The organism is Celeribacter naphthalenivorans, assembly GCF_020524585.1.
Taxonomy (GTDB): domain Bacteria; phylum Pseudomonadota; class Alphaproteobacteria; order Rhodobacterales; family Rhodobacteraceae; genus Celeribacter; species Celeribacter naphthalenivorans.
The window spans coordinates 619969-735311 of record NZ_JAIVLK010000001.1; the positions used below are offsets into that span (position 1 = coordinate 619969).

Consider the following 115343-nt stretch of genomic DNA (forward strand, 5'->3'; position numbering starts at 1 on the left):
AAGGTGATGGAGGGCGACGAAGAGGGCCCGCGCACGCGCTTGTTGGATCTCCCGAAACCCGGTTCGGATTGTTTTGCTGTCGATTTGGCGGAATTCACGCGCGGCAATATGACGACCTACAATGGCGCGCGTGGCGAGATGGGGTTTCTCAAGCCTTTGATTTTGCGTGGATTCCTTGAGGAGCATGGCCTGCGCTACCACGAGGACATGCGGCTGGGCGAGGATTTCGCGCTTTATGCCGAGGCGCTCGCGGCAGGGGCTGCGTTTCAGATCGTGCCGCCCGCCGGATATTTCGCCGTGGTGCGCCCGGACTCGTTGAGCGGCTCGCATGGCGCCAAGGATCTGGGCGCTCTGGCACGTCGGATCAAGGCCCTGCGCGATGCGGCGACCGGACCGGCGCGCGACGCGCTTCAGGCGCTCTGGATTGATACGATGAAACGCTACAACTGGGTGCGGTTGATCGATGCGGTCAAGGCACGTGATCTGGCCGAGATCGCAGCCTGTTTCAAAGCGCCCCCAAGCGTTTCAGTTCATTTGATAAACTGTCTTGGTGAACAATTTGTTTTGCGCACCGGTAGATTACTTGGTCGGAGTACCTAAATAAATTTGTGGGTTGGTGGTGAAGTGATGGAGGTTCTGCGTGGTGAGCGCTGAAATTCGATGGGGTATCGTGGGCGCGGGCATGATCGCGCGGCGTTTCGTGACGGATATTGCCTTGTGCCGCGACAGCCGTCTGGCGGGCATCGCCTCGCGCGCTTTGGATCGCGCCGAAGCGCTAAGGGATTTCGCCGGTGTCGCGCCTGAGGCGTGCCTCTGTTTTCAGGGCTACGACGACATGCTGGCCTCGCCCGAGATCGACGCGATCTACATTGCGCTGCCCACCGCCCTGCATGCCGAGGCCACATTGGCGGCAATTGCCCATGGCAAACCGGTGCTCTGTGAAAAGCCGCTGGCGATGAACGCAAGCCAGGTCGACGCCATCGCCAAAGCCGCGAAAGAGGCGGGCGTGCCGGTGATGGAGGCGGTCTGGACGCGTACCCTGCCGAATGTGCTCGAACTGCGTCGTCGTCTCGATGCGGGCGAGATCGGCATGCCTTTGCACCTGAATGCCACGCTGGGATTTCCGGTCGACGACAGCCCCCACAAAAGCGTCGCCGAGCCGTCTCTGGGCGGCGGCGTGATCCGCGATTTGGGGGTCTATCCTATTTCTCTGGCTCAGTTTTTCTTGGGCGATTTGAGCTATTGCGCCTCCGAGGTCCGCTATTCCGCGCGCGGCACGGATCGCGATATGTCGGCGGTGCTGCGCGGCGGCGCGCAGGGGAGCTGTCTTGTGACCCTCTCGGCCTCGCACAGCGGGCAATTGCCCAACCGGTTGGAGATCACCGGCACCAAGGGGCGGTTGTCTTTGGATGCGCCGTTCCTTTGTGGGCTGGGCGGTCGGATCACGCATTTTCCGGAGGTGAAGGAAAGCGCGGAGGCGCCGGTCACGGCAGAGCCCGCGACCAGCACGCCGAGCCCCGCGCCGCCCCGCACACGCGGCCTCAAGGACAAGCTGAAGCAATCCTCTGTGGGACGTGTGCTGCGCCGGTTTTTCCTTGACCGCCTGCGTCTCGATGGCACACAGATCGGCTCGGTCTATGAAGGCTCGGGCCTGCAATTCCAGATCGACGAATTCTCCCGCATGCTGCACCGGGGTGAGAGGGAATGTCAGCTGATGCGCCTGTCGGACAGCCTCGCGGCGGCGCAGCTTTTGGACCGGATTTCGGAGGGGAAAACGCTGGGCTCCCTCCACGGGCTCAATGGCGCACAGGCCCCGACGCTTACGGCCATGCCCTCCGAATAAGTCCTCCGAATAAGCCCTCGCATGTCCCACAGAGACTTGGCCGTGTGTGGTTTAACTGTGGTATTTTTGCGTTTTGTGACGTGCGTTTGGTCGCGGATTGGTCGGGCGAGGCCGGTTTGCGCCCAATTTATGTGCTTTGAGAGGCCTGCAGAGAGCCGGTTTCGATCTCCGTTAGGGTGGGGCTCAAAACTGTCGTATCTTTGAGATTGAAGCGCGTTAGACTTCTCGAAAGCGAAGTCGAGACGGATTTCGTCATGTGTTTCAGTGTTGCGTTCGGGCATGCCGGGCCTGTCGCAACCGCGTTGTGGTGTTTCCGGCAAGGGGGCTAAGCGTTTCGAAAGCGGCCAAAGCCGCTCCGGAATGCAGTGTGGGTGATGAATAAAGAGACTTTCAAATATGCACGCGGAAGCACGGCGGCGGACAGTTGTCTGATCTCCATTGGCATTTGCACCTTTCGGCGTCCCGAACTGTTCGAAACCCTGACCTCGATCGGCAATCAGATCGTGCCGGATGGCTACACCATCGAGGTGATCGTCGCCGACAATGACGATGTCGCAGAGCTGGGCCCGAAAATCGCGGTCGCGGCGCAGGACACCGGCCTCAACATTCGCTATCGTCCGGCACCGGCGCGCAATATTGCGATTGCCCGCAACGCCTGTCTGGACGCCGCCGAGGGCGAGGCGTTGATTTTCATCGACGATGACGAAACCGCGGATCCCGGCTGGCTGGAGAACATGCTCCGCTCTTGGCGACGCTCGGGCGCCAGTGTCATTTTCGGGCCGTCCTATGCGATCTACCCGGAGGAAACGCCGGAATGGATGGTCGAGAACGACGTGCATTCCAACATTCCGCTGGACCGCGACGGGGTGGTGGAGACGGGCTACAGCTGCAATGTTTTGCTGGACCTGCGCAACGCCCGCGTGCGCGAGGCGCGGTTCGACGAGGCCTATGGGCGCACCGGTGGCGAGGATACGGATTTCTTTTTCCGCCTGCATCGGCGCGGCGTCGATATGAACATCACATTGGACGCCAAGGTGCGTGAACCCGTGGCCGAGAAACGCATGTCGAAGGACTGGGTGATGCAGCGCCGGTTCAGTACCGGGCAGGCCTATGGTCATTGTCTGACCTCTGCGGGGCGCAACGCGCCCTTGGCGGAGCGGCTGGGACTGGTGCTGCGTGCCGGCGCCAAGAGCGCCTATTGCAGGCTCAGGGCCGGGCTGACGATGTACCGCGAAAGCACCTATCGGTTCTGGATGATGCGCAGCATGTTCCACGCCGGAGTGGCGCGCGGGGCCTGTGTGCCGCCGCAAACCCATCATTATGGGGGAGACGAGGCATGAGCCGCAAAACCGCCCCGAAAACCATTGCGCTGTTTTATGATGGCTATGAGACGCAGGCCAACGATGCCCCCTTTGGCCGCACCCGCTCGCATATTCGAAGCACCCTGCGACAGGCCTATCGCCGTGCCAAGAACCTGCAACCCTACACCGGGTTCTACACCGCTTTTCTCAATCTGAAACGCAGTCTCGAGGCCAGTGGCGTCACCATCCGGCTCAATGATTTTGCCTATGCCCGCGCCAATCCGACCATGCCCGTCGGGCTGACCGGATTTCGCTCGGTCTATGACAAGGTGCGCCTGCCAAATCCGGCGATGTTCGGTCCCGGCGAGGTGCCGGACCCCGACGATGCGCTCCGCGTGGTCAAGAATTGCAACCTCAAGATCGTGACCCAACCCTCTGAATGGTATTGTCAAATCTGGCGGCCGGTTCTGGGCAGTCGGGTCAAACCGATGTTCGTCGGGCTTGACACCGAAAACTGGCCCGATCTCTCGGGGCAGGACAAGGACATCGATGTGCTGATCTACGACAAGATCCGTTGGCACTACGATGAGCGCAAGGACGACCTGTTGGACCCGCTGATCGCGCATCTCGAGGCGCGTGGCTTGAGCTATCACATCCTGCGCTACGGGTTTCACCATCTGGGACAGTTCCGCGGCGCGCTGGCGCGGGCGCGCTCGATGGCGTTCTTGTGCGAACATGAAACTCAGGGGCTGGCCTATCAGGAGGCGATGTGCTCCGGCGTGCCGATTTTTGCTTGGGACGAGGGGCATCTCGTCGGTCCGCACGATCTGTCGATTGCGCCGCCGGGGCTTCAGGTCTCCTCTGTGCCCTATTTCGACGAGCGCTGCGGTGTGCGGTTCAAACAGCCGGAGCTGGTCGAGGCCTTTGATCGGTTCTGGGAAAACCACGCGGGCTATGCGCCGCGGGATTATGTCTGTGAGAACCTGTCACTGGCGGCGGGGGCCAAACGCTATCTGGAGCTGTTCCAGACGCTGGGCTGATGCCCCTCACTCTGTCCCTTACTGCGCGGCCATGCTCTTGTCTTTGTCGTCCGTTGCCGGTGCCGTCGCGGGCGACCAGGACGACCAGACCTTCGACAAATCCCGCCCCAAAAGCGCGTCCAGCCCGGCATTGCGATCCGACAAAAGGCGCGACAGATAGCGCGCGGTCTCGGGTTTCATTTCGGGCGGGCGGTCGGCGGTGAGCAAAAGCGGATTCACCTTGTGGAAGTAGAATTGATAGATGCGGTTGGCGAGCTTCTCACGCAGGCCGGTATCGCGCCGCATATGCCCCATATAGCGCAACCGCGACACCCGCCGCCCGACCAGGGCGTTGACCCACTGCATGAGCTTCGGCTTGCCGGGGTAACTCGTCTTGTTGAACCACAACTCATAGCCCTCAAGCGAAAAGGGCGCGACGCCGATGAATTTCGCGATGCCGTCCATCACCGCCTGGCGGTCGTTCTTGAAGTCCTCCAAAAGCACGATATGCACCCTGTCGCGGCCCAACACGTCGATCCATTGCTGCAAATGCGGCGCATAGGTCGAACCCGCCACGATCTGGGGCAGGGCGGTCAAGGCGCCCTCGAATGACGTGGTGACCCGCATCATCTTCATCGCGTGCCAATATTCGGAATAGGCGCGTTTCACCGGATCGCGGAGCATGAAAATCACCTTCGCCTCCGGCAGCCGCTGTTTCACGCGATGCGCCACCATCGGCGAAAACAGGTAGCGCGTGCTGTCCTCGCCCAAGAGAGCCATATCGCCCAAAGCCGCATATTTCGCCCGATACCAGTCGCGCGTCTCGGCGTTGTCGGGCGAGGGATCGCGGTAATCGAGCCGCCCGCCGCGTTCGAAAAACAGATCGGGCCAGTTGAACGGATCGTCGGCGTCAAAGTAGTTCACCTCATCCGTGGGAAAGGCGATCTCCGGGTGTTGATCGAGGATGAAGTGCAAAGAGGTGGTGCCGCATTTCGGTGCGCCCCCGATGATGAAATCGGGCTGGGGCGGGCGTTTCATCTCGGGGCTGGTCATCTTTACACGTCACTCTCTAAAAAAGGCCGGAGACTTTAGGGGCCAACGGCGGGGGTTACGGGAGGCAGCACCTGCGGCGTATGGCGAAACACCGCGAGGGCGGATTTGGATTTCTGGCGGTCGATCACGGCGGTCAAGGCGATGCCCAGCACGCCAAAGGCCGCAGCGATCATGAAATAGGCCACATTCGGCAGGTCGGTCAGGTGTTCGATCCAAAGATAGGTGACCGCCACGACGAGTGCCACGAGGCTCGATGGGATCAACTGGGCGAGACAGCCTTTGAGCGTGATCGGCACAAGGCGGGCGCCAAGTTGCCAGTTGCGCGGCACCATGATGAGGGACCAGAGTGTAAAGCTCAGCGCCACCGCTTCGAGGCTGAATTGCAGCGCGACGAGCACCATGACGATGCGCAGGATCACGCCTTCGATCGAGGTGCGCAGCAAAAGATCGGTGCGCGACACGGCGCGAAACAGCGCCTGCATGAAAAAGATCGCGATGGCCTCGAGCACCAGCCCGCCGATGGTCAGCGCAAAGAGCATCGCCACCGGCGCCCATTCCGGCGACAAGAGCACGGAGAACACCGGACGGCCCGCCACCGCGACCATGGTCATCGAGGGGATCAGGAGCACCGACAAAAGCCGCATCCCGGCATAATAGATGTCGCGCAGCTTTTCGGGCGACTTTTGCGCCTTTGACATGCGGACATAGATGACCGAGGACATCGGCCCCGCGAGACCGAATTGCGGCAGGCGGTTGAAGCGCTGCGCCATGGCGAAATAGCCGAGGGGGATCTGACCCAAGACGCGGGAGATCATCATGATCGGCAATTGCTGGCGGATCACGGTGAGAAAGGCGGAGGCCAGCGTGTCGCGCGCGTAGATCAAATGCGGACGCAACCCTTGGGTCGAAAAGGCAAAGCTCGGGCGGAAATGAGAGAGCATGAAAATGCCCACCATGCGCACTGCGGCCAGCATGACCTGTTGACCGACCAAGGCCCAGACCCCGATGCCGGCAAAGGCGCCCGCCACAGCAAAGACGATGCCCGCCACGGTGGCGATCACCTGCACCTTGGCGATGCCGCTGTAATTCTCGCGCCGCTCGATCTCGGCATTGGGGGCGGCGGTGAGCGCGTAAAACATCGGGATGACCGACATGACGAGCAGAAGCGGCACAAGCCGGTCGCTGTCGAAATAATGCGCGGCCAAGGGCGAGAGCCCGGCGACAAAGACCATACAGGCCACGCCCGCGCCGATCATCAGCCAGTTGACGGAGGACCATTCCACCTCATCGGCATCTTCGCGCCGGATCAGGGATCGCCCCATGCCGCCATCGCTGAGCGTATTGGCAAAGATCACCAGCGTCATGGCGAGGCCCATGAGGCCGAAATCCTCGACCGTCAGCTGGCGTGCGAGAATGGGAAGGACGAGAATTTGCGAGATCGCGACAAAGCTGCGCGCCGAGATCAGGGACCCAACGCTGATGATGAAGCTCTTGAGCCCCGGTGTTTCCACTGAACCGTTCACTTGCCGTCTCTTCCACATAACACCGCGCGACTACGAGGGCCGGAGCGCGCGGGACACCTTCAGAGTGTTCTATATTTGCACGAGACCAACAATAAAAAATGGCCTCAACAGTCCATATGACTGCGAAGCATGACATTCTTACGGCGTCTGGAAAAACAGCTTATTCGATTTGCGACTGAGGAAGAATTGAGCGCAACGCGGATCAGTTGCGGTTGGCGAGGTAGCTCCCCAACAAGAAGACCACGATCAACACCGCACCGATCGCGCCATAGATCGGAATGGCCCACAGAAGAGAGATGTCGAAGGACAGGAACAGGAGACCCGTGAAGATCAGCGCAAAGGGCAGGGCGAGAAGCGCGGCACCCTTGGCGGATGTCGTCGTTTTTGCGCCTTCCGGATTCTGTTGAGCTGCGCGTTCGGTCTTGTCGGTTGAAAATTCAACTTTGGCCGTTTTGGACTTCACGAAATATTCCTTGTTATCGTACTCGCACTAAAGTGGGTCAGTATTCATTGCTGTGGGGCTGACATCACATTGATCACTTTGTCCCGTCTCTTGTCACATGTTAGCGCAACAGATCAGGAAAAACACTCGGTACTAAACACATTGGTATTCATGCCATAGATCGGCTGCGAGGCCCAGACTATTCGCGATAAAGTTGTGCGATGCGCCGATTTTCGCCTTGGCTCTCTCATTTTGCATGTATTGGCTTAGTTTGGGCCGAATTTGCGCGGTTTTGCACGATGTGAGGGACGGTTTTGCCCGAGGTGTGAGGGGCCGTTTTTTGCCGATGAGGTCTCATTTGACCCAACGTCATTCTGTCGAGGGGGGTATCTGGGCGCAGTCATGGCCGAGGATTGATTCGCCGCAGTGCACACAGGCCTGCGAAAAAGGTCAGGGTTCACTTACCCATAGGTTGAGTGGGTTTCCGCGTCAGATTTATAAACGGTCTATTTTTTTGTCAGAAGAGGCTCTTTTTTGCGAGTTTTCGCCGATGCCAAGGAACGGCAAAAGGTTTTTTTCTGCAGGTGCGAAGGCGTCGGCGTTCGTTAAAATATTGTTAAATAAAGGTTAAAGATTGGTTAATGAGCGGGTGTCCCCGATTTCAAGCCAAAAATTGTTTTCTAGGCGATCAAATCCAATGAATTTAGCATGAAAGACATAAAAGTGGTGCATGTTGCGTCGGGCAGGCGCGTTTAGCGCAAATAGCACGAAAAGCCCCATGAGGTTTTCGAGACACAGGTGAAGGGGGGGCCCTTCTTGAAAGAGTTAACGCATTTGTGCGGGTGAGCGCACGTGCCCTTATGAGCTTATGAAGTGGATTGTTAAAATGTCGCAGATGGAACAGCAGGATTCCACCACACTCCCGCGTAACCAGTACTACTACAACATCGTGCCGATCTATGCAGGGGCCATGAAACGGGTCTTTGACATCGTTTTGTCGCTCTTGCTGCTTCCGATGATCGCGCCGCTCGTCCTTTTACTTTGCCTCATGGTGTGCCGTGACGGCGGCTCCGGCTTCTTCGGACATGCCCGGGTGGGCAAGGGGGGGAAAACCTTTAAATGTTGGAAAATCCGCACCATGGTGATGGACTCCCAAGAACGCCTTGAGGCGCTGTTGAAATCCGATCCCGTGGCGCGCGCCGAATGGGAACAGGATCGCAAGCTGCGCAACGACCCGCGGGTCACGCCGCTGGGCAATTTCCTGCGCAAATCCAGCCTCGATGAGCTGCCGCAGCTCTGGAATGTGCTCAAGGGCGAGATGAGCCTGATCGGCCCGCGCCCGGTGACGGAGCCTGAGCTGGTGATGTATGGCAAGGACGCCGCCATCTACGAAGCACTCCGCCCTGGTGTGACGGGCCTCTGGCAGGTGTCGGGCCGCAACGACGTGTCCTACAAAGAGCGTGTCGAGTTGGACGTGCGCTACCACAACAAGATGTCATTCATGCTGGACATGGAAATCCTGTTCCGCACGGCGAAATCGGTGGTGTCCCGCACCGGGTGCTGACGCAGGCCGAGGGGGACCTTATTTCAGCCTTAAAACATCCGGTCATGGGGCACCCCTTGGCCGGATGTGCGTATTGAGAGACCGCCACATCCGCTGGCTTGGCGACATATCGTCTCGCCGACTGGACCCGCGCGTCAGAATGGTGTTGGCTTCGCCCTGAGAGGCCGTCAGAGGGGAACTCGGGCGGGAGTGACAAAGGGCGCGAAACTGACATGAGATTTCCATGGGCTTGCATTGCCGTCACGCTCTCTGGCCTCTCTCTGGCGTCGCCACTTGCGGCCCAAGACACCCTGCGCATCGGCGTGCTGAGCTACCGCGCCGCCGAACATTCTTTCGACCATTGGAAGGCCACCGAACGCGCGCTGAATGCCGCTTTGCCGGACCATCGCTTCCAACTTGAGCCGCTCGACCTCACGGCCCTCGATCGGGCTTTGGCGGAGGAGGCGGTGGATTTCGTGATCACCAATCCGGGCCATTACGCGACGCTTGAATATGACCACCACATCAGTCGGATCGCCACGGCAGAAGGCGATTGGCCGGTGGCCTCGACGCTGGTCTCGACCGGCGGTGTGGACACGCTGACACAGCTTGCGGGCCATCGCCTTGCGGTGGTCTCGCCCGAGGCTTTCGGCGGCTCTCAACTGGTCCGCGCCTTGATGCAGGACAACGATGCCCGCCTTCCGGGGCAGGTCGAGCTTTTGGTCACGGGCTATCCGATGCAACAGGTGGCTGAAGCGGTGCTGGACGGGCGCGCCGAGGCGGCGGTGCTGCGCGCCTGTCTGCTCGAAGACCTCAAAGCAGAAGACCCCGCACGGTTTGCCACGCTCCAGCCCTTTGCTCTCAACGCGGAGGCCACCGAAGCCACCGGCTGCGCCACCTCCAGCGCGGTCTATCCCGGCTGGCCCTTTGCCAAGGCGCAACACACCTCACCCGAGCTGGCCAAAGCGGTCGCCATCGCTCTGATGCAGATGACTGAGGGCAATCTCTGGACCGTGCCTTTGGATTACCAGCCGGTGCACGACCTGCTGCGCAAGCTCCAGATCGGGCCCTACGCGCGCACGGGGCCTGTGTCCCTGCGCGAATTCATCGCCGACTACCGCGAATGGCTGATCGTGCTGGCCGCTGCGCTCGCCTTCTGGGCGCTCTATTCGGTGCGGATTGAAACGCTGGTGCGCCGCCGGACCCGGGCGCTCGACACGGCGAATGCCCAGCTCAAACAGGAAATGATCGACCGCCAGCGCGCCGAGGCCGCCGATCGGCAGCACCGACGCGAGTTGGAACATGTGGCGCGGCTGTCAATCTTGGGCGAAATGGCCAGCTCCATCGCGCATGAGCTGAACCAGCCGCTGAGCGCGATCTCGAACTATGCCCAGGGCTGCCTGCTGCGCATAGAGGCCGGGCGGTTTTCCGAAGAGGACATGGTGACGGCCTCACAGGAAATGGCGGGGCAGGCGGATCGCGCTGCCACCGTGGTGAAACGCATCCGCGCCTTTGTGCGCAAACGCGAAAGCCAGATGGCGCCCACTGACATTCAGGCGCTGATCGAAGAAAGCGCAGCACTCTATGCCGCCCCTGCCAATCGCGCGGGCGTCACCGTCGGGGTGCATGTGGCGTTTGCCCTGCCCACGGTCATGGCCGATCGGGTGCAATTACAACAGGTGCTGTTGAACCTCGTGCAAAACGCCATCGACGCCATGGGCGACACGGACCCGGAGGCGCGCAGTCTGGACATCCGCGCCGCGCGCTATGACGATCTGAGCCGGGGGCCGGGGCTGTGTCTTTCGGTGCGTGATCATGGCATGGGCATGACGGCGGAGGCGATGGACCATTTCGCGGAGGCCTTTTATACCACGAAACCGGAAGGCATCGGGTTGGGGCTCGCGCTGTCGCGCTCCATCGTTGAGGCCCATGGCGGCTGGATGCGCGCCGAAGCCCCGGAACAGGGTCCCGGTCTGAGGGTGCTGATCTGGTTGCCAATTAAGGAAGAAACATGAGCGAAACCGGCCTGATCCATATCGTCGATGACGACCGCGCGGTGCGCGACGGGCTTGGGTTTCTCTTGGGCTCTCTGGGCCTTGAGATCGCCACCCACGCGTCGGCTTTGGCCTTTCTCGATGCGCTCGATGTGGCGGCTCCTGTGGCTCCTGTGGGCTGTATCCTCGCCGATGTGCGGATGCCGGGGATGTCGGGGCTTGAGCTGTTGGACGAGCTGCAAAAGCGCGACTGCCCTTTGCCCGTCATCATGATCACCGGCCACGGCGATGTCCCGATGGCCGTGAAGGCGATGCGGGCGGGGGCCTTGGATTTCTTTGAAAAGCCGGTGCAGGGCATGGCGCTGATCGACCGCATCAAGGAAGCGCTGGAACTCAGTCGCACCCGTGCCGAGGCGGCCGGAGACCGCGCGGAAATCACCACCAAGATCGACAGCCTGACTGCGCGCGAGGCCGAAGTGGCCCGCGCCGTCGTGCGCGGATTGCAGAACAAACAGATCGCGGCGGAGCTGGGCATCAGCCCGAAAACCGTGGAAATTCACCGCCATAACGCCATGGCTAAACTCGCCGCCACCAGCACGGCGGACATGGTGCGGCGGCTTGTCGCGGCGGGATGGGGCGAAACCTAGGGGAAAACCCCTAAGCCCCACGGGTTTCCGCCGATACCGCGCAAAATGCCCCGGACGTAGGGTCTGGCTGAGCCACAAGAAAGGATCAGCCAAATGGACACGACACGTCGCGGGTTTTTAGGAGCGATCGGACAGGTGACCATCGGTGCCGCGGCCTCTGTCGCGGGCGCCGGCCAATCCGCCAGCGCCGAAGGCACAGATGTCCCGCATTGGGGCATGGTGGTCGATCTCAGGAAATGCATCGGCTGCCAGGCCTGCACCGTCGCCTGCATCATGGAAAACGCGGTGCCCGAGGATGCGTTTCGCACCCATGTTTCGGTCTATGAATTGGTCAAGGAGGGCCAAGACCCCGCGATGGTGATGCTGCCCCGGCTGTGCAACCATTGCGACGATCCGCCCTGCCTGCCGGTCTGTCCGGTCGAGGCGACGTTCAAGGCCGAGAATGGCGAGGTCTTGGTAGACGCGTCGAAATGCGTTGGCTGCGCCTATTGCGTGCAGGCCTGTCCCTATGACGCGCGGTTCATCAACCACGAAACCCAAGTGGCGGACAAATGCACCTTTTGTTTTCACCGCACGCAAGCGGGGCTCTTGCCCGCCTGTGTCGAAACCTGTGTCGGCGGCGCGCGCAACTTTGGCGATCTGAATGACCCGGAGAGCGAAGTGTCGAAAATGCTGCGCGACAATGAGGTCTCGGTGTTGCGCCCCGAGATGCACACCAATCCGAACGTCTATTACATCGGCCTCGATGACGTGCTCGACGGGCGTGTGGCGGGCGAAGCCGCCTATCACCCGGAAATGGCCGATGCCGTGCAACACCATGGGGAGGGCCTGTGATGGAAACCCAAGTTCACGAACTCGTCGGCGCCGTACATGACGCCGCATGGCAGCCTTGGGCGGTGCAGTATTTCTTTCTCGTCGCCATCTCGGTGACATCCCTTCTGATGGCGCTTCCCGCCTTTGTCTTTGGCAAATCCGCCGACCTGCGCGCCGCGCGTCTGGCGCTTATGGTCGCTGTCACCACCGGCATCACCGCGCCTATCGCGCTTTTGGCCGACCTGCACCAACCCTTCCGGTTCTGGGAGTTTTTCGTCTACACACATAAAAGTTCGTGGATGGCCTGGGGCGCGTGGATCGTGCCGTCTTATGTGGCGCTGATGCTGCTGTTCGCCTGGGCGATCCACCGGCCCGAATTTGACCGCATGGGGCAGGACGACTGGCGGTTCGCCTGGTTGTTCCGGCTGTTCTCCTTGGGCGGGGCCTCGAATGGTTTCGCGCGTCCGCTCGGGATGCTGGCTGGTCTCGCAGCTCTCGGCATCCTCGTCTACACCGGCTCCGAAGTGATGGTCGTGCGCGCCCGTCCGCTTTGGAACACGCCCTTCTTGCCGCTGCAATTTGCCGCCACGGGTGTCGTCGGCGCGCTGGGGGTGATGTTGATCCTCGAACGGATGCTCTGCCGCGACGGCGCCTTGGAAGCCACGCTCAACCGCCGCCTTGCCTTGGCGCTGGCACTTGTGGCCGCGCTCGGGGGGGCATGGTTCGCCGTGGCGATCTCCGGCGTCTCGCCGGTGCATTCCGAAGCGCTGGCCTCCGTCGCGGGCTTCCCGGTCTGGCAACAGATCGCGCTCTGGGGCGCAGCCTCCGTGGCGATCCCCTTTGTCCTCGCTCTGACCCTGCCACGCAACACCGGGCTGATCACCGGGCTTATTGCGATCCACGCCGCGTGGATGTTCCGCTGGACCGTGTTCATGGGCGGCCAAGCCGTGCCGAAAGTCGGCTCCGGCCTCTATGACGCGCTCATGCCGACAGGAGTCGCAGGCCTCATGGGAGTCATCGGCACCTTTGGTCTCTGGGTCTTTCTGATGATCGTCTACACCACCTTCGTGCCATGGTCGGGGGACGCGGCGGATGCCACACCGTCCGCGCGCACCTCCGACCAAGCCCCCCGTAAATCTGCCAGCCCTCAGGAGATCTGACATGACCAACCGTCGCAATATTCTCAAAGGTGTCGCAGCCGCAGGTGCGCTTGGCACATTCGGGGCAGGCTATGCCGAGACCGTCCAGAAACTCGCCCGAGGCAAATGGTCCGGGGAAAAGCCCCGCGATGAACATGTCGTCGGTAATTCGATCCCGCCGGAGTTCTCCGTCGATCCCGAAACAGGCGATGTGACGCTCAACCCCGATCAGGCGATGAGCTATACCATGTGCATCGGCTGCACGACCATGTGCGGCGTGCGGGTGCGGGTCGATAAGGCCAAAAACAAGGTGCTGCGCGTCGCGGGCAATCCCTATTCGCCGATGAGCACCGATCCCTTTATCCCCTACGAGTCCTCTGTCGCTGAAAGCTTTGCCGCCATGGCGCAGGCCGGACCGGGGCAGGGGCTGACACGTCGCTCGACGGCCTGCGGGCGCGGCAATGCGGTTCTGGAACAGGTCGACAACCCGCGCCGGGTGTTGAAACCCTTGAAACGTGTCGGCCCGCGTGGCTCCGGCCAATGGCAGACGATCAGTTTCGAGCAACTGGTCGAAGAGGTCACCGAAGGCGGCGATCTCTTTGGCGAAGGCCCGGTCGCCGGTCTGCGCGAAATCCGCGATCTCGACGCGCCTGCCCTGGAGGGTGCGCCCGAGTTCGGCTCGCGCGCCAATCACCTCGTCTGGATGAACTGCGTCGATGACGGGCGCGATAACTTTGTGCTGCGCTGGCTGAAACAGAGCTATGGCTCGAACAATTTCACCCGTCACGGCGCCTATTGTGGCGGGGCCTACCGCTCCGGCTCGGGCGCGATGTTCGGCGATTTCAAAGCCATGCCGCACGCCAAACCCGATTTCACCAACGTCGAATTCGTGATCTTTGCGGGCACGGCACCGGGCAATGCCGGGAACCCGTTTAAACGCATCGGCAATTTGGTGGCCAAGGCCCGCGCCGACGGCGATCTGAGCTATGTCGTGGTCGATCCGATCCTCAACAACGCGCAAAACGGCCCCTCGGGCGCGCGCGCGCGCTGGCTTGCGATCAAACCCGGCACCGATGGCGCGATGGCCATGGCGATGATCCGCTGGATGTTTGAAAACGACCGTTATGACGCCAAATATCTGGCGCAGCCCTCGAAAGCGGCGGCGGAGGCGGCGGGCGAGATGAGCTGGTCCAACGCCACCCATCTTGTGATCGTGGAGCCAGATCATCCGCGTTTTGGACACTGCTTGCGCGGGTCCGATATGGGCCTCTCTATCGAAGGCGAGGCCTATTCCGAGACCGATCCCTTTATGATCTCTTCCGATACCGGCCCAGTTACCGGCCCTGTCCCTGCCGGTGCCTCGGCCGCGCCTTTGTTCTTTGATGGCGTGGCCGAGACCCAAAACGGGCCTGTCGCGGTGAAAACCGCGCTGACGCTCTTGCGCGAAGAGGCAATGTCGCAGGACATGGAGGCCTATGCCAAAGACTGCGGCATTCCGGTCGAGAAACTCACCGATCTGGCCCGCGAATTCACCAGCCACGGTCGCAAAGCCGCCGTCAGTTCCCATGGCGGCATGATGAACGGCTCGGGGTTCTACAACGCCTATGCGTTGATGATGCTCAACACGCTCATTGGCAATTTGAACTGGAAAGGCGGCACGATGATTGCGGGCGGTGGCTTCCCGGAAAACAAGGGCCCCGCCTACGATCTCGCAAGTTTCCCCGGCGCTGTGCAGGCCAAAGGTCTGCCCTTCGGGCGCAACGTGCCCTATGAGAAAACCTCTGAATTCAAAGCGAAAAAAGCCGCTGGTGCCGCTTACCCTGCCGATGCGCCCTGGTATCCCAACGCGCCGGGGCTTGCGACCGAATGGATGTCGTCGCTGGTCACCGGCTACCCCTATAAGGCCGAAGCGCTCATCTTCCGCAACACCAACCCGATCTACGGCGTCCCCGGCGTGGCGCATCTGGTGGACGAGATGAAAGACCCCGCCGTGGTGCCTCTGATCATCTCCATCGACCCGTTCATCAATGAGAGCACCGCGATCTCCGACTATATCGTGCCGGACTCGGTGATGTATGAGACCTGGGGCTTCACCAAACCCTGGGGCGGTGTGGCGACCAAAGCGACCTGTGCCCGTTGGCCGGTCATTGAGCCGAAAATGGACCCCAATGCCGAAGGCGAGCGGGTGGGGATGGAGACCTTCCTCATCGCGGTCGCGAAACGCATGGGCCTGCCGGGATTTGGTGACGCGGCGATCCCGGACGCAGAGGGCACTTTGCACCCGCTGAACCGCGCCGAGGATTGGTATCTGCGCGGGGCTGTGAACGTGGCGATGATCGGCGCGCCGGTGTCGGATGCCTCCGACGAAGATATCGCTTTGTCCAACGTCGCGCGCATCGCCGATGATCTGAAAGCCACGCTAAAGCCCGAGGAATGGCGCAAGGCCGCGACGATTTTCGCCAAGGGCGGGCGCTATGAAAACATTGAGCGCAGCTATCAGGGCGACAAGGCGACCTATGCCTTCAACCCGCCGATGCTGGTCTGGAACGAGGGACTGGGGAGTTTCCGCCGCGCCACCACCGGCACGCGGCTTCCGGGCACGCCCGCCTGGCGCGCGCCGGAGTTTGCGGATGGCTCAAAAGTCAGCGATCACTACCCGCGCGAAGACTGGCCCATTCAGGTGATCAGCTTCAAATCGCCCTTGCAGAACTCCTATTCCGTCGGTGCGAAATCCCTGCTCCGCATCGTGGCGTCGAACCCGGTGAACATCGGGCGCGATCTGGCGGCGGCGCATGGTATTCAGACCGGCGACATGATCCGGCTGACCACGCCGGGCGGCACATTGGAAAGCGTTGCCGTGGTGCGGGCGGGCGTCGCGCCTGACACGGTGGCGATTGAACATGGCTTTGGACATCGCGGCTTTGGGGCTGAGGACATCACCATCGACGGGGCGACCATGCCGGGCGATCCGCGACTGGCGGCGGGTGTGCTTTTGAATGATCTGGGCATGTTGGACCCGACGCGTGCGAAGGCTGGCGTCTGGGTCGATCCGGTGTCGGGCACGGCGGTGCGCCACGGTTTGCCCGCCCGGATCGAGCGGATCTGAAGGTCCATCAGAGACGGTCCCCCCCTTGCACGAAAGCGCTTCGCGCAAGGGGGAGTGTTTTAGCCTGCCACCAAGGATTTGGTGCGTTCCAGTGCCTCAATTGCACGGGCCATGGCATTCATATGCTTGGCTTTTTCCAGCTGCGGAATTTCCACGCTTAGCACCGTGTCCGAGGGCAGCGCCTCGACCATGTCCTTGAGATCAATCCCCCCGTCGCCGGGCAAAAGCCGCGCGCCGCGGGCGATCTCGATCAACCCGGCGTCGCTTGGATCATAGGGCTTCGGCCCGTCGCAAATCTGGGCGTAATGGATCATCTCCGGCGGCAGATTGCGGATTTGCTCCACCGTGCCGCCCGCCCGATCCCAATGCAGCCCGTCGATCAACACGCCGCCGTTGCTTCGCCCTGCGGCGGTCACAATCGCCTGCGCTTCGGGCAGGGTCTTGACCCCGGTCCAAGGCATGAACTCCAAATCCCCGGTCAGACCATAGTCCGCCGCCAGATCGCAGAACGCGGCGAAGGTCTCGGTCAGGCGCGCGTGATCCGGGTCATCGCCCGCGACAAGCACGTTCTTGGCGCCAAGTCTTTGCCCAAGCGTCAGAAAATCGCGAAACCCCTCGACCTGCGTGTCGGGTTTCAACCGCGCGATCTCGATGTCGGCAATGCCGATCCCGGTCTCGTCGAGCGCCGCTTTGACGCGCGCCTCAAGCGCCGGGTCGGTCAGGATCGGGTAGGGCGGCTCCGTCGGGGCGGCGGGCAGAAACCGCAGCCCCACAAGATCATAGCCCGTTGCCGCCGCAATCCGCACCGCCTCGTCGGGCGGCACCTCATGCGTGGTCAGGAATGCCAATGAAAACAGATGCATCTGCGTCATGCCCCGATCATTTCAGCGGCGAGAACGGCAGCGGCATCGCCACGGCGCTGGTCATGTCTGGCGTCAGCCAGTCCGGGCCGCCTTTGGCCGGCCATTTGCCGTCGGCGACCGATTGGCTGCGGGCTTTCGTGCGCGCCTCAAGCGAGCTGTAGGGCCAGATTTGCGTGACGCGCGGGCTGCCATCCAGCCCCCACATCGCGAGCGTCAGCGCAGAGTATTCGGAGCGCGCCGGAATGGCCTCGCGCCATTTGTCCTGCGTCACCGAGACGCCGTTGAGCTTGGCCTTATAGGTGCGGAATTCATAGACCGGTCCATAGCTGCCCGGCGTGACGGGCGGCAGGAAATCGAAGGCTTTATAGCTGTCGAACCGCAGATCGACGAGATGCTCCACACACCCCATCGGATTGTCCGACATCACCGCACGTTCGCGCTCGGACATCATCTCATCGAGGCTGTCGAAGCTGCGCAGCACATAGACTTCGTTCAGATTGCCGATGTCAGTGCCAAAGGCGCCCAAGAGCGTGCCTTTGCCAGCGGCGAGCCAATTTTGCAGGCCCTCAGAGGCCTTGCCCGCCCCGAAAATGACCGTCTTGAGGGTCGCGATTTCATAATAGCTCATCATGCTTCCTTTCTTTGGAGTTCAATGTCTTGTGAGGCCTCATCGAGACCTGTCACCGGCAAACCCGCCAGCCGCCGTGCGGTGACGTAGCCGAATGTCATCCCCGGCCCGAGCGTGATCCCGCCCGAGGGGTAATGCCCGCCCATGATCGAGGCGGCGTCATTGCCGATGGCGTAAAGCCCGCCGATGGACGTGCCATCATTCGCGAGAACCTGCCCGTCAGCACCGGTCTTGATCCCCGCGAAGGTGCCAAGCGAGCCAGGGATCAGTTTGACGGCATAAAACGGGCCATGCTCCAGCGGCGCGAGCGAGGGGTTCGGACCTTTGTGTTTGGCCCAGCCAGAGACCCGGTTGTAGGGCGTCTCGCCCCGGTGAAACTCCGGGTCGTGCCCGTCGCGGGCATGGGCGTTGAACCGCGTCACGCTTTGCTCCAGCGTCTCAGGCGGCAAACCACATTCCACCGCCAGGTCCCGCAGGTTCCGCCCACGTTTCAGATAGCCCGAGCGCAGGAAAGGTCGGAGCGGGAAGGGAAAGGGTTTCGCCCAGCCGATGCCGAATTGCCGTTGTGCCTTGTGGTCACAGATCAACCACGCCTCAGGCGTCTCCTCTTCAGGGGTGACGGCCAGGAGTGTCTTGATAAAGTCGTGGTAGCTCACCGCCTCGTTGACAAAGCGTTTGCCATGGCTGTCGACCGCCAGAAATCCGGGTTTGCCGCGATCGACGAGATGGGGGAAATTCTTAAACCCGCCTTTGCCATCCGGCACCAGCGACACCGGCGCCCAGGCGGCGGGTTCGACAAGCGTCATGTAGATCTGCGCGCCGATGGTTTCCGCGATCCGTATCCCGTCGCCGGTGTTGGTGACAGGGGCGGCAGAGGCATGGGCGCGTTTGTCGAGATGGGCGAAATGCCCCTTTTGGCGGGTCGGATCATGCGGGAAGCCGCCCGCCGCCAAGATCACCCCCTTGCGGACGGTGATCAATTGGTCGCGCCCGTGATGGCGCAGAGTGGCGCCCGTCACCTGAGCGTTCTCGACGATCAGATCGGTCACCGGGCAGTCGCTCCAAAGCGTCACGCCGCGATCCGAGGCGGCTTTCAACAGTCGCGCGACCAAGGCATTGCCGCCCACCAACTGCAGGCTGCGGCCCTTGGTGGCGAGGTCAAAGGCATGGCGCGCCAGACGTTTGGTGACATGCCACATCGAGGCGGGCGCGCGCGTGGCGTTGAAGAAATGCGCCATATCCGCGCCGCTGTTGATCGCCATGCCGCCCAGGGTCAGCACGTCACGCGGGGGGCGCAACTTGTCGATCAGCGGGCCAAGCGCGCGCCCGTCAACCGGCTCGGCGGTCACTGAGCGCCCGCCCTCCGCCGCGCCATCGTGATCGTAGAAATCCGGGATCTTATTGCCATCGCGCCAGACCATGGCTCCGATGTCTTCGAGAAACCCGACCATCTCCGGGCCGTTTTCCAAGAACACCTCTAGGCGCGGATCATTGGCTCGGTTGCCCAACAGCGCGCGCAGATAGCGACGCGGGGCCTCGGCCTCTTCAACAATGCCCGCCCGCACCGCCAATGGGTTGCGTGGCACCCAAAGCCAGCCGCCGGACCACGCCGACGTGCCGCCGAAAACTTCGGTTTTCTCCGCGACGAGCACATCCAAACCCGCCTCTTTCGCCGTGATCGCGGCACAAAGCGCCGCTGCGCCTGATCCCATGATCAGAACGTCGCAGGCCTGAACGCCCGCCATTTCACTGTCCATTGTTCTGCCTTGGTCTACATGCGCGGAAGGCGCCGCGCGTTCGGGTCAGAGGGCAGAACCGTGACGGTTCAGCCGGCCTGACGGGTTTCGGTTTTGGTTTCGGGCGCTTGCGTCCGGTTGCGATTGAAGAAAAACGACGCCTCAGAGGCGGCGCCGATTTCTTCGGCTGCTTCTTTCAGAAGCGGGAAAAACGCGTACATTTGCTCAGGCGTCACGCGCACGGCAGGGCCCGCGATGGAGAGACATCCGATCACGGCACCGGTTTCACTTGAGCGGACCGGCATCGCCATGGCGCCCATACCGGCGTGATAGCTGTCGACACTGACGGCATAGCCGCGCGCGCGGGCCTCTTCTACGGATTTGAGCACATCGGTGATGGTCGTCGGCGCGCTTGGCCCGGTGATGAAATCCGCAGTCAGCCCCTGCGCACCGATTTTCGCCAGCACCTCTTCGTCGCTCATGGTCGAGAGCCAGGCCTGGCCACCGGCGGAACAGGCCAGATGCACCTTGATGCCTTGCTCGCGGCCCGGATCGTAGCGCAGCCCGGCAACCGCGCCCTGCGCCACGCCGACCCAGACGAGATCCTCGCCGTCGATCACCGACAGACGCACCAGCTCGCGGGTGTCTGCGGCCAGACGTTCCAAAATGGGCTGCGTGATGTCGGGCACGCCGGTGCGGGCCAGAAAGGCCAAGCCGATGCCCGCCAGTTTGATGGTCAGCGCATAATCGCCCTGATTGCGCAACTGGCGCACATAGCCAAATTGCGACAGCTCCTTGAGCAGCCGATGCGCCGCCGAGGCTGGCATATCCAGCTCGCTCGCAATCAGGCTGACCTGCATCCCTTCGGGGTGTTCGCCCAGAAGTTCAAGGATCGCCAAGGTTCGCTCCATCACGCCAGACATAATCTTACTCCATCATCGCTTTCAGCTCAGATGCAGCGTTTTGCGGCAGCGGGTCAATGCGGGCAGGGCGATTTTCCGCATGCGCGCGTCGAATGGCTTCGATCACGGCGATATTTGCGGCGCCGTCGGCCAGAGTGATGCGCGGTGCCTCGTCACCTTTGATGACGGCCGCGAAATGGCGGATCTGTTCGACATAGCTGTCTTGTGGCGTGGCGTGGAGCGGGTGGTTGCCCTGCGTCACGGTCCAGTCGCGCGCGCCCTCATGGGTCCAGAACGCCAGATCGGGCAGGCTCATCCCCGCCTGCGTGCCGGAGAACATATGCGAGACGGCGGGCATGGCGGGAAACCGCGCCGGGTTCTCGCCCGCTGTCGTGTCCCAGCACCAGGGGCCGACGCCTGCATCCGTCAGCGAGACCGTGACCAAACCGCCACCTGCGAGTTTGAGCAGGACGCTGGCCGTGTCCTCGACCTCAAATCCGCGCTGGCGGTTGCTGGAGAGGGCAAAGACCTCCGTGATCTCGCCAAAGAGATGCCGCACAAGGTCGATCTCGTGAATGAGGTTGATCAGGATCGGCCCGCCCGCACCCTTGTCGCGGCGCCAGGCGACGTCGAAATAGCTGTCGGGTTTGTAGAGCGACGCCATGATGGTGCCGGACACCAATGTGCCGAAGCGCCCCAGATCGATGGCCTCTTTTGCGGCCTGAACGATCGGATTGTGGCGGCGATGGTGGCCGACCAGACCGGGCACGCCGGTGCGCTCCGACAGGGCCACGAGATTTGCACAGGCGGCGGCGTTTTCGCCCAGTGGCTTTTCGACCAGCACAGGAATTCCTGCGCTGATCAACGCGGTGGCTTGCGGCACATGCAGCGCGTTGGGCGTGGCGATGATCGCACCGTCGATGTCTTTTGGCAGGTCTTCGATTTTGCTGAAATGCGGGCACTCCATCTCTGTAGCCAGCGCTTTTCCGGTTTCGAAAGGATCGACGATTCCGGCCAGATCCGTGTTCTCACACGCCCGAATCGCCACAGCATGTGTGCGTCCAATGGCGCCTCCGCCAATCACCGCGATACGCGTGCGTTTCATGCTGTTTCTCCTCCCGAGAGATCATTTGGGGGACCCGTTTTTGGTCCCTCTTGTTGCACTGACTATAGCAAGTCGAATTAAAAATAAAAGAAGTTTTAAAACTTGAAAGAGTTTCCAGAATCTATAATACTCATGAAAAGCGGTCACGGATCGCAGTGCAGGCCCAAGCAAAGGCTTCAGGTGGGTCACCTGAAAAACACATTTTAAAACATGGTCTTGCACATAAGGGAGGAAGATATGAACACAGAATCGCGCGCCAAATCTCAAAGAGCGCCTCAGGTGAAATCCCTGCCAAAGGATGGCAGCTCTTATGATGTCGTCGTGCTGGGCGCGGGGGCGGCGGGCATGTCGGCGGCCACCTTTGCGGCGATGGAGGGCGGGCGCGTTCTCCTGGTCGAGCGCACCGAATATCTGGGCGGCACATCGGCCTTTTCCGCGGCCACAACATGGGTGCCCAACACGCGATTCCGCGACGAGCTTGGCGCCGAGGACAGCGAAGAGACTGTGTTGGGTTTTCTCGACCGTGCCGTCGGCAATCGCGCGCCGCGCGCCTTGCGCGAAGCCTTCGTCACACGCGGACCGGAGGCCATTCACCGGCTCGAAGACGAGACCGACGTCAAATTCCGTGGCCGCCCGTTCCACCCGGATTATTTGTACGAACTCGAAGGCTCGACCTCTTTTGGTCGCGCGCTGGAGCCCGAGCCTTTTGACGGGGCGCTCTTGGGTGATGACATCTGGCTGGTGCGCCCGCCGATCCCGGAATTCACCATTTTGGGCGGGATGCAGATCGACCGCGACGACATTCCGCATCTTCTCAAGATGAAACAGAGCGTCCGTTCCATGGCCTATTCGATGCGCATCGTCGCGCGGTATTACCTGCGCAAATGGGCGCATGGCCGCGACACGCGGATGCTGATGGGCAATGCTCTGATCGGGCGCTTCCTCTATGAAGCGCGCAAACGTGGGGTAGAGATTGCGACGCAAACCAAAACCACCGGCCTGACGCCTCTGGGCGGCGGCGCCTATCAGCTCACTCTGGAGCAGGGCGGCAAGACGGTCACGGTGACGGCCACCAAAGGCGTCGTTCTGGCCTCTGGCGGCTTTGCCCGCCATCCCGTCAAGCGGCAAGACATGCTGCCCAATCCGGCGCCCCGTGTCTCTCCGGCGGCTCCGGGTCACACGGGCGAGCTGCATGACATCGTGCTGGGCCTCGGCGCGCATTATTCCGACAGCTCTGCGCAGCCCTGTTACTGGGCGCCAGTGTCGATCCGCAAACGTAAGGACGGCACGGAAGCGGCGTTTCCGCATTTCGTGCTGGACCGCTCAAAGCCGGGGATCATTTCGGTTGGCAAGGACGGCAAGCGGTTTGTCAATGAAAGCCGCAGCTACCACGAATTCGTCTCCGCCATGTATGCCGCCGACAAGGACGGTTCGCACATCCCGACCTATCTGATCGCGGATGCGGCAGCGGCCAAGAAATACGGTATGGGGATGATCCATCCGGGCACGAAAGATTTCACGCCCTTCCTCGCCGACGGTTATCTGACCCAAGGGGCGACGCTGCGGGAATTGGCGCAAAAACTGGGCATCGATAAAGCCAATCTGGTCGCCACTGTCGAGCGGTTCAACGCGCTGGCGAAAACCGGCGTCGACGAGGATTGCCATCGCGGCGAGACAGTGTATGAGCGCGCCAATGGCGACGCCACACATGGACCGAATCCGACGTTGCGCCCGCTTGGGCCGGGACCGTTTTATGCGGTGAAACTCTACCCGGGCGACATCGGCGCTGCGACCGGTCTGGTCACCGATGAAAACGCGCAGCTTTTGCATCAAGACGGCTCGGTAATCGAAGGGCTCTATGCCGCCGGTGCCGATATGAATTCGATCATGGGCGGGGTCTATCCGGGGCCGGGGATCACCATCGGGCCGGGCATCGTCTTTGGCTCCATCGCGGCGACCCATGCGATGCATCGCCCGATGGCAAGCCACGCACGGAAAGCCTCATGAGCGGCTGGCGCGATCACCCCGTCCTCGTGACTGGCGGCACCGGGTTTCTGGGCGCTTTTGTGGCCCGGGAGCTGGTGGCGCAGGGGATGCGCCCGCGTCTCTTTGATCTCAAACCCGATGCGCAGACGCTGGAGTTCGTTGCGCCGGGCCTGTCGCGTCAGTGCGAGCTGATCGCGGGCGACGTGACAGACCGTGCGGCGGTGGCGGAGGCCATGGCGGGCTGCGGTGCGCTCATTCATCTTGCGGGGCTGATGACGGTGGATTGCAAAGCCGATCCCATCCGCGCCGCGCAGGTCAATCTGATCGGCGGGCAGACGGTGATTGACGAGGCCGTGGCGGCAGGTGTCAGCCGCATGGCCTTTGCGTCCAGCTCGGCGATCTACGGATCGGGAGAGGGCAGGCTGCCCCATCCAGAGACGCTCTACGGGGTGCATAAGCTCGCGATTGAAGGCATGGCGCGCTGTGCGGGGCTCGATCATGGCCTGCTGAGCGTCGGGTTTCGCCCCTATATCGTCTACGGTCCGGGCGAGAGCGCCGGGATCGCCGCGGGCCCCTCGATTGCATTGCGCGCGGCCGCGCTTGGACAATCCGCGAAAATCGAATTTTCAGGTGCTGTGGGATTTGTCCATGTGGCGGATGTGGCGCGGGCCTTTGTGACGGGATTGTCCAATGCGGAAACGGGCGCGCCCTGTTTCGATCTGCATGGTGTCTCGGCATCTGTGGCAGAGTTTGTGACGCTTTTGTCCCGCGCCGTGCCGGGGGCAAGGGTGGATGTCGCAGGTATGCCATTGAAAACGCCTGAAATACTTCAGGGAGGGGCGCAGGCCGCATGGTTTGATGCGCTGCCGGTCACGGGGCTTGAGGAGGGGATCGATACCACGCTTGCGCATTGGAGGAATGCTGCAGTTGCAGCATGAGCGCGACGACAGGGATGTCACGGAGCGGGCGGCAAGGCTCTGACGAATTGTCCAACTTATCCGGGCCGCCGTCCATTCAGTGTTGGATCAAGGATTGCAATTTTAAACGAGAGGTGACGCGACGACAGGTGGCGTCAGGGAGGAAATGGGAATGGATGTCGAGCTGAACGGGGAAACCCGGCTCTATCCGATCGCGGGCGATCCGATCGCTCAGGTCAAATCGCCGGGGCTTTTGACGGGCATTCTGGTCGCACGCGGCCTCAACGCGCTTGTGCCGCCGATGCATGTGCGTCCGGGCGACTATGCCGGTTTTGTCGCGATGATGAAACAGCTGCCCAATGTCGGCGGACTGATCGCCACCGTGCCGCACAAACAGGCGACGTTGCCGCTCTGCGATCATCCGACGGAGCGGGCCGTGTTCGCAGGCTCCGTCAATGTGATGAACAAACGCGAAGACGGCACATGGCAGGGCGATAACACCGATGGTCAGGGCTATATGAACGGCGTGGCCGAATGCGGTTTTGACATCAAAGATAAACGTGCGCTTTTGGTCGGTGTCGGCGGGGCGGGGGCGGCGATTGCCTATGAAATCCTCGCGCGTGGGGCCGCCTATCTGGCGATCCACGACGTCGACGAGAGCCGCCGCGACGCCACGATTGCGCGGCTGTCAGACCGCTTTCCCGGCAAGGTCGGCGTCGGCAGTGCCGATCCGACGGGGTTCGATTTCATCGGCAACGCCACGCCCGTTGGCATGCGCGAGGGCGATCCTCTGCCCATCGAGGCGGAGAAATACGAGGCGCATCAATTCGTCGCCGACAGCATCACGAAACCGGAGATCACGCCGCAGCTTGCCATCGCACAGAGCAAGGGCTGCGCCATCATGCCGGGGCTCGGCATGTTCAACGCGCAGGCGGATCTTTTGGTCGACGTCATGACGGGGAGCGCGTGACGCCAAACGGGGACACATCCCCTCATCAGCATCTATCAGGGAGGAGACCATGCTGAAATCACTACTGACAGGAACCGCACTCGCGGCGGGTCTGGGGTTTGCCGCACAAGCGGAGACGGTTCACATCGCCAATATCGCCGAGCTTTCGGGCGCAGGTGCTGCGGCTGGGTCGGTTTGGGCCGACGGTGTGCATCTTGCCATCGATGAGATCAACGAGAGCGGCGGCATTTTGGGCATGAAAGTCGACATGCGCGAATACGACAGCCAGACCGATCCGCTGCAATCGCGCGCCTTGGTGCAAAAGGCCATCGATGAAGGGGCTTTTGCCTTGCTCGGCACGGTCTATTCGTCCTCGACCGTGGTGAATATGCTGGTCGCTCAGCAAAACGGCATCCCGCAGTTCACCGGCTCCGAGGCGCCGTCGATCACCGAGAAGGGCAATCCCTACATCTTCCGCACCACCTTTGGGGCGCAGAAAGGCATGCCGAAGATCGGCGCCTATCTCAAGGACACGCTGGGCGTGACCAAGATCGCCATCGCTTGGGCCAACACCGAATACGGCAAAGGCGGCCACGATGCGTTTTCTGCCGTGGCCGAAGAGATGGGCCTCGATATCGTCGCCGATGTGGCCTCTGAACAGGGGCAGGCGGATTTCTCCGCCGATGTGCTCAAGATCAAGAACTCCGGCGCAGAGGCGGTCTTTGTCTATCTGACCGAAGAGGAAAGCGCCCGCTTCCTGATCGAAGCGGAAAAACAGGGGCTCGACGTGCCGAAAGTCGGCGACACGGTGTTGACCTCGCAAAAGGTCATCGACCTTGCAGGCGGTGCCGCCGAGGGTGCGCTTGGCCATGTCGGACTGTCCGCAGATGCGCCGGTGCCGCTGTTGCAGGAGATGGATGCGAAATTCACCGAACGCTTTGGCTACCGCCCGGATCACAACGCGATCAAGGGCTATATCGGCGCCTATTCGATCAAATACGGTGCTGAAATCGTTGGCGAAATCGACAGCCAGAAGCTGACCGATGCGATGCATGGTCTGTGCCTCGATGCCGAGGAATACCCGGGCGTTCTGATGGACATTTGCTGGGATGAAAACGGCGAGGTGGCCCGCGAAAGCTTCATGGTGGAGGTCAAGAACGACGCGCAGGAGATCACCACCATTCTGCCGCCGAACTGAGGCGCCAGACGCAGCCGGAAAGATGAAGAATACCCTGTGCCGGGGACGGCGCAGGGGTCGCAGATCAGGACCCACGCACATCAAACGGGCCGAGCTGCGTTACGAGGAGTGTTCTAGGGAGGAACCGATGATGAAACGCAACGTTTTGGCGGGCGTCAGCCTGACCGCGATGCTGATGGCCGGGGGCGCATATGCCGACACGGTCAAGATCGCCAATATTTCCGAACTGTCCGGGGCAGGTGCTGCGGCGGGGACCGTCTGGGCCCATGGGGTCGATCTGGCGGTGGATGAGATCAACGAACATGGCGGCATTCTTGGCATGCAGGTCGAGATGCGCGAATACGACAGCCAAACCGACCCGCTGCAATCGCGCGCCTTGGTGCAAAAGGCCATCGACGAGGGCGCTTTTGCGCTTTTGGGCACTGTGTATTCGTCCTCGACCGTGGTGAACATGCTGGTGGCGCAACAAAACGGCATCCCGCAATTCACCGCCTCCGAGGCGCCGTCGATCACGCAAAAGGGCAATCCCTATATCTTTCGCACCAACTGGGGCGCGCAAAAAGGCATGCCCAAAATCGGCGCCTATATGAGGGACCAGCTGGGCGTCGAGAATGTCGCCGTCGCCTGGGCCAACACCGAATTCGGCAAGGGCGGGCACGACAGCTTTGTCGAGATCGTCGAAGAGATGGGCCTCAAGGTCGTGGCCGATGTGCCGTCCGAGCAGGGCCAGGCGGATTTCTCCGCCGATGTGCTCCGGATCAAGAATTCCGGCGCCGAGGCGGTGTTCATCTATCTCACCCAAGAAGAGGCCGCGCGCTTTTTGATGGAGGCCACCAAGCAAGGTCTCGAGATCCCGAAAATCGGCGACAGTGTGCTGACCTCCGAGAAGGTGATCGAGCTGGCTGGCCCTGCCGCCAATGGCGCGAAAGGCCATGCGGCGCTGACCATCGCCGCCGATGAGCCGCGGGTACAGGAATTTGCCGCCAAGTTCACCGACCGCTTTGGCTACAGCCCCGATTACAACGCGATGAAGGGCTATATCGGCGCCTACACGATCAAGTACGCCACCGAAATGGTCGGCGAAGTGGACAGCCAGAAACTGGCTGACACGGTGCATGGGCTTTGCCTCGATGCCGAGGAATACCCCGGCGTTCTGATCGACATGTGCTGGGACGACACCGGTGAGGTGTCGCGCGAAAGCTACATGGTCGAGGTCGTCAACGGCCAGGAACAGGTATCCGAGGTTCTCCCCGCGAACTGACGTTCGCACCTCCGGCGGCAAGACCGCCACGCCCTGTCCCGCAAGTCCCTGTGGGGCAGGGTTACGTTTCACACAAATGAGAAGGACTGGCCATGGCCGAGCTTCTGCAAATCTTAGTCTCGGGACTGTCGGCGGGCGCGATCTACGCGCTGGCGGCTGTCGGCTTTACCCTGCTGTGGCAGGCGTCCCAAACCATCAATTTCGCGCAGGGCGAATTCGTCATGCTGCCCGCGTTCTTCGTGCTGGCGGGCATGACCATTTTCGGCCTGCCGCTTTGGGCCGCGATCCTGACTGCGCTTGTGCTGTCGCTCGTGGTTCTGGGCGCGATGTTCAAGAAACTGATCGTCGAGCCGATGCTGCCGCATGGCACGCTGCCGCTGGTGATCGCCACCATCGCGCTTGGCATTCTGATGAAGGAAAGTGTCAAGGAGTTCTACTCCGCGCAGGGCCAGCCCTTTCCGCCGCTTTTCCCGCAGCATGTGATCAACTTCTTCGGCGCCTCGATCTCCATTCAGGACATCTGCAACCTCGTTGTGGCCTTCGCCGCGATCATTTCGCTGCAGCTGTTTCTGGGCCGCACCCGCACTGGTCGCGCCATGCAGGCGACCGCCCAGGACCCGCGCGTGGCCGAAATTCTCGGCGTCGATGTGAAAAAGATGGTGATGTACACCTTCCTGATCAACGGCGCGCTGGCGGCCATTGCCTCGATCCTGATTTCTCCGGTCTATCTGGCGAAATTCTCCAACGGTGAGACGCTTGGCATGATCGCCTTTATCGCGGCCATCGTCGGCGGGTTCAACCAGATCAAGGGCGCGCTTTTGGGCGGGCTTCTGATCGGGGTGATCGACAACCTCGCCGCCGTTTACGTTTCCGCCGAATACCGCACGGCGATCCCGCTCATCCTTTTGATCGTCATCATCATGGTGCGCCCGCAAGGCATCTTGGGCACGCCCGAAGGGAGGACCGTATGACCGCGCTCCGTCTGCTTTTTCTCGTTGCTTTTGGCCTCGCGCTGTTCATCGCGCCTTTGGGGCAGGGCAATTACATCATCTATGTTCTGTGCTCCTGGCTGATCTTTTCGATCTCCGCCATGGGCCTCAACCTCACCCTTGGCTACGCCGGGCAAATCAGCCTCGCGCAGGCCGCTTTCATGGGCATCGGCGCCTATATCACGGCGCTTTTGACCATGGCGGGGGTGCATTGGATCGTTGCTGTTTTCTGTTCGATCGGCGCAAGCTTTGTGATCGGGCTGGTGCTGGGCTACCCGGCGCTGCGCGTTCAACACCACTTCCTCGCCTTCGTGACGCTGGCTTTCACCACGCTGGTGTTCCTCGTGCTGCGCAATGAGGACTGGCTCACCGGTGGCTCTCTGGGCCTCGTCGGCATCCCGCGTCCGGTGTTCGGGCCGTTCGACACGATGAAGCAACTGCCGTTCTACTATTTCACCGTGGTCTGTTTCCTGATCACCGCAGGCGTCATGGCGTGGATGCTGCATTCGCCCTGGGGCCGCGCCTTCAAGGCGCTGCGCGAGAACCCGATCCGGGCCAACTCGCTGGGGCTGAACACCACGCGGATGACGCTTTTGGCCTTTGCCATCGGCTCCGCCATGGGTGGCCTCGCGGGCGCGTTGCAAGCCCCACTGGTGCAGTTCATCGAACCCGGTTCTTTCACCCTGATCCTCTCGCTGAAAATTCTGTTGATGGTGATCGTCGGCGGCTCCGGCTATTTCTTCGGGCCGATCCTTGGCGCAGGCCTTGTGGTGCTCTTGCCGGAAATGCTGCGCTTCACCGATGGCTATTACCTGATCATCTATGCGCTTCTGGTGCTGGTGGTGATGATCTTCTCGCCGCATGGGCTCATCGGTCTTGGCCAGAAACTTCTCTCCTCCTTCAAACCGCGCGAAGAGCGGGGCGATCTCAAACAGGGAGCACAATTGTGATGCACAGCGATACGGTTCTGTCCGTTCAGGACATCAACAAACATTTCGGTCCCATCCGCGCCGTCAATGGTGTGAGCTTCGAGGTGCAAAAGGGCGAAATCCTTGGCCTCATCGGCCCCAACGGCTCTGGCAAATCGACGCTCTTCAACTGCATCCTGGGTCAACTCACGCCCACCTCGGGCGGGGTGCAGATCAACGGCAAATCCGTGGCGGGCGCTCAGGCGCATGAGCTGAGCAAACTGGGCATTGGCCGGACGTTTCAACAGTTGTCTGTGTTTCCCGAAATGACGGTGATCGAAAACATCATCATGGCGGGCCAAGAGCATAAGGGCACCATGCTCACGCGTCTGTTTGGCAAATCCGACGCAGGGCTGACCGGCGAGGCGGAGGAAATGATCCGTTTCTTCCGGCTCGAACACCTGCGTGACGAGAAAGCCGGGTCTTTGTCCTACGGGCAACAAAAGCTGCTCGATGCCGCCATGGCCTTTATGGCCGGGCCGGAGATCGTGCTTTTGGACGAACCGGCTGGCGGCGTGAACCTGACGATGCTTCAGTATCTGAAAGAACGCCTGATCACCTACAACCGCGAACACGGCACGACCTTTGTCGTGATCGAGCACAACATGGAATTCGTCATGTCGCTCTGCACGCGGATCATCGTGCTGGCCGAGGGGCAGATCATCGCCGAGGGCAGCCCCGACGAGATCCGTTCCAACCAGCAAGTCATCGACGCATATCTGGGAGGCTGACCATGTCTGCTATGCTTGAACTCAAAAACCTATACGGCGGTTACGGCAAGATCACGATCCTCAACGGCACCACCTTTTCGATCCCGCGCGGCACGATCACCACGGTGATCGGTCCCAATGGCGCGGGCAAATCGACGGTGTTCAAAGCCATCTTCGGAATGCTCGACATCCACTCGGGCCAGATCATTTTCGATGGTGAGGATGTCACGCGGTCGTCGCCCAAACAGATGATCGGCCATGGCGTCACCTACGTGCCGCAGGGCCGCAATGTGATCCCGCAGCTCTCCGTTTGGCACAATCTGGAGATGGGCGGCATCACCTCCAACGATCAGGCCAGCGTCAAACGCCGGATGGAATTGGTGATGGATCAATTCCCGATGCTGCGCCAGTTCAAGGACCGCAAGGCGATCGAACTGTCTGGCGGGCAACAGAAACAACTCGAGATCGCGCGCTCTCTCTTGCTCGATCCGAAACTGGTGCTCATTGACGAGCCGTCCATCGGCCTGTCGCCCAATCTGGTGCAGGAGGTCTTCGAGACGCTCAAGACGCTGCGCGACGAAGGTGTCACCATCTTGATGGTCGAACAAAACGCCAAGGCGGCGCTGGCGATGTCGGATGACGGGATCGTTTTGGAACTGGGCCAGATGCGGATGCACGACAAGGCCGACAAGCTTTTGGCCGACCCGAAGGTCGGCCAATTGTTTCTGGGTGGTCATATGGAGGAGGTGGCCTGAGCCACCTCACACATCTATGTCACTCGGTAAAACCGGGACGGGGGACGCTGCCCATCAGGGTCTGGCTCAAGCCCCCGTCCACCACAATTTCCTGACCATTGATATAGCTGGCGCGGTCCGAGGCAAGGAACGCGCTGGCATGTGCCATGTCCTCTGCGGCGCCGATCCGGCCGGTGGGCACGCGGCGCTCGCGCGCGGCTTTGACCTCTGTGTTGGCGTAGAACGGCTCCGACATGGGGGTGAGCACCAGACCGGGCGACACCACATTCGAGCGCAGCCCCTTAGGACCCCACTCATAGGCCAAGGTGCGCGACAGCATCGCGACACCGGCCTTGCCGGGCGAATAGGCGCCGGAGAAGGGCTGCGGCTGGCTCGCCGAGATCGACGCCACATGAATGAGCGCGCCTTTGCCTTTGGCGATCATCTGCGCGCCAAAGGCCTGCGCGGTGATGAAACAGCCATCGAGATTGACCCGCAGCATCGCCTGCCAGTCTTCCAGCGCCAACTCTTCCAAGGGACCGGGGCGCAGGATTCCGGCGTTGTTCACCAAGACATCCGCACCGCCCAGCTTGGCGATCTGCGCCGCCGCCTTGGCGACCGAGGCCGGATCGGAGACATCGCAGCCAAAGCCATAGCCGTCCACCGCATGTGCCGCCGCCTCGGCATCCTCGGCACGGTAGTCGAGGGCCACCACCGTGGCCCCCAGCTCTTTGAACGTCGCAAGCATCGCCCGGCCAATGCCGCCCGATCCGCCGGTCACAACAGCGATTTTCCCTGTGAAATCAATCCAACCCATTTACGCCACTCCTGCCAGATGACGGCCCGTGATATAGCCGAAAGTCAAAGCCGGCCCGAGGGTGATCCCCGCGCCCGGATAGTTGCCGCCCATGATCGAGGCGCGGTCGTTGCCCACCGCGAAAAGCCCCGCAATCGGGGTGCCTTCTGTGTCCATGACTTGGCCTTCGACCGTCGTCGTCAGCCCGTCAAAGGTGCCCAGATCGCCCATGATCACCTTGAGCGCGTAATAGGGGCCTTGCGCGACCGGCGCGACGCAGGGGTTCGGCTTGACCTCCGGGTCGGCCAGGTAGCGGTTGAAGGCCGTGCTGCCACGCCCGAATTCCGGATCCTCGCCGCGCACCGCGTCTGTGTTATAGGCGGCAATCGTGGCCTTGAGGCCCGCCGCATCAATGCCGGCCTTCTGCGCCAACTCATCGAGCGTCTTGCCGGAGACGAGGTAGCCATTCTTCAGATAGGGCGCGAGCGGCACCGGCGCGGGTTTGGCAAAGCCCAGACCGTATTTGCGAATGGTCGGACGGTCGGCGATGAGCCAGCACGCGGTCTCTTTCTGCCCCTCGCAGGCCTTGATCAGAGCCGCGCCCACGTCGTGATAGCTCTCGCTTTCATTGGTGAAGCGTTTGCCATTTGCCAGCACGCCGATGATCCCCGGTTTGTAGCGATCCAGGAGATGCGGAAAGGCCTTGTAGCCGCCTTTGGAAGGCACTTTCGACACGGGCATCCAGGCGGAGGTTTCCGGGAAATTCACCTCGAACTTGCCGCCCACGGCGCGGCCAAGGTCGATCCCGTCGCCGGTGTTGTCCTCCGGCACGGGCGACAGGTGTTCGCCACCGCGTTTGAGATGCGGGTAGGCCGCGCGGATCTTCTCCACATCGTGCGCAAAACCACCTGCGGCCAGCACCACGCCTTTGGACGCGCGCACCGTCACGACACCCATCTCGCCCTTGACCTTCGCGCCGACGACGGCGCCGTTTTCGGTCAGGAGCTCGGTCGCGGGGCTGTCGGTGTAGATCGGAATGCCCAGATCGAAACAGCTTTTCGCCAGCCGCGCGGCCAGCGCATTGCCCGAGGTCACATGCGTGCCGCGACCGTAACGCGCGACTTCGGCGGCATGGGCCGCGAGCCGTTTGGTGACATAAGCAAAAGAGCCTATGCTTTTGGTCGCGTTGAAGAAATGTTTGATGTCGGCGTTCGAGGAATTGAACATCATCCCCATGAAGGTGATCGTCGACAGCGGCGGGCGCAGCCGTTTGAGGTCTTTGCCCAGACCGCTGGTGTCATAGGGCGCCGCCGTAATCGACCGGCCGACCTGCGCGCCGCCCGGCGCGTCGGGGTGATAGTCCGGGTAGAGCGAGGGCACGAATTTGACTTCGGTCTCGCGCTCGAAAAATTCCACCGCCTTGGCGCCGTTTTCGAGATAGGCGTCGACCGCCTCGGCTTCGAAAAAATTGCCGGTCTCGGATTTCATATACTCCCGCGCGCGCTCGACGTCTCCGGGCGCACAATGTGCGTTTCCGGGAATCCAGAGAACCCCGCCCGAAAAGGCGGTGGTGCCGCCGAAGACCGGCGCTTTTTCGATGATGATCACATCGAGGCCGTTTTTCTTTGCGGTGATCGCCGTGGACATGCCACCGGCCCCCGATCCGATCACCAAGACATCGCAGTGCGTGCCATCCTTGAGACGGTCTTGCATCTTATCTCCTCCAGTTGTGCGGCACATCCTCGCCGCCTCCCTGTGTCGAGATATGCCAATCCAGACCGCGCACGCGAATGGACGGACGCCGAAATTCATTGCACTATTGTTCATCGCAGTCGGAAGAGGAGCCGCCTGCTAGAAGGAGGAGGAAGAGGATGCTGCACGCACATGAGCAGTTGATTCCACGTATTTATCTCTACGGAGAGGAGCTTTCCGAGGTCGAATTGGACTTTATCCATGTCGAACCGATCCGGGAACGTTCGGGCGCCAACGATTGGACAATTCGTCCGCACGCGCATCCTGATCACATCCAGCTTTTGTTCGTCGAACATGGCGGTGGCGAGATCCGGATCGAGGCGCAGACCTATCAAATTCCGGTCCCTGCCGTGGTGGTGATCCCGGTGGCGATGGTGCATGAAATTCGTTTTCTGCCCGGCACCGACGGCCATGTCATCACCGCCGCCTGTTCCTACGCCAAGGCGATGACCCAAGGCGACGCCCGGTATGGCGAGGCGCTGGCGCATCCCGCGGTCTATCCTCTGGGCGAGGACCCGGCCAATTGCGGCGCGCTCAAGGAGAGTTTCGAATGGATGCGCCGCGAATACGTCTGGACCGCACCGGGACGCCGCATGGCGATCAAGGCGCAGTTTCAGCGCATTCTCGTCGCCCTGATGCGGCTGCGCGCCGAGGCCGGAAGCGTCGATCCCCAGCGGGTGGATCGCGACTACGATCTCTTGTGTCGCTACCGAGAGCTGCTTGAGGCGCATTTCAAAAGCGAGAAGGCGTTGGAGTTCTATGCCTCGAAACTTGGTGTGTCGATCCAGCGGCTGAACCTCGCCTGCAAGGCCCGCGCCGACAAAACCGCTTCGCAGCTTTTGCACGAACGCGTGGTGATCGAGGCGAAGCGCTGTCTGATCTATATGACGATGACGGTGGCCGAAGTGGGCTATGATCTGGGGTTCGAAGACCCGGCCTATTTCTCGCGTTTCTTCTCGCAACGCGTCGGCGTGCCGCCGGGCGCCTATCGCGAAACCTGTCTTGCGGAGCGGCGTCAGAATTGAGGGAATTGTTCAAGTCAAACCCGGGAATCTCCATGGTTTTCGCGGAAAAAGTGCGGGAATTGTCCAACTCTTTGAACTGAGAGGGAGAGTGGAATGATCCATGAATTGCGCGCCTATGATTTGAAGCCCGGCATGGGGCCAGCCTATTTGTCGCTCTTCATGCGGCAAGGCATCGGTGCCGTGACGCGGCATTTGCCGATGGCGGGCTATTGGCTGACAGACACCGGTGCGCTCAACCGGCTCTATCACCTGTGGATCTATGAGAGTCTTGAGGAACGCGCGGCGGCGCGGGTGGGGCTTGGCGCGGATCGTGATTGGATGGAGGGGTTCGTGCCCGAAGGCTTTCCGATGATCGTCACCCAGCGCAACATGCTGATGGAGCGGTTGGAGGGCAATGCGATGCTCGATGCTGCCGAAAACGGGCGCAAAACCCATCACCCGAATGCGCCGGACGCGCCGGTGTTCGGCGAGGGGATGCAAGGCCTGACCTTTGGCGCAGGTGCGATCTGCGATCAGCCGCTCGTCGGCCGCTGGCGGGTGATCTCCGGCGAAACGCCGGGCGAGATCGTGACGCTCTGGGGCGGCGATCCGATGGCGAGCGCCAAAGGGGCCGCCCGCCACGAAATCCTGCGCCCGATCTCGGTCTCTCCTTTGGGTTAAAGATCGTCTGCCGCGCCATAGGCCATCCAACCGGCATCGACGGAGAGTACCGATCCGGTGATCGCAGAGGCGGCATCCGAGGCGAGAAATGCAATCGCCTCGGCAATTTCACGCGGTTCGATCATCCGGCCCAAAGGCACGCGGCGCAAAATCTTGGCCTCGTCCAAAAGCCCGTCCTCGATCAACCCGCGCACCAGATCGGTCGCGACATAGCCCGGCGCGACGGCATTGACGCGAATGCCCGCGCGGCCCCACTCAGAAGCCATGGATTTCGTCATCGCCACCAACCCGGCCTTGGCCGCGCCATAGGAATTGCGTCGGGGCAGGCCGGTGAGGGCTGCGATGGAGGCCAGATTGACGATCGCGCCGCCGCCGTTGCCTTGCATGCGTTTGGCCACCTCGCGCGCCATGAGAAATCCACCCGCAACATGGATATCGAGCATTCTTCGGACGTGCGCGAGGCTTTGCTCGGTGGTCGGCAGATTCACGTCGCCAATGCCGGCGTTGTTGACCAGAATGTCGATGCCGCCGACCTCTGTGAGCGCTGCGATCACGCCCTCCTCATCGGTGACATCGACGGCGAGGCCGAGGTGATCGGGGCCAAGGCGCGCGGCGCTCTCGACCGCCAGATCGCCGTTCAGATCGAGGATCGCCACCCGCGCACCGCGGGCCGCGAAGACGTCGCAAACTGCCAGCCCGATCCCCGATGCGCCGCCTGTCACAACGGCGGTTTTGCCTTTGAATGTCATGTCGAAAATTCCTCCCTGTTTTTGCGCCATTTTGCGCCTCATGCGCAGGTGTCGCGATGCACAGGACTTGGGAATTCTTGCAGAAAAACGAAAACTCTAACCGGCCTAGGGATATGTCCATTGCCCGCGTCAGGCCGGTCTGAAAGTCTCGCCCGCAAACGCATATAAGACGGAGGACAAATCATGCGCATCATGTTGACCGGTGGAAGCGAAGGGATCGGGGGCGCGACCCTGCGCCAGATGGCGCGCGAGGCACAAGCGCGCGGCGAGGCGGTGAAAATCGTCACCACGGCCTCGGGCCGCAAACCGGCGCCCGCCGCGTTGATCGCGGAGTTGGAAAGCCTCGGCGCTGAGGTCCTGTTCCTGACGGGAGACTTGGGCGACGCGGAGGTGGCCAAAGATATTGCCGCAAAATCGCTGGAATTCCTGGGCGGTCTCGATCTGTTTGTGTCGAACGCAGGCGCCGGAAAACCCGCGCCGCTGGCCGAGCAATCGCTTGCGGAATGGGACCGGATGTTCAACCTCAACGTCCGCTCGACCTTCGTGCTTGCGCAGGCCTTCTACCCGGCGCTCAAGGCGTCAAAGGGCAGCATCGTTGTCGTCGCCTCCATGTCCGGCATGCAGGCGCATCTGGGGCAGGCGGCCTATGCGCCTGCCAAGGCGGCGGTGATTTCGCTCGTGGAAAATCTGGCCATGGAATGGGCGCCCGACGGCATTCGGGTCAACGCGGTGGCGCCGGGGATGATCCGCACACCTTTGACGGCGGCGATCTACGCCAGGGAAGGTCTGGAAGAGGCCCGCGCCAAACGCGTGCCGCTGGGCCGTGTTGGCCTGCCCGAAGACATTGCGGCGGTGATCGCGTTCTTGGCCTCCAAGGGCGCGGGCTATGTCACCGGCCAGACGATCCTGGCCGATGGCGGTGTCTGCGCGACGGGGCTCAATAACCTGCCGAGCTGATGCGGTCGGGGGCGGCTTACGCCTCGCCCGACAATAGCGCGGCATTGCCGCCCGCCGCCGTCGTGTCGACGCAGAGGTGACGCTCATGCAGCACATGGGCGGCATCTGGTGCGGTCGTCACGAGCGGAAGGATCGCGCCCAGACGCTGCGACAGGGCCTGACCGTAGGCGCGGGCTTTCTCCGCATCGCCCCACCAGATCACGCCGCCGAAACCGTCGATGGTTTTGAGCGCGTGGGTGGGGGCGAGGCCCTCTGCCATGACCGCAAACCCGCCCAGAGCGGTGACGGCCTTGGCCTGCGCCTCTGCTGTGGCGCGCCCCGGTCCCAGACAGAGGAAGGGCGGGCGGGCGTGGGTCGAGAGCGTGTTGGCTTCACCGGTCGGCCCCGGCAGTTGTTCTTTCGACAGCGGCGCTTCGGACAGGGGCGTCGCGGTGATCGCACGCTGAAGGGCGGCGGCCTCGGTGGCTGTGTCCCAGACCTCAGTGGAGACCTCAGACGGCGCGGCACAGAAGCGGTTGAGGTAGAGAGGTCCCCCGGCTTTCGGCCCGGTGCCCGACAGGCCTTCACCACCAAAGGGTTGCGAGCCGACGATGGCGCCGATCTGGTTGCGGTTCACATAGAGGTTGCCAACATGGAGCGCATCGCAGACCTGTTGCACCCGATCATCGATCCGCGTGTGCAGACCGAAGGTCAGGCCATAACCGGTGGCGTTGATCGTCTCGATCACCTTGTCCAAGTCCCGCGCCTTATAACTCGCGATATGAAGCACCGGGCCAAAGACCTCGCGCTCGAGGCTTTCGATGCCTTCGACCTCGATGAGAGCAGGCGCGACAAAGGTGCCCTCGGTGGGGGCCGTCAAGCGGTGCAACACACGGGTCCCGGCGGCATCGACATAGGCTTTGATCTGGTCGCGTGCCTCTCGGTCGATGACCGGGCCGACATCTGTGGACAAAGCCCAAGGGTTGCCGACGGAAAGCTCATCCATCGCGCCTTTGATCATCTCTATGAGGGCGGGGGCGATGTCCTCTTGCACATAGAGACATCTGAGCGCCGAACAGCGCTGGCCCGCCGATTGAAACGCCGAGGCCACGATGTCGCGCACGGCTTGCTCGGGGAGCGCGGTGCTGTCGACGATCATCGCATTCAGCCCGCCGGTTTCCGCAATGAGCGGCGCGCCGGGGGCGAGGTTGGTGGCCATGGCGCGGCGGATCACCTGCGCGGTGTCGGTGGAGCCAGTGAAGACCACGCCGTCGATGCGCGGGTCCGAGGTGAGGGCCGCGCCCACGGTCGGGCCGTCACCGGGCAAGAGTTGCAGCGCCCTCACCGGCACACCCGCCTCATGCAAAAGGCCTACGGCCAGCGCGGCGATCAACGGCGTTTGCTCGGCGGGTTTCGCCAGAACCGCATTGCCCATGGCAAGTGCTGCCGAGATTTGCCCGGTGAAAATCGCCAGCGGGAAGTTCCACGGCGAAATCGCGGTCACGCGACCCAAAGGTTTGGCCTCGGCACGGCGCTCTGCCTCATCGGCGTAGTAGCGCAGGAAATCCACCGCCTCGCGCAGTTCGCCCACGGCATCGGGCAGGTTTTTCCCGGCTTCCCGCGCCAGAACAGCGAAGATTTTGCCAAAGTTCGCCTCATAAAGATCGGCAGCGCGGCGCAGCACGGCGGCGCGCTCAGCCACGGGGGCGTCCCAAAGTGCAGCGGCGTCCAAAGCGCGAGAGACGGTTTTCGCATCGGCCTGCACAACCTCGCCCACGGTCTCGCCGGTGGCCGGGTTCACGACCGAGGTGGACGTGCCAGTGGCCTCGCCCGCGATCATCGGCGCGGCGTTTAAGTCGAAGGCGGCCTTCCGCGCGGCCTCGATCCGGGCCAGCGTGTTTTCGTCCTTGAGGTCGAAGCCTTTGGAATTCTCACGCACGCCGAAAATCTCGGAGGGCTGCACGAGGCCCGCAGGCGCCTGTGCGTCGAGGACGGAGACGAACGGGTCGAGGGCGATCTCCTCGGGCGTCACACTTTCATCGACGATCTGGTTCACGAAAGACGAGTTGGCGCCATTCTCCAACAGACGCCGCACGAGATAGGCCAAGAGGTCCTGATGCTTGCCGACGGGGGCGTAGATGCGGCACCGCGTGGTTTCGTCTTTCAGCACGATGTCATGCAGCCGCTCGCCCATGCCGTGCAGGCGCTGGAATTCAAAGGCGGGGTTTCCGGCCTCGCGGGCGAGTTCGAGGATCGCCGCGACCGTATGGGCGTTGTGCCCGGCGAATTGTGGATAAATCCGGTCGCTGTAGCCCAAGAGTTTCTTGGCGTTGGCGATATAGCTGACGTCGGTTGCGTCCTTGGTGGTGAATAGCGGGAAACCGGGATGCCCCTCGACCTGCGCGAGTTTCATTTCCGTGTCCCAATAGGCCCCTTTGACGAGGCGCACCATGAGTTTGCGGTCCAGTTCCTCTGCGGTCTGATAGAGCCAATCGAGCGTTTGCCCTGCGCGTTTGCCATAGGCCTGGACCACGATGCCAAAGCCGTCCCAACCGGCCAGCTCTTCGTCTTCGAGCGTGGCGCGGATGACGCGGAGCGACAGCGTGAGCCGCGCCTGTTCCTCGGCGTCGATGTTGAAGCCCATGCCAGCGGCGCGGGCCTGACGGGCGAGGGCGCGCAGCACAGGCACAAGCTCGGCCATGACGCGGGCCTCTTGGGCGACGTCATAGCGCGGATGCAGGGCGGAGAGTTTCACCGAAATGCCGGGATTGTCGGCGACGGAGCCTTTGGTGCAGCCTTTCGCAATGGCACTCATCGCATCGGAATAGGCCTTGGCATAGGCGTCCGCATCCGCCTGGGTCATCGCGGCTTCGCCCAGCATGTCGTAGCTGTAGGTGTAGCCTTTGGCCTCTTGCCCCTTGGCGCGGGTCATGGCGGCCTCGATGGTCTGGCCCAGCACGAATTGCTGGCCCATTTCCTTCATCGCGCGCGAGACGGCGGTGCGGATCACCGGCTCGCCCATGCGTTTGACGAGGCCGCGAAGGGTGCCTGCAACGCCGCTGCCGGGTTTCTCGTCATCCAGCACACGGCCCGTCAGCATCAAAGCCCAGGTCGAGGCATTGACCATAGCGGAGGTGGAATGCCCGAGGTGCTCGCCCCAATCAGAAGGCGCCACCTTGTCTTCAATGAGATCATCAATGGTCTCGCGATCCGGCACCCGCAGCATCGCCTCGGCCAGACACATGAGCGCCACACCTTCGCGGGTCGACAGCCCGTATTCGGCGAGGAAATGCTCCATCAGCGTCGGCGAGGATTCCTTGCGGATGCGGCGGACAAGCTCGGTGGCGCGGGCCGTGATCCGGGCGCGCTGTGCCTCGGGCAGGGCGGCCTGACGGATCAAAGCGTCCAGCACATCGGCTTCGGGGGCGAATTTGGTGGTGGACAGAGAGGACATCAAGTCCGTCAGGGAAAGCGGGTGGCCCATCTGCGTAATCCTAAAAAGAGAGGGTGCGTTCCTTTCACTATACAGGATTTAAACTTGCTCTTTTTCCCATTATCGTGCTTTAGGCGCGTCTAAGTGACCAAAAAATTCGGATTTCATGGTGCAATGGAAAAAGATCTCGATCGTTACGACCGGAAGATTCTCGACTGTCTGGCAACCGACGCCCGGATGTCTTTAACCGAGTTGAGCCAAAGGGTTGGCCTGTCCAAGAACCCGGTTGCGCTGCGGGTCAAGGCGCTGGAGCAGGCGGGGGTCATCGTCGGTTATCGCGCGATCCTGTCGACGCAGCGGCTGGGGCTGAGCCATGTGTCCTTTGTCGAGGTCAAGCTGGACGATACCCGCGATGCGGCGCTCAGCAAATTCAACGCGGCGGTGAAAAACGTGCCGGAGATCGCCGAATGCCACATGATTGCGGGCAATTTCGATTATCTCCTAAAGGTGCGCACCGGCTCGATGGAAGCCTACCGCGAGGTCATGGGGCGCAAAATCTCCAGCCTGCCGCATGTGCAATCCACCTCAACCTTCGTGGCGATGGAAGCGGTGGTGGAGCAAACCAACCCACCGCTTCCAGAGGCGTGACAGGGCGCTGAGGCTCAGATCTGTTTCTGACGCATCAGCGTTTTGAGATATGTGCCATAGGCGGTTTTCTGGAACATCTCAGCATGTTTCGCCATCTGCGCGTCGTCGATCCAGCCTTGGGTATAGGCAATCTCTTCGGGACAGCCCGATTGCATCCCCTGACGCAGCGCCAGTGTCCGAACGAAGTTGCCCGCATCCAACAGCGAGCCATGGGTGCCCGTGTCGAGCCAAGCATAGCCACGCCCCATACGTTCCACGGACAGCGTGCCGTCCTTGAGATAGCTTTCCAGAAGGGTGACGATTTCCAACTCGCCGCGGGCAGAGGGTTTGACCTCCCGCGCCCGGCGCGGCGCATCGCCATCGAGGAAATAGAGGCCTGTGACGGCGTAATTCGACGGCGGCACCTCGGGTTTCTCAATGATCTCCTCGACCATGCCATCGCGGTCGAATTTCACAACACCGTAGCGCTCGGGATCGGCGACGTGATAGCCAAACACCGTGCCACCCGTGTCGCGCGCATCCGCGGCGGCCAACATTTCCGGCAGGCCGTGACCGAAAAAGATATTGTCGCCCAAGACCATCGCGGACGGCGCACCATCGAGGAAGTCTTCGGCCAAAAGATAGGCCTGCGCCAGACCGTCGGGGGAGGGCTGTTGGATATAGGTGAGCGACAGGCCCCATTGGCTGCCGTCGCCCAAAAGATGTTGGAACTGGTGCTGATCTTCGGGTGTGGTGATCACCGCGATCTCGCGAATGCCTGCCAGCATGAGAACCGACAAGGGATAGTAGATCATCGGTTTGTCATAGACCGGCATGAGCTGTTTCGACACCGCCATGGTCAATGGATAAAGCCGCGTGCCGGAGCCGCCTGCGAGGATGATGCCTTTGCGGTCGGTCATTTTTGCACCTCCAGATCGCTGAGCACCAGAGCCAGCTCTTCGCGCCAGTTGGGACGCGGGATGCCGAACACGGCCTCGGTCGTGCGACAGTCGAGGCGGCTGTTGGCGGGACGTGCGGCGGGTGTCGGGTAGTCGCAGCTTGGGACGTCCTGCACCGCGATGTGTTTGCCGCTTTGGGCGAAAATTTCGCGGGCGAAGTCGGCCCAGCTCACGTCCGGCGTGCCGCTGAAATGATAGGTCCCGGCCACGCCCTCGTCCCGTTTCAACCGCTCGGCGATGGCGACACAGGCATGCGCGATGGCGCGCGCAGAGGTCGGGCCGCCGATCTGATCGGAGACCACCGTCAGAGTGTCGCGGGTCTCGGCGAGGCGCAGCATGGTCTTGACGAAATTATTGTCGTGCGCCGAGAACACCCAGGAGGTGCGCAGGATCGCGAAAGCGCCGCCTGCCGCGCGCACACCGTTTTCGCCCGCAAGTTTGGTGCGGCCATAGGCCCCCAAAGGCTCGGTCGGATGCTCCGGCGCAAAACCGGTCTCGCCCGCGCCGTCGAACACGTAATCCGTCGAAATCTGCACGAAGGGAATGCCCAGCTCGGCACAGGCCTCGGCCATGGCGGTGGGGGCGGCGGCGTTGATCAGATGGGCGAGGGGCTCTTCTTCTTCGGCCTTGTCCACGGCGGTGTAGGCGGCGGCATTGATCACCGCATCGGGTTTGAGATCCCGAATTTTTTGCGCGCAGGACGCGGGGTCGCTGAGATCGGCCTCCTCACGGCTCAGGAATGTGGCCTTGGGCAGGAGCCGCGCAAGCTCTGTCGCCACCTGACCGGATTTTCCGAAAACAATCATGCCTTTACTCCCAAACGTTCACCGACGCCGTGGCGATCTTGCAGCGCGCGCCACCACGCTTCGTTGTCGAGATACCAGTCTACCGTCTGTGTCAGCCCTTGCTCGACCGTCACGGATGGCCGCCAGCCAAGCTCGTCGCGGATACGGGTCGGATCGATCGCATAGCGCGCGTCATGGCCCGGACGATCCGTCACGAAAGTGATCTGATCGGCGTAGGACCCGGTGTCTTTCGGGCGCTTTTCATCGAGAATGGCACAGAGCGTTTGCACCAGCTCAAGATTGCTCCGCTCATTCTCGCCGCCGATGTTGTAGCTGCGCCCGATCGTGCCTTTTCCACCACGAGCAAAAGCGCGTCGGCGTGATCCTCGACATAGAGCCAGTCGCGAATATTGGACCCGTCGCCGTAGATCGGCAGCGGTTTTCCGGCCAAAGCGTTGAGGATGATCACCGGGATCAGTTTTTCGGGGAAATGATAGGGGCCGTAATTGTTCGAGCAATTGGTCAGCACGACGGGCAAGCCATAGGTCTCATGCCAGGCGCGCACCAGATGATCCGAGCTGGCTTTCGACGCCGAATAGGGCGAGCGCGGATCATAGGGCGTGTCTTCGGTGAATTGCACGGATTTGTCTGCGGGCAGAGAGCCAAAGACCTCATCGGTGGAGATGTGGTGAAAGCGGAAATCCTTCGGCTTGCCCGCCTCAATCCAATATTTGCGCGCCGCTTCCAGCATGTTGAAGGTGCCGGTGATGTTGGTCTCGATGAAATCTCCCGGCCCGTCGATGGAGCGGTCGACATGGCTTTCGGCGGCCAGATGCATCACCGCGTCGGGTTTGTGTTGGGCAAAGACCCTGTCCAGACCCTCACGGTCGCGAATATCGACCTGTTCAAAGGCGTAAAGTGGGCCCTCGGCGACAGAGGCCACATTGTCGAGACAGGCCGCATAGGTCAACGCATCGACATTGATCACCTCATGTCCGCGTGAGATTGCCAATCGTACCACCGCAGAGCCAATGAACCCCGCGCCACCCGTTACCAATAGCTTCATGTCTTGTCCTTCGTGAACGGCGTCTCAAAGGCCGCAAACTCTTGTGCTTTTTCGTCTTTTTCCGAGATCACCGGTGTGATCCCGTCCAGCGGCCAGTCGATGTCGCAGCTGTCCCATTTCACCGCGCCGTCGCACTCGGGCGCATAGTGATCGGTGCATTTGTAGATGATCTCACTGTCGGGCTCCAAGGTCATGAACCCATGCAGGAACCCGGCCGGAATCCAGAGCTGCACGCCGTTCTCAAACGACAGTTCCTCGCCATACCAATGCCCGTAGGTCTCAGAGTCCTTGCGCGCGTCCACCGCCACGTCGAAAATCCGACCCCGGCCACAGCGCACGAGCTTGCCCTGCGCATGCTGCGGGTTTTGCTGTGCTGGGAGGCAAGATGATCACAGGGCGCAAGCGGCGCGTGATGGGGGCCAAATACGACCGGCTCTGGGCCGAGACCCGCGCCCTGCCGATCTCGCGGCTGCTCTGGCCGCTGTCCTCGAAGGTGATCCTGCGTCTTTTGGCGGGGCTTTTGCTCTATGGCGGTTTGATCATGGCCCATGGGCCGGTGATCGGCGTCAGCCCGCTGTTTTGAGGCGAAGACCCGCCTGATATTTGAAAGCGCCTGCATAAAACATTCATACTCTGCGCCTAGGAAGGGGGAGAGAAAGACGATGCGGCGGGTTTTGGCCGGGATCAATGCACATTTGCTGCTGGAACAGGCGATGTCAGGGGGCAGATGTCTTCAAATGTTCGATTAGGATGCAAATGCCGCACCGCAGCCAGAAAATGAAGAGGGCCACCTTGCCATAGCGAAACTTTAGGTCTTAGCTGGTGAGGAAACAGTGTCTTACGAGTGTTCTCCCCCTCTCTTTTAGTCATAAGGTGATCCATGGTGCGAACTGCCCAGACCCCGAATTTCCGCGACGCTCTTCTTCAGCATCTCACCTATACGATGGGCAAGGACCCGGAACACGCGCAGTTCTTCGATTGGCGGATGGCCTTGAGCCATGCGATCCGGGATCGGATTGTTGACACTTGGGTCGCCTCGACGCGCAAGACCTATGAGCAAGACGGCAAGCGGGTCTATTACCTCTCGATGGAATTCCTGATTGGGCGGCTTTTGGAAGACGGGATTTTCAACCTCGATATGGTCGAGGAGGTGAAAGAGGCGCTTGAGAGCTTTGGCATGGACATGCGCACCATTCTGGATGACGAACCGGATGCGGCGCTTGGGAATGGTGGGCTTGGGAGGCTTGCGGCCTGTTTCCTCGACAGCCTCTCGACACTGGGCTGTCCGGCCTATGGCTATGGCATCCGCTACGAGAACGGGCTGTTCAAACAGAGCTTTGTCGAGGGCCGTCAGGTCGAAAGCCCGGAGACGTGGCTCCAGGAGCCGCACCCGTGGGAATTCGAGCGCCCGGAAGTGCGCATCAACATCGGGTTCGGTGGCGATGTCGCCTATGAGAATGGCAAGCCGATCTGGCGCCCCTCCGAAATGATTCAGGCCGAAGCCTTTGACACCCCCATCGTCGGCTGGCAGGGACGCTGGGCCAACACGCTCAGGCTCTGGTCGGGCCGCGCGGTCGATCCCTTTGATCTGGACCTGTTCAACTCCGGCGATTTTGCCGCCGCTTCCGAACACGAAGCGCTGGCGCGGACCATCTCGCGCGTGCTTTACCCGGAGGACAGCAACGAGGCCGGGAAAGAACTGCGTCTCAAGCAGGAATATTTCTTCTCCGCCGCCTCGATCCGCGACATCCTACGTCGTTTTGACAGCCATCATAACGATTTGAAACTGCTGCCGAAAAAGATCGCGATCCAGCTCAACGACACGCATCCGGCGATTGCCGGGCCTGAGCTGTTGCGCATCCTGCATGACGAACGGGGTCTGTCCTTTGAGGAGGCGCTTGAGATCGTCCACGGCTGTATCAACTACACCAACCACACGCTTTTGCCTGAGGCTTTGGAGCGGTGGGACGAGCGCCTGTTCGGGCGTCTTCTGCCGCGTCACATCGACATCATCAACCGCATCGACGACGCCCATTACCGCGCCAATCCGCACCGAACGCTGTCGTCGCGCTCCGACGGTCAGGTCAAGATGGGCGAGCTGTCCTTCATCATGGCCAATAAGGTGAACGGCGTTTCCGCGCTGCACTCCGATCTGATGAAAAAGACGGTGTTCAAGGAACTCAACGCGCTGCACCCGGAGCGGATCGTCAATCAGACCAACGGCGTGACCCCGCGCCGCTGGCTGCATTCCTGTAATCCCGGTCTCTCGGGGCTGATCACGGAGACCATCGGCAGAGAATGGATTGCGGATCTTGAGCAGTTGAAAAAGCTTGAACCGTCCATCGAGGACACGGGCTGGCTCGACCGGTTCATGGGCGTGAAATCCGCCAATAAAGCCGCGCTCTGCGACTATGTGGCCGAGGCGCACGGCCTCAAACTCAATCCCGAGGCCATGTTCGATATCCAGATCAAGCGGATGCACGAATACAAACGCCAGCACCTCAATATCCTTGAGACCATCGCCCATTGGCAGGAAATCAAGGACAACCCGAACGCCGATTGGGCACCGCGGGTCAAGATTTTCGCGGGCAAGGCGGCGCAGGGGTATCACTTTGCGAAAGACATCATCCGGCTGATCAACGACGTTGCCAAACTGGTCAATGCCGATGCCGCGACGCGCGATGTCTTGCAGGTGGTGTTCCTGCCGAACTACAACGTGACGCTGGCCGAACGTCTGGTGCCTGCCGCCGATCTGTCGGAACAAATCTCGACGGCGGGCAAGGAGGCTTCCGGCACCGGCAATATGAAATTTGCCCTCAATGGCGCGCCCACCATCGGCACGCTCGATGGCGCCAATGTGGAAATTCGCGACCATGTCGGCGAGGAGAATTTCTTTCTCTTCGGCATGTTGGCCGATGAGGTGATGCAGCGTCGGATGATCCACGATCACGCGCAACAGGCGATCCATGCCGACCCGCGTCTGGGCCGCGCTTTGCAGGCGCTCAGAGATGGCACCTTCAGCCCCGAGGACCCGGGCCGCTACACCCATATCGCCGACAATCTGACCTGGTCGGATTACTTCCTCGTCTGCTCCGATTTCACCGACTATTGGCGCGCCCAACGCGAGGTGGACAAAGCCTATCTGAACCCCAAATCCTGGGCTAAAATGGCGGCGCTGAACACCGCGCGCTCGGGCTGGTTCTCCTCTGATCGCACAATCCGCGGTTACATGTGCGATATTTGGGGAGCTGAAAGTCTTCTTACGTAAAATCAAAGGATTGTGCGGGGGTCCGAATCCTTTAATCTTGCCGTGAACAAAGGAATTTCGCATGGCTCCGGCACAAGATCACGACTTTGCAGACGCGAAGATTTTGTCTCAGATGTGTGAAGGTCGTTTCGACGATCCCTTCGCCATTTTGGGGCCGCACAAAAAGGGTCGGGTGCGGTTTGTGACCGCCTTCGATCCGGGCGCCGAAGAGATCACCGCGCTCTCAGACGGCAAACGCTATCCGCTGGCGCCGGTGACCGGCTACGCGGGGCTGTTTCACGGCAAAGTCTCTGGCACCAAACCCTACCTGCTCGAAGGGCGGCATGGCTCCGTGATCTGGACCATCGAGGACGCCTATCGCTTTGGTCCGGTTCTGGGCGAGATCGACGAATACCTGCTCGGCGAGGGCACGCATCACCACATCTGGAAAGCGCTTGGCGCCCATGTGATGGACCATGAGGGCGCGGAAGGCACGCATTTCGCGGTTTGGGCGCCCAACGCGCGACGCGTCTCTTTGGTGGGCGATTTTAACGCCTGGGACGGGCGTCGTCACGTCATGCGCCGTCGCGGCGCCACGGGGGTGTGGGAGATTTTCATGCCCGGCGTCGGCGAGGGCACGTCTTATAAATACGAGGTGATCGGCGCTTACGGCGAAGTACATCTCAAGGCCGACCCCGTCGGTTTCGGCAGCCAGCACCCGCCGGAAACGGCCTCCGTGGTGCGCGACATCAAGGGCTACGGCTGGTCCGACGCGGCGTGGTTGGAAACCCGCCAGTCCGTCCAGAGCCGCGACAAGCCGATCTCGATCTACGAGGTGCAGCTTGGCTCGTGGAAGCACAAGGAAAACGCTTACGGCGGCGCGCGCCCGATCTCTTATAAAGAGGCGGCGGTCGAGCTGGTGGGCTACGCCAAAGACATGGGGTTCACCCATATCGAGCTGATGCCGATCTCGGAATATCCGTTCGATGGCTCCTGGGGCTATCAACCCGTGGGGCTTTTTGCGCCCACCGTGCGCTTCGGTCCGCCGCATGAGTTCCGCGATCTGGTGAACGCGGCGCATGAGGCGGGGCTTGGCATCCTGATCGACTGGGTGCCGGGGCATTTCCCGACGGACAGCCATGGATTGGGGCAATTCGACGGCACGGCATTGTACGAACATGCCGACCCGCGCGAGGGGTTCCATCAGGATTGGAACACGCTGATCTACAATTACGGCCGTTTGGAAGTGGCCAATTTCCTGACCTCCAACGCGCTTTATTGGTTCGAGGAATATCACATCGACGGGCTGCGCGTGGATGCGGTCGCCTCGATGATCTACCGCGATTATTCGCGCAAGGAGGGCCAGTGGATTCCGAACGCCCAGGGCGGGCGCGAGAATCTCGAAGCCATCTCCATGCTGCAAACCATGAACACACTGACCTATGGCGAGGTGCCGGGGATCATGACCGTGGCGGAGGAAAGCACGGCCTATGCCGGCGTGTCTGCGCCGGTGGAGACGGGCGGGCTTGGCTTTGGCTACAAATGGAACATGGGCTGGATGAACGACACGCTGGACTACATGTCCCGCGAGCCGGTGCATCGCAAATATCACCACCACCAGATGACCTTTGGCCTGCATTACGCGTTTTCCGAGAATTTCATCCTACCGATCAGCCACGACGAAGTGGTCCACGGCAAGAAATCCATGCTCTCGAAAATGCCGGGGGATGAGTGGGAGAAATTCGCCAACCTGCGCGCCTATTACGGCTTTATGTGGGCGCATCCGGGCAAGAAGCTTTTGTTCATGGGGCAGGAATTCGCCCAATGGCAGGAGTGGAACCACGAGGCGGAGATCGATTGGGCCTGTTTGGGCTATCATATGCATGAGGGCGTCCAAAGCCTCGTGCGCGATTTGAACCATCTTTATCAGGGCACGCCCGCGCTTTATGCGAAAGACTGCGAAGGCGAGGGGTTCCAGTGGATTGAGGCCAACGATGCCGAGGCCTCGATCTATGCCTGGGTCCGGCGCGGCACTCCGGGCGATCCGGAGGTCGTCGTGGTCTGCAACTTCACGCCGGTGGAGCGGATGGCCTATAAACTCGGCTTCCCCTCGGAAGGCCGCTGGCAGGAGGCGCTCAACACCGATGCGCAAAGCTACGGCGGCGGCGGGCGCGGCAATATGGGCGGTGTCACCGCCACGCGTGAGGATCAGGACTGGCAGGGCCAACCTGCCGCGGCCACGATTTGCGTGCCGCCGCTCTCGACATTGATTTTTATTAAGGATGGGGCGTGACCCGTCAGGGGCACGTGAGAGGAGAAACAGATGCCACATACGCGCAACAGGCTCTCTGGTCGCACCGTCGCCTTCGTGCTCGCGGGCGGACGCGGCTCGCGGCTCAAGGAGTTGACCAACGAGCGGGTGAAGCCCGCCGTCTATTTTGGCGGCAAGAACCGGATCGTCGATTTCGCGCTCTCGAACGCGCTGAATTCCGGCATTCGCAAGATGGCGATCGCGACGCAATACAAGGCGCATTCGCTCATTCGCCACATTCAACGCGGCTGGACGTTCTTTCGCGCCGAACGCAACGAATTCTTGGATATTCTGCCCGCGTCCCAGCGCTATGAGGAAAGCACATGGTATCGCGGCACGGCGGATGCGGTGGCGCAAAACATCGACATCATCGACAGTTACGACGTGGATTACATCCTGATCCTTGCGGGCGACCACATCTATAAAATGGATTATGAAGTGATGATCCGCCAGCATGTGGACACCGGCGCCGATGTCACCGTCGGCTGCCTCACCGTGGATCGCAAAGAGGCCTCGGCCTTTGGCGTCATGGGCGTCGATGACAAGGACCGCATCACGTCATTCTTGGAAAAACCCGCCGATCCGCCCGGCATTCCGGGCGATGAGACCAAATCTTTGGCCTCGATGGGCATCTATGTTTTCAACTGGAAATTCCTGCGCGAACGCCTGCTGAAAGATATGGAAGACCCGCATTCGAGCCATGATTTCGGCAACGATCTGATCCCCGAGCTGGTCTCGAAAGGCAAGGCGCAGGCGCATCGTTTCACCGACAGCTGCGTGCGCCACCCGGATGCGCCGGCCTATTGGCGCGATGTCGGCACGATTGACGCCTATTGGAAGGCCAATATCGACCTGACCGATTTTACGCCGGAACTGGATCTCTGGGACCGCGACTGGCCGATCTGGACCTATTCGGAGAACACGCCGCCTGCGAAATTCATCCACGACCGCCCCGACCGGCGCGGTTCTGCGGTGAGTTCCATGGTCTCCGGCGGGTGCATCATCTCGGGGACGGAAATCCGCGAAAGCCTGTTGTTCACCCATGTGATGACCAATTCCTATTCCTCTCTGGAACGCGCCGTTGTCTTGCCAAAGGCCTATATTTCAAGGCATTGCCGGTTGAAAAACGTGGTCATTGATCGCGGGGTGCATGTGCCCGAAGGCCTCGTCGTGGGCGAGGACCCGGAGGTCGATGCCAAGTGGTTCCGCGTCTCGCCCGGTGGCGTGACACTGATCACCCAAGAGATGATCGACGCGAGGGCCAGAGGATAATGGCGATGATCCGCGTTCTCTCTGTGACGTCCGAATGTGTGCCGCTGGTGAAAACCGGCGGCTTGGCCGATGTGGCGGGGGCTTTGCCCGGCGCCTTGGCGCCTCTGGGCGTCGAGATGCGCACGCTTTTGCCGGGCTATCGCGCCGTCTTGGAGGCGCAGCCCGAGGCCGAAACCGTGTTCGAGGTCTGGGACCTCTTCGGCGGCTTTGCCCGCATCCGGCGCGGCACGCTCGGCGGTCAGGTGCTCTATATTTTGGACGCGCCGCATCTCTATGACCGCGACGGCTCGCTCTACATCGGTCCTGATGGGCACGACTGGGGCGACAATGCGCAGCGCTTTGCCGCGCTCTCTCTGGCCGCCGCAATGATCGCCGCGCATGGCATCGAGGACTGGGTCCCGCAGGCGATCCATATGCACGATTGGCAGGCGGGTCTGACGCCCATTTATCTGCGCGAACTGGGCGCCGCCGAGCGGGTCAAAACGCTGATGACCATCCACAACGTCGCGTTTCAGGGCTGTTTCGGCGCCGATATGATCGGCACACTGGGCCTGCCACCACAGGGGTTCACCGAGGGCGGCTATGAATATTGGGGGCAAATCTCGACGCTCAAAGCCGGGATCATGACCTCGACCAAGGTGACGACCGTCTCGCCCACCTATGCGCGCGAACTGATGGACGGGGCGTTCGGGCTTGGGATGGAGGGCGTTCTGGCCTCTCGCGGCGCGGATTTTTCCGGCATTCTCAACGGGATCGACCTCGACCTCTGGAAGCCCTCCTACACATCGCCCAAGGGCAAGGACAAACACAAGGCGGCGCTGCGCGAGGAGCTTCACCTGCCGGACAGCGACGGCCCGCTGTGCGTTGTGATCTCGCGACTGACCGGGCAAAAGGGCTTTGATCTTCTGCTCGAGGCGCTGCCGAGCCTGTTGGAGCAGGGCGGTCAATTGGCGCTTTTGGGCTCGGGTGAGCCGCATTTTGAGGCGGCCTTTCGCAATGCCGCAGAGAAATACCCCGGCGTCGCCGTGCGCATCGGTTATGACGAAGCCTTCGCGCGACGTCTCATCGAAGGCGGTGATGCGATCCTCGTGCCCTCGCGCTTTGAACCCTGTGGTCTGACCCAGATGTACGGGTTGCGGTTCGGGACGATCCCGGTGGTGACGCTCACCGGCGGGCTGGCCGACACGGTGATCAACGCCAATCCGGCGGCGCTCTCGGCGGGCGTGGCGACGGGTTTGCAGGTCTATCCGCTGACAAAAGAGGCGCTTTCGATGGGGTTGACCCGGCTGTGCGATCTCTACCGCGACACAGACGTCTGGCCGCAGATGATGAAAAACGCCATGGCGCAACCCGTGGGCTGGGACACCTCGGCCAAGGCCTATGCGGCGCTGTTCAAACAGATGGTTGAGAACGATAGCGAGGACGCCCGCGCATGAGTTCCCTGACGATCCTCGGCGGCCATGCCGCGCCTTTGGGCGCGACGTTTGACGGCGAGGGCGTCAATTTTGCGGTGTTTTCCGAACATGCACACCGCATCACGCTTTGCCTCTTTTCGCCGGACGGGCGGGTGGAAACGCATCGCCTCGATCTTCCGGAACGCGATGGCGATGTCTGGCACGGCTATGTGCCGGGGCTCAGGCCCGGTCAGCTCTACGGGCTGCGCGCCGACGGGCCTTACGCGCCCTATGAGGGGCATCGGTTCAATTACAACAAGCTTTTGCTCGACCCTTACGCCAAACGGCTGACCCGGCATCTCGACTGGCATGACGCGGTGATGGGCTACAAGGTCGGGGACAAAGAGGTCGATCTGTCCTTCGATAAACGCGATTCCGCGCGTTACATGCCGCGCTGCGTGGTCGAGGATGTGCTCTTTGCCTGGGGCCGGGACAAGGCGCCGCGCACGTCGACGTCGAAATCGGTGATCTACGAGGCCCATGTCAAAGGCCTGACCCAGCTCCACCCGGATGTGCAGCACAAGGGCAAATTTCTGGGCCTCGCTTCTGATGCGATCCTCGATCATCTGGTGAAACTCGGCGTCACGGCGATTGAGTTGCTGCCCGCGCAGGCCTTTCTCAATGACCGGTTTCTGGTCGAGAAGGGCTTGGTGAATTACTGGGGCTATCAAACACTTGGCTTCTTCGCCCCCGATCCGCGTTACCTTGCACATGACCAAATTGCCGAGTTTCAGCACATGGTCGCACGGCTGCATTCCGCCGGCATCGAGGTGATCATGGATGTGGTTTACAACCACACCGGCGAGGGCAATGAGTTGGGCCCGACGCTGTCGTTTCGCGGCCTTGATAACCGAAGCTATTACCGCCTCGCCGACAATCCGCGCTATTACATCAACGACACTGGCACCGGCAACACGCTCAACATCGACCACCCGATGGTGCTGCGCATGGTGTTGGACAGCTTGCGGTACTGGGTCGAGGAGATGCATGTCGATGGCTTCCGTTTCGACCTTTGCACCACTTTGGGCCGCACGCCGACGGGCTTTGATAGGGGCGCGTCCTTTTTTGACGCGATCCGTCAGGACCCGGTTCTGACCCGCGTGAAACTGATCGCCGAACCGTGGGACATCGGTCCCGGTGGCTACCGCGTCGGGGGCTTTCCGCCGCCGTTTCTGGAATGGAACGACAAGTTTCGCGATGGCATCCGGCGGTTCTGGCGCGGGGATGCGGGGCATGTCGCGGTGCTGGCCGACCGGATCACCGGTTCGGCGCTGCAATTCGACCATTCCGGGCGGCCCGCCACAACGTCGGTCAATTTCGTCACTGCGCATGATGGCTTCACCCTCACCGATGTGGTCAGCTACACCCAGAAACACAATGAGGCCAATGGCGAGGGCAACCGCGACGGCCATGGCGACAATGCGTCCGACAATATGGGCGTCGAAGGCCCGACCGACGATCCCGCGATCTTGGCCGCGCGCGCGCAACGGCGGCGTAACCTCTTGGCGACCGTGATGTTTTCCCAAGGCACACCGATGCTCTTGGCCGGGGACGAGCTGGGCAACAGCCAAAAGGGCAACAACAACGCCTATTGTCAGGACAATGAGATCGGCTGGATCGACTGGTCGCAATCCGATCCCGAGTTCCTCGATTTCGTGCGCCGCCTGATCGCGTTTCGTCGCGAACACCCGATCCTGCGGCAGAAACGGTTTCTGCACGCCCGCGAACGCATCGTGGACGGTATCGAGGATCTGTTCTGGTGGCGGGCCAATGGCGCGCCGATGACGGATGCCGATTGGGCTTGGTCCGATCTGAAAACGCTCTGTGTCGAAATGCGGATCGCTTCCGGCACGCCGGCCTATGCACAGCGCGAAGAAGCTTTGTTCCTGATTTTCAACCGTGGCCCTGCGGTGCCGGTCCATCTTCCGGCCTGCCCGGATGGGCGGCGCTGGCGGCTTTGGATCGACACGGCGCACCCGGAGATCGACGGCGAAGTGGTCGACGCCCCGATGATACAGGCCGCCTGCGAGAGCACATTGGTTCTGGAACTGGAGGCCTATAATGACTGATCTGCGCCTCGAATTGGCCTATGCGCGCGGCATTCACGCCAATTATTACGACCAGATGGGGGTCTATCATGAGACTTCCGTGGAGACCGCCGTGGCGCTTTTGGCCGCTCTCGGGATCAAGGCCGACACAGAGGCCGAGGCCCGAGCGCATCTTGACGCGGGCGATGCCTGGCTGCCGTGGGACATCGTGTTCGAGGCGGGGACCAAGCCCTGGGTCGACATTGGCGAGGCCACATGGCGGCTCACTTTTGAAGATGGCACAAAGACCGAGGGGCGGGGGGCTGGTGCCCTGCCTGTTGTGCCTTTGGGCATCCATCACCTCGAGGCCGATCTGCCGCATGGGGTCCAGCGGATCACGCTTTTGGCCGCGCCTGTGACCATCCCTCTGCCGGATCGCGCCTGGGGCATGACTGTGCCGCTTTATGCGCTTTCACCCGAAGGCATCGGCTCTTATGACGACCTTCTGCCCTTGGTGCAGGGGCTTGGCGAAAGAGGCGGCAGTTTTCTAGGCATGAACCCGGTGCATGCGGGCTTTCCCGCCGATCCGGGCCTCTTTAGCCCCTATACGCCGTCGCATCGTCGGCGCCTCAATGTGCTGCACCTCAAGACCTCGGGCGGGGCGTCAAACCCTCTTGTCGACTATGAAAACGACGGCCCGGCGCGGCTTCAGGCGCTGCGCGAGGCGTTTGAAAAAGATAAGGGGTCCAAAGCGTTCACAGACTATCTTGAGGCCGAGGGGCGCTCGCTTGAAACCTTTGCTCTGCATCAGGCCCTCTCGGATCGTTTCGGGCCGTTCTGGTCGGGCTGGCCGGAGGCCTATCAGGACCCGGAAAGTGCGGAATGCACCGCCGCGCGGGCCGAGTTGAAAGCCGAGATCGGCTTTCACAGCTGGCTGCAATGGCGGGCCGAAGCGGCCCTCACAGAAGCGCAGGCGCAGGCCAAAGCGGCGGGGATGAGCCATGGGCTTTACGTCGATCTGGCGGTTGGTACCCATCCGCATGGCGCGGAAACATGGGAAGATCGCGACAGCTTTGCCTTTGGAGCGTCCTTGGGCGCGCCGCCCGATGCGTTTTCTGCCGAGGGGCAGAACTGGGGCCTCGCACCGTTCAATCCGATCACGCTTCGGGACAAGGCCTATGCGCCTCTGGCGGAGACCTTCGCGCGGCAATTGCGCGTCTCCGGCATGCTGCGGGTCGATCACATCCTTGGCTTCGAGCGCACGTTTTGGGTGCCGCAAAACGCGCCCGGCTCCTATGTGACCATGCCACGCGACTCGATGTTGGCCGTCGCCCGGATCGAGGCGGCGCGCGGCAATGGCGGCGCGGGCGGGATCATCATCGGCGAGGATTTGGGCAATATCCCCGACGGGCTGCGCGATGCGTTGGCCGGGTCGGGGGTCTTGGGCTGTCGCGTGGCGATGTTTGAGCGCTGGCAATGGGACGACCCGGAGTTTAAACCGGCGCAGGAGTATGACCAGGCGGCGATTGCGTCGTTTTCGACCCATGACCTACCGACATGGATGGGCTGGCGTCAAGGGGCCGACATCACGGCACGCGCCCGGATCGGCAGTCTCGACAATGCCCAGACTTCGAAAGATCAGGGCCACCGCACCCGCGAGGTCGAGGCGCTTGATCGGCTTTTGCCCGAGGTGGAGCTGAACACCGGACAGGATGCGCTGCATGACTTTCTGGCCCGCACGCCCTCGCGACTTGTCGCGGTGCAAGCCGAAGTGATTCTTGATATGGTGGATCAACAGAACCTGCCGGGGACCACCAGTGAATACCCGAACTGGCGGCTCAGGCTGCCGGGCGGCGCGAAGGCGCTGGCCAAACATAAGAAACTGGATCGTGTGGCCGAGATCATGCGCCAGAACGACCGATAAAAAGACCGAAGAGAGGAACAATACGCCATGACCCGCCAAGTGGTTGCCACGACCCCCATCGAAGGCCAGAAACCCGGCACCTCCGGGCTGCGCAAGAAAACGCCTGTCTTCATGCAGCCGCATTACCTCGAAAACTTCGTTCAGGCGATTTTCAACGGCACGGGCGGCGCGGAAGGCAAGACCTATGTTCTGGGGGGTGACGGGCGCTATTTCAACGAACGCGCGGCCCAGGTGATCCTGCGCATGGCGGCGGCCAATCGCGCGAAAAAGGTCATCATCGGCCAGAATGCGCTTTTGTCCACGCCGGCGGCCTCGAACCTCATTCGCACGCGCGGCACGAACGGCGGCATCATCATGTCCGCCTCGCACAATCCGGGTGGGCCGACCGAAGATTTCGGCGTCAAGTTCAACACCGCCAACGGTGGCCCGGCACCAGAAAATATCACCCAGAAGATTTTCGAAGAGACGCAGAGCCTGAGTGAATATGCGATCTGCGAGGCGCAGGATGTCGATCTGTCGAAGCTTGGCGTGACGACGATGTTCGGCATGGAGATCGAGGTGATCGACCCGGTGGCGGATTATCATCTTATGATGGAAGAAATCTTTGATTTCGAAGCGATCCGCGATCTCTTTGCCTCCGGCTTCACCCTGCGGTTCGACGCCATGCACGCGGTTACCGGGCCTTATGCCAAGGCCATTCTCGAAGGCTCTCTGGGTGCGCCAGAGGGATCGGTCGTCAACGCCGTGCCCTCGCCGGACTTTGGCGGCGGTCACCCGGACCCGAACCCGATCTGGGCCAAGGAACTGATGGATTTGATGTTCTCTTCGGATGCACCTGACTTTGGCGCAGCTTCCGATGGCGACGGCGACCGCAACATGATCGTCGGCCGCAATGCCTATGTGACGCCCTCGGACAGCCTTGCTGTGCTGGCCGCCAACGCCACTTTGGTGCCGGGCTACAAGGACGGGCTCAAGGGCGTGGCGCGCTCCATGCCGACGTCCCGCGCGCTGGACCGCGTCGCTCATGCCGCCGGGATCGAATGCTACGAGACGCCGACGGGGTGGAAGTTCTTTGGCAACCTTCTGGACGCAGGCCGCGCGACGCTTTGTGGCGAGGAAAGTGCGGGCACAGGCTCGGATCACGTGCGCGAAAAGGACGGGCTTTGGGCCGTGCTGTTTTGGCTCAACGTGCTGGCCGCGCGCGATCAATCCGTGGCCGAGATCATGGCCGATCACTGGGCCAAATATGGGCGCAACTACTATTCGCGCCATGATTACGAGGCGGTGGACAGCGATGCCGCCAATGGTTTGATGGAGGCGCTGCGGACGCGTCTGCCGAACCAGCCGGGGCGGGTGATCGAGGGGATGACCATCGAGACCGCCGATGAGTTTGCCTATGACGATCCGGTCGATGGCTCGCGCTCCGAAGGCCAAGGCATTCGCATCCTCTTCACCGACGGCGGACGCATCGTGTTCCGCCTCTCGGGCACGGGCACCGAAGGCGCGACGCTCCGGGTCTATCTGGAAAAGGTCGAAACCAAGGCGGCGGCGTTGCAGGACAACCCGCAGAACGCGCTGTCGGGGATCATCTCGGCGGCGGATAAGCTCGCGGAAATTCGCAGCCGCACGGGCCGGAATGCGCCCGACGTCATAACATGAGCGCAATGCGCCCGACGTGATCACCTGAGCTTTGTCTCGGAGGACGATGAAAGCCGGGGCGCATTGCCTCGGCTTTTTTTGTGTGCGTTCAATTCGCGAGGAAGGGAATGGGCAGACCGAAGGTTTCAGCCAACAGTACGAAGTTGAGGCCCAGGACGGCGCAGGCGCCCAGGACGGCCAGCACGCGCAAGACCGGCCCGATCCGAAACGCCCCCATCACGTCGCGCTTAGCTGAGAAATACAAGAGCGCCAGCATCGGCACGGGCAGGGCGATGGACAGCACGACCTGCGACATCACCAAGGCCTCGGTGGCGTTTACCCCCATGGCGACCACGGCAAAGGCCGGGACCATGGTGATCAGACGCCGGAGCCAAATCGGGATGCGGATGTGCAGGAAGCCCTGCATGATCATCTGACCGGCCATGGTGCCCACGACTGACGAGGAAATCCCCGAGGCAATCAGCGAGGTCAGGAAAATCGCGGCGGCCGCCGCGCCCAAAAGCGGCGTGAGCGTGTGATAGGCGGTTTCGATCTCGGCCACCTCGGAATGGCCTTGGTGAAAGGCGCTGGCGGCCATCATGACCATCGCCATATTGACCATGCCTGCGACGGCGAGGGCCAGAACCACTTCGGTGTTGGAATAGCTCAAAACGCGCCGCCGGTCGGTGTCGTCCCGCATCACGGCGCGCGATTGCGTCAGGCCGGAGTGCAGGTAGATCGCATGGGGCATCACGGTCGCACCGATGATGCCGACGGCGATGGTCAGCGCGGCAGTGTCGGGCAGATTGGGCGTCACAAGGCCGGTCGCCGTGGCGCCCCAGTCGATGGGGGCGATGAGGATTTCCGCGAGATAACAGAGGCCTATGAGGCCCACCATGGCGCCGATGATCAGTTCCATCGGGCGAAACCCGCGGCCCTCGAAAATCAGGATGCTATAGGTCACAATCGCGGTGATCCCCATGCCGACGATCAGCGGCAGGTTGAACAAAAGCGCAAGCCCAATGGCGCCGCCCAGGAACTCTGCGAGATCGGTGGCCATGGCGGCCACCTCGCTCACCGCCCACATGACCCAGACCAGAGGCCGGGGCAGGTGATCGCGGGACAATTCGGCGAGGTTTTTGCCGGTGACGATGCCAAGCCGCGCGGAAAGCGCCTGAAACAGCATGGCGATGAGGTTGGCCAAGAGCACGACCCAGAGAAGCGTATAGCCATAGCCCGCACCGGCTTGGATGTTGGTCGCGTAATTGCCGGGGTCCATATAGGCGACAGAGGCGATGATCGCGGGACCGGCAAAGAGCAACCGGCTGCGCCAGCCGTGGCGCTGTCCAGTGAGGACGGCGGTGATGCCGTTTTGGGTTCTGCGCGTCAGATCCTGTCGGCCGGAGGATTGCCGTGTGGCGTTTTGCATGGGACTCACATCTATTGCCCTATGGATGATATATAGCCTATGCTATATTTAAATCAATCGAAGTTTTTGCAGACGCAGCAAAGGGGAGAGGCGATGACAGAGGTGGATCAGGCGGATCGCTTTGCACGCGCGCGAGAGGCGCAATCCGTGGCCCTCATTGAGGATTACGTCGAGATGATCGGCGATCTGATCGCAGAACTGGGCGAGGCGCGGGTGGCGGACATCGCCGAACGCATGGGCGTCGCGCAGCCGACCGCGACCAAGGCCGTCGCGCGGCTCAAACGCGAAGGTTTTGCCACCTCGCGACCTTACCGCGGCGTGTTTCTGACCGAAGAGGGCGCAGCGCTGGCGGAGCGTGTGCGCGCGCGGCATCGGACCGTGGTGGCGCTTTTGGTGGCCGTGGGGGTGCCCGAAGAGGTGGCGGAACTGGATGCCGAGGGGATCGAACATCACGTCTCAGAGCAATCTCTCAAGGCTTTTGAGCAGTTCTTGCAGGGCAAATAATCGGGAGAACAAAAACAAAAAAGGCCGGGCAATGTGCCCGGCCTTTTGGATGATATGTGGTGCGGATCAGGCCAGTTTCTTTTTGGTGCCGAAGATCTTGGTGATGATCACGAAGAACAGCGGCACGAAGAGGATGCCCAGAACCGTGCCGGTGATGGTGCCGCCGAGCACGGCTGCGCCCACGGCCATCCGGCCACCGGCGCCTGCGCCCGTGGACAGAACCAGCGGCACAACGCCCAAGGAGAAGGCCATGGAGGTCATGACGATCGGGCGGAAACGCTGTTTCGCGGCGGTCAGCACAGCCTCAAGAAGATCATGCCCGGCCTCGACCTGTTCTTTTGCGAACTCGACGATCAGAATGGCGTTCTTGCCGGTCAGACCGATCACGGTCAAAAGACCCACTTGGAAGAACACACCGTTCTGGAAGCCGAAATGCCAGGCGGTGAAGAGCGTGCCCAAGATCCCCACCGGCATGGCGAGCATGACGGAGAAGGGGATCGCCCAGCTTTCATAAAGCGCCGCGAGACAGAAGAAGATCGCCGCCAAGGAAAGCATGTAGAGCATCGGCGCCTGCGAACCGGATTCGCGTTCCTCGAGCGACAGACCGGTCCAGGCGACCGAAAAGTTGCCGGGGATTTGCGCCACGAGGTTTTCGATTTCTGACATGGCTTCGCCGGTGGAGACGCCCGGGGCAGGGGAGCCCTGAATCTGCATCGACGGCGTGCCGTTGTAGCGGTTCAGACCCTGCGGACCGTAGATCCAGCGCTCGGAGGTGAAGTTCGAGAACGGCACCAACTCGCCGGAGCTGTTGCGAACCCGCCATTTCTGCAAGTCACTCGGGGTCGCCCGGGACTCGGCCTCACCCTGCACATAGACGCGCTTGGTGCGGCCCTGATCGTTGAAGTCGTTGACGTAGGAGCCAGCCATCGCGATCGACAAGGTGTTGCCGACCTCGGAGGGATCAACCCCCATGGCACCCGCCGCACGCCAGTCGATGTCCAGTTTGAACTGGGTCGCATCCTCAAGACCCGAGGGGCGCACGGAGGCGATGAGCGGGCTTTGTGTGGCCATGCCCAAAAGCTGGTTGCGGGCCTCCAGAAGCTGTTCGTGGCTCTGACCGGCCGGGGCCTGAATGTAGAAGTCAAAACCCGAGACGTTGCCCAGTTCGATCACCGCAGGCGGCACGATGGGGAAGGCCATGGCTTCTTGGATGCCCATCATCGCCGGGAAGGCACGGCCCGCCATGGCTTGCACGGATTGCTGCGCTTCGGGGCGTTCCTCCCAGTCCTTGAGACGCACAAAGGCGAGGCCGTTGTTTTGTCCCACACCAGCGAAGGAGAAGCCGACGACGGAGAAGACCGAGTCCACATTGTCGCTCTCTGCGGAGAGGAAATAGTCGCGGAGTTGATCGGTGGCGGCCTGAGTGTTCTCTGCGGTCGAACCCGACGGGCCTTGGACCAGCGCCATCATGATACCCTGATCTTCGTCCGGCAGGAACCCGGTGGGGGTCTGCATGAACAGCCAGACGATGCCACCGCCCATGAGGGCGTAGACCGCCACCATGCGCAGCGGACGGCGGATGATGTAGCCGACCGTACCGCCGTAGCCGCCGGAGAGCTTGTCGAAGACCTTGTTGAACCAGCCGAACGGGCCGCGCGCCGTGTGATGCACGTCCTTGCCGCGCAGAAGCGTCGCACAGAGCGCGGGCGTCAGCGTCAAGGCCACAAGCACAGAGAGCATCATCGCGGAGACGATGGTGATCGAGAACTGGCGATAGATCACACCGGTGGAGCCGCCGAAGAAGGCCATGGGCACGAACACGGCGGAAAGCACGAGTGCGATGCCGACCAATGCGCCGGTGATCTGGCTCATGGATTTCTTGGTCGCTTCACGGGGCCCGAGGCCCTCTTCTTCCATGATGCGTTCGACGTTTTCCACCACCACGATGGCGTCATCGACCAACAGGCCGATGGCCAGCACCATGGCGAGCATCGTCAGGACGTTGATCGAGAACCCGAAGGCCGCGAGGATCGCGAAGGTGCCGAGGATCACGACCGGCACGGCGAGCGTCGGGATGAGCGTCGCGCGCAGGTTTTGCAGGAACAGAAGCATCACGAAGAACACCAGGATGATGGCTTCGATCAGGGTTTTCTGCACCTCGTGAATCGAGATCTCGATGAAGGGCGTGGTGTCGTAAGGGATCACATAGGTCATGCCCTCGGGGAAATATTCGGCATATTCCTCGACCATCTCACGCACGCGGTGCGAGGTGTCGAGCGCGTTGGCGCCCGGTGCCAGCTGGATCGCCATGCCGGAGGCCGGTTTGCCGTTATATTCCGCGATGGTCATGTAGTTTTCCGCGCCGACTTCGACACGGGCCACATCTTCGAGCAGCACAAGCCCGCCGCCCTGTTCTGAGCGCAGAATGATGTTGCGGAAATCTTCCGGGGTCTCCAACAGGGACTGCGCCGTGATCGTGGCGGTAAAGGCCTGACCGTCAGGCGACGGCATGGAGCCGAAAGAGCCAGCGGAGATTTGGGCGTTGTAGCCGGAGATTGCACCAGTCACATCCGTCGGCGTCATGTCAAACGCGGCAAGTTTCGACGGATCGAGCCAGATGCGCATGGCGTATTTTGCGCCAAACACCTGTGTGCCACCCACGCCTTCGATCCGGCTGAAGGCATCCACGAGGTTGGAGTTCAGATAGTCCGAGAGGTCGGACTGATCCATGCTGCCATCCTCGGAAATCACCCCGATCACCATCAGGAAGCCGGCGGAGGATTTCTGCACGGTCACACCCTGACGTTGCACCGCATCGGGCAGCAAAGCCGTGGCCTGTGACAGTTTGTTCTGCACCTGCACCTGCGCGATGTCCGGGTCGGTGCCGGTCTCGAAGGTCAGTGTGATCTGCGAGGAGCCCGACGAGGTGGAGGAGGAAGACATGTAGCGCATACCGTCGAGACCCGTCATCTGTTGTTCGATGATCTGGGTGACGGTATTTGCCACCGTTTCCGCAGAGGCGCCCGGATAGGTCGCCCGCACGGAGACGGAGGGCGGCGCGATCTGAGGATATTGCGCCACGGGCAGGGTGAAGATCGACAAAAGGCCGATCCCCATGATCAAGATGGAAATCACCCAGGCAAAGACCGGGCGGTCGATGAAAAAACGAGCCATAATATCAGGTCCTTATCGGGTTATTCGCTGGCTTCGGGCGCATCGGCGGCATCCATGGCTGCCTCGGGTGCGACCGGCGCTTCAGCGCTTTGTTCTTGCGGGGCCACGGTGGCGCCCGGAGCGGCTTTTTGCAGACCGGTCACGATGACCCGGTCGCCTGCGCTGACACCGCCGGTGACAACCCAATTCGCGCCTTGGTCGCTTTCCACATCCAGAATGCGTTGTTCGACCACATTCTCGGCATTCACCACCAAAGCCATCGGACGACCGCGGCGATCGCGGCTGACGGCTTCTTGCGGCACCAGCACGGCATTGGGCACAACGCCCTGCGGCATCTCGACCTGCACATACATGCCCGGCAACAGGAAATGATCCGGGTTCGGGAAGGACAGGCGCAGCACGGTCGTGCCGGTGTCCTCGTTCACATAGGGCTCAGCGGCGGACAGCTCACCACTGTAGTCATAGGTGATGCCATCCGAGAGGGTGAGTGACACGCTTTGATCAAGCGATTCCGGATGCGCGCCATTGCCGCTCCGGCGCCAGCGCAGAATGTCTGCGGCCGCTTGGGTCACGTCCACATAGATCGGGTCGAGCGCCCGGATCGTCGTCAGAGCATTGGCCTGACCGGCGGTCACCAGCGCGCCCTGTGTGATCTCACTAAAGCCCGTGGCACCGGAAATCGGCGCGCGAATTTGCGTGCGGTCCAGATCGATCTCGGCGGACAGAAGATTGGCTTCGGCCACTTTCACGGCGGCTGCGGCGGAATCGCGGGCGGCGATGGCGCTGTCGAGGTTCTGCTGTGCGACCACGTTGCGGGTGCGCAGCTCTTCTTGGCGGTTGTATTCGATCTCCGCCGATTTCAGCGCCGCTTTCGCCTGAGCGAGGCTGGCCTCTGCGACGGCTTTTTGGGCCTCATAGGTGGCCGCATCGATCTGATAGAGCGGGTCGCCTTCGGAAACCGTGCTGCCCTCCCGGAACAGGCGCGACTGGATGATGCCGCTGACCTGCGGGCGCACTTCAGCCTCAGACGAGGCCGCGACACGGCCCGGCAGCGGTGCCGACAGTGTCACATCCTTGGCCTCCAGCGTCACGACGGTCACGGGGCTCGGCGGGGGCGCGTCCTGAGCCAGCGCCGGGGCGGCCAGTGCGAGCGCCTGCGTGAGGGCGAGAGCGGGCAGGGCCCGGCGCAAAGAGGGGGAAAAGCGGCTGTGCATGAGGGTCTCCGACGAAAACAGCCCGGCCTTTAACGGACCGGGGGAAGGGATGCGGGCGCAGGGGCCAGCGAATTCTATGACATTTTTATATGTCAAACGTGCGTCACATATGATTTTACGAGTTGTGCTTGAATTTCGATTAAAGAAACCCGATAGTTTTGTAAAGCGGTGCCATAGCTTGTTGCTGTGCGCCACCGCTCAATAGGGTGTGGGGTGCTGCAGATGACAAAAAAACAGGCAACTGAGAGCTTTTGCGATGGTGCCCCCGCCGCGCGGCGTCGTGGGCGTCCTGTGCAAATGGATATGGCAGCGCGCGAAGAACGTATTCTCGAAGCCGCCAGTTCGTTGTTGACCGAAGGTGGGTTCGATCATGTCACCATGGCGGCCATCGCCCGTCGTGCGGGCATGTCGAAACGCACGCTTTATGAACATTTCGAAAGCCACGAAGCCCTGTTGGGCAGTGTCATTTCACGCATGGGGGAGCGGATTTTTCGCCCGCTGCGCCCCGAGGACGAAGGCCGCTCGCTCACAGAGCGGTTGCAGATTTTGCTGACCCTGAACAAGCCGCCGGGGGCGGAGAACAGCAAGCTGGAGTTCCTGCGGACCCTGATTGCGCGGGCGCAGACCTACCCTGTGCTGTCGCGGCAATTGCTTGAGAACGGGCGAGGGCGGTTGATCGGCCATGTCTCCGAGGAGCTGGCCCGCGCAAGCAAGGCTGGCGAGATCGAACTTGCCCCGAACTCTGCCGCGCTTGCTGCCGAAATGTTGGTCAATTTGACCTTCGAGGATCCGGTGCCGCGGCTGTTGCTGTGCGTCGAGTGCGATCCCTCGCCGGAAGAAATGGCGCAGCGCCGCGATCTGGCGATTTCGCTGTTTCTCCACGGCTGTGGTGCGAAAAACTTGGGCGCCTCTGACTGAAAATGAGGCAGGCGGGGTCAGGTGTCGGCCCATCTGTCGAAATCGCGGGCCTTTGCCGTCTCGCGCGGTAAGGTCTCGTGACGGACGACAGAGACGAGACACGACATGAGCGCCTATTCCTGCACACTTGGCGGCGAAAACTTTCGGTTCAAAACCCTCGCGGAGGTCATGGCCAAGGCCACGCCTGCGCGGTCTGGCGATGCTTTGGCCGGGCTGATTGCTGAGAGTGATGTGGAGCGTGTGGCGGCGCAAATGGTGCTGGCCGATCTGCCGTTGAAAGCCTTTCTTGCAGAGCTTTTGATCCCCTATGAAGATGACGAGGTCACCCGTCTGATTGTCGACAGTCACGACGCCGCGGCCTTCGCGCCAGTGTCGCATATGACCGTCGGCCAGTTCCGCGACTGGCTCCTGTCCGATGCCGCTACGCCTGCCGCGCTCAAGGCGCTCGCGCCGGGTCTGATGCCCGAAATGGCCGCCGCCGTCTCGAAACTCATGCGCAACCGCGACCTCATCGCTGTGGCGCGCAAAATCACCGTCGTGACCGCCTTTCGAACCACGCTGGGCCTTGAAGGCCGCATCGGCTCGCGCCTGCAACCGAACCACCCGGCGGATGACCTGAAGGGCATCGTTGCCTCGACCCTCGACGGGCTGTCCTATGCGGTGGGCGACGCGGTGATCGGCATCAACCCGGCGACGGACAATATCCCGACCGCGATGACGCTATTGTCCATGCTGGACGATCTGCGCACGCGCTACGACATCCCGACGCAAAGCTGCGTTCTGACCCATGTCTCCAACTCCATCGAGATCATCGAACGCGGCGCGCCCTTGGATCTGGTGTTCCAATCCGTCGCGGGCACCGAGGCCGCGAATGAAGGCTTTGGCGTGACGCTTGCGATGCTCAAAGAGGCCCATGAGGCCGCGCTGTCGCTGAACCGGGGCACGGTCGGCCAGAACGTGATGTATTTTGAAACCGGGCAGGGCAGTGCTTTGTCGGCCGACGCCCATCACGGCATCGATCAACAGACGCTTGAGGCCCGCGCCTACGCCGTCTGTCGCGCCTATGATCCGCTCATTGTGAATACTGTCGTTGGCTTTATCGGACCGGAGTATCTCTATGACGGCAAAGAGATCATCCGCGCAGGGTTGGAGGATGTGTTCTGCGGCAAGCTCCTTGGCCTGCCGATGGGGTGCGACGTGTGTTACACCAACCACGCCGAGGCCGATCAGAACGACATGGATGTGCTGATGACACTCCTCGCCAACGCCCGCGCGCAATTCTTGATCGGCGTGCCCGGCGCCGATGACATCATGCTGAATTACCAAAGCCTGTCTTTCCACGACATCGCCTATCTGCGCAACTCTTTGGGCCTTAAAGCGGCGCCGGAGTTTGAGGCCTGGTTGGAGGCGATGGGATTAATATCTGACTTAGGTCAGCTAATGGAAAATACCCTCGCCACCGCGCGACTTTTGGAGGCGGCGCAATGAGTGATGTCGTCAAAGACCCATGGGCCAAGCTCCGTGAATCTACGCCCGCGCGGATCGGTCTGGGACGCTCTGGCGCAGGCCTGCCGACCGGGGCCAATCTCGACTTTCAATTCGCCCATGCCCGCGCCCGCGATGCGGTGCATTCTGCGCTGGACGTGGCGGCTTTGGAGGCGGAGCTTGCGCCCTTCGAGGTGATCCGCGTCACCTCCGCAGCTCTGGATCGCGCGAGTTACCTGCGCCGTCCCGACCTTGGTCGGAAACTCGGCGCGGGTGAGGCGGAGCAGCTGAACGCCAGACCGCCCTGCGACGTGGCCTTCGTCATCGCCGATGGCCTCTCCTCAGCGGCGGTGCAGGCCCATGCGGCGGCGGTCGTGCATGCCGCCTCTGAAAAACTCGGCGGCCTCATTCTTGGCCCTGTCACCATCGCCACCCAGGCTCGGGTCGCCATCGGGGATGAGGTCGGCGCGGCTTTGGGCGCGCGCCTTGTGGTGCTGCTGGTCGGCGAACGCCCCGGCCTCACGGTGGCCGACAGCCTTGGCGCCTATCTGACCTACGGCCCGAAGCCCGGCACGAAAGACAGTCAGCGCAACTGCCTGTCGAACATCCACGGCAAGGGTGGGATGAGCTATGACCAAGCCGCCGCCAAGATTGCCTGGCTCACCCGCGCCGCGCTTGAGCGTGGGCTGACCGGCACCGGCCTCAAGGAGGAAAGCGGGTCTCTGGAAACAGAAAATGCCCCGCTGATCGACGGGGCATAATTCAGATTTATCAAACTCTTGCGTGGCAGCCTTACATCGCCGCCGCAACGGTCGTGAGGCCGTTGTCCACCGCGTCCAGAATGCGGTCGATGTCATCGGCTTTCGAGATCAAGGCCGGCGAGAAGCACAGCGTGTTGTTAAAGCCCGGCACAGACCGGTTGGTCGCGCCGATGATCACGCCCTGCTTGTCGCATTCGGCCACCACCGCCTGCACCAGCTTTTCATTGAGCGGCTCTTTCGTCTCGCGATCCGCCACGAGTTCCGCGCCACAGAACAGGCCAAGGCCGCGGGTGTTGCCAATGAGCGCATGTTTGTCCATCAGCGCGTCGAGGCCGTCCATCAGGCGCTGGCCCATCACCTTGGTGTTGTCCAAAAGGCCCTCTTCCTCGATGATCGCCACGTTCTCGATCGCGGCCGCCGGACCGCCAGTGCAGCCGCCAAAGGTCGAGATGTCGCGGAAATAGTTCAGCGGGTCCTCGGCGTTGTCCTTGAACATGCCGAATACCTCGTCGGTGGTCAGCATTACGGCGATGGCGGCATAGCCCGAGGCGACGCCTTTCGCGGTGGTCACGAAATCCGGTTTGATGCCGTAATTCTGATAGCCGAACCACTCACCCGTGCGCCCCATGCCGCAGACGACCTCGTCGATGTGCAGCAGGATGTCGTATTTCTTGCAGATCTCCTGCACCTTCTCCCAATAGCCTTTCGGGGGCACGATCACGCCACCGCCCGCCGTCACCGGCTCAAGGCAGAGCGCGCCCACAGTGTCCGGGCCTTCGCGCAGGATCACCTCTTCGATGGCCTCAGCGGCGCGTTCGCCGTAATTCTCGACGTCCCACTGTTTGCGGTACTCAAGGCAATGCGGCACCTCGACGAAATCCGGTACAAACGGCCCGTAATGCGTCGCGCGTTGTTGCTGGCCGCAAGCGGACAGAGTGGCCACGGTGGTACCGTGGTAATCGCGGTCGCGGTAGAGGATTTTCGACTTCTTGCCGCCATAGCGTTGCGCGGAAATCTGACGCACCATTTTGAAAGCCTTTTCATTGGCTTCCGAGCCGGAGTTGCAGTAGTACATGCGCGACAATCCGGGGGCTTTCGCGGTCAGAATCTCGGCGAATTTCGCACCCGGAACCGACCCCGCAGAGCCTGCGAAATAGTTCATTTTGATCAGCTGATCGCGCACCGCATTGGCGATCCGCTCGCGGCCATAGCCAACGTTCACAGTCCAGACGCCGCCGGAGACGGCATCCAAAAATTCGCGCCCGTTCTGGTCCCAAACCGACATGCCCTTGCCCTCGACAATGATCCGCGGATCACGGCTGTCCAGAAGCTGGTGCTGGAACATATGGTGCCAGACGTGGGCGCGGTCGGCCTCGACGATGGCGGAGAGATCATTGTCATGCATTGGGGGAACTCCATTCTTGACCTGACAAAGCAGGCGTGCGCGAGCGGTCATAATCTTAGTCAAAAGCAATTATAAGGGCAGATCAATGGCAGTGGCCGCCTGGACTCATTTTTTCCATTCACTGGCACCTTTGCCGTCGCCGTTTTTGCGGCAAGGAAAGGGGTATGACACAGACATTCAGCCCTCCCGCCGACGCCGTGGCCGCAATTGCCGCCTATCGCAACCTCAACCTCGTCGGTGGCGCGCGGGTCTCCGTGGGGCGGGGCCTCGATGTGGTGAACCCAGCCACAGGTGCGGTTTTGGGCCAAGCGGCGGCTTCTGGTTCGGCGGAGACCGAGGCGGCGGTGGCGGCGGCGAAAGCGGCGGGGCCTGGCTGGGCTGCGGTGCCAGCGCGCGAGCGCGGCAAGGCGGTGGCCGCAGGTGGGCGCGCCCTGTTGGAGCATTTCGAGATTGTGGCTCAGGTACTGGCCCGCGAGACCGGAAAAGCCATCCGCACGGAATGCAGGGGCGAGGTGAAGACCGCCGCAGACATCCTTGAATTCTATGGCGGATTAGGTTCCGAGCTCAAAGGCGAAACCATCCCGTTCAACCCGCGCATGTTGACCATGACCACCCGCGAACCTCTGGGTGTGGTCGCAGCAATAGTTCCGTGGAACGTGCCTTTGGTGTTGATGATGCTGAAGATCGCGCCTGCGCTGGTGGCGGGCAATACGGTGGTGGTGAAGGCCTCTGAGGAGGCGCCTTTTGCCACCTATCTGGCCGCCGAAATTCTCATGCACTTCCTGCCCGACGGCGTTTTGAACGTGATCAATGGCACCGGCGCGGACTGTGGCGCGGCGCTCACGGCGCATGCGGATGTCGCCAAAATCACCTTCACCGGCTCAGAGGCCGTGGGCGAAACCGTCTACAAAGCGGGGGCCGAACGCATTGTGCCGGTGTCTTTGGAATTGGGCGGCAAATCCCCGATGATCGTTTGCGACGATGCCCATCTGGACAAGGCGGTCGCGGGCGCCATTTCGGGCATGCGCTTCACGCGGCAGGGGCAAAGCTGTACGGCGTCCTCGCGGATTTATGTGCATGTGAGCCTCTATGACGCCTTCCTTACGGCACTGATCGAAGCGTTAAATGCGCTCAAAATCGGCGATCCGCTGGATGAGGCGACCGACATCGGGACGATCATCAACGCCAAACAGGCCGCCGTCGTCGCGGGCTATGTGGCGCAAGCCGAGGGCACCGCTGGCGCGCGCGTGATCCGCTGCGGCACGCTGCCCGAAGGTGCCGATCTGACGCCCGATCTCTTTGCCCTGCCGACGCTTTTGCTCGATTTGCCCGAGGATCACCCTTGCGTGCAGAACGAGATTTTTGGCCCCGTCGCGGTCATTCAAAAATGGTCCGACTATGACGAGGTGATCGCGAAAGCCAACGACAGTCGCTACGGGCTGGCCGCCACCGTCTGGACCGAGAACCTGTCCCGCGCTTTGGATGCCACGTCGCGGCTCAACGCGGGCTATGTGCAGGTGAACCAGAACTTGACGATCCAGCCCAACGTCTCCTACGGCGGTTTTGGGCGGTCTGGCCTGGGTAAGGAGGCGTCGCTGGAGGCAATGCTCGCACATTTCACGCGGTCGAAGACGATTGTGATTGCGATGGATTGAGGCAAAGCCCCTCAATCACGCCCCGCAACTCCGCAATCCCCGGCGCGATCTTGTCAAAGTCAATCGCGCCGAAACCAAGCCGCAGCCGGTTGCGTGGCGCGTCCGCGCGCAGGTAATGCGGCGTGCCGTCCTCGACCAAGACGCCGCGCGCCTCGGCCTCCATCTTGACCAATCCCGCCTCGACGCTTTCGGGCAGGGTGATCCAGACGCCCGAGCCGCCGGTCGTCATGGTCACCTCGCAACCGGGCAATTGCCGGTCGATCTCGCGCAGCATTTCGCGCCATTTCTCCGCCATGCCCCGGCGATGCCGCCGGATGTGGGCGTCGTAATGGCCTTCGGAGAGAAACAACGCCATGGCCCGCTGTGCCAAAGCAGACGGGTGGCGATACATCAGGCGCCGCAGGTGACGCAGCTCGCGGATCACCTCGCGGTCGGCGGCGATGAACCCCAGTCGGATGCCGGGAAACAGCGGCTTCGTCAGCGAGCCGATATGGATCACCCGCCCCGTGGCATCGAGTGCCTTGAGCGTCGGGTGCTGGGCGCCGACGAAGTTCAGCTCATGTTCGTAATCGTCCTCGAGAATGAGGAAATCCTGCGCGGCGGCGGCCTCCAGAATGGCCAGACGGCGCTCCATCGGCATGGTGATATTGGTCGGGCTTTGATGCCCCGGCGTTAGGTAGACCATATGCGCCTCGGCCAGTTCCGGCCCGGGTTTCAAGCCCTTGCGATCCACCGGGACGGGCACGACGTGGGCGCCTTGGGCGGCAAAGATGTTGCGCGCATCGACATAGCCGGGGTCCTCGATGACAATGCTGCGCCCGGGCGCCAGAAACAGGTTGGCGATCATCCAGATCGCGTTTTGCGCGCCCACGGTGATCAGCAATTCATCGGGTTCGGCGCGAAAGCCGCGCTGAGGCAGGATGCGGCGCGAAATCTGATCGAGCAAAAGCGGATCGTCGGCATCGACCCGGTCGTCCGCCCAGGACCCGACATGGCGCGTTGTGCCCGCCCGGCGCAGACAATCGCGCCAACGCGCGACGGAAACCTCGTCGCGCCCGACCTGACCATAGAGAAACGGATAGGGAAAGCGCCGCCAATCCTTGCGCTTGTCGATGTTCATCTGGTCGGAAAAGCGGCGCGGCAGAAAGCGGTTGAAATCGGGGGGCGTGCCGCCAGAATTTTGACGGCGCGGGGGCGCGACGTTGAGTTTTTCGCGCACGAAATTCTCGTCGATGAAATAGCCGCGCCGGGGTTTCGCGGTGATGAACCCGTCCTGATGCAGCCGGTCGTAAACAATCGAGATCGTGTTGCGCGAGACCTTGAGCGTCTTGGCAAATTCGCGCGAGGAGGGCAGCGGATCGACGGGCGAGAGCGCGCCGTCGAGAATGGCCTGAATGAGGCGCTCCTGAATCTGATGCTGAAGCGAGGCGCTTTGGTCAAAGCCCTGTTCAAAATATCGGTCCAGCATCCTCTGTCTCTTTCGCCCAGGGGCCTCTGGCCCGTTTCGCTCCTGCCAGTGTGGCGGGCGCTCTCCTTGCGTCAACGCCACTCTATTGTGCAGCGCAGTGCCGTCCAGAGGGGAAAGCGCCTCTGGTCCTATAGTTTGCCCCTTCTGGCTCTAAATTGAGCAGAAGCGGCCCTCCTAGGCTTTTGCAAGAGCGGTCTCTGATCCGTTTCGGGCCAGAAGACCGCCGCATAACAAAAAGTTCACGGCAAAACGTTCACGGGGAGTGACATGACGACATTCAAAACCAACAGCCGCACCCAAACCGGCCTCAAGCGCCGCAGCTTTCTCAAAGGCACCGCAACCCTTGTGGCCGGTCTCGCAGCACCCGCCATCGTGAGCCGCTCTGCGCTGGCGTCTTCGGGCGAGATCAATGTGATGATGTGGTCGGATTACCTGCCGGAAAGCTTTGTGACGGCCTTCGAGGGCTCGACCGGCATCAAGCTGAACTTCACCGGCATCGGTTCCAACGAAGAGATCATCAACAAGCTCAAGGCCACCGGCGGGGAAGGCTTTGACATCGTGTCTCCGACCGTGAACCGCAACCTTTTGTGGGCGGAGTTGGGCTTGCTCCAGCCCTTCGACATGACGAAAATCGCCATTGAAAAGGTCAACCCGGCGATGGCTCTGGGCGAAAAACACTGGAATTTCGGCGACGAAGGCACGTTTTGGGTGCCGCATATCTGGGGCACCGAAGGGGTCGCGTGGCGCACCGATATGTTCACGCCGGCGGGCGAGTTCCCGTCCTATTATGACATCTGGGACGACGCCAACGCGGGTAAGACCATGGGGCGCGGCCATTCTATGCTGTTGGGGCTGGGCCTTGGCATGGAGCGCCTCGGCATGATGGAGCCGGGTTCCATGTGGGCGGCCTATGAAACGCCCGAGAAAATGACCGAAGTCTGGACCATGCTGGTCGAGCACGCGATTGAAAAGAAAGGCAATATCAAGCTGATCTGGAATGACGCCGACACCCAAAAGAACGGTCTTTTGAATGAGGGCGTCATCGTCGGCCAGACCTGGGACGGCCCGCCGATCGCGCTGAAGAACGAAGGCGAGCCGGTGATGTACCGTGCGCCGGTCGAGGGCGCGATGGCTTGGGTCGATGGGATGGCGATGCCGACGGGGGCGACCAATATCGATCAGGCCTATGCTTTCATCGAGGCCTGCTACAACCCCGAGTGGGCCGGTGAGGCGATCAAGACCCATGGCTACAACTCGCCGGTTCTGGGCGCGGATGCTTTCGGTGGTGAAATCTATGCCAAGAACTTTGCCGACGCTTATCCGGGCGAGGCCTTGGCGAACCTCAACGCATGGCCCGCAGAGGCGCCGTGGTATTCGGAAATGCGCACCGAATTCACCAATAAATTCCTCTCCGCGTAAATTCACGATCAGGCCCCGCCGACGCACGTGCGGGGCCTTTTCACCTTCAAGTCATAAGAGAGGCAACATGCCCGACCAGACCCCAGATCGCATCCCCGACCGCTCTGTTCTCCTCGATCACGTCTCCATCCGCTTTGGCAATTTCACCGCCGTCGACAACGCCAATCTGAAAATCAACTCCGGCGAATTCTTTTCTTTTCTCGGGCCGTCTGGCTGCGGCAAAACCACCATGCTGCGCTGTATTTCCGGCTTTTCCGAACCGACCGAGGGCAAGGTGTTGATCGGCGGCAAGGATATGGCTGGCGTCGGCCCGAACAAACGCCCGACCGCGTTGATTTTCCAACATTTGGCGCTCTTCCCACTGATGTCCGTGGCCGAAAACATCGCTTTTCCTCTGGAGGTGAGGGGCGTGTCTAAAAAAGCGCGGCGCAAGAAGGCGGACGAGTTGTTGGACATGATTGCCCTGCCGGGGATCGGCGACAAGAAGGTCTCGGAACTCTCCGGTGGCCAGAAACAGCGCGTGGCGATTGCCCGCGCGCTGGCCGTTGAGCCGGATATTTTGCTCTTGGATGAGCCTCTTTCTGCGCTCGATCTCAAGCTGCGCCAACACATGCGCACGGAGCTGCGCGCCATTCAAAAGCAGGTCGGCGTGACCTTTATCTACATCACCCACGATCAGGGTGAGGCTTTGACCATGTCCGACCGTGTCGCCGTGATGAGCCGTGGCGTGATCGAACAGGTGGGCGAACCGGATCACATCTACAACCGGCCTCGGTCGGCTTTCGTGGCGTCTTTTGTTGGCGAAAACAATGCATTGCAGGGCGTCATTAAGGGGCAGTCGGGTGACTTGGCGGCGCTTGAGACGCCGATGGGCACCTATGAGGCCCGTGTCGGTGGCGGGCGCAAATACAAAGCGGGTGACGAGGCGCTTTTGTTCGTGCGCCCCGAGCAGCTTATCCCCGGCGCAACAGAAAACGCCTTTCACGCCACGCTCACGCGGCAGGAATTCGAGGGCGCGACGAACCATGTCTTCGCCAAAGCCGGAGACACCGAGCTGCGCATCTCCATGGTGAACGCGGGGCTGGCGGGCAGCCTTCCGGGGCAGGGCGAAAGCCTCTCTCTGGGGTTTCAGCCGATGAACGGCACGATCCTTCCGGTCGGCCATATGGCGAGTGACTCATGAAACAGTTGAAACTCGCCTACACCACTTTGCTCGCCAAACACGGCATGGGCGCCGCGCTGTTCGTCGCGATTTCCGTGTCGCTTTGGGTCGTCTTGTTCATCACCCTGCCGCAGCTTTCGATGCTGGATTATTCCTTTCGTTTCAATCTGCCGGCCGATCAGCTCGGAACCGATGCGGATCACTACACGCTCGATCAGTACCGCAGTTTCTTCTTCAACAACGATGGCTCGGTCAACACGCTCGACATCATGATCCTCGTGCGCACGCTGATCGCGGCGCTGATCGTGACTGTGATTGATGTGCTGATCTGTTACCCCATCGCCTATATCCTCGCGCATGGCGCCAAAGGTGTGGCCGCGCGGCTTATGGTGATCGGGCTGATCATTCCCTATTGGATCAACGAAATCCTGCGCGCTTTTGCGTTTCGCGTGCTCTTTGGCTCCACGGGCGTGGTCAATACCTGGGGCATGCAGATGGGGCTTTGGGACGCGCCGGTGGATTTCATCCGCGCCGATGTGGCGCTCTATTGTGGCCTCGCCTACGCCTATATCCTTTTGATGGTTTTCCCGATGTACAACGCCATCGAAGCGCTGGATCACACCCAAGTCGAAGCCGCCCGCGATATGGGCGCGCCTTTGTGGCGGGTGCATTGGCGGGTGGTCCTGCCGATGGCGAAACCCGGCATTGTCTCGGGCGCGACGATGGTCTTTATGCTGACCGCAGGTGCGTTGGCCGCGCCGCAGATTTTGGGCGGGCCGTCGTCTTTGTGGTTCACGCAGCTCATTTATCAGTGGTTCAATGAGTCCTCGAACTGGCCCAGAGGCTCGGCTTATGCCGTGGTCCTTTTGGTGACCTGTATCACTTTCGTGTTGCTGATGATGCGGGTGTTCAAGGTTTCCGTCGGGGAGATTGGCAAATGAACAGGCACACGCTTTTCGGCGGCGCCTATGCGCTTGCGTTTTTCTCCTTTCTGTTCGGCCCGCTGGTCATCATGGCGACGACCGCTTTCAACTCCTCGCGGTTTCCGCGTGTGGCGCCTTGGGAGTGTTTCACCACCGGCTGGTTCGGCGAGTTGTTCGGCAACGCCCGCCTGATGGAAGGCCTGATGAACTCCGTGATCATCGGGGTGGGTGTCGTGGCCTTGGCGGTGCCCATCGGGTTGGCGGGGGCGCTGGCGCTCTCCGAATTGCCGCCCAAGCTGCGCTCGATGCTCTACACGGTGCTGATCCTGCCGATCCTGATCCCCGGCGTTGTGCTCGGGATTTCGACCATCGTGCTTTGGGGCCAGATCACGCGGGGCACCGGGGCGGGGTTTCTCTATAATGGCTATTTCCTGACCATCGTGGGCCAGATCACCTTTGTCTCGGCCTATGCCATGTTGGTGTTCATCGCGCGACTGCAACGTTTCGATGCGACCCAGACCGAAGCCGCACTCGATCTCGGCGCCACGCCCGGGCAGGCGTTTCGCAAAATCCTCTTGCCCTTCATGGCGCCCGCGATTGGCTCGGCGGCCTTCATCACGTTGTTGGCGTCTTTCGAGAATTACAACACGACTGTGTTCACGGTTCTCTCAGAAAGCACCTTCACCACGGCCTTGGCCTCGAAAGTGCGCCACGGCACGGACCCGTCTTTGTCCGCTCTGGCGGTGATCATCATCACGCTCACATTGGTGGGCGCGCTCACGAATGAGGCCTATCAGCGCCGCAAAGAGGCCGAATCCGGTGGTCGCGCGTCCCGCTCGCCGCTTTATGCCAATCCGGTGACGCGGGCACTGACACATCCCGGTATCGTCTTTGCGATCCTCGTGACGGTGATTGGCGGGATAACTTACGCGGGCTCGCAATATGACAGTTCGGTCTGTGAGGCGGCTGTGTTGCAGGAGAAGCTGGATCGTCAGGAAGAGCTTCGCGCAGAGCAACGTGCGAGGATCGAGGCGCAGGAGGCGGAGCAGGGCGTGACCGTACCGAAACCGGACAGCGCCTTTGGCGGGGCTTTCGGGGGCGTTGGGACACCGGCGGCCCCTGCGGCGCCGAAACCGGAAAGCCCGTCGGCCTTTGGCGGGGCCTTTGGTGGGATCACCGCGCCTGAAGTGGATGAATAGGAAAGGGGGCCAAATGGCCCCCTTTTTTCTTCGCCCGAATAGCACCACAGGTGCCGGGCAAGCGCCTGCCCGTTCCGGCGGGCTGGCGCTTTTCTGCGTCTGACGTCGTCTCACCGGACGACGGATTTGGCTGGCATAAACTGCACTGCTCACAGATTGGAGCGCCACCCCACGGGCAGGCGCTCGCCCTCAGTCCGGGATCGTCCGCGCATAGCCCTCTGTCGACAAGTCCCGCAGCTCTTTCAGCATCTCGACAAACCCCGCGACCTGATGCGCACAGGTGGCAGCGCCTTTTTCAGCCGTCGCCAGATGCGCCTCGCCCACCGTGCCTTTCGGGTTCAAGTCCTTTGACACCCAAGCCAAATTTACCGGACCAATCGGCGAAATCGGTGCGGTCTCCGCCGTCGAACGGAAATCTTCGGCCTTCTCCATATCCACCAGATGCGGTTTGAAATGCAGCATGAGCGATGTCTCAAGATCACCGCCATGAATGCCGTAGGTGCTTTCTTGTGCGCTATACATGCCCTCGGGTTTGCCGAAATTGCCCCATTGGCATTTCACGACCATCATGCCCGCTTGCACCCTGAGTTCACGCCCCAGAATGGAAATCAGGTCCAAGTTCCCGCCATGGGAATTGACGATCACCATTTTTTTGAGGCCCGCACGCGCGACCGAAAGCCCGATCTCGGTCCAGGCGTCCAAAGCGGTCTTGGCCGTATAGGTCAGCGTGCCCTTGGCGTGGATGTGTTCGTTCGATTTGCCGACCGCCTGCACCGGCAGGATGAGGATGTCGAGATCGTCGGGGCAGGTGGCGCGCAGTTCCGCCAGCATGCCCTCGTTGATATAGGTGTCCACGCCCACAGGCAGATGCGGCCCATGCTGTTCCACGGCCGCCGTGGGCAGAATGACGATGGTTTTCTCAGGGTCAAAATCGGTGAATTCCGTGGTGCGGAACTCGGTCCAGTCGAAACGTCTCATGTGATGTCCTTCGGTGTGTAAGTCGCGTCAAGGCGCGACCGCAGATAATCGGCGCCGGTGACGGCGGGGTATTTGGCCTCGCCCGTGCCCGGCAGGGCGGCAATCACGCTGTCGGGGTTTGGGTCGAGGAAAAAGGCGATGGAGCGGCGGGCGGTTTTCGGCGGCAACACCCGGTGCGGGGTCGAGACGTAGATGTCATTCGACCAACGCATCAGGCAGTCACCGATGTTGACCACATAGGCGCCCGGCACATGCGGCACGTCGATCCAGTCGCCGCCGCGAGGGCGGACCTGCAACCCGCCGACGCCATCGGTCATCAAGAGCGTCACAGAGCCGTAATCCGTATGCGCGCCCGCGCCGATGCCCTCACCGTCGGGTGCCGCCGGGTAGGAGAGGACACGAAGCGTCGCCATCGGTTCGGTGAAATGCGGCGGGAAGTAGCCTTCGGGCAGGTTCAAATCCATCTCGAACGCCCGGTGCAGCGCGACCGAGAGGTGCAGCACGGCGTCATAGTAGTCGAGCATGGTCTCGCGAAATCCCGGCACATCAGGCCAGACATTCACGCCACGAAACGGCTCGCCTTTGAGGACACGCGGATCGTCTGAGGGCAAGTCAAAACCGACGTTGAAGGCCTCTTTGCGGTCCATCTGGCCGGAGGTCTCGTCCAGCGCCTCGGACCCCTGACAGGCCCAGCCCCGGTTGTGCGGGTTGCCCCGGATGTCGATTTTCGCTTTTTCCGCCACGGGCAGCGCGAAGAAGGCGTCGCCCTTGGCGAAGACATCCGCGATCAGCTCCTCGGGAATGCCGTGGTTCTTGACGAGAAAAAAACCGGTGTCGCGGCAGGCACGTCCGAGGTCTTGCACAAAGCCGTCGGCATCTGAACCGGTGGCAAAACGGCTCCAGTCGAGAACGGGAATGTCCATTTACCCCTCCTTCGGCGCAGGCGCCGCGATCAGCTTATCGAGCCGGTTCTGCACCCGTGTCAGATGCTTGGCGCGGCTCTCAGCTGTCGAGCTGTCCATCAGGAAATGTGCCGCAAAGGCGGTCTTGCAGCGTTTGGCCAAGATCACCCGAAGTCCACGCATCAGCGTGCGTTTGCCCGGCGCGCCGACAAAGAAGGTCAGCCATCGCGAGGCGCCGCAGGTGGTGAAAACGCCCAGTTTGGTGATGTGGGTCAGGCCGGGTTTGATGTCATCGCCCTCTTTTTGCGGCATGATGAAGGCCACGCCCGACACCATGGTGCGGTCAAGCCAGCCCTTGAGCATCGCGGGCAGGCCGTACCACCAGGTCGGATAGACGAAAATCAGGCTGTCGCACCACTCAAGGTCCGTGCAATCGCGGTCTACCAGAACGCGATTTTCCGGCACGTTTTCATAAATCTCATGCTCATGCGCGGAGAGCACCGGATCGAACCCCTCGGCATAGAGATCGCGCAGGCGAAACTCGACGCCTGCGGTCTCAAGGCGTGCGAGTACGAGGTCACGAATGCCGCGGTTAAAGGAGGTCTCGCGCGGGTGGCAATAGACAACGAGGGCGCGTTGCATCACATCGCCTCCATCTCGCGCCGCACCCGCTCCAGATGCGCTTTGAGTTTCGGCTCTTCGTTGCGGTTCATGTTATAGCAGGCGATGTATTTCTTCTTTGGCATGCCACAGGCATACCACACCGGCCGGGTGACGCATTTGCGCGGCGGGTCGCCGTTCATCATCGCGCGCCACCGCGTGCCGCCATAGGTGGTGCAGGCGTAGAGTTTCTTGATGTTGGTGAGCCCCGGACGGACCTTGCCATCCTTGAGCTTAAACGACACACCCGGAAGGAAAATCCGGTCGAGAAACCCTTTGAGGATCGCCGGATAGCCGAAATTCCACACCGGGAAGACCATCACCAGCGCGTCGGCGGCCTGTAGCCGTTCGACATACTCACGCACCGGTTCGATATTGGCGGGCTCGTCGTGATAGCCGCGACGGTCCTCCATCGTGAGCACGGGTTGAAAGCCCTCGACGTTGAGATCGCAGTCATCAACCTCCCAACCGGATTTGGTGAGCGTCTCCACGACCACCTCATGCACCGCCGCGTTGAAGCTTTCCGGGCAGGGGTGGGCGTAGAGGACGAGAACGCGTCCTTTGGAACTCATTCTGCCACCTCCGGTTTCGGCGTGATCTTGGCGTAGGAATACATCTCCGCGTAGTCGAAATCCGGCTCGTCCCAAGCGATCATTTTGCCGGGGTTCAAAAGGCCCTTCGGGTCCGCCTCGCGTTTGAAATCGAGCTGGCGTTTGTCCGTGGACTGCCGCCCGCCTTCTTCCAAAGTGTAGCGATGCGGGTTGAAGATCATGCAGTCCATCGCCTCATGTTTGGCGACCAGATCGTCGAGCTGTGCCTTGTCTTTGGGGAAGACAATCGGCAGACCTGCAAAGGAAATCCCGGCGCCCTCGCGCATCACTTCGAGGTGCATGTAGAGATCGTCTTTGAACGCGTCATAGGCGCGCATGACCTTTTCGATGTCCCCGCCATAGCGGACCTGAAGATAGGTCAGGTCTTTCTCGAACTTGAGCGCGCGCAGCGTGGTGTGGTTCCAGCCATATTCATAGACCGGGCCGGGGTGGCGATCCCATTGCACGTCGTCCGAACGGTAGATCACCTCGGCGCCTTCATAGCGGTCCAGAAGCGTCTGGAAACCTGCCATGGACTGCGGCGCGACCATGAGGCCACAGAGGTGGTCATTCTCAGACACATGCGCCTTCACGCGCTGGAAATATTTATGCGCGATGGGGGCGGCGTAGACAGAGGCAAGTTTGATCAGAATGCCCGGCTCGGCGGTCAGAGCACCGGCGAATTCGGTCGCCATGCGGAAGCTGTCAAAGCGCACGAACATCTCGACCCACTCATAAGCGGGGGCGAGCGGCATTTCGATCTCGGTGATGATGCCGTTGGTGCCATAGGCGTGGGACACGCGGTGCAGCTCTTCGCCGGTGAATTCCAGCGCGCGGGGCTCGGCCTCCATGGTGATCACCCGCAGACGGTCGATATTGCCGAGATCACGCAAGGCGCCCCAGTTCGCGGACCCGACGCCGCCGGAGCCACCCGCGATGAAACCGCCCAGAGAGGCCTGCGAATAGGTCGAGGGGAACATGCGCAGCTCCTGACCCGACTTTTCTTTCAGCTCGGCGTCCATCTCCTTGATGATGATGCCGGGTTCGGCGACGACATAGCCTGCACCGATCTCCTTGATCTTGTTCATCTTTGTCAGATGCATGACGCAGCCACCGGCCAAAGGCATGGCCTGCCCATAGTTGCCGGTGCCGCCGCCGCGACAGGTGACGGGGACGTCATGGGCGTAACAGGTCTTGAGCACCTCGATCACTTCGGCCTCAGAGGTCGGGTTGACCACAAAGTCGGCCTGCAAATGGTCCATCTCGGCTTTGAGCACCGGCGAGTACCAAAAGAAGTCGCGCGATTTGTTGCGGACGGTGGCGGGGTTTTCTTCGATGTCCAGATGTGACAGGGCGGCCATGGCCGCAGCGGAATTCTTGTTCATGATATTAGCTCACGATCTCATCAAGTTCAGAGTAAGACGGCAGGGTACGGTCGATGGGATCACCGTCGCGCAAAACCACCCTGTCGGATTGCGGTCGGGCGAACAGCTCGGTCCAGCCGCGTGCGTTGCAAATGACCAGATCGGCAGGGGCGCCCACCGTCAGGCTTGGGGTGTCAAAGCCACAGGCCGCCGCCGGATTGGTCAGAAAGGCGTTCACCCAGGGCACATCCGTGTGGTCGAGGTGGCAAATCCGCGTCGCCTCGCGCATCACTTCGATCATGTCCAGATCGCCATAGGCGTAGAACGGATCGCGGGTGTTGTCGGAGGCGAAAGAGACATTGACCCCCGCTGCGTTCAGCTCATGCGCCATGGTGACACCGCGCCAACGCGGCGTGCGGCCTTTGTAGCGGTCTTGCAGATACATGTTGCACATCGGCAGGGAGACGACGTTGAGACCGGCCTTGGCGACGAGCGCGATGATTTCGTCTGCGGTTTCTTCCGGCATCACCGAAATGGAACAGCAATGGCCCACCGTGACGCGGTTTTTAAAGTCCAGCTCGATCACCGTCTCCGCAATGGTGCGCAGCGTGTCGGAGGTGGGATCGTCGGTCTCGTCCACATGGAAATCGACGTCAAGATCATACATCACCGCGAAGTGGAAGAAGTCCAACAGCCGCTCTTTCAGATCCGGCACCGGGTAGGTGACAGAGCCTAAGATTTGCCCGGCCTCAGATACGATTTTCGCAATCGCCGGGAAGTCGCCCTGATCCTTGAAAATCTTGTCGACGGCCACCAAACAGGACGCCTGTAGCTCGATCTTTCCGGCCCATTTGTCTTGCATCCGTTTGACCACGCCAAAGGACGAAGACGCCAGCGCGTCCAGGCTGTCGATATGGGTGCGGATTGCCTTGGTGCCATGGGCATAGGCGCATCTGAGCGCGAAATCCATCCGCGCCTCGACATCCGCCGCCGTCCAATTGGCGTGGTCCGCATGGACGGTCTCCAGTGCCCCCATGAAGGAGCCATCAGGGTTCGAGGCGCGCGGCCAGATGTGACCCTTGTCGAGATGCGTGTGCATATCGACGAAGGCCGGAAAGACCATAGCGCCTTTCATATCGATCACGGTTTCGACCGGTTGCCCAGCGTCCGTTTGCGTGATCTTTCCATTTGTGATCGTGAGATCGGTGGTGATGAGGTCCCCGGATTGGCCGATGAGGCTGGCCGGGACCGTGACATTTCGAAGTGTCTTCGCGCCGCTGGGCAGAACGCAAAAGCTCATATAAGTCCTTATGACTCCCGTTTGATCGCACTTTCGTGCCATTTGTGCAGCAATGCATGAGAGAGCAGGGATGCTGCGGTGAAGATCACGACACCTGTCGCCGCGATCAGAAGAAGGGCCGCGAACATGCGCGGAATGTTGAGGCGATACCCGGCCTCAAGGATGCGGAACGCAAGCCCCGATCCGATGCCGCCGGTGCCCGCGACATATTCGGCCACCACGGCCCCGATCAGGGACAGGCCACCGGCGATGCGAAGCCCGCCCAGAAAGTAGGGCAGAGCGGTCGGCAGTTGCAAATAGCGCAGCCGCTGCCAGCGCGTCGCACCGTAGATTTTGTAAAGATCGCGCAGGTTGTGGTCGGTCGAATTGAGGCCGAGTGTCGTGTTCGACAGGATCGGGAAAAACGCCACGATCCAGGCACACAAGAGCAGCCCCGCGATCCGACTGTCGACATAGATGAAAATCAGAGGTGCGATCGAGACCACCGGCGTCACCTGCAAGATGACGGCGAAGGGGTAGAACGACATCTCGAAATAGCGCGACTGGGTGAAGAGGATCGCGAGACCCACGCCACCGATCACCGCGACGGCCAAAGCCGCGAGGGTGATTTTGAGTGTCACAATCAGCGCATCCGACAACATGCCCCAATCCTGGATCAGCGTCTCAAGCACCAATCCCGGCCCCGGCAGGATGTAATGCGGAATGTCGTTCCACACCACCATGCGGTCCCAGAGGAAAACCGCCAGCGCAATCACCACCACGGGGAGGACCCATTTGGCGATCTTTTCGCGCTTTTCTGCACGGGCGTAGCGCAGCTCTTCTTCGTCGACGATGGATGCGGTGTTCATGTCTGTCGTGCTCATGCAGAGGCCCTCGCGCCATGTTCATTCATTGCGCCATGCAGCGCCTCAGAAGCCTTGCGGCACAGTTCCGCGTAGTCTGCAGAGGTGCGGAATTCCTCGGTGCGCGGGTAGGGCGCGTCCACCGTGACTTCGGACGACACCCGGCCCGGACGTGCCGCCATGACGACGATGCGGTCCGACAGGAACACGCTCTCAAACACCGAATGGGTGACGAAAATCACCGTGCATTTCAACTTATCGCGCAGCTCCAACAGATCGTTGTTCAGCTTGTGCCGGGTGATCTCGTCCAAGGCCGCGAAGGGTTCGTCCATCAGGATCAGCCGCGGCTCGGTCACCAGCGAGCGCGCGATGGAGACGCGCATTTTCATGCCGCCCGAAAGCTCGCGCGGGTAGCTCTTTTGGAACTTCTCCAAGCCCACCATCTTGAGTGCCCACATGATCTCGTCTTGGACATCCGCGATGGATTTGCCGCGCAGTCGGAAGGGCAGCCAGACGTTCTGTTCGACCGTGGCCCAAGGCATCAGGGTCGGTTCCTGAAACACCACGCCCAGATCGCCGGTCTTCTGCCCGCCTTCCCAGTTGATATGCCCGGAGGTCGGTCGCATCAGCCCGGAAATCAGCCGCAAAGCCGTGGATTTGCCACAGCCCGACGGTCCTAAAAGCGAAATGAAATCGCCTTGGTTCACGGTCAGGTTCATATCCTTGAGCGCCACGACATTGCCGCCGAAGACCTTGTCCACATTGGACATCTCCAACAGTTTGTCGCGCTGGCCCATGGGGGGAATGGAAGAAGGGAGGGTCATGTGCGTCTTTCGAAATCAAAGGAGGCGAGGGCGGTAAAAAAAACGGGGGCCGCCCTCGCTATGTCTTTGGGAAATGGACCTTATTTCAGGTCCATGCCGACCTTCTGGTTGGTGAAGTCCAACGTATAGGCCGCGGAGTAATCCAGACCGGCCTCAATGACGCCCGCGTCGACCATCTTGTCGTAGAAATCCGCAATCTTCTCGTCGGTCATCGCCCCGATGCCCAGCTCAAGCGCGTCGCCGCTGTCGACGATGCCTTCGGATTTCATCTTCTCGATGGCGAAATCGATCTTGTCCTGGGTCATGTCCGGGTTGTCGGCCATGATCATCCCATTGGCGGCGGAGTTGTCGTTATAGAGGTAGTTGTACCAGCCGATCGCCGAGCCATCGACGAAACATTTCACCGCCTCGGGGCTCTCGTCGATGGTCTTTTGCATCGTCTCGATGGTGGTCGCATAGGTCGAATAACCGGCGTCCGCGATGAGGAAGACGTCGGGGGTAAAGCCGCCCTCTTTCTCGATCACATAGGGCTCCGACGACAGGAAACCCTGCATGGATTTCGTCTCATCGGCGAGGAAGGGCGCCGGGTTGAAGGTGTAGGGCTCACGCTGTTCGACCGTGAAGCCGTAAGCGGCGACCATCCACTGATAGAAGGAGGCAAAACCGTTGTCGCCGATCAAAAGCGTGGTTTTTTTCAGATCTTCGAACGTCTCGGCCACACCCGGATGCGCGATGATCACCTGCGGGTGTTTCTGGAAGGTGGCGGCCACGGCCACGACCGGAATGCCCTCTTTGGCGGCATTGAAGGCCTGCAACAGATCGCCGCCCATGTGGAACTGAATGCGATCCGCCATCATCAGCGCGCGGTTGTTCACCTGCGGGCCGCCGGGCTGAATGGTGACGTCGAGGCCGCAGTCCGCATAGGTGCCGTCGGCCACGGCTTGGTAATAGCCGCCGTGCTCGGCCTGCGCCAACCAGTTGGTGCCGAAGGCGACCGGGGTGAGGTCTTGAGCCATGGCTCCGGTGAGCGCAGTGGTGGACGTGGTCGCGGCAAGGGTCAGCCCCGCGAGGACGCGTTTCATGGTCATGTAAATTCTCCGTGGGTGAAATTCCGACCCCCACGTTAGTGAGCCTCATGGAGAGAGAGCAGCAGGCGCGGGGCGGGTTCTTGTGCACAATCTGCAAATGCCGAAATAGAGGGCGAAATTCTGGCCGATTGGTCAAATATCAGGCATTGGGTGGGAAAATCGGATGCGGAATTGTACACAATGGCGGCGCTCAAGGCCCAGGACTGGCATCACAAAACGGCCATTTGGCGAATCTGACAGAGACTCATCCCCGGAGCATTCCATGCACAAAGCCCTGACCCCATCCTCCATCGCCGCGCCCTTTGGCGCCTATTCGCATGGCATCGCCTCCGCCCCCGCAGGGCAGGTCATCGTGACGTCAGGTCAACTTGGTCTGGCCCCCGACGGCACCTGTCCCGAAGGCGTCAAAGCCCAAGCAGAACAGTGTTTCGCCAATATCGACGCGATTTTGCAGGAGGCGGGCGTGACCCGTGACACGGTGGTGCGCGTGAGCGGCTTTGTCACCGCGCGTGAGGATTTTCCGACCTATATGGCGGTGCGCGATTCCTGGCTTGCCGATGTGGCGGTGAAACCCGCCTCGACGCTTTTGATCGTCACAGGCTTCACCCGCGAGGAGTTTAAGGTCGAGGTCGAGGTGACGGCGGTGGTACCTGCTTAAATTGCAGCCACGGCGCGTGCCTGTTTTTTCGGCTTTCGCGCGGCTCAGCCCTTAAAATCCGGGTTTGGCATCGGGTTCGACCAAGCCCGCTTGCCCGCTCGGTCCATCACAGTGACCCGAATCCAAGGGCTTTTGTGAAACCGCATCAAAGGCACCTCGGCGCGGGTCAGGCTTTCGCCATGCACTGCCATTGCTGCCGAGCCGTGGCCCTGGACGATGACGGTCGCCACCGCGCTACAGTCCACGGTAACGGCTTTCTCCGTCACCTCGATCTGGCGCAGTTCCGGGCCTTGGCTGCTATAAAACTCGCCGCGTTTGAGCGCCGCTAACAGGGCCTCGGGCGTGAGTGCCGCCGCTTTGACCATGACCCAGCCGCCGAAATGATCCGGCTCGGTGAAATGCGCGTCATCCGTGGCGATCACCGTCAGATCGCGGCCCTCGGAAAGCAGAAGATCGGCATAAAACGCCCCATCCGCCCGGTCGCACCCCATAGCGCAGCCGTGGTTGTAAATCTCGACCGCATGGGCCGCCTCGATCGAGCGCGCGTCGGAAAGGCTCATCCCCGACCATTGCGGATGCGCGACGGCGACGAAAGCGCCCGCATCGCGTGCCCGCTGCGCCAACTCCGGTCCGCTTTCCTGACCCTCCACAGGGACAAAGGCCGGGGAGTTCGAGCGGGCGAACTCCAAGGGCAGCCCGACCGCAAGAATGTGCCACAACTCGCCATTCTCCATCGCGCCAGAATGTAACTCGGCGCCGAAGAGCGTCGTAAAACCCTCGTTGCGAAAAGCACTCGTGTCCACCAGAGGATAGTCATAGAGGCCGACGAAATGATCGGTCAGGGCAATGAAATCATAGCCTTCCGCCTTATAGCGGCGGCAGACCTCGGCAGGGTCCAGCGCGCCGTCCGAGCGGTTCGAATGGGTGTGCAGATTGCCGCGATAGAAACGGCCGGGGGCGGTGAAGGCGGATGGGATCATGGCAGGCTCCATTGGTCATACGCGGGTTAAAAGCGTTTTTCGTTTAATCTGAATCAGATTGAGCGAAAAACGTTGCGACACTGAATTGATCTTGCTGCGTTTTTCAAAAATTGAGTGCCTCAAGTTTTTTTAAAACGCTTTAGAAGCCGCGCGTGACATCACCGTGACAGAGTAGCAAAACCCCGTCGCGGGTCATGGAGCCAGAAGCCGAAAATGTTAGGATCAGAGTTTCACGCCCATGCGTTTGAGCACGGGGGCCCATTGCTCTTTCATCGGTGCGTATTTCGCCTGAGACTGGTCGAAAATCGACAGCCCTTCGCGCGCCAGATCGACATAGGCGGCACGTTCGGAAATCATCGTGACGATCTCCTGCCCGTTGGCCTCGAGAAACTCTTTCAACAACCGCCCATCCTTGCGCCGCGGGTCGATGCGCGAGCCGATGGGGAGGATGTCGACCTTCTCCTTGCGGATGCGTTTCAGATCACGCAGCGTTTTCAGAAACCCTTTGACCGCCAGCTCGTCGAACATCGAGGGCATAACGGGCGTGACCATGAAATCCGCCTCTTTCAGAAAGGGCTTGGCGTCTTCGGCCTCAAGCCCCGCACCGCTGTCGATCACCAGCCATTCGGTCTTTTTCGGCACCGACGGGCGGGCGCCGTTTGATCCCGGCCCGGACCAGTCGAGCACCGGTATATGCGCCGCATAGGCCGAACGCCGCTTGCCCCACATCCGGGCGGATTGCTGCGGATCGGCATCGGCCAGCGCGACCTTGCGCCCGGCGGCTTTCAGTGCGGCCGCGAGCGTGATCGCTGTCATCGTCTTGCCGGAGCCACCTTTGCTGTTGGCGACGAGAAGCGTCTTCACGGGTCACGATCCTTTCTTGGAATTCTTCTTGAGGAATTTGCGGATATGGTCGCGCAATTCGCGCGAGGCGGAGGTGTCCATATCCTCGCAAAGCGCCACGAACTCATCCCGGTCCGCCTTTGGCAGGCGGATGATCAGGGTGCTGTCTTTCTTGGTCTTGGGCGCCATGGTGTCATCCTGTTTTGCCTATACGCTGTATATACGCGCCAAAGCGAGGGTCAAGAGAGGCTCAGCGGTTTTTGCGCGTTTTTTTCGGCCTTTTTCGACGCTTACAGTAGGGCGACCACGATACGGCGTAAGCGAAAAAATCAATAAGACTTTGGTCGCGGATCAAACCCCATTTGAGCGTACCACCTCGTCATAGATTTTCTCAAGGTCTGTGTGTCTCGGGCCATCTTTATGGACCAAAACACGTCACGCCTTTGTCGATGAGGCCTTAATTGCGCCGGTTCTGTTTGCAGAAAAAACATACCCTTGGGCGAGAATGCCTGTTTCCGCAGGGTGGCGAAACGGGTTAGGACGAAAGCACCCAGTTGTCCCGCATTCAGAAAGGCCGACCATGACCCAAGCCGCCATCCTCGTCTCCGCCCCCTATTTTACCGCAGACGAACTTGCCCGGATCGAGGATGTGGGGGAGTTGGTCTATGCGGGCACTCCCGAGGAGCGCGCCGCTTTGTCGGAGGAGGCGCGGATGGGCGTGCGCGCCATCGCGAACAAGGGGCACAAACCCCTCGACGGGGCGCAGATGGATCTGTTTCCGAACCTCGAAATCATCGCGCAGTTTGGCGTCGGCTATGATGCCATCGACGTGGCGGCGGCCACTGCGCGGGGCATTCGGGTGACCAACACGCCGGATGTCTTGAACGAAGATGTGGCCGATCTGGCGCTGGCGATGATGCTGGCCTGGTCGCGCGAGATCGTGCGCGGCGACGGTTGGGTGCGGGACGGCACCTGGAGCAAGGGCAAGGAATTGCCGCGCAATCGCAAAATGTCCGGCGCACCAGTGGGGATTGCGGGCATGGGGCGGATCGGACGCGCCATCGCGGACCGTTGCGCGGGTTTTGGCATGCCGGTGCATTACACCTCGCGCAGCGCAAAGGACACGCCGGAGGGCTGGACCTATCATGGCGAAGACGTCGTGGCGCTGGCTGAGGCGGTCGAGTGGATGGTCGTGGCGGTGGTTGGTGGGGAAAACACCAAAGGCTATCTCTCGCGTGAGGCGATCCGGGCACTCGGTCCCCGAGGTGTGGTGATCAACATCGCGCGCGGCACCTGTGTCGATGAAGATGCGCTGATCGAGGCCTTGGAGGCGGGCGACATTGCGGGGGCGGGGCTTGATGTTTTTTACAATGAGCCTCATGTGAACCCGCGTCTGATCGCGCTTCCGAATGTGCTTTTGCAACCGCATCAGGCCTCTTCCACCGTGGAAACCCGCCGGGATATGTCGATGCTGCAATGTGCCAATCTGACCGCCTATTTCGCGGGCGCGCCCCTGCCGACCCCGGTGAATTGAGGCGCGCGGGTATGGCGGCGGTCATGGCAAAAGACCCACACCTGTACAAAGTTGTGCGATTTTTGAACGAAAACCTGTTTCACGGCGTTTCACAAAGGGCTTTAAGGGGCTCATACGTATGAGAAGACTGCGAAAGGACGAAGGTCGATGAAATATCTGCTCTTGGTGGGGGGGCTTTTGGCCTTGGCGGGGTGTGAGGCTCCTTTGACATCCGAAGGCTATCTTCAGGAGTTGCCTGAAGGTCTGTCAGATGTGGCTGCGCCGAACCAGAATTTGGCGGCCGTACAGATCAGCCCGGAAGACGGCTGTTACTGGTATCGTCACGACGGCCCGGTCGAGACGACCTTGTTGCCGCTGCGTGCGAAAAACGGTCGCCCGATCTGCACTTCTGCGCCGGCGACGCTTGAAACCGCGATGTGATCCTCTTCACATGAAGACATGAAAAAGGCAGGCTTAAGTGCCTGCCTTTTTGTTTTCGGTATTACCTGTGGTGTTTGGCCGGGGCGCTTAGCTGGTCGCGGTGACGTAATGCTCTGCCGGGTAGAGATGCGCGGTTACGCCGGTGTTTGCCCGGTCATAAAGATCAATGACATGCGCCATCACCATGCGCACACAGCCGGAGCTGGCGCGGGTGCCGATGGACCGCGGGTAGGGCGTGCCGTGGATGCGCAGATAGGTGTCGCGATTGCCGACATAGAGATAGAGCGCGCGAGACCCCAAGGCGTTGCGCGGGCCCGGGTCCATGCCGTCGGCAAATTGCGCGTAGGTTTCCGGCTCACGTTTGATCATCGCGGGGGTCGGCGTCCAGCTCGGCCATTTCGCCTTGCGGCGGATCGTGTAGGTGCCGGGCGTGTAAAGCCCGTCCCGCCCGATCGCCACGCCGTAGCGCATCGCGGTGCCGCCGTCTTCGACGAGGTAGAGGTAGCGCGCAACGGCATCGACATGGATGTCGCCCGTCCGCAGACCGTCTTTCGCCTCGACGCGACGCGGCAGGAACCGGCTGTGCAGACCCCAGGGGTTCGTGGTCTCGAGGTTGAAATCCGCAGGCGTCACCTGCGCATCCCAGCGGTCCCAATCGCTTTTGGTGGCGGCCATGGCGGGCGTGGCAGCCACCGTTCCAAGTGCCGTGGCGCCAAACAGCGCGGTGGAGGTTTGGATGAAATGGCGACGGGTTAACATGACGAATTCCTTTACGACTGAGCAGAGCGTAGTGATGGATGAGGTGGCAGCCTCGAATTTCACCTTCCTAGGTCAAACACATAAAAACGCAAGCTGTTCCGGCAGAGGAGTCACTTTTACGTGTGAGTTTTCAGGATGTTTTCGAAATGCGTGACCGATTTGAGGCAAAATATCGGCTTGGCGCAGGCCTGTGGGGCAGGCGAATTTGCTGAGTTTACGGGCGATAGGGATCGCTCAATTGGTTTAGCGATTAAAGAAAATTCCATTATCTGACTTTGGTCAGGTATGTTTTCTGACCAAGGTCAGGGGTCTCAAAATGACCCCCGTTCGCATCGCTTGGTTCGGGTCCGGGCCTTTTTCCAGTTCGTCAAATTCCTCATTAATGCGGTATTTGTCGAGGCCGCCCGATTGCTCCCGTTCCAAAATCTCCGCAGCCTATTCGGGACGCCTTTGGGTGAGCTGACGATAGCGCTGCGCGCCGTCAGTCTCGCGATATACGCGGACGGCGGCGTGATGCGGTCGTCGTGCACCGCTATGATTTTCTTGCCTGTTTAATTGGCGCGAAATGTCTCAGGGGATGGGCATCTTTGGGGCGTTGCGCAGGAGACTTGCGTTTGGGGTCTAGGGTTCGGACTTTACTTCTATGCTGAATTTAACTAAATGACTGGTCAGTTAGTTAAAGCCGCGACGACTCGGGAGGTCCGGATGTCCGAAGACACAACGCCAGAGGCGGCCCCAAAATTTCGCCGCCGCAAAGAGGCGCGCCCGGATGAAATCCTCGACGCCGCCTTGGATCTCTTTGTGGAGAAGGGGTTCGACCGCACAAGGGTCGAGGAGATCGCCACGCGGGCGGGGGTCTCGAAAGGCGCGGTCTATCTCTATTTTTCCTCGAAAGACGCGGTGATCGAGGCGCTGGTGGACCGGGCTGTCGGCGTGATCGTGGGCGAGGTGGTCGACCAGATCGGCGGCTTTAAAGGCGATCCGCGCGAGATTCTGCGCCAGATCGCGCCTTTGTTCATGGCGCGCATGTCTGACCCGCGCGTTCTGGCCGTGCCGAAGCTGGTGATCCGCGAGGCGCCGACGCATCCAAAACTTGCCACGATGTATCGCGAGCGCGTCATCGGCCGCGCCTTGCCTGCTCTGGTTGCGCTGTTTCGGCAGGGCATGGAGGGCGGCTATATCCGCGAGGTTGATCCCGACATGGCCGTGCGCTGTGTGCTTGGACCATTTCTCATGCATGTGCTTTTGGCGGATGTGTTCGACATCTGGCCCGACAGTGACCGGCCCAAAGACCTGCGCATTCCCGATCTCATCGACACCCATCTGACCCTGCTCTTTGCGGGCCTCGAGCCTCTCTCAACCGATCCTCATACCGAAAAGGAGCCGCAAAATGGCTGATCTTCCAAGCTGGCTGGCCTCTGTCATCGCGGCGATCTATCCGGGTTTCCTCGACACGCCGCCCTATGTCTACGACGGCTATATCGAGGGCGATTTCACCTATGCGGCGCCGGCCTCGGGCGGGCGGATCGACACTATCGCGGTCTCTGAGGGCGATCAGGTCGCCAAAGGCGCGCTGATTTTTGCTTTGGATGACGATCAACCCCGCGCAGCACTCCGTTCTGCCGAGGCGCAACTGGCGCAGGCCGAGGCGCAGTTTGAGAACCTCTCGACCGGCTCGCGGCAGGCGGAAACGGATGTGATCCGCGCCTCGCTCAATCAAGCCCGCGTGGCGCTCGATATTGCACAGACGCGGCTGACACGCTCGGAAACGCTTTTGGCGCGCGGGGCCACGACACAGGCCACGGTGGACGATCAACAGGCCGCCGTGGATGAGGCGCAGGCCTCCGTGACGCGGCTTGAGGCCGAATTGAAAGTGGCCGAGTTGCCCGCCCGCGATGCCGAACGGCTGGCGGCCGAAGCGGCGGTGGAGGCGGCCCGCGCGCAGGTCGATCTGGCGCGCTCCGATCTGGACGACCGCAAGGTCTACGCGCCGGTCACGGGACAGGTGGAAAAGGTGTTCTTCGAGGCGGGCGAAGTGGCCGCCAGCGGCGTGCCCGTGGTGTCGCTCTTGCCGCCGGGCCAGATGACCGCGCTGTTCTTCGTGCCCGAATATGAGCGCGCCGATCTGAGCCCCGGCGATGTGGTGGCGTTGTCTTGCGAGGGCTGTGCGCCGGGGCTGAGCGCCAAGATCACGCGGCTGGCCTCTGACCCGCAATACACGCCGCCGATCCTCTACACCAAGGCCGAACGCGGACGGCTCGTCTACCGCATCGAGGCCGAGGTGATCGACCCGCAGGGGGTGTTGCCGGGACAGCCGATCACGGTCGATGCTTCCGCCGCAGTGAAGGAGTGAGCCATGGACGATGTGGCTATCTCGGTCACGGGTCTGACCAAGGTCTTTGGCGACCGCAAAGTCGTGGATGACTTCGATATGGAGGTCAAAAAAGGTGCGATTTACGGCTTTCTCGGGCCGAACGGGTCGGGCAAAACCACGACGATCCGCATGATGTGCGGGCTTTTGACGCCGGATGGCGGCGCGGGGCAGTGCCTTGGTCTCGACATTCTCAAAGAGAGCCGCGAGATCAAGAAACGCGTCGGCTACATGACGCAGAAGTTTTCGCTCTACGAAGACCTCACTATTGCCGAAAACCTCGATTTCGTCGCGCGGATGTTCGGGATGCCGGGGCGGCGGAAACTGGTCGAAGAGGCGGTGCGTGATCTCGGGCTTGAGGGCCGCGCGGGGCAATTGGCGGGCACGCTTTCGGGGGGCTGGAAACAACGCTTGGCGCTGGCCGCCTGTACGATCCACAATCCCGATCTCTTGCTTTTGGACGAGCCGACCGCCGGGGTTGACCCCAAGGCGCGGCGGGATTTTTGGGACGAAATCAGACGTTTGGCGGCCAAAGGTGTGACGGTTCTGGTGTCCACACATTATATGGACGAGGCGGTGCAATGCGATCACATCGCCTATATCGCCTATGGCAAAAAGCTGATCGATGGCGCCGCAGAAGACATCCCGACGACCATCGGGCTGTCGACCTATGTGGTCAAAGGTCCCGATCTGAGTGCCTTGGAAGAGCGGTTGAAACAGGAGGACGGCGCCGGGCAGGTGATCCGTTTCGGCGCGGAGCTGCATGTGTCGGGGACGGACAAGGCGGCGCTGGATGCTTTGGCGGCGCGCGAGGCGGGTGGGGACTACGATTGGCAGGCGAAAAAGGCGGGTCTTGAAGAGGCGTTTATCTATCTCATGGCGGGCGCGAAGGACAATTTCGGCGCGGCCCAGGAGGAGGTCCAATGAACCGTCTGTTTTCATGGACCCGATTTCTCGGCGTGCTGATCAAGGAATTCATCCAGATGAAGCGCGACCGCGTGACCTTTGCGATGATGATCGGCATGCCGGTGATGCAGCTTTTGCTCTTTGGCTATGCCATCGACACCGATCCGCACAACCTGCCGACGTTGATCGAGGTGGCGGATGAGAGCCCCGTGGTGCGCAGCCTGACGGCGGCGATGGACACCTCGGATTACTTTGATTTCATTGGCATTGTGACCTCTGAGTTAGAGAGCGCCGAGGCGTTGAAAGACGGCACGGCGACGGTGATCCTGACCGTGCCGCCGGGCTTCGAACGCGACATGATCCGGGGGCTGAGCCCGGAAATTTTGCTGACCGTCGATGCCTCCGATCCGGTGGCGGCGGGCGGTGCGATTGGCGCGATGAACGGCGTGGTCGAGACGGCGATGAAACAGAGCCTCTCGGGGCCTTTGTCCTTCGCAGCAGGCTCCGAGCCGCCGTTCGAGCTTGTGGTGCACCGGGCGTTCAATCCGTCGGAGGAAACCTCGATCAACATCGTGCCGGGGCTTTTGGCGGTGATCCTGTCGATGACGATGATCCTGATCACGGCGGTGGCCATCGTGCGCGAGACGGAAAAAGGCACGATGGAAAGCCTGATCGCCACGCCTGTGACCGCCGCCGAGGTGATGCTGGGCAAGATTTTGCCCTATGTTTTCGTAGGATACGTGCAAACCTTCGTGTTTCTGATCGCCGCGCGGGTGCTGTTCAATGTGCCGTTCTCGGGTTCGTTTCTGGCGTTTTTTCTGGGCTTTAACCTCTATATCATCGTCAATCTCGCCATCGGATTTCTGGTCTCGACCGTGGCCCGGACCCAGATGCAGGCGATGCAGCTGTCATTTTTCACCATCCTGCCGACGGTTCTTTTGTCCGGCTTCATGTTCCCGTTTTCCGCCATGCCCGGCTGGGCGCAGAGCCTCGGCACGGCGATTCCCGCAACGCATTTCCTGCGCCTCGTGCGCAAGGTGATGCTCAAGGGCGGGGGGCTGCCGGAGGTGGCCGGCAATATGATGGCGATTGTCGTGATCCTTGTGGTGGTCGTGGCGATTGCTTTGCGACGCTATCGTCAAACGCTTGACTGAAAAGCGAAAACGAGAGGGTCATGCGGTTTTCGCAGGCCCTCTGACGCCTCTGTCATATTCCTATTAAAACAATCAGGATTGACATATCTGACCAAAGAAGTCAGTTAATCCCTTATATAGTGTCAGGCGTGTCACCGCGCGCAGATTGGAAGGCCCCGCCGTTAGGACCAAGGTGGGGGAGACAGAGGGACAAGACCACATGAAACGTATGATGACGGCCATGATCGCAGCCACACTTCCGGCCGCCGCTTTTGCGGGCGAAGCCGAAGTGGTGAGCACCTACGCCGATATGGCCCACGCCGTCTATGGCGACAGCCTGATCAAGGCGCAGGAATTGGACGCCGCCATCGCGGATTTCGTCGCGTCCCCCTCCGACGTGACGCTGGCTGCTGCCAAAGCCGCGTGGATCGAGGCCCGCGTGCCCTATCAGCAATCCGAGGTCTTCCGCTTCGGCAACCCGATTGTCGATGACTGGGAAGGCAAGGTGAACGCTTGGCCGCTTGATGAGGGGCTGATCGACTATGTGGATGGCTCTTACGGTGGTGCGACCGACGAGAACCCGCTGGCGGCCCTGAACGTCATCGCCACGCCGTCTTTCGAGCTGTCGGGCGAAACCGTGGACGCCTCCGCGATCACGCCCGAGTTTCTCGCCGAGACGCTGCACGAGGCCGATGAGGTCGAGGCCAATGTGGCGACCGGCTATCACGCCATCGAATTCCTGCTCTGGGGGCAGGACCTGAACGGCACCGATCACGGCGCGGGCGCACGTCCTTACACCGATTACCTGACCGGCGACAACTGCACCGGCGGCAATTGTGACCGCCGCGCCGAATACCTCGTCTCCGCGACCAAACTTTTGGTTTCCGATCTGGAATATATGGAAGCACAATGGGCCGAAGGCGGCGACGCGCGCGCAGCTGTCGTGAGCGATCCGGCGGCGGGCATCACCGCGATGCTCACCGGTATGGGCTCGCTGTCTTACGGCGAACAGGCGGGCGAGCGCATGAAGCTTGGCGTCATGCTGAACGACCCCGAAGAAGAGCACGATTGCTTCTCCGACAACACCCACAACTCGCACTTCTATGACGGCATGGGCATTCACAACGTCTATTTCGGCAAATACATGCGCGTCGATGGCACGCAGGTGAAAGGCGAGAGCCTCGCCAGCCTTTTGGCCGAGAAAGACGCTGGCCTCGCGAACGATCTGGGCCACGCGCTGAACCACACGATGGTTGAGTTGGGCCAGATCAAGGCGGCAGCAGAAGCCGGGTTCTCCTACGACCAGATGCTGGCACGCGGCAATGAAGCGGGCGAAGAGCTGATCATGTCCGCCGTGGACGCGCTTGTTGCCCAGACCCGCGAGATCGAGCGCGCCGTGACTGTGCTCTCGGCCACCGAGATCGAGGTCGAAGGCTCTGACAGCCTCGACAACCCGGACGCTGTTTTCCAGTAAATACGAGAGAGGTGGCCCTTGCGAAGGGCCGCCTTTTCCACTCCAACGAGAGCCGAGATCATGATCGTCTGTTCCTGCAATGCCATCACCGACCGCGACATCCATGCCGCCATCGACTGGATGCGGGCCTCGGACCCTGAGACGATCATCACCCCGGGCAAAGTCTACCGCGCTTTGGGGAAAACCCCCGATTGCGGCGGCTGCATGTCGCTTTTCCTTTCCTCTATGCGTCAGAATGATAACCTCAAGGTGCCTGCCGAATTGCGCGGGCTGAAAGACCACCGCAAGAGAGGATAATTCCATGAAAGGCGACGCCAAGGTCATTGAGTACCTGAACGCAGCACTCCGGTCCGAACTGACAGCCGTTTCTCAATATTGGCTGCACTACCGACTTCAGGCCGATTGGGGTCTGGCGAAGATGGCCAAGAAATCGCGCGAGGAAAGCATCGAAGAGATGAACCACGCCGACAAGCTGATCGACCGGATCATCTTTCTCGAAGGCCACCCGAATTTGCAAAAGCTCGACCCCCTGCGGATCGGCGAAACCCCGAAAGAAACGCTCGAGGCGGATCTCGCTGGCGAGCATGACGCGCTGACACTCTACAATGAGGCGCGCAGCTATTGTGAATCTGTCGGCGACCATGTGTCGAAATCGCTGTTCGAAGAGTTGATCGCCGACGAGGAAGGCCATGTTGATTTTCTCGAAACCCAGCTCGACCTCTACGCCCGTCTTGGCGAGCAAGGCTATGCGCTGCTCAATGCAGCTTCGATGGACGAAGCCGAGTAAGGCCTCTTTGCTTTTGGCCCTGTCCCTTATGGGGCAGGGTGCCTTTGGCGACCAACTCCCGATAACTGACCTGCATCTGTCCACCGTGCCTCGCACGGAGGCCGAGCGCGCGCGGATTGCCGCCGTCATCGCACCCGCAACGGATTTTACCAAAGCCGAAGCCTTCGAGGCCAACCAAGGCGGCGCGGGCACTGTTGCCGATCCGGGCGATGACACGGCCTTCACCTTGCCGCCCGCGACGCTGCCCTTTGAGAAGAAACTGGATTTCGAACTGGGCAATGCGCTCTTTGCCAAGCTCTGGGTCTCCTCGCCGTCCTCCACCAAGGCCTCCGACGGCTTGGGGCCGCTTTATAATGCGCGCTCCTGCCAGCGTTGCCACGTCAACGACGGGCGCGGCCATCCGCCCGAGCACGCAGAGGACGACCGCACCTCGATGTTCCTGCGCCTCTCCGTGCCAGCAGGTGACGCGCCTCTGAGCGCGCTTGAGGCCTATCTGGCGCAACTCGACGGAGGCAAGGCCACGCCACGCACGCGTCCCGTGCCGGGCTATGGCGGCCAGTTACAAGACCTGGCGCTGGTCGGTTTCGCCCCCGAAGGCCGGATGGAGATTGCCTATCAGGACATCCCCGTCACACTCGCGGGCGGTGAGGTCGTCACCCTGCGTCAGCCGACCTATAGCATCAGCAATCCGGGCTACGGGCCTCTGCCCGACGACCTGCAAACTTCCCCCCGGATCGCCAACCCGATGATCGGGCTGGGGCTTTTGGAGGCGATTCCCTCCGCAGACATTCTCGCACTGGCCGACCCCGAGGATCGTGACGGTGACGGCATCTCCGGGCGGCCCAACCTGGTCTGGTCACGGCATTTTGATGCCCCCATGTTGGGGCGGTTTGGCTGGAAAGCCGGTGAGCCGACGGTCGAGGAACAATCCGCTGCGGCCTTTCACGGCGACATCGGCATTTCCTCTCCGCTCTTTCCTGCGCCTGCGGGCGATTGCACGGCGGAACAGGTGGACTGCCTCGCGGCTCCCCATGGCGCAGGTGACGCGCGCGGCGATGAGATCGACCAGACCGGCATGGATTTGGTGACGTTTTACGCGAGAAACCTCGCGGTGCCCATGCGTCGCGACGTGGATGATCCCGAGGTCCTGCGCGGCAAAGAGATGTTTTCCGAGGCCGGATGCGCCGCCTGCCATACCCCGAAACACGTCACCGCCCGGCTCACCGAGGGGGAGGACGCCCCGCGCTCGTTCCAGCTGATTTGGCCCTACACCGACCTGTTGCTGCACGATATGGGCGAGGGGCTGGCCGATCATCGCCCGGAACATCGCGCCACCGGCCGGGAGTGGCGCACGGCGCCTTTGTGGGGGATCGGTTTGACGGCGCGCGTTTCAGGGCCTACGAGCTATCTTCATGACGGACGTGCGCGCACGCTCTTGGAAGCGGTGCTTTGGCATGGCGGCGAGGCCCAAGGGGCCCGCGACGCCGTGGTGGAGATGCCGCCCGAAGATCGCGCCGCGCTCATTCGTTTTCTCGAAAGCCTCTAGGAGGCCCACCACAGGAGTTCACATGCGTCATCTCTCCGCCTTTTGCGTCTCGCTTGGTCTCTCGCTTGCCCTGTCTGTTCCGCTCGCGCCCGCGATGGCCGCGCCTTTGGACGAGGCGCTGAGCCGCGCGGTGAACCAGCACACCATTCCAGCGGTTGATCGTTTCGATGTCGCGACGGCATTTCTGGCGGATGTGACGGAGGCCAATTGCCTGCCGGGCAATGTGAAACCCGCCTATGACGTGGCTTTTGATGCTTGGATGGGCCTGCAACATCTGCACATGGGGCCAATTGAGAAAAACGGCCGCATCCTCGCCATCGCCTTTTGGCCCGACAAAAAGGGCATGATCCCGCGCACGCTCTCGGGCTATATCGCGGATCAGGACCCGGTGGTCGAGACGCCCGAGGCCTTCGCCGACGCCTCCATCGCCGTGCGCGGTCTCTTTGCGCTGGAATATATGCTCTTTGACGATCAGTTCGACGGTTATGCCGAGGACAGCTATTCCTGCCACCTCGTCCAAGCCATCACCCACGACTTGCACCGCATGGCCGCAGAGATCAAAGCCGAATGGAACGCGCCCGATGGGTTCGCCCAGACGCTCTTGATGGCCGGGGAGGCGCCTCAGCCGCTCTATCTGTCGCAAGAGGAAAGCGTTCAGGCGCTTTACACTATGTTGATGGCGTCTTTGGAAAACACCAAGGATCAGCGCATCGGGCGGCCCATCGGCACTTTTGACAAACCGCGTCCCGAACGCGCCGAGGCGCGCCGTTCTGGCCGCTCCGAGCGCAATGTGATCCTGCAACTCGAAGCCGCCCGCGATCTGGCGCGCAATCTGGCGCCGGGCGAGATGCCGCTTTCGGAGGAGGCTTTCGCGAAAACCATCGCTCTCACGGAGGCGCTGAATGATCCGTCTTTCGCGGGTGCGGGCGATCCGATGGGGCGGTTGAAGATCGAGATCATCGGCCAGAATATCACCGGACTCATGGGCAATCTCGCCAATGAGGTCGGCGCCCCCCTGGGGGTCTCCGCCGGGTTCAATTCCTCTGATGGCGACTAAGGGCGGCGATTGAACATCGCCGTTTCCTCAATAAAAACAAGAAACTGGAAATATTCCTATGAGCACACGTCGTAACTTTCTCAAGGCGGCTCTGGCCGCAACTCTCGTGCCCCGTCTGAGCTGGGCCGATGCCGGATCGCCCGCCTTTCTTGGTGCGGCCAAGGACACCAATGGCGATTATGCCCTCTATGGCTTGGACGCGGCGGCGCAGATTCTGTTCCGCGCGCCTTTGCCCGCCCGTGGCCACGCCGCCGCCGCTCACCCGACCAAGCCTGAGGCGGTGGCTTTCGCGCGTCGTCCCGGCACCTTCGCCGTGGTGGTGAACTGTGCCACCGGCAAGATCACCCATCGGCTGGATGCCCCCGAGGGGCGGCATTTCATGGGGCATGGGTTGTTCGTGAACGACGGCGCGCTTTTGGTGACGCCGGAGAACAATTACGCCGAGAAAAAGGGCGTTTTGGGCATTTGGGACCGCGCCAAGAACTATGCCCGGGTTGGCGAAGTCGCCACGCATGGCATCGGCCCGCACGACATCCGCGCACTGTCTGATGGCACTTTGGTGGTCGCCAATGGCGGCATCTTTACCCACCCGGATATTGGCGAGGGGCGGCAAAAGCTCAACATTGACGAGATGGAGCCTTCGCTTGCCTATCTCTCTGCGAGTTTTGCCCTCGAAGAGAAACTGGTTCTGGCGCCTGAGTTGCATCAGAACTCGATCCGCCACCTCGCGATCGGTGCGGACGATCAGGTGGCTTTTGCCATGCAGTGGGAAGGCGATGAGACGGAGGTGGTGCCCCTGATCGGGTTGCATCGCCGCGGCGAGGAGGTGCGTTTGCCGGAGGCCGATTTGGCCGAGCAATATGCGATGAAGGGCTACGCGGGCTCGATTGCCTTTGCGGGCGATGGGTCCGAAGTGGCGATCACCTCACCGCGCGGCGGTCGGATGCATCGTTTTGCGCCCGATGGCTCTTTCTTGGGCGCCGTGCTGCGTGGTGATATTTGCGGGCTGGCGCCGATGGGAGAGGGCTATCTCGGCTCCGATGGCTTTGGCGCGCTTTTGGCCCTCAAAGAGGGCATGTCGCCTCTGAACGCCGTGCCGGGTCTGGCCTGGGACAACCACCTGGTGGCTTTGCCGTCTTTGGTGGCGTGACCTGTCATGTAATCACAGGTCGATAAAATTTTGCGAAAATTTTGTCTAAATTTGAGGCAAAGCGGCAACACCTCTGATTTTGTCGCTTTGCCCAATAGGGTTATCAGAGTGTGAATTAAGAATAAGTAGCTGTTTTTATATGGTTTTATATCCCGTGTTTGGCGCGTATTCACAGCCGCTTGCCAAGAAGGTGAGCGCTGAATTCCGCGACAGGTCCCGGGTGCTCTTGCAGCCCCCCCGGTCCGCTACTAAGACTTGGGTAACACTTCCGCGCTAACACATCAGATGAAGCAACAGGCAGGGCCCGATGAAAGATCCGATTGATACCTATATGAACACGCTCGTTCCCATGGTGGTCGAGCAGACGAGCCGCGGCGAACGCGCCTACGACATCTTCTCGCGCCTCTTGAAAGAGCGCATCATCTTCCTCAACGGCCCGGTGCATGATGGCATGTCGTCGCTGATCTGCGCCCAGCTTCTGTTCCTTGAGGCGGAAAACCCGAAAAAAGAAATCGCCATGTATATCAACAGCCCGGGCGGTGTGGTGACCTCCGGCCTGTCGATCTACGACACGATGCAGTACATCCGTCCGAAGGTCTCGACGCTGGTGATGGGGCAGGCGGCCTCCATGGGCTCGCTTTTGCTGACCGCTGGCGAAAAAGGCATGCGTTTCTCGCTGCCCAACTCCCGCGTCATGGTGCACCAGCCGTCCGGTGGCTACCAAGGTCAGGCGACCGACATCATGATCCACGCGCAAGAGACCCAAAAGCTCAAGGATCGTTTGAACCAGATCTACGTGAAGCACACGGGTCAGGAATTCCAGACCATCGTCGATGCGCTTGAGCGCGACAATTTCATGTCGCCCGAGGACGCGAAAGACTTCGGTCTGATCGACGAGATCGTCGAAAGCCGCGCGCCGCTCGCGGAATAAAATGATGGGCGTCTCGGCCTGACCGGGTCGATGCGCCCTCTCTTCAATCTCGGGGAGAGCCGTCAAATCGGGTGTTGGGGCAGAGAGATTTTGCCATTGTGCCCGAAAAACGGCTGTCCTACACTCTGTCAAATATCGCTCTTTGACCGGCTGGCCCCCGATGGGCCTATAGGTCAAAGCACAACGCAAGAGAGCCTGAGGCTCAGGGGAATGTGATGAGCAATTCGTCCGGTGGTGACAGCAAAAACACGCTCTACTGCTCGTTCTGCGGCAAGAGCCAGCACGAGGTGCGCAAACTGATTGCGGGGCCGACCGTGTTCATCTGTGACGAATGCGTCGAGTTGTGCATGGACATCATCCGCGAGGAGACCAAGACTTCGGGTCTGAAATCCTCCGAAGGTGTGCCTTCGCCGAAAGAGATTTGTCAGGTGCTCGATGACTATGTCATCGGCCAGGCGACCGCGAAACGCGTGCTCTCTGTGGCTGTGCACAACCATTACAAGCGTCTCAACCACGCCGCCAAAGGCGCGGGGGACATTGAGCTTGCGAAATCGAACATCCTGCTGATCGGCCCGACCGGTTGCGGTAAAACGCTTCTGGCTCAGACACTGGCGCGCATCCTCGATGTGCCTTTCACCATGGCCGATGCGACCACGCTGACTGAGGCGGGTTATGTGGGCGAAGATGTCGAGAACATCATTCTCAAGCTGTTGCAGGCGTCTGAGTATAACGTCGAACGGGCGCAACGCGGCATCGTCTATATCGACGAGGTCGACAAGATCACGCGCAAATCCGACAACCCCTCGATCACCCGCGACGTGTCGGGCGAGGGGGTGCAGCAGGCTTTGCTGAAAATCATGGAAGGCACCGTCGCCTCCGTGCCGCCGCAGGGCGGGCGCAAGCATCCGCAGCAGGAATTCCTGCAAGTCGACACCACGAACATCCTGTTCATCTGTGGTGGCGCTTTTGCCGGCCTCGATCGCATCATCGCACAGCGCAACAAAGGCACCGCAATGGGCTTTGGCGCCGATGTGAAAAACGACGATGACCGTGGCGTGGGCGAGCTGTTCAAAGAGCTCGAGCCCGAAGATCTGTTGAAATTCGGCCTGATCCCGGAATTCGTCGGCCGTCTGCCGGTTCTGGCGACGCTCGAAGATCTCGATGAGGATGCGTTGGTCACTATCTTGACCCAGCCGAAAAACGCTCTGGTGAAACAGTATCAGCGTCTGTTCGAGTTGGAAGACACCGACCTGACCTTCACCGAAGAGGCGCTCACGGCCATCGCCAAACGCGCCATCGAGCGCAAAACCGGCGCGCGCGGTCTGCGTTCGATCCTCGAAGACATCCTTCTGGACACGATGTTCGAGCTTCCGGGCATGGACAATGTGACCGAGGTGGTCGTCAACGAAGAGGCCGTTATGTCCGAGGCGAAACCTCTGATGATCTACTCAGAGGACGACGCCAAGGAAAAGACCGCGTCCTAAGGGATACGTCCGAACGATTTGCAAGCCCCGCTGCGGTTCCCGTCGGCGGGGCTTTGCTTTGCCACCGGAATGTGAAGCGGAATTCAGCAGGAAAAGGCGGGGCGGGCAGCGGCTGCCCTCTGGACCTCCGCGTCCGGATGGTTCATAGAAAGAACCAAGCGAAATTCGAAAGGTGACACCGTCATGGGGATTTTGAACACGGCACTGCGGGGGGTGATCTGGTGGAAAGGTCAAACCATCGGGACGCAGCTTTTCACATGGCGTCACGGCATCAAAGTCGGCGAAGATGCTCAGGGCAATGCCTTTTTCCGCAACAAAGACGATAGCCGTCGCTGGGTGATCTACAACGGCGATGTCGAAGCCTCCCGGATCAGCCCGGACTGGCACGGCTGGCTGCACCACACCTTCGCGAACCACCCGGGTCATGAGGCGCTTGAGCACAAGATTTGGGAAAAAGAACACGTCGAAAACCTGACTGGCACCGTGGCAGCCTATGCGCCTGCGGGTTCGATCCGTCAGGCCAAGCCGATTGAGCGGCGCGATTACGAGGCGTGGCAGCCCGAATAATGGCCGAAAATCCGACAGAAGTTGCGGTGGGCGCAGGCGTTGTGGCGCTGGCCTTGGGGTTTCTGGTCTATGCGGGCCAGATCACCGGGTTCGGCGCTGGCGCGTCCGAGCACTACCAACTCACCGCCTCCTTCCGCTCTGCCGAAGGCATCTCGACCGGCACCGATGTGCGCCTCGCTGGCGTCAAGATCGGCACCGTCACGGCGCTCGATCTCAACCGCGACAGCTTCCGCGCCGAAGCCAAACTGACGCTCGACGGCGATGTTGCGCTGCCGGATGACACGGCGGCGATGATCTCGTCCGAGGGGCTTTTGGGCGGCAATTTCGTCGAACTCGTGCCCGGCGGTTCGATGTTCAATTTCGAGGACGGCCAAGTGATCGCGGACACCCAAGGCTCCGTGAGCCTGATCAACCTCTTGCTGAAATTCGTGACCGGCAGCGGCGACGACGGAGCCACGGAATGATCCGTCGCGCGGCCTTCATTGCAGCCATGGTCTTGAGCACGCCCGTCTGGGCGCAGGACGGCGGGTTCAACGACGATCTGGAAACCGGTCTTGATGAGATCATCATCCAACCCTTGGAAGAGGGGGGCGAGGTCGGCGGTTTTGGGGCTGGCGGGCTGTCGCTCGAAGACCTGCAAAACCTGCCCAATGAGGGCTTTCAGCAAGAGCTGAAGGACATCACCACCGAGTTGCAGGAAAATGTTGTCTCCGCCTCCGGGGCGACGGTGCGCGCGCTCGACAAGCTGACCGGCCAAGTCGCTGATCTGACGCTAGAGACCGGCGGCACGCAGGTTTTCGGCCGGATCGAGGTGTTTCTGGGCGATTGCCGCTACCCCGAGGACAACCCCTCGGGCAATGCCTATGCCTATCTCGTGGTCCGCGCCCAAGGCGACGAAGCACCGGTGTTTTCCGGCTGGATGGTCGCCTCAAGCCCGGCTTTGAACGCCATGGATCATCCGCGTTACGACATCTGGCCCCTGAGCTGCAGCACGTCCTGAGGCGTCAAGCGCTCCGTGTGAGCCGTGAAATCTGCCCGTGTTGTCAAGGCGTTGCTCAGGAGTGAGCGATATTGCGAGCGGGGAATTTCGATGCCGCCGAGGCTTGCGAGATGCTCGGTCAAGAATTGCGTGTCGAAGAGCGTGAAGCCTGAGCGTTTGAGATGGGCGACCAGATAGGCCAGCACGATTTTTGAGGCACTGGGCACACGCGAGAACATGCTTTCGCCGAAAAATGCCGTGCCCAAGGCCAAGCCATAGGTGCCGCCGACCAGCCGATCCCCGTCCCATAGCTCGACGGAATGGCCAAACCCCATCTCGTGCAGCTCGGTGTATAGGTCGAAAATCGTATCGTTGATCCAGGTCTCGTCGCGGTCTGCACATCCTTCCATCACGGCCTCAAAAGCCTGATCAAAACTCACGCGGTAGCGCTCTTGCCGGATCAGCCGGGCCAAAGAGCGCGAGATGTGAAACCCGTCCAAAGGGATGATGCCGCGCTCGCGGGGATCGACCCAAAAGAGGCTCTCATCCTCGCGTGATTCCGCCATGGGAAAGACCCCATTGGCATAGGCTTGCAGGATCAATTCCGGGGTCAATTCGACGTGGTTCATGGCGGTGAATGTGACGTGGACGCGGGCAAAAGAAAAGGCCGCGCATCACACGCGGCCCTTCAAACTTTAGCGACGTCTCAGGTTAGCCGAGATTGGCCTCGAGCCATTTTTCCAGCCAGTGGATGTTGTAATTGCCCGTAAGCACATCCTCTTCCTGCAACAGCGCGTGGAACAGTGGGATCGTGGTGTCGACACCATCGACGATCAGCTCGCCCAGAGCGCGGTTGAGACGCGCCAAGGCTTCGGGCCGGTCGCGACCATGCACGATCAGCTTGCCGATCAAGCTGTCGTAATAGGGCGGGATCGAATAGCCGTCATAGAGCCCGGAATCCATCCGAACCCCCAGGCCGCCCGGCGCGTGATACTGCGTGATCTTGCCGGGGCAGGGGGTGAAATTCGGCAGACGCTCGGCGTTGATCCGAACCTCGATGGCGTGACCGTTCAGATTCAGATCGTCTTGGCTGAAGGACAGTTTTTCGCCCGAAGCGACAAGGATCTGTTCGCGCACGAGGTCTTGGCCAAACACGGCCTCGGTGACCGGGTGTTCCACCTGAAGACGAGTGTTCATCTCGATGAAATAGAACTCGCCGTCCTCATAGAGAAACTCGATCGTGCCCGCACCTTTATAGCCCATCTCCGCGATGGCCTTGGCACAGATGCCGCCGATACGGGCGCGCTCTTCGGGGGAGATCGAGGGGCCGGGGGCTTCTTCGAACACCTTCTGGTGACGGCGCTGAAGCGAACAATCGCGCTCGCCAAGGTGGACGCCGCCGCCCTGACCGTCGCCAAAGACCTGCACTTCGATGTGACGCGGCTTTTGGAGATATTTCTCCATATAGACCTCGTCATTGCCGAAGGCGGCTTTTGCCTCGGAGCGCGCGGTGCGGAAGGCAACCTCAAGCTCGGCCTCGTTGAGCGCCACTTTCATGCCGCGCCCGCCGCCACCGGCGGTGGCTTTGATGATGACCGGATAGCCCATGTCGGCGGCGGTTGTCTTGGCCGTCGCCACATCGGGAACGCCGCCTTTGGAGCCGGGGACCACGGGGATGCCCAGTTTCTCGGCGGTCTCTTTCGCGGTGATCTTGTCGCCCATCTGGCGGATGTGCTCGGCGGAGGGCCCGATGAAGGTCAGGTCGTGATCTTCGACGATCTGCACGAACGCGGCGTTCTCAGACAGAAAGCCATAGCCGGGATGGATCGCCTGCGCGCCGGTGATTTCACAGGCCGCGATGATGGCCGGGAAGTTCAGGTAGGACTGGGCCGAGCTGTTCGGGCCGATACAGACGGCCTCGTCGGCCATCCGCACATGCATGGCATCCGCGTCCGCTGTCGAGTGGACGGCCACCGATTGGATGCCCATCTCGCGACAGGCGCGGATCACCCGCAACGCGATCTCGCCTCGGTTGGCGATGAGGATTTTATCGAACATCGACAAACCCCTTATTCGATGATCATCAGAGGGGCGCCGAATTCGACCGGGGTGCCGTCGTCCACGAGGACGCGTTTCACGGTCCCGGATTTCGGAGCGGGGATGTGGTTCATGGTTTTCATGGCTTCGACGATCAGAACCGTCTGACCTTCGGAGACTTTGTCTCCCACTTTCACGAAGGGCGCAGCACCCGGTTCAGCGGCGAGATAGGCGGTGCCGACCATCGGCGAGGGCACTGCGTTCGGATCGTTGGCCGGATCACCTGCGTCGGCAGCGGGGGCTGCGGGTGCAGCTGCTGCGGCCACCGGAGCGGCGGCGGCGACAGGCGCGGGGGCTGCTGCGGCCACGGTCTGAATGACCTGAGGGGCGGCGCGGCTCACGCGGACGTTGAGGCTGTCATTGTCGCCATATTCGCGCATGACTTCGAGTTCGGTGAGCTCGTTGGCGCTCAGGAGTTCTGCCAATGCCTGAATGAAAGCCACGTCGGCGTCGTTTTGCTTTGTCATATGTTCAACTCGGTTTTGGGCCGCTCAGGTCTCGTTTGGGTGCCAGATGTGGCAGTCCGTTCGAGCCCGGGCTGATTGATCTTCTGCGTTCGTATATAGGCCTTGTGACGTTGCGTGAAAACCCGATAACCGACCCTGACCCGGGGAGAATGGCGCAAACTCTGCCTATGTTTTGGGCGTTCGCGCATGATTATGCGGCGTGAAGAGCGGGATAAGACCGAAAATAACCGGATCATAAATTTTACCGCTTGATAAAAAATTGAAGCCTGCCACGCTCGAGTCACCAATAAAAGCAAGCCAACAGGGAGCAAGCCCGATGACCAACAGCCCGCTGACGCCCGGCATCACCGCCGGACGCCTGCCCGAGGAGAGCTATGCCGCGCAGTTTTCCGATCTGCACCCGGTGCTCGATGATCACGAGGCGCTCGTCGCCGCAGATCGGTGTTATTTCTGCCATGACGCGCCTTGCATGACGGCCTGTTCGACCTCGATCGACGTGCCCCTGTTTATTCGCCAGATCATGACTGGCACGCCCGAGGCGGCGGCCAAGACGATTTTCGATCAGAACATTCTGGGCGGTATGTGCGCGCGGGTCTGTCCGACGGAAACGCTTTGCGAAGAGGTCTGTGTGCGCGAGATCGCGGAGGGCAAGCCGGTCGAGATCGGGCGTTTGCAACGCTACGCCACCGACACGCTGATGGCGAAAGGCATTCATCCTTACACCCGTGCCGAGGCGACCGGCAAAACCGTCGCCGTGGTGGGCGCGGGGCCTGCGGGTCTGGCGGCGGCGCATCGTCTGGCGATGAAGGGCCATGACGTCGTGATGTTCGATGCGCGCCCGAAATCCGGCGGGCTCAATGAATACGGGATCGCCTCCTACAAGGCGCCCGATGGCTACGCCCAGAAAGAGGTCGATTGGCTCATGCAGATCGGCGGGATCACCGTCGAGACCGGCAAAAAGCTTGGCGACGGTCTGACGCTCGAAGGTTTGAAAGCCGACTACGACGCCGTGTTCCTCGCCATCGGCTTGGCGGGCGTCAACGCGCTCCGCGCCGAGGGCGAAGAGACCGACGGCGTGCTCGATGCGGTGGATTTCATCTCTGAACTGCGTCAGGCCGAAGACCTCTCGAAACTGCCGGTGGGCCGCAATGTCGTGGTGATCGGCGGCGGGATGACCGCCGTGGACGCGGCCGTGCAGGCGAAACTTCTGGGCGCTCAGAACGTCTCGATGGTCTATCGCCGGGGCCGCGCCAGCATGTCGGCCTCCGAGTATGAACAGGAACTCGCCGCCTCGAAAGGTGTGCAGATTTTCTACAATGCGGCGCCCGTTGCGGTCTACGGCGAGGGCGCGGTCGAGGAGGTCGAGTTCGAATACACCTCCGAGGCGGGCGGCAGCCTGAAAGGCACTGGCGAGACCTTCCGCTTGCCTGCCGATCAACTGTTCAAGGCCATCGGCCAGACGCTGGACGGTGCGCCCGAAGGTATCGAAATCACCGGCGGCAAGATCGCGGTGGACGCCGTGGGCCGCACCTCGATTGCGGGCGTCTGGGCCGGGGGTGACTGTGCCTCGGGCGGCGAAGACCTGACCGTGACCGCGGTGTCCGAGGGACGCGACGCCGCCGAAGACATCCACGCCAAGCTGATGGAGGGCTGAGCCATGGCCGATTTGACAAGCACCTTTTGTGGCATCACAAGCCCGAACCCCTTTTGGCTGGCCTCCGCGCCGCCGACCGACAAGGAATACAACGTCCGCCGCGCCTTTGAGGCCGGGTGGGGCGGTGTGGTCTGGAAGACGCTCGGCGAAGAAGGTCCGCCGGTCGTCAACGTCAACGGGCCGCGTTACGGGGCCATTCATGGCGCGGACCGCCGGTTGCTGGGGCTGAACAATATCGAGCTGATCACCGACCGTCCGCTGGAGGTGAACCTCGAAGAGATGACGCGGGTGAAAAAGGACTACCCGGATCGGGCGCTGATCGCCTCGGTCATGGTGCCTTGCGATGCCGACAGCTGGAAGAACATCATTCCGCGCATTGCCGAGACGGGGTGTGACGGGTTCGAGCTGAACTTTGGCTGTCCGCATGGCATGGCCGAACGCGGTATGGGCTCCGCCGTGGGGCAGGTGCCGGAATATATCGAGATGGTGACGCGCTGGTGCAAAGAATCGACCGACCTTCCGGTGATCGTGAAACTGACGCCCAACATCACCAATATTCTCTACCCGGCGGAGGCGGCCCTGCGTGGAGGCGCCGATGCGGTGTCGCTGATCAACACGATCAACTCGATCACTTCGGTGAACCTCGATGCCTTCTCGCCCGAGCCGATGATCGACGGCAAAGGCACCCACGGCGGCTATTGCGGCCCGGCGGTGAAACCGATCGCGATGAATATGGTGGCTGAAATTGCCCGCAACCCGGCGACGGCGAAGCTGCCGATCTCGGGCATTGGCGGCGTGACCACCTGGCGCGATGCGGCGGAGTTCATGGCGCTTGGCGCGGGCAATGTGCAGGTCTGTACGGCGGCGATGACCTATGGCTTCAAAATCGTTCAGGAGATGATTTCGGGGCTGAGCCAATACCTCGACGAAAAGGAAATGGCGCTCTCCGATCTGGTCGGGAAAGCCACGCCCAACGTGACGGATTGGCAATATCTCAACCTCAACCACGTCACCAAAGCGGTGATCAATCAGGACGACTGCATCAACTGCGGGCGCTGTTATGCGGCCTGTGAGGACACCTCGCACCAGGCCATCGAGATGAGCCTTGATCGCACCTTTACCGTCAAGGACGATGAATGTGTGGCCTGTAACCTCTGCGTCAATGTCTGTCCGGTCGAGGGCTGTATCACTATGAAAACGCTTGAAAAAGGCGACATGGACGAGCGGACGGGCAAGCCGGTCGGCGACTATGCCAACTGGACGACGCATCCGAACAACGTCGCGGCTGTTTCCGCAGAGTGATGCGGGATGTGTCGGCTGATTTCGGTCAGCCGACAGTCGATGCGGCACTCACGTTGCCCCGGATCCTGCGAAATGCAGCCGGGGCAAGGCATCAGAGCAGGCCCCGAGACACTCTCGGGGTTCGCTTTTTGTCCCTGACCGGACGGCAAAGCTCCGCAGGGGCACCCGCTGGCACGGTGATCAGGGTCGATTTCCATTTTGAAAAAGAGCGCCATCCTGGCGCCCCAGGTTTAGAGGGTCACGACGTCAGCCGTCAAAAGGTGTCCTTTGAACCGCAGCCGGGCCGGAGAGCCGGGCTTCTGGGTCAATGGCCTCCGCAGGCGCATCGCTCAGCGCCATCACCTCTTCGGTCGCCATGTCTTTTGCGCTGTCCTCAGAGGCGTTTGTCGTCGCCTCGACAGGTGCGGTTGCCTCCGCACTCTCTGCCTTGGTTGCGTTTCTCGGCGCAATCGCCGCCTCATCTTCGACTTGCGTGCGTTTTGCGGCAATCTCGGCAATCGTGTTGCGCAGATCGAGCTCCACTTCGAGGACAGAGGCCTGAAACGCCGGCGTCGGGCCGGTCAGGATGTCGTCGGGAAGCTCCATTTTATCGGTGTCATATTCAGATGTCATCGCGCGCTCGGACGCGGTGACGGAAGAGGCGTCAGACACCTCGTCAATCTTGTAAGACAGGATATCGCCATTCTGGCCGGGAAGCTCGTTCCCTTTCGTATAAGTTGCCGTTCCGTTCAGCGCGGTTTCCGCGATCTGAGGAACGTCTGGCTTCGGCGGATCTGGCGGTTGTCTGAATGCAAATCCACCACCTCCGAAAGCCGGCACGCCCGCGATATTGGTCATGCTAAGCTCCTTTTCTCAGGAGCCCCCACCATCTTTCTTTATAAAACGTTATGGTTTTTGAAAGGTTAATACCCACGGGTATTTTGATGTATGGTTAAGAGCCGGTTAAGGACCTCAGACCGGCGTCAGCATCCGACGGAACAGCGTGTCGAGATAGGCCGCCGCATCCTCGAAATGCGCGTCTCCCTCAGGGCGCAGGATCGCACGCACCTGTGCATCGAAATCGGCGTAGTGCTGTGTCGTGGACCAGATCGAGAAAATCAGATGATAGGGATCGATCGGCGCCAGCGCGCCAGAGGCGATCCAACCCTCGATCACGCGGGCCTTTTCATCGACGAGGCTTTTCAATTCGCCCTCGATCTTGTCCATGATATTGGGCGCGCCCTGAACGATCTCATTGGCGAACAATCGGCTCTCGCGCGGGTATTCGCGGGCCATTTCGAGTTTGCGCAAAACATAGGCGAGAAGCTCTTCGACGGGCTCTCCGTCTGCCTCGATTTTGCGCAGAGGATCGAGCCAATTCTGCATCAACTCGTCGATCAAGGCCCGGTGGATCGCCACTTTCGAGGGGAAGTAATAGAGCAGATTGGGCTTTGACAGCCCCGCCGCCTTGGCGATCTGATCGAGGGTGGAGCCGCGAAAGCCATGCTGTGAAAACACGTCCAAAGCCGCTTCCAGGATGGTTTCCGTGTTCTTTTTCTGAATGCGTGTGCGCGGTTGTCGTCCGGGCATGTGTCGCTCGATTCCCATTTCCATCCTGCCTTCTAGCGCTTGTTGCTCTATATTTGCTAAAAAAAACGCCAAATCGAAGTCTGAATTGCCTTAAATCCGCACTTGATGCAAGTTTGCATGGGTTTTAGGCGTTTGCTCTGTTTCGCGTCTGCGCGCGGTGCTGCTAGTGTGCTCTTGACCAAATGGTCAAACTTGAGGGCCAGACTTGAGGGTCTGAGGCGGGCCGCATCTGTTCGGACACAGGCAATGCCGCCAACCCAAAGTTGGACCCAGATCATTTGGGACAGGACAGATTTATGGAAAGGAAACCCCATGGCCGCCGCTGGTGAGAACCTCAAGATCAACTCCGAACGTCTTTGGGACAGTTTGATGGAGATGGCAAAGATCGGGCCGGGGATCGCGGGCGGCTGTAACCGCCAGACGCTGACCGACGAGGATGCCGAGGGGCGCAAGCTGTTTCAGGGCTGGTGCGAAGCGGCGGGGATGACGATGGGCGTCGATGCCATGGGCACGATGTTCATGACTCGCGAGGGCACCGACCCGGAGGCTTTGCCGGTTTACATTGGCTCGCACCTCGACACCCAGCCGACGGGCGGGAAATACGACGGGGTTCTGGGCGTCTTGGGCGCTTTGGAAGCCGTGCGGACGATGAACGATCTTGGCATCAAGACGAAACACCCGATCGTGGTGACCAACTGGGCCAACGAAGAGGGCGCGCGCTTTGCACCTGCGATGCTGGCCTCTGGTGTCTTCGCCGGCAAGCTCGATCTGGATTACGCCTATGGGCGCACGGACCTTGAGGGCAAGACCTATGGTGAGGAACTGGCCCGCATCGGTTGGAAAGGCGACGAGGAGGTCGGCGCGCGCAAGATGCACGCTTACTATGAGTTGCACATCGAACAGGGGCCGATTTTGGAGGCCGAGGGCAAGGACATCGGCGTCGTCACCCATTGTCAGGGCTTGTGGTGGCTCGAATTCACGCTCACCGGCAAAGAGGCGCACACGGGCTCGACGCCCATGGCGATGCGCACCAACGCAGGCCTCGCCATGGCGCGGATTTTGGAGATGGTGCAAGAGGTGGCGATGGATCACCAGCCGAACGCCGTGGGCGGTGTCGGCCAGATGCAATTCACACCGAATTCGCGCAACGTGTTGCCGGGCACTGTGGTCTTCACGGTCGACATCCGCACGCCGGACATCGCCAAACTGACCTCCATGCGCAGCCAGATCGAAGAGCGGGCCGCGAAGATTTGCGAAGAGATCGGCGTCGGCTGTTCCGTCGAACCCGTCGGCCATTTCGACCCGGTGACCTTCACGCCGGAGCTGGTGTCCAATGTCCGTAAAGCTGCGGAAACGCTAGGCTATTCGCATATGGACATCGTCTCGGGGGCCGGTCACGACGCCTGCTGGGCCGCCGCCGTGGCGCCCACCACGATGATCATGTGCCCCTGTGTCGGCGGTCTGTCGCACAATGAGGCCGAAGAGATCACGCCGGATTGGGCGGCTGCGGGGACCGATGTGCTGTTGCATGCGGTCTTGGAAACCGCTGAGATCGTCGAGTGAGAGAAAGGGCGAGGGGCCAGCCCCTCGCGCTCCCCGGGATATTTAGAGACAAAAGAAGGCAGGTGCTCACGAAAGCATCGCCGGACCGACAAGGAGAGAGTTATGAGCAAGGTGATCAAAGGCGGTACGGTCGTCACCGCCGATCTGACCTATAAGGCTGACGTGAAAATCGAGGATGGCAAGATCGTCGAGATCGGGCCGGACCTGACGGGTGATGAAATCCTTGATGCGGAGGGTTGTTTTGTGATGCCGGGCGGGATCGACCCGCATACGCATTTGGAAATGCCCTTCATGGGCACGCATTCCTCGGATGATTTCTACGCAGGCACGCGTGCGGCTCTGGCGGGCGGCACCACGATGGTTGTCGATTTCGCACTCCCCGATCCGGGGCAGTCGCTCTTGGATGCGATCAAGGTTTGGGACAACAAATCGGCGCGGGCCTGTTGCGATTATTCCTTCCATATGGCGATCACCTGGTGGTCGGAACAGGTCTTTGACGAGATGAAGACCGTGACCGAGAAGGGCATCAACACTTTCAAGCATTTCATGGCCTATAAGGGCTCTTTGATGGTGAACGATGACGAAATGTTCGCCTCTTTCAAACGCTGTGCCGAGCTGGGCGCGACGCCTTTGGTCCATGCCGAGAATGGCGATCTCGTGGCCGAGATGACGACGAAACTCTTGGCCGAGGGCAACACCGGCCCGGAGGCACACGCCTATTCGCGGCCTTCTCAGGTGGAGGGCGAGGCGACCAACCGCGCCATCATGATCGCCGACATGGCGGGCGCGCCGCTCTATGTGGTGCACACCTCTTGCGAAGAGGCCCACGAGGCTATTCGCCGCGCCAAGATGAACGGCAAACGCGTTTGGGGCGAGCCGCTGATCCAGCACCTTGTGTTGGACGAGAGCGAGTATTTCAACGAGGACTGGGACCACGCCGCGCGTCGCGTGATGTCGCCGCCGTTCCGCAACAAAAAGCATCAGGACAGCCTCTGGGCCGGGTTGGCCTCGGGCACTTTGTCCTGCGTCGCGACCGATCACTGTGCCTTCACGACCGAGCAGAAACGCTACGGCGTCGGCGATTTCTCGAAAATCCCGAACGGCACGGGCGGTTTGGAAGACCGCTTGCCGGTGCTTTGGACCATGGGGGTCGAGACGGGCCGCATCACGATGAATGAATTTGTCGCTGTAACCTCCACAAATATCGCGAAAATCCTGAACTGCTACCCGCAGAAGGGCGCGGTCTTGGTGGGCGCGGATGCCGACCTGATCGTGATGGACCCGTCGATGTCGAAAACCATCAAGGCCGAGACACAGGCCTCTTCGATCGACTATAACGTCTTTGAGGGGATCGAGGTCACGGCGCTGCCGCGCTACGTGTTGACCCGCGGTTATGTGGCGGTCGACAAGGGCGAGCTGAAGGCCAAGGAAGGCCACGGCGAGTTCATCGCCCGCGACCCGAATGCGACGGTGAACAAGGCGCTGTCGAAGTGGAAAGAACTGACCGCGCCACGCCCGGTGGAACGCGCTGGCATTCCGGTGACCGGCGTCTGAGCCAAACGGCAAAAAAGGGTGGGGCCGTCTCAGGCCCGCCCGCACAACAGGGGACAGACCGCGAAAACGCGGCGAGTATAAAGACATTAGCCAATGAAAAAGCCAGTCATCGACGCGCAGAACGTCGATCTTACCTTTCAGACCAACGACGGGCCCGTGCATGCGCTCAAGGACGTCAATCTCCAGATCAACAAGGGGGATTTCGTCTCTTTCATCGGGCCGTCGGGCTGTGGCAAGACCACGTTCTTGCGCTGTATCGCCGGG

General features: G+C 61.2%; 100 protein-coding genes and 2 pseudogenes (2 of these 102 only partly in view). 63 read left to right on the plus strand and 39 right to left on the minus strand.

Going from position 1 to position 115343, the window contains the following annotated elements; all coding sequences use genetic code 11:
• The 4 genes from LC094_RS03025 to LC094_RS03040 all read left to right on the plus strand — a co-directional run.
• Positions 1-600 carry the 3' portion of a glycosyltransferase family 2 protein gene (locus LC094_RS03025; protein ID WP_226550145.1) on the plus strand. The gene continues 390 nt to the left of window position 1, outside the view, so the window shows 600 of its 990 coding nt (coding positions 391-990); its start codon lies off the left edge, out of view; the stop codon is at positions 598-600.
• Between the two features lie 43 nt (positions 601-643).
• Entirely contained in the window at positions 644-1843 is a 1200-nt protein-coding gene (locus tag LC094_RS03030) for a Gfo/Idh/MocA family protein (RefSeq protein WP_226550148.1), read from the plus strand.
• A gap of 374 nt (positions 1844-2217) precedes the next feature.
• Entirely contained in the window at positions 2218-3183 is a 966-nt protein-coding gene (locus LC094_RS03035; protein WP_226550150.1) for a glycosyltransferase, read from the plus strand.
• The gene (locus LC094_RS03040) at positions 3180-4184 is read left to right on the plus strand and encodes a glycosyltransferase (RefSeq protein ID WP_226550152.1); all 1005 of its coding nucleotides are present in this window, start codon (positions 3180-3182) and stop codon (positions 4182-4184) included. Before LC094_RS03035 ends, LC094_RS03040 begins: the two co-directional genes overlap by 4 nt.
• 18 nt (positions 4185-4202) lie before the next feature.
• On the opposite strand, the gene LC094_RS03045 is transcribed toward LC094_RS03040, so the two are convergent.
• From LC094_RS03045 to LC094_RS03055, 3 genes are all read right to left on the minus strand, one after another.
• A complete protein-coding gene (locus LC094_RS03045) occupies positions 4203-5216 on the minus strand; it encodes a sulfotransferase family protein (RefSeq protein ID WP_226550153.1) in 1014 nt (337 codons plus the stop codon).
• A 35-nt stretch (positions 5217-5251) separates the two neighbouring features.
• On the minus strand, positions 5252-6739 hold the full coding sequence (locus tag LC094_RS03050; protein ID WP_226550154.1) for a lipopolysaccharide biosynthesis protein: 1488 nt from the start codon (positions 6737-6739) through the stop codon (positions 5252-5254).
• A gap of 202 nt (positions 6740-6941) precedes the next feature.
• On the minus strand, positions 6942-7202 hold the full coding sequence (locus LC094_RS03055) for a hypothetical protein (protein WP_226550155.1): 261 nt from the start codon (positions 7200-7202) through the stop codon (positions 6942-6944).
• Between the two features lie 865 nt (positions 7203-8067).
• Here LC094_RS03055 and LC094_RS03060 point away from each other — a divergent pair.
• From LC094_RS03060 to LC094_RS03085, 6 genes are all read left to right on the plus strand, one after another.
• A complete protein-coding gene (locus tag LC094_RS03060; protein WP_226550158.1) occupies positions 8068-8745 on the plus strand; it encodes a sugar transferase in 678 nt (225 codons plus the stop codon).
• A 212-nt stretch (positions 8746-8957) separates the two neighbouring features.
• On the plus strand, positions 8958-10739 hold the full coding sequence (locus tag LC094_RS03065) for a sensor histidine kinase (RefSeq protein ID WP_226550160.1): 1782 nt from the start codon (positions 8958-8960) through the stop codon (positions 10737-10739).
• Positions 10736-11365 (plus strand): response regulator transcription factor, encoded by a 630-nt coding sequence (locus LC094_RS03070; RefSeq protein ID WP_226550162.1) that lies wholly within the window; start codon positions 10736-10738, stop codon positions 11363-11365. The genes LC094_RS03065 and LC094_RS03070 overlap by 4 nt, the downstream gene beginning before the upstream one ends.
• Positions 11366-11458: 93 nt before the next feature.
• On the plus strand, positions 11459-12199 hold the full coding sequence (gene dsrO / locus LC094_RS03075) for a sulfate reduction electron transfer complex DsrMKJOP subunit DsrO (protein ID WP_226550164.1): 741 nt from the start codon (positions 11459-11461) through the stop codon (positions 12197-12199).
• Positions 12199-13338, plus strand: coding sequence for an NrfD/PsrC family molybdoenzyme membrane anchor subunit (nrfD, locus tag LC094_RS03080; protein WP_226550166.1), 1140 nt, complete (start codon positions 12199-12201; stop codon positions 13336-13338). The genes dsrO and nrfD overlap by 1 nt, the downstream gene beginning before the upstream one ends.
• 1 nt (position 13339) lies before the next feature.
• A complete protein-coding gene (locus tag LC094_RS03085) occupies positions 13340-16423 on the plus strand; it encodes a molybdopterin dinucleotide binding domain-containing protein (RefSeq protein WP_226550168.1) in 3084 nt (1027 codons plus the stop codon).
• 59 nt (positions 16424-16482) lie between these two features.
• Here the strand turns inward: LC094_RS03085 and LC094_RS03090 are convergent, their stop codons facing one another.
• The 5 genes from LC094_RS03090 to LC094_RS03110 form a co-directional block, all read right to left on the minus strand.
• Positions 16483-17295, minus strand: coding sequence for a sugar phosphate isomerase/epimerase family protein (locus LC094_RS03090; RefSeq protein WP_226550169.1), 813 nt, complete (start codon positions 17293-17295; stop codon positions 16483-16485).
• 7 nt (positions 17296-17302) lie between these two features.
• The gene (locus LC094_RS03095; RefSeq protein WP_226550171.1) at positions 17303-17917 is read right to left on the minus strand and encodes an NIPSNAP family protein; all 615 of its coding nucleotides are present in this window, start codon (positions 17915-17917) and stop codon (positions 17303-17305) included.
• On the minus strand, positions 17914-19671 hold the full coding sequence (locus tag LC094_RS03100) for an FAD-dependent oxidoreductase (RefSeq protein ID WP_226550172.1): 1758 nt from the start codon (positions 19669-19671) through the stop codon (positions 17914-17916). Before LC094_RS03100 ends, LC094_RS03095 begins: the two co-directional genes overlap by 4 nt.
• A 68-nt stretch (positions 19672-19739) precedes the next feature.
• Complete coding sequence (locus LC094_RS03105) at positions 19740-20573, minus strand: IclR family transcriptional regulator (RefSeq protein WP_226550173.1); 834 nt, start codon at positions 20571-20573, stop codon at positions 19740-19742.
• A gap of 4 nt (positions 20574-20577) precedes the next feature.
• Positions 20578-21657, minus strand: coding sequence for a Gfo/Idh/MocA family protein (locus LC094_RS03110; RefSeq protein WP_226550174.1), 1080 nt, complete (start codon positions 21655-21657; stop codon positions 20578-20580).
• Between the two features lie 237 nt (positions 21658-21894).
• Here LC094_RS03110 and LC094_RS03115 point away from each other — a divergent pair, with 237 nt between their 5' ends.
• The 9 genes from LC094_RS03115 to LC094_RS03155 all read left to right on the plus strand — a co-directional run bounded on the left by LC094_RS03115 (position 21895) and on the right by LC094_RS03155 (position 31390).
• Positions 21895-23664 carry an FAD-dependent oxidoreductase gene (locus LC094_RS03115; protein WP_226550175.1) on the plus strand — a complete coding sequence of 590 codons (1770 nt, stop codon included), beginning with the start codon at positions 21895-21897 and terminating at the stop codon, positions 23662-23664.
• Positions 23661-24581 (plus strand): NAD-dependent epimerase/dehydratase family protein, encoded by a 921-nt coding sequence (locus LC094_RS03120; RefSeq protein WP_226550177.1) that lies wholly within the window; start codon positions 23661-23663, stop codon positions 24579-24581. The genes LC094_RS03115 and LC094_RS03120 overlap by 4 nt, the downstream gene beginning before the upstream one ends.
• A gap of 151 nt (positions 24582-24732) precedes the next feature.
• A complete protein-coding gene (locus tag LC094_RS03125) occupies positions 24733-25530 on the plus strand; it encodes a shikimate dehydrogenase family protein (RefSeq protein ID WP_226550178.1) in 798 nt (265 codons plus the stop codon).
• Positions 25531-25579: 49 nt separating this feature from the next.
• Complete coding sequence (locus tag LC094_RS03130) at positions 25580-26707, plus strand: ABC transporter substrate-binding protein (RefSeq protein ID WP_226550179.1); 1128 nt, start codon at positions 25580-25582, stop codon at positions 26705-26707.
• A gap of 127 nt (positions 26708-26834) precedes the next feature.
• On the plus strand, positions 26835-27968 hold the full coding sequence (locus tag LC094_RS03135; protein WP_226550181.1) for an ABC transporter substrate-binding protein: 1134 nt from the start codon (positions 26835-26837) through the stop codon (positions 27966-27968).
• Between the two features lie 92 nt (positions 27969-28060).
• Entirely contained in the window at positions 28061-28939 is an 879-nt protein-coding gene (locus tag LC094_RS03140; RefSeq protein WP_226550184.1) for a branched-chain amino acid ABC transporter permease, read from the plus strand.
• On the plus strand, positions 28936-29907 hold the full coding sequence (locus LC094_RS03145) for a branched-chain amino acid ABC transporter permease (protein ID WP_226550187.1): 972 nt from the start codon (positions 28936-28938) through the stop codon (positions 29905-29907). The genes LC094_RS03140 and LC094_RS03145 overlap by 4 nt, the downstream gene beginning before the upstream one ends.
• Positions 29907-30656 carry an ABC transporter ATP-binding protein gene (locus LC094_RS03150; protein WP_226550351.1) on the plus strand — a complete coding sequence of 250 codons (750 nt, stop codon included), beginning with the start codon at positions 29907-29909 and terminating at the stop codon, positions 30654-30656. The genes LC094_RS03145 and LC094_RS03150 overlap by 1 nt, the downstream gene beginning before the upstream one ends.
• 2 nt (positions 30657-30658) lie before the next feature.
• Positions 30659-31390, plus strand: coding sequence for an ABC transporter ATP-binding protein (locus LC094_RS03155; RefSeq protein WP_226550190.1), 732 nt, complete (start codon positions 30659-30661; stop codon positions 31388-31390).
• 19 nt (positions 31391-31409) lie between these two features.
• Here LC094_RS03155 and LC094_RS03160 read toward each other — a convergent pair whose 3' ends face one another.
• Complete coding sequence (locus LC094_RS03160; RefSeq protein ID WP_226550193.1) at positions 31410-32186, minus strand: SDR family NAD(P)-dependent oxidoreductase; 777 nt, start codon at positions 32184-32186, stop codon at positions 31410-31412.
• Positions 32187-33878 carry an FAD-dependent oxidoreductase gene (locus tag LC094_RS03165; RefSeq protein WP_226550196.1) on the minus strand — a complete coding sequence of 564 codons (1692 nt, stop codon included), beginning with the start codon at positions 33876-33878 and terminating at the stop codon, positions 32187-32189.
• Positions 33879-34036: 158 nt separating this feature from the next.
• On the opposite strand from LC094_RS03165, the gene LC094_RS03170 reads away from it, so the two are divergent.
• A complete protein-coding gene (locus tag LC094_RS03170; protein WP_226550197.1) occupies positions 34037-34942 on the plus strand; it encodes a helix-turn-helix domain-containing protein in 906 nt (301 codons plus the stop codon).
• 93 nt (positions 34943-35035) lie between these two features.
• Entirely contained in the window at positions 35036-35602 is a 567-nt protein-coding gene (locus LC094_RS03175) for an NIPSNAP family protein (protein WP_226550198.1), read from the plus strand.
• Here LC094_RS03175 and LC094_RS03180 read toward each other — a convergent pair.
• Positions 35599-36351 (minus strand): SDR family NAD(P)-dependent oxidoreductase, encoded by a 753-nt coding sequence (locus tag LC094_RS03180; protein ID WP_226550199.1) that lies wholly within the window; start codon positions 36349-36351, stop codon positions 35599-35601. The two genes, LC094_RS03175 and LC094_RS03180, sit on opposite strands and share 4 nt — an antisense overlap.
• A gap of 183 nt (positions 36352-36534) precedes the next feature.
• On the opposite strand from LC094_RS03180, the gene LC094_RS03185 reads away from it, so the two are divergent.
• Positions 36535-37308: an SDR family NAD(P)-dependent oxidoreductase gene (locus tag LC094_RS03185; RefSeq protein ID WP_226550200.1), complete on the plus strand. Its 774-nt coding sequence runs from the start codon at positions 36535-36537 to the stop codon at positions 37306-37308.
• A gap of 16 nt (positions 37309-37324) precedes the next feature.
• Here LC094_RS03185 and putA read toward each other — a convergent pair whose 3' ends face one another.
• On the minus strand, positions 37325-40771 hold the full coding sequence (putA, locus tag LC094_RS03190; protein ID WP_226550202.1) for a bifunctional proline dehydrogenase/L-glutamate gamma-semialdehyde dehydrogenase PutA: 3447 nt from the start codon (positions 40769-40771) through the stop codon (positions 37325-37327).
• 123 nt (positions 40772-40894) lie between these two features.
• Between putA and LC094_RS03195 the strand changes: the two genes are divergently transcribed.
• A complete protein-coding gene (locus LC094_RS03195; RefSeq protein WP_226550353.1) occupies positions 40895-41368 on the plus strand; it encodes an Lrp/AsnC family transcriptional regulator in 474 nt (157 codons plus the stop codon).
• A gap of 14 nt (positions 41369-41382) precedes the next feature.
• Here the strand turns inward: LC094_RS03195 and rfbA are convergent, their stop codons facing one another.
• From rfbA to LC094_RS03215, 4 genes and pseudogenes are all read right to left on the minus strand, one after another.
• Positions 41383-42267: a glucose-1-phosphate thymidylyltransferase RfbA gene (gene rfbA / locus LC094_RS03200; RefSeq protein ID WP_226550203.1), complete on the minus strand. Its 885-nt coding sequence runs from the start codon at positions 42265-42267 to the stop codon at positions 41383-41385.
• Positions 42264-43112 carry a dTDP-4-dehydrorhamnose reductase gene (rfbD, locus tag LC094_RS03205; RefSeq protein WP_226550205.1) on the minus strand — a complete coding sequence of 283 codons (849 nt, stop codon included), beginning with the start codon at positions 43110-43112 and terminating at the stop codon, positions 42264-42266. The genes rfbA and rfbD overlap by 4 nt, the downstream gene beginning before the upstream one ends.
• Positions 43109-44157: pseudogene (gene rfbB / locus LC094_RS03210) on the minus strand (dTDP-glucose 4,6-dehydratase). The gene rfbD and the pseudogene rfbB overlap by 4 nt, the downstream one beginning before the upstream one ends.
• Positions 44154-44525: pseudogene (locus tag LC094_RS03215) on the minus strand (dTDP-4-dehydrorhamnose 3,5-epimerase family protein); the annotation flags it as partial. The pseudogenes rfbB and LC094_RS03215, both read right to left, overlap by 4 nt.
• A 17-nt stretch (positions 44526-44542) precedes the next feature.
• Between LC094_RS03215 and LC094_RS03220 the strand changes: the two are divergent.
• From LC094_RS03220 to LC094_RS03255, 8 genes are all read left to right on the plus strand, one after another.
• On the plus strand, positions 44543-44740 hold the full coding sequence (locus tag LC094_RS03220; RefSeq protein ID WP_264186331.1) for an NnrU family protein: 198 nt from the start codon (positions 44543-44545) through the stop codon (positions 44738-44740).
• Between the two features lie 297 nt (positions 44741-45037).
• The gene (locus tag LC094_RS03225; RefSeq protein WP_226550207.1) at positions 45038-47425 is read left to right on the plus strand and encodes a glycogen/starch/alpha-glucan phosphorylase; all 2388 of its coding nucleotides are present in this window, start codon (positions 45038-45040) and stop codon (positions 47423-47425) included.
• A 61-nt stretch (positions 47426-47486) separates the two neighbouring features.
• Positions 47487-49697 carry a 1,4-alpha-glucan branching protein GlgB gene (glgB, locus tag LC094_RS03230; protein WP_226550210.1) on the plus strand — a complete coding sequence of 737 codons (2211 nt, stop codon included), beginning with the start codon at positions 47487-47489 and terminating at the stop codon, positions 49695-49697.
• Between the two features lie 30 nt (positions 49698-49727).
• Positions 49728-50987: a glucose-1-phosphate adenylyltransferase gene (glgC, locus tag LC094_RS03235; RefSeq protein WP_226550214.1), complete on the plus strand. Its 1260-nt coding sequence runs from the start codon at positions 49728-49730 to the stop codon at positions 50985-50987.
• Positions 50988-50992: 5 nt separating this feature from the next.
• Positions 50993-52423: a glycogen synthase GlgA gene (gene glgA, locus LC094_RS03240; RefSeq protein ID WP_226550217.1), complete on the plus strand. Its 1431-nt coding sequence runs from the start codon at positions 50993-50995 to the stop codon at positions 52421-52423.
• Positions 52420-54510, plus strand: a complete 2091-nt coding sequence (gene glgX, locus LC094_RS03245) for a glycogen debranching protein GlgX (RefSeq protein ID WP_226550220.1) — start codon at positions 52420-52422, stop codon at positions 54508-54510. The genes glgA and glgX overlap by 4 nt, the downstream gene beginning before the upstream one ends.
• A complete protein-coding gene (gene malQ, locus LC094_RS03250) occupies positions 54503-56392 on the plus strand; it encodes a 4-alpha-glucanotransferase (protein ID WP_226550222.1) in 1890 nt (629 codons plus the stop codon). Before glgX ends, malQ begins: the two co-directional genes overlap by 8 nt.
• Before the next feature lie 27 nt (positions 56393-56419).
• A complete protein-coding gene (locus tag LC094_RS03255; RefSeq protein ID WP_226550225.1) occupies positions 56420-58051 on the plus strand; it encodes an alpha-D-glucose phosphate-specific phosphoglucomutase in 1632 nt (543 codons plus the stop codon).
• An 88-nt stretch (positions 58052-58139) separates the two neighbouring features.
• Here the strand turns inward: LC094_RS03255 and LC094_RS03260 are convergent, their stop codons facing one another.
• Positions 58140-59459 (minus strand): Nramp family divalent metal transporter, encoded by a 1320-nt coding sequence (locus LC094_RS03260; protein WP_226550227.1) that lies wholly within the window; start codon positions 59457-59459, stop codon positions 58140-58142.
• Between the two features lie 39 nt (positions 59460-59498).
• Here LC094_RS03260 and mntR point away from each other — a divergent pair, with 39 nt between their 5' ends.
• On the plus strand, positions 59499-59963 hold the full coding sequence (gene mntR / locus LC094_RS03265) for a manganese-binding transcriptional regulator MntR (RefSeq protein WP_226550229.1): 465 nt from the start codon (positions 59499-59501) through the stop codon (positions 59961-59963).
• A 66-nt stretch (positions 59964-60029) separates the two neighbouring features.
• On the opposite strand, the gene LC094_RS03270 is transcribed toward mntR, so the two are convergent.
• The gene (locus LC094_RS03270; RefSeq protein ID WP_226550231.1) at positions 60030-63137 is read right to left on the minus strand and encodes an efflux RND transporter permease subunit; all 3108 of its coding nucleotides are present in this window, start codon (positions 63135-63137) and stop codon (positions 60030-60032) included.
• 20 nt (positions 63138-63157) lie between these two features.
• Positions 63158-64351: an efflux RND transporter periplasmic adaptor subunit gene (locus LC094_RS03275; protein ID WP_226550234.1), complete on the minus strand. Its 1194-nt coding sequence runs from the start codon at positions 64349-64351 to the stop codon at positions 63158-63160.
• 222 nt (positions 64352-64573) lie between these two features.
• Here LC094_RS03275 and LC094_RS03280 point away from each other — a divergent pair, with 222 nt between their 5' ends.
• The 3 genes from LC094_RS03280 to eutC all read left to right on the plus strand — a co-directional run bounded on the left by LC094_RS03280 (position 64574) and on the right by eutC (position 67515).
• Positions 64574-65269 (plus strand): TetR/AcrR family transcriptional regulator, encoded by a 696-nt coding sequence (locus LC094_RS03280; RefSeq protein WP_226550237.1) that lies wholly within the window; start codon positions 64574-64576, stop codon positions 65267-65269.
• A gap of 105 nt (positions 65270-65374) precedes the next feature.
• Positions 65375-66757 carry an ethanolamine ammonia-lyase subunit EutB gene (locus tag LC094_RS03285; protein WP_226550240.1) on the plus strand — a complete coding sequence of 461 codons (1383 nt, stop codon included), beginning with the start codon at positions 65375-65377 and terminating at the stop codon, positions 66755-66757.
• On the plus strand, positions 66754-67515 hold the full coding sequence (eutC, locus tag LC094_RS03290) for an ethanolamine ammonia-lyase subunit EutC (protein WP_226550243.1): 762 nt from the start codon (positions 66754-66756) through the stop codon (positions 67513-67515). Before LC094_RS03285 ends, eutC begins: the two co-directional genes overlap by 4 nt.
• A 31-nt stretch (positions 67516-67546) precedes the next feature.
• On the opposite strand, the gene LC094_RS03295 is transcribed toward eutC, so the two are convergent.
• Complete coding sequence (locus LC094_RS03295) at positions 67547-68920, minus strand: aminotransferase family protein (RefSeq protein ID WP_226550246.1); 1374 nt, start codon at positions 68918-68920, stop codon at positions 67547-67549.
• A gap of 164 nt (positions 68921-69084) precedes the next feature.
• Between LC094_RS03295 and LC094_RS03300 the strand changes: the two genes are divergently transcribed.
• Positions 69085-70575, plus strand: coding sequence for an aldehyde dehydrogenase family protein (locus LC094_RS03300; protein ID WP_226550248.1), 1491 nt, complete (start codon positions 69085-69087; stop codon positions 70573-70575).
• Here LC094_RS03300 and LC094_RS03305 read toward each other — a convergent pair.
• Positions 70538-72043 (minus strand): aminotransferase-like domain-containing protein, encoded by a 1506-nt coding sequence (locus LC094_RS03305; protein ID WP_226550250.1) that lies wholly within the window; start codon positions 72041-72043, stop codon positions 70538-70540. The genes LC094_RS03300 and LC094_RS03305 overlap by 38 nt on opposite strands.
• 267 nt (positions 72044-72310) lie before the next feature.
• Between LC094_RS03305 and LC094_RS03310 the strand changes: the two genes are divergently transcribed.
• From LC094_RS03310 to LC094_RS03325, 4 genes are all read left to right on the plus strand, one after another.
• A complete protein-coding gene (locus LC094_RS03310) occupies positions 72311-73462 on the plus strand; it encodes an extracellular solute-binding protein (protein WP_226550252.1) in 1152 nt (383 codons plus the stop codon).
• A gap of 67 nt (positions 73463-73529) precedes the next feature.
• Positions 73530-74645 (plus strand): ABC transporter ATP-binding protein, encoded by a 1116-nt coding sequence (locus tag LC094_RS03315; RefSeq protein WP_226550254.1) that lies wholly within the window; start codon positions 73530-73532, stop codon positions 74643-74645.
• A complete protein-coding gene (locus LC094_RS03320; protein ID WP_226550256.1) occupies positions 74642-75565 on the plus strand; it encodes an ABC transporter permease in 924 nt (307 codons plus the stop codon). Before LC094_RS03315 ends, LC094_RS03320 begins: the two co-directional genes overlap by 4 nt.
• Positions 75562-76746 (plus strand): ABC transporter permease, encoded by a 1185-nt coding sequence (locus tag LC094_RS03325; RefSeq protein WP_226550257.1) that lies wholly within the window; start codon positions 75562-75564, stop codon positions 76744-76746. Before LC094_RS03320 ends, LC094_RS03325 begins: the two co-directional genes overlap by 4 nt.
• 189 nt (positions 76747-76935) lie before the next feature.
• On the opposite strand, the gene LC094_RS03330 is transcribed toward LC094_RS03325, so the two are convergent.
• The 9 genes from LC094_RS03330 to LC094_RS03370 all read right to left on the minus strand — a co-directional run bounded on the left by LC094_RS03330 (position 76936) and on the right by LC094_RS03370 (position 85294).
• Positions 76936-77724 (minus strand): creatininase family protein, encoded by a 789-nt coding sequence (locus LC094_RS03330; RefSeq protein WP_226550260.1) that lies wholly within the window; start codon positions 77722-77724, stop codon positions 76936-76938.
• A complete protein-coding gene (locus LC094_RS03335; RefSeq protein WP_226550261.1) occupies positions 77721-78647 on the minus strand; it encodes an isopenicillin N synthase family dioxygenase in 927 nt (308 codons plus the stop codon). Before LC094_RS03335 ends, LC094_RS03330 begins: the two co-directional genes overlap by 4 nt.
• A complete protein-coding gene (locus tag LC094_RS03340) occupies positions 78648-79268 on the minus strand; it encodes an NAD(P)H-dependent oxidoreductase (RefSeq protein WP_226550262.1) in 621 nt (206 codons plus the stop codon).
• A complete protein-coding gene (locus LC094_RS03345) occupies positions 79268-79858 on the minus strand; it encodes an NAD(P)H-dependent oxidoreductase (RefSeq protein WP_226550264.1) in 591 nt (196 codons plus the stop codon). The genes LC094_RS03340 and LC094_RS03345 overlap by 1 nt, the downstream gene beginning before the upstream one ends.
• Positions 79855-81261 carry an FAD-binding oxidoreductase gene (locus LC094_RS03350; RefSeq protein ID WP_226550266.1) on the minus strand — a complete coding sequence of 469 codons (1407 nt, stop codon included), beginning with the start codon at positions 81259-81261 and terminating at the stop codon, positions 79855-79857. The genes LC094_RS03345 and LC094_RS03350 overlap by 4 nt, the downstream gene beginning before the upstream one ends.
• Positions 81262-81265: 4 nt before the next feature.
• The gene (locus LC094_RS03355; protein WP_226550268.1) at positions 81266-82540 is read right to left on the minus strand and encodes a cytosine deaminase; all 1275 of its coding nucleotides are present in this window, start codon (positions 82538-82540) and stop codon (positions 81266-81268) included.
• 8 nt (positions 82541-82548) lie between these two features.
• Positions 82549-83403: an ABC transporter permease gene (locus LC094_RS03360; protein WP_226550270.1), complete on the minus strand. Its 855-nt coding sequence runs from the start codon at positions 83401-83403 to the stop codon at positions 82549-82551.
• Positions 83400-84206 (minus strand): ABC transporter ATP-binding protein, encoded by an 807-nt coding sequence (locus tag LC094_RS03365; protein WP_226550271.1) that lies wholly within the window; start codon positions 84204-84206, stop codon positions 83400-83402. Before LC094_RS03365 ends, LC094_RS03360 begins: the two co-directional genes overlap by 4 nt.
• An 80-nt stretch (positions 84207-84286) precedes the next feature.
• Positions 84287-85294 carry an ABC transporter substrate-binding protein gene (locus LC094_RS03370; RefSeq protein WP_226550273.1) on the minus strand — a complete coding sequence of 336 codons (1008 nt, stop codon included), beginning with the start codon at positions 85292-85294 and terminating at the stop codon, positions 84287-84289.
• Positions 85295-85556: 262 nt separating this feature from the next.
• Here LC094_RS03370 and LC094_RS03375 point away from each other — a divergent pair, with 262 nt between their 5' ends.
• Positions 85557-85952 carry a RidA family protein gene (locus LC094_RS03375; protein ID WP_226550275.1) on the plus strand — a complete coding sequence of 132 codons (396 nt, stop codon included), beginning with the start codon at positions 85557-85559 and terminating at the stop codon, positions 85950-85952.
• 44 nt (positions 85953-85996) lie between these two features.
• On the opposite strand, the gene LC094_RS03380 is transcribed toward LC094_RS03375, so the two are convergent.
• The 3 genes from LC094_RS03380 to LC094_RS03390 all read right to left on the minus strand — a co-directional run bounded on the left by LC094_RS03380 (position 85997) and on the right by LC094_RS03390 (position 87964).
• Positions 85997-86932 carry a PHP domain-containing protein gene (locus tag LC094_RS03380; protein WP_226550276.1) on the minus strand — a complete coding sequence of 312 codons (936 nt, stop codon included), beginning with the start codon at positions 86930-86932 and terminating at the stop codon, positions 85997-85999.
• A gap of 222 nt (positions 86933-87154) precedes the next feature.
• A complete protein-coding gene (locus LC094_RS03385; RefSeq protein WP_319003270.1) occupies positions 87155-87796 on the minus strand; it encodes a ParA family protein in 642 nt (213 codons plus the stop codon).
• Positions 87797-87799: 3 nt separating this feature from the next.
• A complete protein-coding gene (locus LC094_RS03390; protein WP_167600219.1) occupies positions 87800-87964 on the minus strand; it encodes a hypothetical protein in 165 nt (54 codons plus the stop codon).
• Positions 87965-88355: 391 nt separating this feature from the next.
• Between LC094_RS03390 and LC094_RS03395 the strand changes: the two genes are divergently transcribed.
• Together LC094_RS03395 and LC094_RS03400 are read left to right on the plus strand one after the other, a co-directional pair.
• The gene (locus tag LC094_RS03395; RefSeq protein ID WP_226550277.1) at positions 88356-89309 is read left to right on the plus strand and encodes a 2-hydroxyacid dehydrogenase; all 954 of its coding nucleotides are present in this window, start codon (positions 88356-88358) and stop codon (positions 89307-89309) included.
• A gap of 147 nt (positions 89310-89456) precedes the next feature.
• Positions 89457-89729 (plus strand): hypothetical protein, encoded by a 273-nt coding sequence (locus tag LC094_RS03400; RefSeq protein WP_226550278.1) that lies wholly within the window; start codon positions 89457-89459, stop codon positions 89727-89729.
• Positions 89730-89816: 87 nt separating this feature from the next.
• Here LC094_RS03400 and LC094_RS03405 read toward each other — a convergent pair whose 3' ends face one another.
• Positions 89817-90488, minus strand: a complete 672-nt coding sequence (locus LC094_RS03405; protein WP_226550279.1) for a L,D-transpeptidase — start codon at positions 90486-90488, stop codon at positions 89817-89819.
• Positions 90489-91193: 705 nt separating this feature from the next.
• On the opposite strand from LC094_RS03405, the gene LC094_RS03410 reads away from it, so the two are divergent.
• The 15 genes from LC094_RS03410 to LC094_RS03480 all read left to right on the plus strand — a co-directional run bounded on the left by LC094_RS03410 (position 91194) and on the right by LC094_RS03480 (position 104894).
• A complete protein-coding gene (locus LC094_RS03410) occupies positions 91194-91886 on the plus strand; it encodes a TetR/AcrR family transcriptional regulator (protein ID WP_226550281.1) in 693 nt (230 codons plus the stop codon).
• The gene (locus LC094_RS03415; RefSeq protein WP_226550283.1) at positions 91879-92841 is read left to right on the plus strand and encodes an HlyD family secretion protein; all 963 of its coding nucleotides are present in this window, start codon (positions 91879-91881) and stop codon (positions 92839-92841) included. The genes LC094_RS03410 and LC094_RS03415 overlap by 8 nt, the downstream gene beginning before the upstream one ends.
• Before the next feature lie 3 nt (positions 92842-92844).
• Positions 92845-93786, plus strand: a complete 942-nt coding sequence (locus LC094_RS03420) for an ABC transporter ATP-binding protein (protein WP_226550284.1) — start codon at positions 92845-92847, stop codon at positions 93784-93786.
• Positions 93783-94919 carry an ABC transporter permease gene (locus LC094_RS03425; protein WP_226550285.1) on the plus strand — a complete coding sequence of 379 codons (1137 nt, stop codon included), beginning with the start codon at positions 93783-93785 and terminating at the stop codon, positions 94917-94919. The genes LC094_RS03420 and LC094_RS03425 overlap by 4 nt, the downstream gene beginning before the upstream one ends.
• 199 nt (positions 94920-95118) lie before the next feature.
• The gene (locus LC094_RS03430; RefSeq protein ID WP_226550286.1) at positions 95119-96372 is read left to right on the plus strand and encodes an imelysin family protein; all 1254 of its coding nucleotides are present in this window, start codon (positions 95119-95121) and stop codon (positions 96370-96372) included.
• Positions 96373-96432: 60 nt separating this feature from the next.
• Positions 96433-96669, plus strand: coding sequence for a (2Fe-2S)-binding protein (locus LC094_RS03435; RefSeq protein WP_226550287.1), 237 nt, complete (start codon positions 96433-96435; stop codon positions 96667-96669).
• A gap of 4 nt (positions 96670-96673) precedes the next feature.
• Entirely contained in the window at positions 96674-97159 is a 486-nt protein-coding gene (gene bfr, locus LC094_RS03440) for a bacterioferritin (protein ID WP_226550288.1), read from the plus strand.
• A gap of 28 nt (positions 97160-97187) precedes the next feature.
• Complete coding sequence (locus LC094_RS03445; RefSeq protein WP_226550355.1) at positions 97188-98705, plus strand: di-heme oxidoreductase family protein; 1518 nt, start codon at positions 97188-97190, stop codon at positions 98703-98705.
• Between the two features lie 22 nt (positions 98706-98727).
• The gene (locus LC094_RS03450) at positions 98728-99762 is read left to right on the plus strand and encodes an imelysin family protein (protein WP_226550290.1); all 1035 of its coding nucleotides are present in this window, start codon (positions 98728-98730) and stop codon (positions 99760-99762) included.
• Positions 99763-99820: 58 nt separating this feature from the next.
• Entirely contained in the window at positions 99821-100912 is a 1092-nt protein-coding gene (locus LC094_RS03455; RefSeq protein ID WP_226550293.1) for a DUF1513 domain-containing protein, read from the plus strand.
• A 307-nt stretch (positions 100913-101219) separates the two neighbouring features.
• Entirely contained in the window at positions 101220-101843 is a 624-nt protein-coding gene (locus LC094_RS03460; protein WP_226550294.1) for an ATP-dependent Clp protease proteolytic subunit, read from the plus strand.
• A gap of 215 nt (positions 101844-102058) precedes the next feature.
• Positions 102059-103327 carry an ATP-dependent Clp protease ATP-binding subunit ClpX gene (gene clpX / locus LC094_RS03465; RefSeq protein ID WP_226550295.1) on the plus strand — a complete coding sequence of 423 codons (1269 nt, stop codon included), beginning with the start codon at positions 102059-102061 and terminating at the stop codon, positions 103325-103327.
• A 183-nt stretch (positions 103328-103510) separates the two neighbouring features.
• Positions 103511-103894, plus strand: a complete 384-nt coding sequence (locus LC094_RS03470; protein ID WP_226550296.1) for an NADH:ubiquinone oxidoreductase subunit NDUFA12 — start codon at positions 103511-103513, stop codon at positions 103892-103894.
• Complete coding sequence (gene mlaD / locus LC094_RS03475) at positions 103894-104358, plus strand: outer membrane lipid asymmetry maintenance protein MlaD (RefSeq protein ID WP_226550297.1); 465 nt, start codon at positions 103894-103896, stop codon at positions 104356-104358. The genes LC094_RS03470 and mlaD overlap by 1 nt, the downstream gene beginning before the upstream one ends.
• Entirely contained in the window at positions 104355-104894 is a 540-nt protein-coding gene (locus tag LC094_RS03480; RefSeq protein WP_226550298.1) for a DUF2155 domain-containing protein, read from the plus strand. Before mlaD ends, LC094_RS03480 begins: the two co-directional genes overlap by 4 nt.
• Here the strand turns inward: LC094_RS03480 and aat are convergent.
• The 3 genes from aat to accB form a co-directional block, all read right to left on the minus strand.
• Complete coding sequence (gene aat, locus LC094_RS03485) at positions 104858-105502, minus strand: leucyl/phenylalanyl-tRNA--protein transferase (protein WP_226550299.1); 645 nt, start codon at positions 105500-105502, stop codon at positions 104858-104860. The two genes, LC094_RS03480 and aat, sit on opposite strands and share 37 nt — an antisense overlap.
• 82 nt (positions 105503-105584) lie before the next feature.
• Positions 105585-106931, minus strand: a complete 1347-nt coding sequence (gene accC, locus LC094_RS03490) for an acetyl-CoA carboxylase biotin carboxylase subunit (protein WP_226550300.1) — start codon at positions 106929-106931, stop codon at positions 105585-105587.
• Between the two features lie 11 nt (positions 106932-106942).
• A complete protein-coding gene (gene accB / locus LC094_RS03495) occupies positions 106943-107437 on the minus strand; it encodes an acetyl-CoA carboxylase biotin carboxyl carrier protein (RefSeq protein ID WP_226550302.1) in 495 nt (164 codons plus the stop codon).
• A 316-nt stretch (positions 107438-107753) separates the two neighbouring features.
• Between accB and LC094_RS03500 the strand changes: the two genes are divergently transcribed.
• Together LC094_RS03500 and preA are read left to right on the plus strand one after the other, a co-directional pair.
• Positions 107754-109091, plus strand: a complete 1338-nt coding sequence (locus tag LC094_RS03500; protein WP_226550304.1) for an NAD(P)-dependent oxidoreductase — start codon at positions 107754-107756, stop codon at positions 109089-109091.
• A 3-nt stretch (positions 109092-109094) separates the two neighbouring features.
• Entirely contained in the window at positions 109095-110393 is a 1299-nt protein-coding gene (preA, locus tag LC094_RS03505) for an NAD-dependent dihydropyrimidine dehydrogenase subunit PreA (RefSeq protein ID WP_226550307.1), read from the plus strand.
• 246 nt (positions 110394-110639) lie between these two features.
• On the opposite strand, the gene LC094_RS03510 is transcribed toward preA, so the two are convergent.
• Complete coding sequence (locus LC094_RS03510; RefSeq protein WP_226550308.1) at positions 110640-111230, minus strand: hypothetical protein; 591 nt, start codon at positions 111228-111230, stop codon at positions 110640-110642.
• A gap of 114 nt (positions 111231-111344) precedes the next feature.
• On the minus strand, positions 111345-111962 hold the full coding sequence (locus LC094_RS03515; RefSeq protein ID WP_226550309.1) for a TetR family transcriptional regulator C-terminal domain-containing protein: 618 nt from the start codon (positions 111960-111962) through the stop codon (positions 111345-111347).
• Positions 111963-112274: 312 nt separating this feature from the next.
• Between LC094_RS03515 and LC094_RS03520 the strand changes: the two genes are divergently transcribed.
• The 3 genes from LC094_RS03520 to LC094_RS03530 form a co-directional block, all read left to right on the plus strand.
• Complete coding sequence (locus tag LC094_RS03520) at positions 112275-113525, plus strand: Zn-dependent hydrolase (protein WP_226550310.1); 1251 nt, start codon at positions 112275-112277, stop codon at positions 113523-113525.
• Between the two features lie 102 nt (positions 113526-113627).
• The gene (hydA, locus tag LC094_RS03525) at positions 113628-115079 is read left to right on the plus strand and encodes a dihydropyrimidinase (protein ID WP_226550311.1); all 1452 of its coding nucleotides are present in this window, start codon (positions 113628-113630) and stop codon (positions 115077-115079) included.
• Between the two features lie 93 nt (positions 115080-115172).
• Positions 115173-115343 carry the 5' end (the start) of an ABC transporter ATP-binding protein gene (locus LC094_RS03530; RefSeq protein ID WP_226550312.1) on the plus strand. Its footprint extends 606 nt past the window's final position, so the window shows 171 of its 777 coding nt (coding positions 1-171); the start codon lies at positions 115173-115175; its stop codon lies beyond the right edge, outside the window.

What these genes read in the sequence shown, in the direction of transcription:
- LC094_RS03300 (WP_226550248.1), top strand. Translation starts at nt 69,085, where the DNA reads ATGACACAGACATTCAGCCCTCCCGCCGACGCCGTGGCCGCAATTGCC.
- accB (WP_226550302.1), bottom strand. Translation starts at nt 107,437, where the DNA reads ATGACAAAGCAAAACGACGCCGACGTGGCTTTCATTCAGGCATTGGCA.
- LC094_RS03150 (WP_226550351.1), top strand. Translation starts at nt 29,907, where the DNA reads ATGCACAGCGATACGGTTCTGTCCGTTCAGGACATCAACAAACATTTC.
- LC094_RS03260 (WP_226550227.1), bottom strand. Translation starts at nt 59,459, where the DNA reads ATGCAAAACGCCACACGGCAATCCTCCGGCCGACAGGATCTGACGCGC.
- LC094_RS03430 (WP_226550286.1), top strand. Translation starts at nt 95,119, where the DNA reads ATGAAACGTATGATGACGGCCATGATCGCAGCCACACTTCCGGCCGCC.
- putA (WP_226550202.1), bottom strand. Translation starts at nt 40,771, where the DNA reads ATGGGCCACCCGCTTTCCCTGACGGACTTGATGTCCTCTCTGTCCACC.
- LC094_RS03330 (WP_226550260.1), bottom strand. Translation starts at nt 77,724, where the DNA reads ATGAGACGTTTCGACTGGACCGAGTTCCGCACCACGGAATTCACCGAT.
- LC094_RS03355 (WP_226550268.1), bottom strand. Translation starts at nt 82,540, where the DNA reads ATGAGCTTTTGCGTTCTGCCCAGCGGCGCGAAGACACTTCGAAATGTC.
- LC094_RS03170 (WP_226550197.1), top strand. Translation starts at nt 34,037, where the DNA reads ATGCTGCACGCACATGAGCAGTTGATTCCACGTATTTATCTCTACGGA.
- LC094_RS03145 (WP_226550187.1), top strand. Translation starts at nt 28,936, where the DNA reads ATGACCGCGCTCCGTCTGCTTTTTCTCGTTGCTTTTGGCCTCGCGCTG.
- LC094_RS03410 (WP_226550281.1), top strand. Translation starts at nt 91,194, where the DNA reads ATGTCCGAAGACACAACGCCAGAGGCGGCCCCAAAATTTCGCCGCCGC.
- LC094_RS03510 (WP_226550308.1), bottom strand. Translation starts at nt 111,230, where the DNA reads ATGACCAATATCGCGGGCGTGCCGGCTTTCGGAGGTGGTGGATTTGCA.
- clpX (WP_226550295.1), top strand. Translation starts at nt 102,059, where the DNA reads ATGAGCAATTCGTCCGGTGGTGACAGCAAAAACACGCTCTACTGCTCG.
- LC094_RS03420 (WP_226550284.1), top strand. Translation starts at nt 92,845, where the DNA reads ATGGACGATGTGGCTATCTCGGTCACGGGTCTGACCAAGGTCTTTGGC.
- eutC (WP_226550243.1), top strand. Translation starts at nt 66,754, where the DNA reads ATGAGTGATGTCGTCAAAGACCCATGGGCCAAGCTCCGTGAATCTACG.
- LC094_RS03310 (WP_226550252.1), top strand. Translation starts at nt 72,311, where the DNA reads ATGACGACATTCAAAACCAACAGCCGCACCCAAACCGGCCTCAAGCGC.
- bfr (WP_226550288.1), top strand. Translation starts at nt 96,674, where the DNA reads ATGAAAGGCGACGCCAAGGTCATTGAGTACCTGAACGCAGCACTCCGG.
- LC094_RS03460 (WP_226550294.1), top strand. Translation starts at nt 101,220, where the DNA reads ATGAAAGATCCGATTGATACCTATATGAACACGCTCGTTCCCATGGTG.
- LC094_RS03390 (WP_167600219.1), bottom strand. Translation starts at nt 87,964, where the DNA reads ATGGCGCCCAAGACCAAGAAAGACAGCACCCTGATCATCCGCCTGCCA.
- LC094_RS03305 (WP_226550250.1), bottom strand. Translation starts at nt 72,043, where the DNA reads ATGCTGGACCGATATTTTGAACAGGGCTTTGACCAAAGCGCCTCGCTT.
- LC094_RS03060 (WP_226550158.1), top strand. Translation starts at nt 8,068, where the DNA reads ATGTCGCAGATGGAACAGCAGGATTCCACCACACTCCCGCGTAACCAG.
- LC094_RS03415 (WP_226550283.1), top strand. Translation starts at nt 91,879, where the DNA reads ATGGCTGATCTTCCAAGCTGGCTGGCCTCTGTCATCGCGGCGATCTAT.
- LC094_RS03350 (WP_226550266.1), bottom strand. Translation starts at nt 81,261, where the DNA reads ATGAACAAGAATTCCGCTGCGGCCATGGCCGCCCTGTCACATCTGGAC.
- LC094_RS03100 (WP_226550172.1), bottom strand. Translation starts at nt 19,671, where the DNA reads ATGGACAGTGAAATGGCGGGCGTTCAGGCCTGCGACGTTCTGATCATG.
- malQ (WP_226550222.1), top strand. Translation starts at nt 54,503, where the DNA reads ATGACTGATCTGCGCCTCGAATTGGCCTATGCGCGCGGCATTCACGCC.
- LC094_RS03450 (WP_226550290.1), top strand. Translation starts at nt 98,728, where the DNA reads ATGCGTCATCTCTCCGCCTTTTGCGTCTCGCTTGGTCTCTCGCTTGCC.
- LC094_RS03130 (WP_226550179.1), top strand. Translation starts at nt 25,580, where the DNA reads ATGCTGAAATCACTACTGACAGGAACCGCACTCGCGGCGGGTCTGGGG.
- preA (WP_226550307.1), top strand. Translation starts at nt 109,095, where the DNA reads ATGGCCGATTTGACAAGCACCTTTTGTGGCATCACAAGCCCGAACCCC.
- LC094_RS03160 (WP_226550193.1), bottom strand. Translation starts at nt 32,186, where the DNA reads ATGGGTTGGATTGATTTCACAGGGAAAATCGCTGTTGTGACCGGCGGA.
- LC094_RS03470 (WP_226550296.1), top strand. Translation starts at nt 103,511, where the DNA reads ATGGGGATTTTGAACACGGCACTGCGGGGGGTGATCTGGTGGAAAGGT.
- LC094_RS03425 (WP_226550285.1), top strand. Translation starts at nt 93,783, where the DNA reads ATGAACCGTCTGTTTTCATGGACCCGATTTCTCGGCGTGCTGATCAAG.
- LC094_RS03435 (WP_226550287.1), top strand. Translation starts at nt 96,433, where the DNA reads ATGATCGTCTGTTCCTGCAATGCCATCACCGACCGCGACATCCATGCC.
- LC094_RS03175 (WP_226550198.1), top strand. Translation starts at nt 35,036, where the DNA reads ATGATCCATGAATTGCGCGCCTATGATTTGAAGCCCGGCATGGGGCCA.
- LC094_RS03285 (WP_226550240.1), top strand. Translation starts at nt 65,375, where the DNA reads ATGAGCGCCTATTCCTGCACACTTGGCGGCGAAAACTTTCGGTTCAAA.
- LC094_RS03395 (WP_226550277.1), top strand. Translation starts at nt 88,356, where the DNA reads ATGACCCAAGCCGCCATCCTCGTCTCCGCCCCCTATTTTACCGCAGAC.
- glgX (WP_226550220.1), top strand. Translation starts at nt 52,420, where the DNA reads ATGAGTTCCCTGACGATCCTCGGCGGCCATGCCGCGCCTTTGGGCGCG.
- LC094_RS03315 (WP_226550254.1), top strand. Translation starts at nt 73,530, where the DNA reads ATGCCCGACCAGACCCCAGATCGCATCCCCGACCGCTCTGTTCTCCTC.
- accC (WP_226550300.1), bottom strand. Translation starts at nt 106,931, where the DNA reads ATGTTCGATAAAATCCTCATCGCCAACCGAGGCGAGATCGCGTTGCGG.
- mntR (WP_226550229.1), top strand. Translation starts at nt 59,499, where the DNA reads ATGCTATATTTAAATCAATCGAAGTTTTTGCAGACGCAGCAAAGGGGA.
- mlaD (WP_226550297.1), top strand. Translation starts at nt 103,894, where the DNA reads ATGGCCGAAAATCCGACAGAAGTTGCGGTGGGCGCAGGCGTTGTGGCG.
- glgA (WP_226550217.1), top strand. Translation starts at nt 50,993, where the DNA reads ATGATCCGCGTTCTCTCTGTGACGTCCGAATGTGTGCCGCTGGTGAAA.
- hydA (WP_226550311.1), top strand. Translation starts at nt 113,628, where the DNA reads ATGAGCAAGGTGATCAAAGGCGGTACGGTCGTCACCGCCGATCTGACC.
- rfbD (WP_226550205.1), bottom strand. Translation starts at nt 43,112, where the DNA reads ATGATTGTTTTCGGAAAATCCGGTCAGGTGGCGACAGAGCTTGCGCGG.
- LC094_RS03515 (WP_226550309.1), bottom strand. Translation starts at nt 111,962, where the DNA reads ATGCCCGGACGACAACCGCGCACACGCATTCAGAAAAAGAACACGGAA.
- dsrO (WP_226550164.1), top strand. Translation starts at nt 11,459, where the DNA reads ATGGACACGACACGTCGCGGGTTTTTAGGAGCGATCGGACAGGTGACC.
- LC094_RS03325 (WP_226550257.1), top strand. Translation starts at nt 75,562, where the DNA reads ATGAACAGGCACACGCTTTTCGGCGGCGCCTATGCGCTTGCGTTTTTC.
- LC094_RS03320 (WP_226550256.1), top strand. Translation starts at nt 74,642, where the DNA reads ATGAAACAGTTGAAACTCGCCTACACCACTTTGCTCGCCAAACACGGC.
- LC094_RS03120 (WP_226550177.1), top strand. Translation starts at nt 23,661, where the DNA reads ATGAGCGGCTGGCGCGATCACCCCGTCCTCGTGACTGGCGGCACCGGG.
- LC094_RS03360 (WP_226550270.1), bottom strand. Translation starts at nt 83,403, where the DNA reads ATGAGCACGACAGACATGAACACCGCATCCATCGTCGACGAAGAAGAG.
- LC094_RS03520 (WP_226550310.1), top strand. Translation starts at nt 112,275, where the DNA reads ATGGCCGCCGCTGGTGAGAACCTCAAGATCAACTCCGAACGTCTTTGG.
- LC094_RS03455 (WP_226550293.1), top strand. Translation starts at nt 99,821, where the DNA reads ATGAGCACACGTCGTAACTTTCTCAAGGCGGCTCTGGCCGCAACTCTC.
- LC094_RS03040 (WP_226550152.1), top strand. Translation starts at nt 3,180, where the DNA reads ATGAGCCGCAAAACCGCCCCGAAAACCATTGCGCTGTTTTATGATGGC.
- LC094_RS03270 (WP_226550231.1), bottom strand. Translation starts at nt 63,137, where the DNA reads ATGGCTCGTTTTTTCATCGACCGCCCGGTCTTTGCCTGGGTGATTTCC.
- LC094_RS03295 (WP_226550246.1), bottom strand. Translation starts at nt 68,920, where the DNA reads ATGCATGACAATGATCTCTCCGCCATCGTCGAGGCCGACCGCGCCCAC.
- LC094_RS03195 (WP_226550353.1), top strand. Translation starts at nt 40,895, where the DNA reads ATGGAAAAAGATCTCGATCGTTACGACCGGAAGATTCTCGACTGTCTG.
- LC094_RS03085 (WP_226550168.1), top strand. Translation starts at nt 13,340, where the DNA reads ATGACCAACCGTCGCAATATTCTCAAAGGTGTCGCAGCCGCAGGTGCG.
- LC094_RS03070 (WP_226550162.1), top strand. Translation starts at nt 10,736, where the DNA reads ATGAGCGAAACCGGCCTGATCCATATCGTCGATGACGACCGCGCGGTG.
- glgB (WP_226550210.1), top strand. Translation starts at nt 47,487, where the DNA reads ATGGCTCCGGCACAAGATCACGACTTTGCAGACGCGAAGATTTTGTCT.
- LC094_RS03135 (WP_226550181.1), top strand. Translation starts at nt 26,835, where the DNA reads ATGATGAAACGCAACGTTTTGGCGGGCGTCAGCCTGACCGCGATGCTG.
- LC094_RS03375 (WP_226550275.1), top strand. Translation starts at nt 85,557, where the DNA reads ATGCACAAAGCCCTGACCCCATCCTCCATCGCCGCGCCCTTTGGCGCC.
- LC094_RS03035 (WP_226550150.1), top strand. Translation starts at nt 2,218, where the DNA reads ATGAATAAAGAGACTTTCAAATATGCACGCGGAAGCACGGCGGCGGAC.
- LC094_RS03255 (WP_226550225.1), top strand. Translation starts at nt 56,420, where the DNA reads ATGACCCGCCAAGTGGTTGCCACGACCCCCATCGAAGGCCAGAAACCC.
- LC094_RS03405 (WP_226550279.1), bottom strand. Translation starts at nt 90,488, where the DNA reads ATGTTAACCCGTCGCCATTTCATCCAAACCTCCACCGCGCTGTTTGGC.
- LC094_RS03115 (WP_226550175.1), top strand. Translation starts at nt 21,895, where the DNA reads ATGAACACAGAATCGCGCGCCAAATCTCAAAGAGCGCCTCAGGTGAAA.
- glgC (WP_226550214.1), top strand. Translation starts at nt 49,728, where the DNA reads ATGCCACATACGCGCAACAGGCTCTCTGGTCGCACCGTCGCCTTCGTG.
- LC094_RS03105 (WP_226550173.1), bottom strand. Translation starts at nt 20,573, where the DNA reads ATGTCTGGCGTGATGGAGCGAACCTTGGCGATCCTTGAACTTCTGGGC.
- LC094_RS03335 (WP_226550261.1), bottom strand. Translation starts at nt 78,647, where the DNA reads ATGGACATTCCCGTTCTCGACTGGAGCCGTTTTGCCACCGGTTCAGAT.
- LC094_RS03345 (WP_226550264.1), bottom strand. Translation starts at nt 79,858, where the DNA reads ATGAGTTCCAAAGGACGCGTTCTCGTCCTCTACGCCCACCCCTGCCCG.
- LC094_RS03340 (WP_226550262.1), bottom strand. Translation starts at nt 79,268, where the DNA reads ATGCAACGCGCCCTCGTTGTCTATTGCCACCCGCGCGAGACCTCCTTT.
- LC094_RS03125 (WP_226550178.1), top strand. Translation starts at nt 24,733, where the DNA reads ATGGATGTCGAGCTGAACGGGGAAACCCGGCTCTATCCGATCGCGGGC.
- LC094_RS03400 (WP_226550278.1), top strand. Translation starts at nt 89,457, where the DNA reads ATGAAATATCTGCTCTTGGTGGGGGGGCTTTTGGCCTTGGCGGGGTGT.
- rfbA (WP_226550203.1), bottom strand. Translation starts at nt 42,267, where the DNA reads ATGACCGACCGCAAAGGCATCATCCTCGCAGGCGGCTCCGGCACGCGG.
- LC094_RS03090 (WP_226550169.1), bottom strand. Translation starts at nt 17,295, where the DNA reads ATGACGCAGATGCATCTGTTTTCATTGGCATTCCTGACCACGCATGAG.
- LC094_RS03500 (WP_226550304.1), top strand. Translation starts at nt 107,754, where the DNA reads ATGACCAACAGCCCGCTGACGCCCGGCATCACCGCCGGACGCCTGCCC.
- aat (WP_226550299.1), bottom strand. Translation starts at nt 105,502, where the DNA reads ATGAACCACGTCGAATTGACCCCGGAATTGATCCTGCAAGCCTATGCC.
- LC094_RS03380 (WP_226550276.1), bottom strand. Translation starts at nt 86,932, where the DNA reads ATGATCCCATCCGCCTTCACCGCCCCCGGCCGTTTCTATCGCGGCAAT.
- LC094_RS03155 (WP_226550190.1), top strand. Translation starts at nt 30,659, where the DNA reads ATGTCTGCTATGCTTGAACTCAAAAACCTATACGGCGGTTACGGCAAG.
- LC094_RS03045 (WP_226550153.1), bottom strand. Translation starts at nt 5,216, where the DNA reads ATGACCAGCCCCGAGATGAAACGCCCGCCCCAGCCCGATTTCATCATC.
- LC094_RS03185 (WP_226550200.1), top strand. Translation starts at nt 36,535, where the DNA reads ATGCGCATCATGTTGACCGGTGGAAGCGAAGGGATCGGGGGCGCGACC.
- LC094_RS03480 (WP_226550298.1), top strand. Translation starts at nt 104,355, where the DNA reads ATGATCCGTCGCGCGGCCTTCATTGCAGCCATGGTCTTGAGCACGCCC.
- nrfD (WP_226550166.1), top strand. Translation starts at nt 12,199, where the DNA reads ATGGAAACCCAAGTTCACGAACTCGTCGGCGCCGTACATGACGCCGCA.
- LC094_RS03370 (WP_226550273.1), bottom strand. Translation starts at nt 85,294, where the DNA reads ATGACCATGAAACGCGTCCTCGCGGGGCTGACCCTTGCCGCGACCACG.
- LC094_RS03065 (WP_226550160.1), top strand. Translation starts at nt 8,958, where the DNA reads ATGAGATTTCCATGGGCTTGCATTGCCGTCACGCTCTCTGGCCTCTCT.
- LC094_RS03275 (WP_226550234.1), bottom strand. Translation starts at nt 64,351, where the DNA reads ATGCACAGCCGCTTTTCCCCCTCTTTGCGCCGGGCCCTGCCCGCTCTC.
- LC094_RS03140 (WP_226550184.1), top strand. Translation starts at nt 28,061, where the DNA reads ATGGCCGAGCTTCTGCAAATCTTAGTCTCGGGACTGTCGGCGGGCGCG.
- LC094_RS03445 (WP_226550355.1), top strand. Translation starts at nt 97,188, where the DNA reads ATGGGGCAGGGTGCCTTTGGCGACCAACTCCCGATAACTGACCTGCAT.
- LC094_RS03365 (WP_226550271.1), bottom strand. Translation starts at nt 84,206, where the DNA reads ATGACCCTCCCTTCTTCCATTCCCCCCATGGGCCAGCGCGACAAACTG.
- LC094_RS03280 (WP_226550237.1), top strand. Translation starts at nt 64,574, where the DNA reads ATGACAAAAAAACAGGCAACTGAGAGCTTTTGCGATGGTGCCCCCGCC.
- LC094_RS03180 (WP_226550199.1), bottom strand. Translation starts at nt 36,351, where the DNA reads ATGACATTCAAAGGCAAAACCGCCGTTGTGACAGGCGGCGCATCGGGG.
- LC094_RS03225 (WP_226550207.1), top strand. Translation starts at nt 45,038, where the DNA reads ATGGTGCGAACTGCCCAGACCCCGAATTTCCGCGACGCTCTTCTTCAG.
- LC094_RS03110 (WP_226550174.1), bottom strand. Translation starts at nt 21,657, where the DNA reads ATGAAACGCACGCGTATCGCGGTGATTGGCGGAGGCGCCATTGGACGC.
- LC094_RS03165 (WP_226550196.1), bottom strand. Translation starts at nt 33,878, where the DNA reads ATGCAAGACCGTCTCAAGGATGGCACGCACTGCGATGTCTTGGTGATC.
- LC094_RS03220 (WP_264186331.1), top strand. Translation starts at nt 44,543, where the DNA reads ATGATCACAGGGCGCAAGCGGCGCGTGATGGGGGCCAAATACGACCGG.
- LC094_RS03095 (WP_226550171.1), bottom strand. Translation starts at nt 17,917, where the DNA reads ATGATGAGCTATTATGAAATCGCGACCCTCAAGACGGTCATTTTCGGG.